Here is a 112,646-nt window from a genome sequence, read left to right as displayed (position 1 = left end):
AAAAGCAGAGCTTCGGTTTGCGCTATATCGCGCACTACGGTGATGAGCACCTTGGTGTCGGCAGGCAGGGCAGCCACATCGCGGGTAATTCGGTTGCCGTTTTCGCCGTAGTGCGACGGATCGCGGATGTCAAAACCCGTCGCATCAATACCCGCAGCGCAGAGAGCGGCCAGCATAGGCTCTCCCATTCGGCCGCAGCCCGCTACGACAGTTTTCACGCCGGCGGTGACGGGATCAGTGTTCGACAACAGATTCCGCCACAAAAAGGTTCGCCCAAGCCCGTTCCACCAGATCGACGGCCATTTGATAGGGGCGGCCTTCGTAATCGCAGATGGATTTCATCTGGGTGATCAGGAAAGGCGCATGATAGGCCGCATAGGTATTATCAACCTGCGGGTAGAGTTTGGAAAACAGATGGATCAGCACTTGTTCGTCCAGCGGCATCTTCATCGCCTTGGACACCAGTGCGTAGATCTGGATCATCTGGTCGCGAGTCGGACGGTCCACCAGCACCTTGTAGTAGATGCGGCGCAGTGCGGCTCCGTCGAAAATCTCGGCAGGGTGGAAGTTGGTTGAGAAAATGACCAGCGTGTCAAAGGGCACAAGGAATTTTTCGCCCGATTGCAGGGACAGAATATCCTCTCCGCCTTCCATCGGGACAATCCAGCGGTTGATCAGCGCTTGTGGCGGCTCCGCCTGACGGCCAAGGTCATCCACGATGAAAACACCGCCCGTAGCCTTGAGCTGCAGGGGCGCCTGATAGGTTTTGGAATTGGCGTTGTAGTTCAGTTCCAACATGCTGAGGGTCAGCTCACCGCCGGTGATCACAGAGGGCCGGTTGCACAGCACATAGCGGTTGTCGAATTGCATCCCCGTGCGCCGCAGCGCGTTCGGGTCCGCCGCGCTTTCTTGTGCCTGACCATGCACGATCGGATCGTAGACAGAGATCACCTGACCGGAATATTCCAGCACCTTGGGCACAAAAATCCGATCCCCGAGCGCATCCCGTATCCCGTTGGAAATAGACGATTTACCATTGCCAGGCGGACCATACATCAGGATGGATTTGCCAGAGTTCACCGCAGGGCCAAGCTGGGTGAGCAGACCGTCCGGTATGATCAGGTGCCCCATCGCATTTTCCAGCGCGTCCTGTGTGATCCCGACATCCGCCACCGATTGCAGTTTCACCTGTTCACGGTAATCATCAAGGGGGATTGGCAGGGCGCCAAAGTATTCCGATTGTGCCAGCGCGTCGAGCGCGCGGGATTTGCCACTTTCGGACATCTGATAGCGCAGTTCCGTGCCGGATTTGCCCGTCACCTCAAGCAGGTTCTGACTGCGGGCCATTTCGATCAGTTCAAGGGCAACAGGTGTGGAGCAACACAGCGTTTTTTCCACCTCACCCGGAGTTGAGACATTCTTGCGGAACATCGTCTTGATCAGAATATCCCGTGCAAATACGGGATTGAGACCCGTTGCCGCGACGGACATCGGTATCTTGGGCGGATGCAAAGTACGCGCCTGCATGTTCATATCAATACCACTGCTTTTGTCTTTATGGCGAAAGCCTACCCTGCCTAGCAGGAACGGGTAAACAAAAACTGTATTTGATTTTGCGGATCGGTACGGTTTGATCTAACTTGTCTGAAACAGGCAACAGCCCGGGGGCAAAGGTGCGAAATTTATTCTGGGCTTGGTATGCCCTGTTCCTGATCGGGTTGCTTGCCGGCCTTGCCTTGATGCGGGTGAACGACGGTGCGGTTCTGATCCTCAGTTTTGACGGGGATGCGATCCATATGGCACAGATTGTGCTGCGGTTGCAGGCCGGCGATCTGCCCCATCGGGACTTTCTGACACCGCTTGGACTCTTCGCGTTTTTGCCAATTGTCTGGTTGATGGACGCAGGCTTCGGTCTGGGCGCGGCGTTTGCCTATGCGCCTGTGTTTATCGGATTGGTTAGCCTTCCCGCGCTCTATTTTGTCGGAATAACACGGTTCTCACCGGCCGGTGCGCTTGCTTTTGGCGGCGTGTTTCTGGTGCAGCTTCTGGCGATGGTGCATGGCGGGGTAGAACCTACGGTCACGGCCTCCATGTATTACAACAACTGGTGCTGGGCTGTGGCCGCTTTGCTGGTGGTCATGGCGGTTCTGCCCTCCCGCACGACGGGTCTGAAAACGGTTTGGGCGGAGTCGCTGATCCTCGGGGTTGGGGTGGCGTTCCTGACGCTGACCAAGGTGCCCTTTGCCGTGTTTATCCTGCCAGCGTTGATCATCGCCCTGATCCTGCGCAGGCAGATGCGGGTGCTCGGGTTTGGGGTGATTTGGGCGCTGCTGGTGCTGGCGGCGGTGACGCTGCCCTATGGCGCTGTGACCTATTGGCAGGGATATGTGGCGGATTTGCTCTATGTTGCGCAGTCCGGCACGCGGAGCCAACCCGGTGCATCCTTGCCACTCATGCTGCTCGCCCCTTCGCAGGTCGTGGGTAATCTGGCTGTTCTGGTGGCAATCCTGTTCCTGCGTCAGGCGCGCAAATCATCAGAGGCTCTGGTTCTGCTGGTGCTGGCCGCTGGATGGATGTTGATCACCCATCAGAACTGGCAGAACGATCCGCACTGGCTGGTGCCGGCGGGGTTGCTTGTGATGATATTGGCCCGCGATGTGACGCTATATAATCGTTTCGGCTGGCCGTTGCAGCGGGCATTGCAAAGCGTTGCAGTCCTGTTGTTTGCGCTGGGCACGCCCCTGCTGATAACGCAGATTCAGTCGTTGTTGATCCATAACAGTTTGAAGCCGAAGCAGTTTGCTGCGGCACTGGATGGGGCAGGGTTGCAGGATTTGCGGTTCCGCAGTCTCGTCGGCAAGGATGTGCGGGTGGAGCGGCCCCTGAACAGTGCGTTTAAGGATAAAACCGTCGCAACAATCCTGAATGGAGAGACTTTGCCCGCATGCCAAAAAATCAACGGGTTGTTGAATGATCTGATCGAGACCGGAAAGCGGCTGGATGGGTTTGCGCAGACCAGCGGGGCGCAGGTGCTTTATGCGGATTGGGTCAACGGGTTGTGGCTGTTTTCCAAAACAGTGCCGCTGCACGGCGGCGCGCCGTGGTATTACGGCGGTACGGCGGGGTTTGCGGCGGCGGATTTCCTCGTGGTGCCGCTTTGCCCGATGGGGCAGGGGGTGCGCCGGATGATCGTGAATTCGATAGAGCAGGATCCGGCCCTGTCGTTCCGCGAAGTGGCGCGGGACGATTTGTTCATTCTGTTGGAAAAAACCGCCCCGTCAGGAGGCGTTGCCAGCCTGCAGTAGCAGATAACAGGCCAAAGACGCGCTAAGCGTGACGCCATAAGGGAATTTGCCGCCAACCTGCCAGGATTTCCATCCGGCAAGATAGGGTTTGAACGCCCCGATCGCGCCAATCCCGCGATGCAGCGCAACGGTCAACAGCGACAAAGCGGCCAGCAGCATCAGAAACATGGGCGCATCCCCAAGCGCGATGAAAGGGGCCATTGCGGCGATGAATTTACTGTCACCACCCCCCATGTACCCAAAAGCCGTTAACAAAAAGCCGACAGCCAGCATTAACGCCGCCTGGGCGATGCGCAGCGCATAAAGATCAAGTGGAAACAGCAACAGGCCGACCACTGCGAAAGCCAGAAACAGGCCCAGCGTGGTCTTGTTGTAGATCTTCATGTGACGCAAATCGCTGATCGCGGCCCAGATGCAAAAGGGCAGGGCGATCAGCAGAAGAACCACAGTCGGGTCCAACAGGTTTTCCATCAGCTTTTGATTGTGCGCGTCAGGGCTTCCAGACTGCGGACGGCCTCTTCAAAGTGGCGTGGATGGGTGTCGATTGCGTCTTCGAGAAGACCGCGCCCGATGTCGGTATCGCCCTGTTTTACCGCGGACAGGCCGGCGGTGTAGAGCATCTGGGCTTTTTCAGTTTCGCTCATCGGGACGACGGGCAGGCTGTAGTTTTTCTGCGCAGCCCGGGCGAGCATCAGGTTGTTTTTCGCCGTGAACAGTTTGCGATCATAGGTAATCGCCTGAACAAACAGCTTTTCCGCGCCTTTGTAATCGCCGCGGGCCATTTTGGAATAGCCCCAGTTGTTCATCACATTGGACGGTTTCGTGGTCAGTCCGCTTGCGATTTCGTAAAAACTGTCGGCTTTTTTCCATTTCTTCTGGCTGTCCGCAATCATTGCTTCCAGACGATAGCGTTTGTATGTTTCAACGGTAGGGGGAACCTGATTTAACTGGGCCTCGGCGCCTTTCCAGTCATTGGTGCGGATCAGGGCGTCTGCAAAATCGATCCGGTCCTGATCGGTGCCTTCCTTGGACTCCACAAGTTTTTCAAACACGGGAACGGCCTCTGCCGCGCGTTTGGCGCGGATCAGGGACTGGGCGAGGCCGCGGCGGAACTCGGTCCGGTCAGGATCTTTGGTCAGGGAACTGCGGAAATATTCAACGGCTTCGTTCGGATCAGCGACCGTCAGCATAATGTCGTTAAGATCGGTTGCATCTACAACGCTCGTAGGATCAAGATCCGCAGCTTTTGATGCGTCGCCATTGTCTGCACATGCCCCAAGAGCCAGCAAGCCGGCGATTGCGAGTGTGCCCATTAGTGGATTGCCCATGGGTCTGTTCCTGTACTGCTCGTTTTAGCCCGAGTTTGATGTGGAAAGCAGCAGGTATTTGCCGTTACCCCGCCTCACCAACTCGAAGTCGTTATTAGTATTAGGAGAAGAATACTCCGTGTTATCCATAATTGCGATAACTTTGGTTAAATTCTTGCGAATTTCTTCGGAACTGCCGTTATCAAGCCCATATGCGAGCTGAAAGACACGCTTTGCTTCGGCATATTCGCCTTGGGACATCAAAACCACGCCAAGATTATTCCAGGCCGGAACAAAATCGGGGTCTTTTTTAACGGCGAGTTGCAAAAGCTCATTCGCGTGGTGCAACCGGCCCAGATGCATATTGGCAGAGCCAAGGGCGCTAAGGACATCGGCGTTAAGCCCTTTTTCCGAGGCCGCACGGGTATAGGCTTTTAGCGCAAGTTCGTACTCTTTTGAGGCCATCAATCGGTGGCCGACGGTCAGCCCGTCCACAGCCTCGGTAATCTTCTCTGTACCAGCCGGGGCCTTCAACCCTTCGTGGATCACCGCCAGCGAGCGGGAATCTACGGTTCCCACGCTGGAACAGGCACCAAGAGTGGCTGTGCCAAAGATTGCAGCCAGCGCGGCCGAATTATTTTTGAACCATGTGAACATAAATATCAAAGACCGAAGGTCCCACCATAATTACGAGAAGAGGGGGCACCGTGAACATCATGGTGCAGAGCGTCATTTTCGTGGGCAGCTTGTTTGCCTTTTCTTCCGCGCGGGTCACACGTTTGTCCCGCATTTCAGAGGCATAGACCCGTAAAGCTTCGCCAAGAGAGGTCCCGAAGGTGGCCGACTGGATCATAACGGTCACAAAGGCTGAAATGTCCTGACAGTCACAGCGTTCTGCCATGTCACGCAGCACAACGGGTCGTTCCTTACCGGCGCGCATTTCGTTTGCCACGATGGTAAACTCTTCCGAGAGGGCAGGGGCCGAAGGCGCGATTTCCTTGGCAACACGCTGCACCGCCTGATCAAGGGATTGGCCAGCCTCAATACAGACCAGCATCAGGTCGAGCGAGTCGGGAAATCCGTTCAGGATTTCCTCCTGACGGGTGGCGCGACGTTTTTCGACCCAGTAGATCGGGGCGTAATATCCCACAAAGCCGGGACCGAGCGTCTGGATCGCAAGCCATTTCAGATCAGAGGTGCCACCGGTGAGCAGGAATGTATAGATCGTCCCGAGCAGCAGACCCGCCAACCCGAGCACAAGTTGCAGGAAGTGAAAGGTCCGCACCGCGCCTTTGGTTCTGTAACCGGCCTGGATAAGTTTCAGACGCCGGTCGGAAAATTCCTGTTGATCCTGAGGTTCCAGATAGGCGGCGAATTTGTCGAGATTCGGCCCTTTCTGTTTTTCCCGCAGCTCCAGCTTGGGCTGGTCGCCTGCACCCCGTTTCGGACTGGGATTGCGCACAGCCGATCCGGCCAGCCGGTCGAACGGGTCTTCTTTCTTGGTCAGCAGGAAAGGCAGCGTCATGACGATACAGAAAATGCCAAGCACGCCCATCGCGATGAACGGGCCGGCCGGACCGAGAATTTCTATAAGGTATGTGTTGAACTGTTCAAGCATCTGACGAATCCTATACCTTAATATTTACCATGTGACGCATGACCAAAACGTTAATGGCAAGCATCACAAACACGGCAATCGCGGCGGGCATGTAATATTCGGTCGGTTTCACGGCGTCATAATAGGTCGGGTTCATCACATTGACCCCGCCAAGCGCTGCAAGCGGAAAGCCCGAGAGAAACATGCCGGACCATTTTGCCTCGGCGGTGATGGCATTGACACGACGGAACAGTTTGAAGCGGGAGCGGATCACCTTGGACAGCCCATCCAGAACCTCTGCCAGATTACCACCGGCCTTGGCCTGAATTGCCACGGCAACAGTCAAAAAGCGCAGGTCGGGCACGTCAATACGCTCTGCCATGTTGTTCAACGCGGTCGCCACATCGGCGCCATAAGCGGTTTCATCCACGATCATGCCAAATTCGGAACCGATCGGGTCGGGCATTTCGTTTGCTACGATATTGATTGCATTGGAAAAAGGGTGCCCCACGCGCAGCGAGCGCACGATCAGGTCAACCGCATCTGGAAGCTGCTCTTCAAAGGCGGCCATACGCTTTTTCGCCTTGCCGCTAAGCCAGAAATATACCCCGCCACCACCGATCAGAACGGATAGAATACAGCGCAAAACCAGACCGGTTGCAGTGAAATAGGTCAGACCCGCAAAGCTGAGCGCGGCGACAAAAACCATCACCATAATCAAAGCAGACGGCGAAAAAGCGATGTTGGCCTGCTGCGCCTTATGGCTGAGAATGGACATAATCGGCAGTTTCAGGCCGGAAAGATGCTGATCCCGCTCCTTGCGAAGCGCCTCGAACACTTCTTCCTGCGCCTTGCCGGTTTCCATCATCGCCAGACGACGGTTCACGCGGCTGTTCAGCTTGATGGATTTGCCAAAGGTCACAAGGTAGATACCCTCGACGATCAGAACAACGCCGACGAAGATCAGAAGATAGATAACAGCCTGTGTACCCATGGGAACGGTTCCTTATTGCGCGGCGGTCTGGCGGCGCGGAGAATAGATGCTGGAGGGCAGATCGTAGCCCCACTGTTTGAAACGGTCCGAATAGAGCGAGCGCAATCCGGTCGGGGTAAAATCACCGATCAGCTTGCCGTCTTTTCCGGTGCCTTCGATTTCGTATCTGAAAATTTCCTGCAACGAGATCACATCGCCTTCCATGCCGGCGACTTCGGTGATGGACACCATCCGGCGGGAACCGTCCTGCAATCGTTTGGCCTGAACAATCAGGTTCACAGCCGACGCGATCTGCGAGCGCATGGCGCGCAGGGGCATTTCAACGCCGGTCATGGCGATCATGTTTTCCAGACGGGCAACCGCATCCCGTGCCGAGTTGGCGTGGATCGTCGTCATTGACCCGTCGTGGCCGGTATTCATCGCCTGAAGCATGTCGATCACCTCATCGCCGCGGGTTTCCCCCACGATGATCCGGTCGGGGCGCATCCGCAGGGCGTTTTTCAGACAGGCGCGGGCGTCAACTTCACCTTTGCCTTCCACGTTCGGCGGGCGGGTCTCCATCCGTGCAAGGTGTTGTTGTTGCAGCTGAAGTTCCGCCGTATCCTCAATCGTGGCGACACGTTCGTCATTGGCGATAAAGCTCGACAAAGCGTTCAGCGTGGTGGTTTTACCCGACCCCGTACCGCCCGACACAATGATGTTCAGGCGGCAGGCCACGGCTGCCTGCAAATAAGCGGCCATTTCATCGGTGAAAGCCCCGAATTTAACCAGATCGTCGATGCCGAGTTTGTCTTTTTTGAATTTCCGGATGGACACCAGCGCCCCGTCGATGGCGATCGGGGGCACCATAGCGTTAAAGCGAGAGCCGTCCTGTAGCCGCGCATCCACATAAGGGTTTGATTCATCAACACGCCGCCCCACTGCCGAAACGATCTTGTCGATCACCCGCAGCAGATGTTTGTCGTCGCGGAAAACCACCCGTGACAGGGAGAGTTTCCCTTTTTTCTCGATAAAAATCTGCTTGGGACCGTTGATCAGAATATCCGCGATGTCGTCGTCTTTGAGCAACGGTTCCAGCGGGCCGAGCCCCGTGACCTCATCGTACATCTCGTTGTTGAGGTTCGTGCGTTCTTCCTTTGACAGCACCATCCCCATTTCCTGCAGCCCGTCCGAACAGATTGCCGCGATTTCGCGGCGCAGGTCTGCTTCAGAGGCGCTTTCGATGGCGCCGAGGTTCAGGTTTTCGAGCAGCCGGGTGTGCATATCCAGACGCACATCCATCAGTTTCTGGGCGCGACGTTCCTCACGGCTGAGATTGTCCGGCTTTGCCTTTGCAGCCGGCACAGCCTTGGGAGGCGCTTTAACGACCGCAGGCTCGGGCGCAGCCGCTTGAGGCGCTGCAACCATTTCGGGGGCTTCGCCGGCGTCTGTCGGTGCCGGTTTTGCGTCCGGCTTTTTGTATCTCTTGAACATCTTGTACTCCCCGTTACTGGGCGTCTTCTTTTACGAGTTCGGATAGTGTCTTAGCGATCTTGAATATTTCCTTACGAAGCGGATTTTTAGCGGCGATTTCTGCCAGCGGCACGCCTTCATCTCCGGCATTTGATACCGGTTTGCCCCCGTCGGGAAGGTGGTAGCGGAATTCGATTTCCAGACTTTCCGCCATCCGTTTAACCCGTTGTTTACCAGACATATCGGTAAATTTCGGGGCGCGGTTCAGGGCGAACTGGACCTTTTCAATCGGCAGATCTTCGGCTTTGAGCGTGCGCACGAAACGCAGCGCGTTCTGGGCGCAGCGCATGTCGAGTTCGAGCACGCCAAAATACAGTTGTGCCTCTTCCAAAACGGTTTCGGACCAGCTTACCAATGCTTGCGGAACGTCAACGATAACAAAGTCATAGCTTGATTTTGCCAGCGTCAAAATATTCTGGATGCCATCCGGTTCTACAAACTCCAGTGGCAGCGCGTCGATGGGGGAGGACAGCACGTCGAGCCGGTCTTTATAGGCCGTCATGGCCTGTTGCAGACCTGTTGCGTCCGTGGCAGCGGCATCGGACAAAAACTCGAACACCGCCTCAGAGCGGGGCACGTCAAGATAGGTGGACACAGCGCCATACTGGAAATCGAAATCGAGGATACAAACCTTTTTATTCTCTTTCTCGCTAATTTTCTGCAGCTCCCAGGCCAGATTGGCCGCGAAAGTGGTCGCTCCGACACCGCCGCCAAGCCCGTAGACCGGCAAAACGATTCCACTGCGTGTGGTATCAGCAGGTGGCATGGCGACACTGACAGGCGCGGCTGGCGGGGGCACCGGAACGTTGGAAATCCGTTCAATCGCGTCGTGCAACGCCCCTTCGGGGAGCGGGTAGGGCGCGAAGTCATCGCAGCCCATGCGCATCAACTGGTGCAACGCAACGGTGTTCAGTTCGTTCGGGACAAGGATGACCTTGATGCCGCGATCGCTGGCCGCACGGATTGCGTTGGCGACAGGTGTCAGATCCTGTTCATCCTCCTTGTCCACCGCAACGGTGACAAGTTTCAGATCCTTGCCGATTTCCGAATTCAAAGCCGCTTCGGCAGCTTCAAACGTCAGAGCGCCCCAATTCTCGTCGAATTCGGTCTCCATATCTTCAATCAGAAGATCGAACGCTTCAATGTCGCGTGCGATGGCGCAGGCAATGACTTTATCCGCGTTCTTGTTTTCTGTTTCGGCGCTCATACCCTCGTTCCACCCAAATGCGGGAGTTTCCCCGCTTGTTTTTTAGCGCGTAATGCGCCCACTCTTCACATCGGAAATATATTAAAATTGTGGTAATATTTTGTTTGATGCGGGCAATTTTAATGAAAACGCTGCCCGCATCAGGGAAGCTGAAAGCTGTTATTCTTTAGTGTCTTCAGTCGTGTAGGTCGTCGAGATATACTGATCGTAGACAAATTTAGCGTATTTTCCGTCCAGATCAGAGGCACGGCCCTTGCGGGCAAAACCGTAGACTTCGGTTACTGTGCGCCGGTTAGCCCGGCTCGGGCCTTCGGTCAGCACAACAGGACGGGTTTCCCCGAAGGAGGCAACAGCCTGAACCTTGCGCCGGTCTACGCCCTGACTCACCAGATAGTTCACAGCCGCCACGGCACGTTGTTTACCAAGACGGCGATTGAAAGCATCCGAGCCGACCTTGTCAGTGTGGCCATAAACGCGGAATACGATCTGGGGGTGTGCCTTGATCCACTGGGCCTGACGGCGCAGCTGGCTTTGGGCGGTTGCGTCCAAAGCTGCGGAATTAAAGGCGAAATTGATCTGTGCCGGCGCTTCCGCTGCAAATTTGCGCGTCAGGTTGGCCGCCATTGTGCCCAGTTCACCCGAAAGCACCGCAACATTGTGTGCCGTGGAAACCCCAAGGTTGGCGTCGTTGATCTCGGACCCTGCTTCCGGCCCGATATAGGCGAAAGAATTGTCAGTAACCGAACAGCCGGCCAGCAGGAGCGCCACAACGGCGGAGGAGGTGATTGATACCGTTTTCATGTGCCTTACTCCATCACATAGCCGTAAGAACCAGTGAAGTCTTGGGAAGACACTGTTCCTGTGGCGCGTTTCACGGTTTTGCCTTTGCGATTTCCGGTCACATTCCCCAAGAGGAACAATTCGCTCTCGTTAGGGATTTTCACACGGTCTGTCGGCAGGCTGAGGCTGTCGCCATTCACCGGCGTCACAAGATGTGGCGTAACGATCACAACCAGTTCGCTCTGGTCGCGGGCGTAATTGGCACTGCGGAACAGGGCGCCAAGGATGGGCACATCCCCGAGCCAGGGCACTTGGGATGCCGCGTCAGAGAAGTTGTCTTGCAACAGACCTGCAATCGACATGCTTTGCCCGTCACGCATTTCAACCACGGTGGTCGCCTGACGCTTGGAAAACGCCGGAATGACAGAGCCGCTGACCGTGATGGATTGCGTCGGGTCCAGTTCGGACACCGCGCTTTCAATGGTCAGGTTGATCAGGTCGCCGTCTACCACGATGGGCTTGAATTTCAATTCAATACCAAAGGGTTTATATTCAATTGTGATACCGTCGCCGTCCGCTACAGGGACGGGAAACTCACCCCCGGCAAGAAAGCTGGCTTCGTTGCCGGAAATGGCCACGAGGTTCGGTTCCGCAAGCGTGCGGACCAGACCTTTGGTTTCCAGAGCTTCCAGCATCAGGTTGATCGCAAGATCACCCGAAGAGAACCCCAAAGAGAAGGCGCCCTGTTGTCCTGTGGTTGCCACGCCAACTCCGGTTGTTGTCGGGGTCTGGAGCAGGGAGCCGGTGCCGATCTGGGCCACGGGGCTGTTGCCGGTAATGTCGACGCCGATGCTGGCAGACAGGTTTTTTGCAACACTGCGTTGCATTTCTGCAAAGCGCACTTTCAGCATCACCTGCTGGGAGCCGCCAACCGTCATCAGGTTGGTCACACGTTCCGGCGCATAGCGTTCCGCCAGATCCAGCGCACGCGCCAGTTTCTGTTTACCCGATACGCGGCCCGACAGCACGATGCCGTCATTGGCCGTGCGGACTTCAATAGGTTCGCGGGGGAGGATCTCGCGCAGGCGTTCCTTGAATTCCGCAAGATCGGGGGACACATGGACGTCTACGTTGGTGATCAGCTTGCCGTCCGCTGCCAGAAGTGTCAGCGTGGTGCGGCCAGGTGATTTTCCCAGAACATAAATGGTCCTATCCGACAGCGTCGCGATGTCCGCGATGCCCGGATTGGCCACTGATAGTTCTGCGAAGGGCTGGTCGGATTCCATGACAATGGCACGGTTAACCGAAACTTTAATACTGCTAGTGGTCGCGCCACGCATAATTTTCAGCACATTCTGCGCTGCTGCCGGTGGTGCGATAATGCCGGTTGCGCATATGCCCAACAGGCCCGCTTTTAACAGGTTTTTAATATTCATGTGATCCTGCCTCTCTGAACCACTACTGCTTTGGTCCGGGTCTTTGCTGCCCGATTATTATCGAGCACACTGCTCCAATTGGGTTTTATTATCAAGATTCAATATTTTGTAAGGGGCAGTGTATGTTGAAACGGGGCAACAGTGTCACAGTATTGTCCCTGATTTTGCAGCAAAACGGGCGCCGAAGCGCCCGTCAGTTCGGTGCAATCGAGTGTTCGCGGGGTCAGTTGGAGCAGGGGATCGGGATTTCGATCACTTCCGCACCCCGACGGGTTTTGATGGTGCAGACCTCTTTTTCGACCAGTTTTATCTGCTCGCGACCTAGCAGATCGTCTTTGGTGATCTCGATCTGTTCGGAGGTTGTTTCATCGTCGATGCCGCGCAGGGACAGCAGCAGGTTGCCTGTGGATTGGGCCTGAACCAGCGCCGCAATGGTCTTTACATCGGCCGCGACGGTCACTGTCCGCGCAACAGTCGGGCGGTTGCGGGTCGCATCGGCTTGCTGGTCAATCGCGATCAGCTCCAGTCCGTTCAGGATCAGTTTGGTAACGGTGTCATTTTCCGTTTTGCCGGTCCAATACACGTCTACTTTGTCACCGGGGCGCAGGAAGCCGGAGACACCGGAGGCCACGTCAACACGGATCGCAAAGGCACGCATACCTTTTTCCAGACGGGAGGACACGCCGGCATCTTCGCCCAAGCGGGTTACTTTAGAGGCAAGAATAGCCTCGCCAGGTTCCATAGTCCGCAGCACAGTGCGAAATTCGTCGTCATCTTTGCTACCGATCAGGGCTTCCAGTTCGGAAAAGGAATTTTCCGGAATCGCCGCCAGCGGAAATTCTACCGCTTTGACATCTTCTTCGGTCAAGGGTTTGCCGTATTCCAGAGTGTTCGCCGCGACATAGACTGTCTTCAGGTCGATTTTCTGGACTTTCGGCGTGTTTTTCTGTGCGAGAGCGGCTTCATATTGATTGAAACGCTCCATCGCCATGTAGACGGCACCACCTGCGATGGCGACACCCATAATTAGCACTAATGCAAAAACCATACGCATGTTCTTCACCCGCTCTTCTTGTATGTGTTTACCCGATTGAACTCATCTATCCGGTTGAGTTGCGACCCGTGGCAGCGCGCGATTAAATGCAAGCCGCCTGCAAAACCTGTGTTCGGGAGCATATTTTAACCTGCTCCGGAAACGCCTGCACTGTTCCACCAAAAAAAAGCGCGACCCGATCCATGATCGTTCGCGGCATACAAATCTTTTTGTTTTGCTGCCGCCTTGCGCGGTGGAGAGCGAAGGGCCGCCGGCCCTTCGCTACAGCATCAGTCAGCTTAGGATACGGAAGTCGCGGACAGCTGGGTGTTGATGTCGGAGGCCAGATCTTCCATGCCGCCGCGGATCGCTGTCACAACAACGCCACCAACCAGAACCAGTGCAGCTGTCAGAACAACCCAGTCTACAGTTACAGCGCCGTCTTCGTCTTTTGCAAATTTAAACAGTTTCATTTTTGAACCCTCCAAGGTCACATTTAAGTTTTTCTCTTTAGACCCGGCTAACTGGGAGAGAGCGTTCTCGTCAATGCTCGGCCCGTCGTGTCTATGAAGCTATTTATACTGGGAAATGTGACCACAGTTTGGCGCATAAACTTGGAAATTCTAGGAAATTAACTTTTTGTCAGAGAAACGCCAAAATCCCTTAGTTTTCGATACTTTACTTGTGAAATTATTTTCGGTCCCGATGGATTCCGTTAGGGTGTATGGGGAGTTTTGGCAAAAAAGCCACAGTTCAAACACACAATCTCCTAGCTTTGCGGCCGCTTTTTTGCGATTCCTTGGAAAACAAAATCAAAAGAGCAGAGCAGTGACAGGTTTTCCCGCATTCAAAGCGGCGTGTTTGGCCGGAGCGATCAGTCTTGCCGGAGCAGCCGCCCCGACAGTAAGCGCACAAGGCATCACGTTCAAGAAGGTGGGCGTCCCCGGCAAGGCCGCCGGCAAGCGCATCAATGTGCAGATCACGCCGGAGGAAGATTATTACAAACGTCTTCATCGCGAGAAGATGGAAAATCAGAAGACCAAACCGCCACAGGATAAGCCCGAAGCAACAGTGGCCACGGTCAAGCCGACCGATTTGCAAGACTGGTTTTGGGATGACAATTCCCCTTTGATGACCGCAGCGGCCTCCGGGCGGCTGGAAAAAGCCCTGCAAAGCCTTAGCAGAAATCCTGCCCATTCTGCGCGTCTGTCCCCCAACATCGGGCATATGCAGTCTCTGGCCGATAAATACGGCGGCAGTATTCTGTTGGCGACTTTAGGAAAGAATGTCTCGCCCGCCTTCGTTCTGGCAGTGATTGGTGTGGAATCGGCCGGACGTGCGGATGCGGTCAGCGGGGCAGGGGCTGTGGGGCTGATGCAGCTCATTCCTGATACGGCAGCGCGGTTCAACGTGACTGACAGCACCGATCCGGCGCAGAACATCAAGGGTGGTTCGGCTTATCTGGACTGGCTGTTAAATGAATTCAACCGCGATCCGCTGCTTGCCCTTGCCGGATATAACGCGGGAGAGAATGCCGTGAAAAAACATCTCGGCGTGCCGCCCTATCCCGAAACCCGTGCCTATGTGCCCAAAGTGGTCGCGGCATGGCAAGTCGCCCGCAGTCTGTGTATGACTCCGCCAAAATACGTCACGGACGGATGTGTCTTCAAAACAAGAGCCAGTAAATGACCAACAAAAGACCGCTAGCCGTTGATATAGACGGGACGTTTCTGAAAACCGATATGCTGTTTGAGGGGTTTTGGCTTGCCTTGGGCAAACAGCCGATGAAAACCATCAAAACCGTCTTTCGCCACTTTAAGGACCGCGCCCGTCTGAAACGGGAGATTACCGAGCTTGCAGATGTGAACGTCGAGTTGTTGCCAGTCAATCCCGACATTCGGGCCTATATGGAAGAGGCCCGCGCTGACGGGCGGGAAGTGATCTTTGCTTCGGCCAGCGACACGTCTTTGGTTCAGAGACTGGCGGACCACCACGGGGTTGAGGGGACGCACATCGGCTCTGACGGAGAGGTGAACCTGAAGGGGGACGCCAAGGCCGCCGCTTTGAATGCCCGCTTCGGAGAAGGGCAATACGCCTATGCAGGGGATCAAAAGCTCGACTTCAAGGTCTGGAAATCTGCCGGAGAGGCGATCGTCGTGGGGCGTCACCCATCCGTTGTGCGCCAGTTAAAGGCGGATGGCGTCGAAGTGGTGCAGGTTAAAAAATCATGGTCCCGCCGCTCGCTCGCTATGGGGTTGCGGCCCCATCAATGGGTCAAGAATGCGCTGTTGTTCCTGCCGCTGATCGCCGCCCATTCCCTTGATCCCATGTCGATCATGCGGGTGATACTGGCGATTGCGGCATTCTCGGCTGCGGCTTCGTCCATCTATATCGTCAACGATCTGCTGGATCTGGAGGCAGACCGACAGCACCCTAAAAAGCAGTTCCGCCCGCTGGCTTCGGGCAATGCTCGGATTCCCGATGCCATGTTGATGAGCTTTGCGCTCGGGGTGTTCGCGCTTGGGGTGGGGTTCATCATTGGCTGGGCGCTCTTGGGGGTGATCGCGCTTTATATGCTGTTGTCCCTGTCCTATTCCCTGAAGCTGAAGAAAATGCGCTGGGTGGATATTGCGACCCTTGCTGCCCTTTATACCCTGCGGGTGATTGCTGGCGGGCTTGCCGCGCAGGTGACGGCCTCGGGCTGGCTGGTGGGCTTTATCTTTCCGACCTTCCTTGCGCTTGGCTGTGTCAAGCGGCTGACGGAACTGACCCTTGCCAAATCGGATGGCAAGGTGCCCGGACGGGGCTATTGCAAATCCGACCGCGAGGATCTGGTGAATGTGGCGGGCCTTGGGGTATTTTTTTCGCTGCTGGTGTTCCTAATGTACACGTTCAGCGGCACAGCGGCGACGCTCTATCAGGATATCTGGATGCTGCGCCTAGCGATTATCCCGCTTGCGCTGTGGCAGATCCGTATGGTGCTGCTGGGTTGGCAGGGCAAACAGGATTACGACCCGATTGTTTTTGCCATGCGCGATAAATCCGGTATCGCAATCATCGCGGTGACGGTGTTGATCCTGTTCTACGCCGCTGGCGAAATCGCCTGAGCTTCGGGCGGCTTCAGACCGATAGTTTCTTGAAAATCGGCTCGGGGATGGATTTGATAATCGCCATGATGTAGCGCCAGAAGAATGGCGTGTAGAGCGTATTTTTACGCTTTTCATGGGCGGTCCACAGATCCTGCGCGATCTGGTCGGGGCTGGCCACAAGGAACATGCCCTCTATTCCCCAAGTCATTGCCGTGTCCACAAACCCCGGCTTCACGGTGACAACATGTCCGCCGCTGCGGTTCAGACGGTTGCGCAGGCCAGACAAATAGGTGTGAAAACCGGCCTTGGCCGCGCCGTAGGTGTAATTCCCGATCCGGCCGCGATCCCCCGCGACCGACCCGATCCCCAGAACCGTGCCGCCCTTCCGCTCCTCCATGATCGGGGCCAGTCCGTGCAGGAAGTTCACGGGGCCGGTAAAGCTGTCCTGAATGGTCAGATCACCCGTATTCGGGTCTGCGTCTACATCCCCCTGCGGCGCCATCGAACCAACGAAAACAGCGGCGTTAATGATGCCGTCATTAGCTTTGGCGGCGTCATAGATCGGCGCGAAGCTTTCGGGGTTGCGCACGTCAAATAGCACAGCCGCCGCCGAAGCTGCCCCCCTTGCGAGACAATCCGTAGCGGTCCGGTCAAGATCATCCTGATCCCGTGCGGCAAGAACCAGATGCGCCCCTTCAATGGCCGCTTTGCGGGCGAACGCGCGGCCCATAGCGGAACCAGCGCCAAGTATTATCCAAGTCTGGCTCATGCGGGGTCCCTCAGTTTCAGGCGGCGGATAAGATCGGTTTTGAAGGCGCCTTCCGGATCGGCTGCCTCGACGGTTTTCTGCCACTCCGACAGCTCGGGATACATCAGACGGGCCTGCGCCGCGGTGGCCAGACTGTCTTTGGCGAAATAAATGCGGCCTCCGGCTTCGGCGGCCAGTGTGTTTAACTGGGCCACCAGCGCACGGGATTTTTCGCTGTTGGGGAAGTCCAGCGCCAGCGTGAAACCTTCCATCGGAAAGGAGAGGGAGCCAGCCCGTCCCGGACCCGTGCGTTTCAGCACGGCAAGTGGCGAGGCAAGTCCCGCATCCGCAATCAATCGCAGCATATCGCGCAGGGTGCGTTCGGCGGTCTCATCGGGCAGGACGCATTGGAACTGGTGGAAGCCGCGCTTGCCATAAAGCTTGTTCCAGTCGTGGATTTTATCAAGCGGGAAGAAAAAATCCTTCAGGCTGCGCAACACGCCGCGCCCCTGTTTCGGGATGCGGTTGAAATACATGCGGTTGAACAGCCGAACCGTTGGCGGGGACAGTGCGAAAGGCGGGGCATTGAACGGTACCTTGCGCGGTTTGCGCAGCTTCGGGGCCATGTTGGAGCTGGTCAATTCTGCTTCTTCCATAATGCCCCGTCCAAGGTTCTGACCATTTGCGGTGCCATCAATCCAGCCCACGCAATAGGTCGCGGTAGAGGATTTGAGCATCTCCATGAACTCTGCCAGATTTGCCGCGCGGCGTTCGTCCACTTGTATCAGTCGGGACGAGCAGGGGATCATCTGGATTTTGGCCGACAAGATCGCACCCGTTTGGCCCAGCCCGCCGATTGTCGCTTTGAACAGGGCCGGATCGCTTTGGGAGGTCACGGTTGTGGTCTTGCCGTCCGCGCCTGCCAGTTCGATTTCCAGAACATGCTGGCCAAAGGTGCCGGCCTTATGGTGGTTCTTGCCGTGGACATCATGTGCGATACAGCCGCCGAGCGTGGCAAATCCGGTTCCCGGCATCACCGCAGGCATCCAGCCTTTTGGGGCAAATGTGTCGAGCATATCGGTAATGGAACAGCCCGCTTCGGCGTGCAGAATGCCGGTGTCTGCGTCAAAACCGATGAAGCGGTCCAGCCGCGTCATATCAATGGCGCGCCCGTCGCTGTTCACCGCCGCATCCCCGTAGGAGCGTTGCGCACCGATGGCAGGGGCGGGCGTGTCGGTGAATATTACTGACAGGGCAGCGGGTTTCTCAGGGCGGGCGAGTTCGGCTTTCCCAGATAAAACACGGCCCCAGCCGGTCAGTTCAGCGGTTTTCCAGCGCATGTGGCCTCCGTGCGGCAGCGGTTTCGGCTATCGGGAAGATCAGTACACCCAGCCCGATGGCAAACCAGAGTGTGGTGATGCGGATAATGGCAGTGGCGGGCAGGGCGATTTCCAGCGGAACCCCTTGCAAGGACAACAGTGCAAGCATCGCGGCTTCGGCACCGCCTATGCCGCCGGGCAACCCTGTGGCGCCTCCGGTCATCATGGCAAAGACAAAGATACCGACACAGGTCCAGACCGGCAGGCCCGCGCCCATCCAGTCCAGCAGCAGGTAAAAGGCGTAACCTTCTGCGAACCAGCCCAGAAAGCCCAGCGCGAAGGCGGGCAGCGCAATGGCGGGTTGGGAAAACGGCCTCAGCGAAAGCGCCGCGCGGCGGGCGCGGGCGAACAGACGTGGCTTGCGTCCAATCAGCTTGAACAGCATGGTAACGCACCAGCGGAACAGGGCAGGGCGCGTGGCGATAATAGCGGCGAGGATTGCGATAATGGCAACAGGGATGCCGCCGTTGATACCGCCGGTCATAACCAGCATCGCAGCCGCCAGCAGCAGGCCGGAGGAGGCGAGATCAGCCGCGCGATCTACCAGTACCAAAGGCGCGGTGCGTTCCACACTGGCGCCGGTTTCACGGTTGATCCAGCGCACCCGCACCAGTTCCCCCAGTCGTCCCGGCGTTATGGTCAGGGCAAAGCCGCCCAGATAATGCCGCAACACCTGTAAAAGCCCAAGGTCCAGCCCGAGTGCGCGACCGTACAGGAACCAGCGAAAGGCGCGGAAGGTGTAATTGACCAGCGACAGGGCCAAGAGGATTCCGATTTGCGTCAGGGACAAGAGGGTAATCTGGTGCCAGATGTCCTCTCCGGAGGCGGTGGCAAAGGCCAGCACACCGCACCCCAAGAAAATCGCCAGAACGATCAGGGTGGAGCGATATGGATGCGCGCCGTTCATTGCGGGTGTCATTGTCTCTGCCTCGGGCGGTCTGTCGTTGTGCCGCGTTCCCTGCTGGATAGCGCCGGATTCGGGCCAGAGTGTGGCGCGCAAGGGTCACGACTGTTGCATATTTGTGGTGATTGCAGAGGCAAAAGAAAAGGCCCCGAACAGGGTCGGGGCCTTGATAGAGTCTTTTGAAGATGTGCGGATCAGTTGATCAGCGTCGCCTCGGTCAGAGAGTCGATTTCCTCGCGGGTGACACCATCGGCCATTTCAACCAGCTTCAGGCCACCTTCGACCACATCGAACACGCCCAGATTGGTGATGATGCGATCCACAACGCCCTTGCCTGTCAACGGCAGGGTGCATTCCTTCAGCAGCTTGCTTTCGCCCTTCTTGTTGGCGTGATCCATGATGACGATCACTTTGCCCACACCGGCCACCAGATCCATCGCGCCGCCCATGCCTTTGACCAGCTTGCCCGGAATCATCCAGTTGGCCAGATCGCCGTTTTCAGCCACTTCCATCGCGCCAAGGATCGCGGCTGCGATTTTGCCGCCACGGATCATGCCAAAGGATGTGGCGCTGTCAAAATAAGCGGTGCGGGACAATTCGGTGATTGTCTGCTTGCCTGCGTTGATCAGATCGGGGTCTTCTTCCCCTTCAAAGGGGAAGGGCCCCATGCCGAGCATACCGTTTTCCGATTGCAGCGTGATGTCCTTGTCGCCCACGTAGTTCGCCACCAGCGTCGGAATGCCGATGCCGAGGTTCACATACCAGCCGTCTTGCAGTTCCTGTGCGGCCCGTTCGGCCATCTGGTTTCTGTCCCAAGCCATGGTTCAAGCCTCCTCGCGCTGGCGCACTGTGCGCTGTTCAATACGTTTTTCATGCTCGCCCTGAATGATACGATGCACATAGATGCCGGGCAGATGGATGTGATCGGGATCAATGGAGCCGCGCGGGACGATTTCTTCGACCTCTACCACACAGGTCTTGCCACACATGGCTGCCGGCGGGTTGAAGTTGCGGGCGGTTTTGCGGAACACCAGATTGCCCGTGTCATCCGCTTTCCACGCCTTGACGATGGACAGGTCTGCAAAAATGCCCTCTTCGAGAATGTAATCCTCTCCGTTGAAGGTTTTCACTTCCTTGCCCTCCGCGATCACAGTGCCCACGCCGGTTTTGGTGTAGAAACCCGGAATGCCGCAACCCGCAGAGCGCATACGCTCGGCCAGAGTGCCTTGGGGGTTAAATTCCAGCTCCAGCTCTCCGGAAAGATACTGGCGCATGAATTCGTCGTTTTCACCCACATAGGAGGAAATCATCTTTTTTACCTGACGGGTTTGCAACAGCACGCCAAGGCCGAAATCGTCAACGCCTGCGTTGTTTGAGGCGACGGTCAGGTCTTTGGTGCCAGCGTCTTTGATGGCGCTGATCAGGTTTTCAGGGATACCGCACAGGCCAAAGCCGCCTGCCGCGATGAGCATTCCGTCGAACAGAAGGCCGTCAAGCGCCTCTGCTGCGGAGTTGTATATCTTACCCATTGGGGACTCCTCGTTGCAATTGAAACGTGTTTACGCTGCGTCGCAGCGGTATGCAAGAAGCGGCCAATTTCCGCATCAGGGTTAACGTTATCAGGTTTTGCACCGGCGGCGAGGAAATTCCGGCGCGGGGATAGGTCGGGGCGATGAGGCTATTTGAAAACAAAAGACGAAAGCCGGTTATCACCCTGCAAATATGAAGCGTCATATATGAAGCGTGTTGTAAGACGCGTGTTGTAAGACGCTTCATAAATGAAGCTTCTTAAATGCAGGGTGATCGCACTTGCAGGATGGATCGTGGCAGCCGAAGGGGGATGTCTTTCGCAAGGGGAGCAAGCCCGCACAGGCCGCATCCCGCGCCTGCGGGATCACCAGACACTGAATTCCCGGCTATAACTTAGGCAAATTCGCGCCCTTCGCTGGGTCAGACCGCCGGCTATTCTTTTTCCGCAAAGCGGTAACTGCCTTCGGGCAGGTCCAGCGCCGCCTGTAGATCCCGCAGCTGCGCCATAGACAGCGTGATCTTGTTGGTCCGGTCCGTCTCGGGATTATATTGCTCCACCGTTACCACACTCGCGAAAGCTGCAATGGTAATGTCATCCTGCAACGGACGATCTCCGTCGTCGATCAGGGTAACGATGGTGGCGTCGAAGTCGTGTTCAATGGTAAACATGGTTTCAGCGTAACCTTCAGAGGCCAAAGCAGCAATGATCCAAATCGAAAATGTGCTAACAGACCGTGGCTCCAAATACGCGGTCAGCGGCGGCGTGGTCAAAGACCGGGACGGCGCAACTGCCTTTGTCAAAACACTCCGCCGGAAGAAGAAATTTGCCAAGGCCACCCATAACACCTGGGCAGTGATCCTGCCGGATGGCACCCAGATCAAAAACGACGACGGAGAAAGCGGGGCAGGCATGGTCATCCTGCGCATGCTGGAACGGGACAACATCATCGGAGAGGTGGTTGTCGTCACCCGCTGGTACGGCGGTGTGCATCTGGGCGGCGACCGGTTCCGCCACGTGCAGACCTGCGTGCGTGCCTATGTCGACGCCCGCACGGATGTCAGCGCTGCCGGATAGCGGCGACCCCCCGCGCAAGCCCCCATCCCACAAAGACGAAGACGATATTGGCCGCTGTCACGAAAGCATAGAACATCAGCCTCCCGCCTAATTCCAGATCGTTGAGAAACGGATAGGGTAGTCCGGCTGTGACTGTCCCGACCGGCGCATCGTTCAGCGGATGCACGAAAAGTTCCAGCCAGAGCGGATAGGCAACCCCGAGGACAAGGACGGCAACAAACACAGGGCGCAGCCGTGAAAACACGCCCAGCAGAAAGAAGGCGTCGATCCACATCAACACTGCCCCGCCCAGATGCAGATAGTATTCCTTCCACCAGACCGGCCCATCACCGGTCGTCACATTGGCCGGATCAAGGAAATACAGCCGCCAGTATTGCACCAGCACAGCCATATTCATCACAACGACCAATGAGACAAAACTCTCCCAGCGCGCGGTGCTGCGCCCGAGGCTCAGGCGAAGCATCTGAGCGGCCACAATCAGATTGGCTGTCAGGGTCCAGATGGTGAGAAAGCGGAATTGCCAGCCGAACGCGGCGGGATCGATATGGCGGAACAGTTCCAGCCAGTAAAAGGCGGCCAGAAGGAATACGATAGTACGATAAAGCGTCATGCCCGCAGCCTAGCCGCCGCAAGGCTGTCGGGCAATGACGCTGTAAACCTGAAAACAGGTTTTAATCAGATGATGCGAACCTGTGCGCCAACCGGAGTGATCTCGAAAAGTTCCTCGATCATATAGTTGAACAGGCCGATACATCCCGAAGAGGACTGGCGCCCGATTTTGCGGGTGTCATGGGTGCCGTGGATCAGATAGGCGGGCCAGCTGAGATACATGGCGTGCGTGCCAAGCGGGTTGCCTTCCCCTGCAGGCATAAAGGCAGGCAGGCTCGGGTCCCGTTTGCGCATGTTCACAGTCGGGGTCCATGTGGGGCCAACCTTCTTGCGGACGATCTTTGTATAGCCCCGTTTGGTCAGCTCGTTGGTTTGGGGCACGGAAGTCGGGTAGATGCGGTAATCATTGCCCACCGGATTCCAGTAATGCAAAGAGCGGGAATTGGTGTCACACAGAATCGACACCCGGTCCAACGCGCTGAAATGCTCTTGCCAGTCCTGTGCCATAAAACCCGATACGTTGCGGTTCACCAAAGGGTTGATGGCAGGCTCGGATTGCGCACGCAGCAAAGAAGGCGCGCTCAAGGTGGCCAGGGCAGCCGTAATGAAAGTGCGGCGGTTTTGTTGTGTCATGGCTTGAACTCTTCTCATTAATTTCATGCTGTCCTAGCAGATAGGGCGCATGCGCGGAAGCTGCGAGTCCTTCACGTGTGTGTGAGCCATAAATCGCCGCTTTTCAGACACTAAACCGAATGGTTTGCCTCTTGCAGACGGGTTTCCAACTGGTCGAGTTTTTCCACCGCAGCGGCGAGTGTTTCCTTCAACTGCGCAATTTCACCCAGTGCATCATTGATTGCCACCGGACGATCAAAAGCGTCTTCCACATGGCTGGTGCCATTGCTTTCGCCGTTGATCAGCCAGACGATCGACACGTTCAGCAGGCCAGCCAGCATCTGCAACCTGTTAGAGCGGGGCGAATCCTCGTCGCTTTCCCATGCTTCTATAGACTCGGGCTGCACGCCGAGCTTTTCGCTCAGTCCCTGAACGGTCAGCCCTTTGGCTTCGCGGGCGGCTTGCAGGCGTCCGCCAAAGCTGGCGGAGGTGGCTTCGAAGGTCTCTGCGAGGGCGGTCTCTGTGGGGGTCAAAACGAAATTCCTGTCTCTTGTGTGAAGTCTTGGCACAGTGTTGCACGGACTGTCGCCGGATGGTGGAGTTTTTTGCGACTTTTTTCCGGCGTTTTGCGAAACCGCCGGAACCCTTTCCCGATCCGGTGCGTTCCATTGGCAGAGCAACCGATGTCTGCGCAATGATCTGGGCGGGCATATTAACAAAGAAAGGAACCGTTATGAATTGGGACCAAGTTAAAGGTAAGTGGAAAGAATATTCCGGTAAGATTCAATCCGAATGGGGCGATCTGACCGACGACGAAGTTGCAGAGGTCAACGGCGACCGCCGCGCACTGGAAGGCAAAATCCAGTCCAAATACGGCAAAACCAAAGAACAAGCCGAGCGCGAAGTAGACGATTTTCTGGCCCGCCACTAAAGGCGCGTTTGGATTTAGGTTGAGTGAGTAGCGAGTAAGGAGAGGGGTGCCAAAAGGCGCCCCTTTTTTCGTGGGAGGGGCGATCCGGGAAGGCGGCGCGCAAATGTTAATCCTAAGAGGTGGTGTCCGGCAGGACGCCCCGCGCCCGACCTCCCACGCGGGAGGGCGCGTTACAACAGTCGTTCTTGTAGTGGGCGTTGTGAAACGCGCCCACCCGAGGTCGAGCGCGGGGCTTGTGTGGGCTGTAGCAAGTATTTGTTAAAAGCTGTTTTCTATTTTATGGTTTCAAAACTACACCGGCCGCGCGAGCGGCCCGCGCCTGACCTTCCCCACGGGAAGGCGCGTTGCGCCTCCCCAAGGTCATGCGCTGGGGTGGGATTTATGCGACGGGTTTCCCCCACAAGTCATATTCTGACGCTTCGTCCACCTCGACCGTCACCAGATCACCCGCACTCAACCCGTCAAAACCCTCATCAATGAACAGGTTCCCGTCGATTTCAGGCGCGTCGGCCATTGTGCGGCAGGTGGCGCCATCGTCTTCTACGCTGTCCACAATCACTTGCAGGGTTTTGCCGACTTTGGCTTCCAGCTTGGCTTCGGAGATTGCTTGGGATTTCTCCATGAAACGGTTCCAGCGGTCCTGTTTCACCTCATCCGGCACATGATCCGGCAGCGCGTTAGAGCGTGCGCCATCCACGTTTTCGTACTGGAAGCAGCCGACCCGATCCAGTTGCGCTTCGTCCAGCCAGTCCAGCAGGTGCTGGAACTCGGCCTCGGTTTCGCCGGGGTAGCCGACAATAAAGGTGGAGCGCAGGGTGATGTCGGGGCAGGTCGCCCGCCACGCCGCAATTTCATCCAGCGTTTTCGCGCTCGCCGCAGGGCGGGCCATGCGTTTGAGAACATCAGGGTGGGAATGCTGGAACGGAATGTCCAGATAGGGCAGCACGCCATTGCGCGGGTCGGCCATGATCGGGATCAGGTCGCGCACGAAAGGGTAGGGATAAACATAGTGCAGCCGCACCCAAGCGCCGAGTTGTCCCAGCTCTCGCGTCAGATCGGTGATATGGGACCGGACCTCACCGTCTTTCCACGGGTTCATGTCGTGGCGGCGGTCCAGTCCGTAGGCGGATGTGTCCTGCGAAATCACCAGCAGTTCCTTCACCCCCGCATCTACCAGCTTTTCCGCTTCGCGCAGAATGGCATGGGCAGGACGGGAGGCCAGACGCCCCCGCATATCCGGAATAATGCAGAACTTGCACTTGTGGTTGCAGCCCTCGGAAATCTTCAGATAGCTGTAGTGGCGCGGTGTCAGCGACACATTCTGCGCGGGCAGAAGGTCGATAAACGGATCGGGCTTGGGTGGGACTGCGGTATGTACAGCGTCCAGCACCTGTTCGTACTGGTGCGGTCCCGTCACGGCAAGGACGCTCGGGTGGGTGCCGCGGATGTAATCTTCTTCCGCGCCCAGACAGCCCGTTACGATCACTTTGCCGTTTTCGTTCAGCGCCTCGCCAATGGCTTCAAGGCTTTCGGCCTTGGCAGAATCCAGAAAGCCGCAGGTGTTCACGATCACCGCTTCGGCACCGGAATAATCCGGCGAGATGGCATAGCCCTCGGCCCGCAATCTGGTCAGGATGCGTTCGGAATCCACCAATGCCTTGGGGCAGCCCAGTGAGACCATGCCGATTTTGGGCTGGCCGTCGCGCGGCGCATCAGAGAAACGGGCTTGCGGGGCAAGATCGGGGCGGAGGCTGGGGGGGTTCTGACTCATTTTTGCGGTATAGGGGTTTTTTATCCGCAAAGAAAAGGGTTTTGGCGGCGTCAGTATTGGATATTTGACCCAAAAAGAGCCGGTTTGCGGGATTTCCGGCGCTTATTCGCCCGTTGCAGCGGGGGCGGGGCGGCGGTTGGGGAAATACTTGCGCAGAACTTCGTCAAAGGGGGAGTTGTCTTCGGCCAGAGAGGCAAACAGGGTCATGCAGGAACAGAGCTTCAGATCATCAGGCGAGCCGAAGACCTGATAGGCGGTTTTATCCCCCGTGGTCAGCAGGATGCCGCTGCACTGGCGCAGACGTGCGCCAAGCGTTTCATGGGCGAGATAGGCACGGGCCTCGGCAATGTCTTTCAGGCCAAAGTAATCGGCCGTGGTGCTGCGTCCCAAGCCGCGCAATTGCGGGAATATAAACCACATCCAGTGGGTTTCCTTGCGTCCGGCCCGCAATTCGGACAGCACCGTATCATAGACCGGCGTCTGCGCGGTCAGGAAACGGTCGAGACTGTCTTGCTGGGTCGGATCTATCGGGGGCATCTGCGCGGCCTGTCTGAATACGCTTGGCGCAGGTTAGGTAAGATCGCGTCGAAAGGCAAATGATACGGGTGTGCCACCGGCGGGGTTTGGCCGGTGGCGGTGTGTATCAGCTTGGATCAGGCCTCAAAGACCGCCATGCCGAGCCATTGGGCGATCAGGGCGGGGGTGTCCTTGCCCTTGATTTCAATGGTCAGGGTATTTTCCGACAACAATTGTGTCGGGGATTTCTGGGTCACGGATTTCAGCACAAACCGTCCGCGAATCTGGTCTCCGGCGCAGACAGGGTTGAGAAACCGCACCTTGTTCAGACCATAGTTGATCCCCATCACCTGACCCGGCAGATCCTCGGCCGTGTCGATTGCAAATTTCGAGGCCATCGACAGGGTCAGGAACCCGTGCGCGATAGAGCCGCCGAATGGGGTTTCTTTCGCCGCGCGTTCGGGATCGGTGTGGATCCACTGGGGGTCTTCGGTCACTTCGGCAAAGGTATCAATCCGGTCCTGTTCGATTGTGACCCAGTCGGAAACGCCGGTTTCCGTACCAATTTTTGACGTCTGGATTTCAAGTGCTTTTTCGATCATGTATCCTTCGGGCCAGGCCCGCTCCCGTTTAAGTCGAACAGAGTGAACCCGCTTTGTAAGGCGTTGTAAAGACAAGCTGTTGCAAAGCCGCCGTGACGTAGTGTTCTTGCGGGTCTGGAGGCTTGCACAGGGCGGCGAATGCAGGGACACTGGGGCAAACTGCGGCCCTGTTCCTGCGGGTAAGCGGTAATGAATTTGAATACGAAGGTGAAAACAGATGGCGCGTATCCCCCCGAGCTTGAGGTCCGAATATTCCCTGTTCCGTCCGGTGCAAACCCGCTGGAATGACAATGATCTATACGGCCATATGAACAATGCAGTGCATTATCAGCTGTTCGATACGGCGGTGAACGGTTGGCTGATTGAACAGGGCCTGCTGAGCTTTGGTGCGGAGACCGCTTTCATCGTGGCGGAAACCGGCTGTTGCTATCACGGCGATTTGATGTTCCCCGAGATGATAGAGGCCGGACTGCGGATTGAGCGTTTGGGCGGGTCTTCTGTGGTGTGGCAGATCGGTCTGTTCCGCGAAGGCGCGGAAGACTCTGCCGCAGATGGGCGGTTTGTGCATGTGCATGTGACATCCGACGGGCACAAGCCGGTTGCGATGAATGCGGATCAGCGCGACAGGCTTTCCCCGCTGGTTATGGCGGGCTAACCGCAAGCAATCCCTTTTTTCGCTGGAAAAGCGGCGCGAGGGCTCTGGACAGTTCAGGCGTCAGGGCGCAATTTGGGGACATCCCAAGGAGCCAGTCCCATGCAACAGGCAGAAGATTTCCGCACGGAATGCGTCACGCTCGCAGAGGTGTTAGCCCCGCTACCCGAAGACGATTTTTTCAAACGCACCCAGTTCAAGGGCTGGACGATTGATGATGTGCTTGGCCATTTGCACATGTTCAACCACGCAGCGGAACTGTCCTTGCGCGATGGCGATGCCTTTGATGCGTTCTTTGGGAAAATTGCAGCGCGAATGGCCAAGGGCGCGTCAATGGTCGATGCCCAGTATCCTTGGCTGGACGGTTTGAAGGGCAAAGCCCTGTTTGACGCATGGCGCAGGGGCTGTGATGTGCTGGCCGATGCCTATGCCGCCGCTGATCCTAAAACCCGTGTGCGCTGGGCCGGCCCCAGCATGAGTGCGCGGTCCAGCATCACTGCGCGACAGATGGAGACTTGGGCCCACGGTCATGAAGTGTTCGATCTTTTGGGGGTCGAGCGCGGCGAAACCGACCGCATCCGCAACATTGTTGTGCTTGGGGTGAACACTTTTGGCTGGAGCTTTACGGTGCGTGGCAAGCCGGTGCCGATTGTGATGCCTTATCTGAAACTGACCGCGCCCAGCGGAGAGGTCTGGACCTTCGGGGTGGAAAATCCCGATAATATTATCACGGGATCGGCGCTCGGCTTTGCGCAGACGGTGACGCAGACGCGGCATTGGAAGGATACGGACCTGCACGCCCACGGTGATGTCGCTGCGGAATGGATGACCACCGCCCAGTGTTTTGCCGGTGGTGCGTCTAAGCCGCCGCGCAGGGGCACCCGCTATCGGCAGAGCCAGTAATGGTGTTTTAAAAGCCGGGCGATGGGGTGCAGCCTGCCGGATTTCGCATCATCCGGCAGGCTGCACCTGTAACAAACTGTGTCAGCGCAATCGCAGACTGTCGGAATCATCCATATCCGAGATGAAAGGTGTCGGCTTAAGCTGCTCTATATCGCCGTCATCCAGTCCGATGTCGCGCAGCAGATGGTCCGGCATCTGGCGCAAGCGGTTGAGATTGCGGGACCGGTCTATCGCGGTGCGGAGCCTGCCCAGCAGCGGCAGGGTGTCCAGAAGCTGCAAGCTGTCGGTGCTCCGGTTCAGGGCGGCGCGAAGTTTGCGGGAGGGGTGTGTTTCAATCAGGGCCATGTGCGATCCCTTTCGGGTTTAACGGTTGCGTTGGGTCTAATCTGGGGGCTTTACGCCGATCGCACAAACGGCTTTACTTGACAGGTACTGTGCAAAAAAGTCACGTGTCCGCTATGGCTCGAACTCTTCCCCCTCTGAATGCCCTGCGTGCCTTTGAATCTGCGGCGCGGCTGAACAGTTTTACCCGTGCAGCGCGAGAGCTGAACGTGTCCCATTCCGCCATCAGCCGCCATGTGCGCGGATTGGAAAAACGGCTTGATGTGGCGCTGTTCCGCGCGGTTGCCCGCGGCGTGGAACTGACGCCGGACGGTCAGTGGTATCTGGAACGCATCGGCCCCGCGTTTGACGCGATAGCAGAGGCGACAGACGGGTTGACGGATGTACCGGCGGGGCAGGTGATCCTGAGTTGCGAGCCCTCCATCGCGCAGAAATGGCTGATCCCCCGCATGGGGCGGTTTAATGCGCTGCACCCTGATGTGCGGATCACCCTGACCGTCACGGACCGGCTGGCCAATGTTGCCAACCACGATTGTGATATTGCCCTGCGCTATGTCAGCGAGGGGGTGGATGTCTCGGCCTATGACGAAATCAGCCGTGCGCCGGTATACCCATATGCCAAACCCGGTTTTGCCGATCTTGACCCGGACAATCTGGATCTGGCGGTTCTGGCCCGTCAGCATCTGATACAGGAACACACCGGATTGCTCTGGCCGATGTGGTTTCGCGCGGCAGGCGTTATTCCGGACCGGCCGCTGAACCTGTCGACACCTCTGGATGCGGTGCTCGGGATCGAAGCGGCGATTTCAGGGCTGGGGGCGATCCTGATGTCGGCGGAACTGACTTCGGTTGAGGTCGAGGCGGGACGGTTGATCAAGCTCTCGGATGTGGGGGTGCAGTCTGGGGGGTATTATCTGCTGACAAATGCCACGGCAGCGCGGCGCAAGGCGGTGAAAGTCTTTCGGGACTGGATGCTTGCCGAAAGCGCAGCGTGGCGCACGCGCTAGGCCACAATATGTCATTCAACCGAAACGTTGAATAAGCGAAAAGGCGCTGAATCCACAGTTTGCGCCGACGCCGCCCCTGCGACATCCTAGAAAACTGTTTCTGATCAATGGTTTGGTAAATGCTATTCCCGTTGACTCTGTGTGAACCCCTGCTATTTTCCGCGCAACTGTCCAAAGCGGCGTTTTACTATGGATGAAGGAGGCTCGGCATATGTCAGACAGCCCTGACCCCAACAGGTTGAACGCCCTTGAGGAGAAGCTTCAGGCAAAGAGGAAGGCGATCGAGCCTGCCCCCGCGCAGGAGCATCACCTTAGCCAGGCGCAAGCCGGATGGCGGATGGTTACGGAACTGGTGGTGGGTTTGCTGCTGGGTTTCGGGCTGGGATACGGATTGGATCGTGCCTTCGATACGATGCCGGTTTTTCTGGTCATATTTACAATGCTGGGTTTCGCCGGTGGGGTGCGCGCTATGATGCGATCCGCCGAAGAGATCACGAAAAAGAACGCGGAAACGCACGACAGTTAATTCGGGACCATAAGGGTTCCGCCCGATAAGAGGACACGAGACCGTGGCAATTGAAAGTGATGCAGTCGAACAGGAGCTTGAGCTCGCCATTCATCCAATGGACCAGTTTCTGGTCAAGCCGCTGTTCGGCGGTAGTGACATCGGCATGTTCACAATCACCAACGCCACTTTGTGGCTGGGGATTACGGTTCTGTGCGCCATCGCCCTGATGGTTCTGGGCACACGGGGCCGCGCCATCGTGCCAAGCCGCAGCCAGTCCATTGCCGAAGTGATCTATGTGTTCATCTATAAAATGGTTGAAGACATCACCGGCAAGGACGGTCTGAAGTACTTCCCTTACATCTTCTCGCTGTTCATCTTTATCCTTGTGGCTAACGTCGTCGGCCTGCTGCCAGCGTCCTTCACCACAACCAGCCATATCGCTGTAACCGCAACGCTCGCCTTGATCGTGTTTGTCGCTGTTACGGTTCTGGGCTTCGTGAAAAACGGCACCGCCTTTTTGTCCCTGTTCTGGGTGTCTGCGGCCCCTCTGGCGCTGCGCCCGATCCTCGCACTGATCGAGGTAATCTCTTACTTCGTGCGTCCGGTCAGCCACTCCATTCGTCTGGCTGGGAACATGATGGCGGGACACGCTGTTATCAAAGTTTTTGCAGGGTTCGCTGTTGTGACCTTCATCTCCCCTGCTGCAATTGGCGCGATCGTTGCGATCTATGCGCTGGAAACGCTCGTGGTCTGTATTCAGGCTTACGTGTTCACCATTCTGACTTGTGTATACCTCAAAGATGCTCTGCATCCGTCGCACTAAGTCCGAGTAAACTATCTACGTCATTAGAATCTTAAGGAGAAAAAAAATGGCAATCGAAGGCGATCTGGCACAAATGGGTGCATTCCTTGGCGCAGGCTTGGCAAGTGTTGGCATGGGTGGCGCAGCCATCGGTGTGGGCAACGTTGTTGGCAACTACCTGTCCGGCGCTCTGCGTAACCCTGCTGCGGCTGCTGGCCAAACAGCGACCATGTTCATTGGTATCGCGTTTGCCGAAGCTCTGGGGATCTTCTCGTTCCTCGTTGCGCTGCTGCTGATGTTTGCCGTTTAAGCCAACCGAACCGAAGTACGTAAGGGTTGGGCCATTCGGCCCGCCCTTTGGTTCTTAAGCTGAACGGAGGTTGCCATGGCAACTGAAACAAACGGAGCTGCAACCGAGCATGCCCAGGGTATGCCGCAGCTGGACTTCTCGACTTTTCCGAACCAGATCTTCTGGTTGCTGGTTACTCTGGTCGTTATCTATTTCGTCATGAGCCGCGTTGCGCTTCCGCGTATCGCTTCGGTTCTTGCGGAACGGCATGGCGCCATCCAGAGCGATCTGGACAAGGCCGAGCAAATGAAAGCCAAAGCTGTCGAGGCAGAGGCTGCGTATAACAAAGCGCTGGTGGATGCCCGTGCCGAAGCGCAGGCTATCGTCGATGCGACCCGTGCCGAGATCCAGAAAGATGTGGATGTGGCAATGGCGAAGGCAGATGCGGAAATTGCTGCGAAATCAGCAGAGTCCGAAACTGCAATCAAAGAGATTCGCGATTCCGCGATGAGCGCCATCGAAGAAGTTGCGAATGACACAGCAGAAGCCATCGTTGCCAAAATCATGCCGGCAGCAGCGGATAAAGCTGCGGTTCAGGCGGCTGTCTCTGCACGGTTGAAAGGGTGAAGACTATGAAAATTCTCAACACCCTCGCAGCCCTCGCATTGTCGTCCGCTCCGGCTTTTGCCGCCAGTGGTCCATTCTTCAGCCTGGCCAACACCGACTTTGTGGTCGCAATCGCATTTGTGATCTTCATCGCGGTTCTGGTCTATTTGAAGGTGCCTGCAAAAGTGGCCGGTCTGCTGGACAAACGGGCGACTGACATTCAGGCCGAACTGGACGAAGCCCGTGCCCTGCGTGAAGAAGCCCAGAGCATTCTGGCCACTTACGAGCGCAAGCAACAGGAAGTGTCCGAACAGGCTGACCACATTGTTGAAACCGCCAAAGCCGAAGCCAGCCGCGCAGCCGAGCAAGCGAAAGAGGACATCCGCGTCTCTATCGCCCGTCGTCTGCAAGGGGCCGAGGACCAGATCGCATCTGCCCAAGCTGCTGCGATCAAGGATGTGCGGGATCAGGCAATCGCTGTTGCGGTTGCTGCGGCCAGCGATGTGATTGCAAAAGGCATGTCTGCAAAAGACGCAGGCGCGCTGATCGACGCGTCCATTCAGGACGTGGGCGAAAAGCTGCACTAAGCTGCACAGGCCCGACGGTCGGGCAGGGCGCGTATACGGGTTCTGCCTTTGGCACACAGACATAAAAAGACCCCGCAGTGAAAGCTGCGGGGTTTTTTCTTTGGATATTTGAAGAAAATGGAGGCCGGACCCGTCAGGATCCGGCTGTTTGTGCGTCTTCAGACTTCAACGATTTTCAGGGCGATCGGCTCGCTTGTGGCCTCGCCTGTGGCGCGGATGCCCTCAAGGGCGGCCTCTACATCGGATGGTTTGCAGGGGTGCGTCACGATCAGGACAGGGGCGCTGTCGCCCTCGTGGTTCTGCTGGCGCAGACGGTCGATAGAGACATTGGCATCGCCCAGTGCGCGGGCAATGTTGGCCAATACACCCGGCGCATCCCGCAGGCTGGTGCGAATGTAATAGGCTGAAGGCGCTTGGGACTGGGCCGAAGGTGTGTCCACCAGTTGTGCCGCAGGAATGCCAAAGACCGGCAGGGTAAGGCCCCGCGCTATGTCCATCACGTCTCCCATCACCGCGCTGGCCGTAGGGCCTTCACCGGCACCGGCGCCACGCATGACGATCTGGCCAACGCTGTCGCCTTCGATCACGATCATATTGGTGCCGCCTTCAAGCTGGCCCAGCGGTGAATTGTAAGGCACGAGACAGGGCTGCATGGTTTGCTCCAGCCCGTTGGCGGTCATCTGGCTAAGGCCGAGCAGTTTGATCCGGTAGCCCATATCACTGGCCGCGCGAATGTCGTCGATGGAAATTTCTCCGATGCCTTGCAGTTGTGCGGAAGGGAAATCCACCTGCGTGCCATAGGCGATAGAGGACAGCAGCACCAGTTTATGGGCCGCATCAATGCCGCCCACATCTAGGTTCGGGTCCGCTTCGAGATAGCCAAGCTGGTTGGCTTCCTCGAACACGTCCTCATAGGGCAGGCCGGCATTTTCCATTCGCGTCAGGATATAGTTACAGGTGCCGTTCATCACCCCCATGATCCGATTGATCTTGTTCCCTGCCAGTCCTTCTGTCAGGGCCTTGATTACCGGAATGCCACCGGCAACCGCCGCCTCGAACCGCAGGTTCAGGCCGTTTTCTTCCGCCGCCGTTGCAAGGGCGTGGCCGTGGTGGGCCAACAGTGCCTTATTGGCGGTGACAACGTGTTTGCCTGCGGCCAACGCGGCCTCTACCGAGGCTTTCGCTGGGCCGTCTTCGCCGCCCATCAGTTCGACGTAGACATCCACATCGTCCCGCTGCGCCAGTTTGGTTGGATCGTCTTCCCAGTCATAGGCCGACAGGTCCACGCCACGGTCTTTCCCGCGGGAGCGGGCGCTGACCGCTGCCACTTCGATTGTGCAGCCCGAGCGTGCCGTCAGAAGGGCCGTATTCTGCTGAACAATCTTGATGACGCCGGAACCAACGGTTCCAAGTCCGGCAATGCCGAGACGGAGTGTGGTGGACATGGGATCTACCTTTGAAAAACGGGTGAATACTTCGGGTTTCGCCCTCTGTTATCCCAAGGGGGGAAAGGGTGCAATCCGATCCGGCCACGGGCAGGGGTCAATTGGCTGCTTCCCGTTGCAGACGGGCCGCGCGGGTGCGCAGGGCACGGGCACGGGCAGCAAGCCTTTCTGTGGCTTGCTGATTGTCCTGCGCGGCGCGGCTGACGCTGGCTCCTGCGGCGGCCAGTTCCGAGGTCACGGCCAGTTCGGGCCAGTCGGCTCCTGTGGCATCGGACCCTTCGGGGTACTGGTAGTCGGGCCGGTTCGATTTGATCGAACAGGCCGCCAGTGCCAGCGCGGTGGTCAGAAGAAGGATCAGGCGCATCAAGGAAAGCTCCGCTTTTGTGCTGGGCGGAGTTTATGGAAAACCTGCGGGCAGGGCAATGGTGCGCGGCGGTCTCCTTTGGGCTTGCAATTAAACGGGCGTTCATTTCTTTTGGGAAGGAAACAGCAATCTGGCAGCAAAGGCAGGGACAGGCAAATGGCGCGGACATCCGGCTCCAGTTCACAAAAGACCGGACCACTGGTGCGGGCTGCAGCGCTACGGCTGTTTGCGCAGCACGGGTTTGCGGCTGTGTCCATGCGCCAGATCGCTGCCGAAGTGGGCGTGCAGGCGGGGGCGCTGTACCGCTATACGCCGGACAAACAGAGCCTACTGTTTGAGCTGATGCAGGTGCATATGGAGGAGCTTCTTACCACTTGGGCAGAGGTAGACGCCGGCGCAGAACCGCTGGCGCGGTTGGACAGTTTCGTGCGTTTTCACATCCTGCACCATCTGGACCGCGCGGATGCGGTGTTCATCTCTTACATGGAACTGCGCAACCTCACGCCGGAGAATTTTGCACAGATCGAAGCCATGCGGGCGGAATACGAACGGGTGCTCGAAGATATTCTGCTGGCCTGCGGCGGTGAGGGGCTGGGCGATCCCAAGCTGACAACCCTTGCTGTGCTGGCCATGCTGACCGGCGTTAACACTTGGTACCGCGAGGGCGGTCGTCTGGACCGCGAAGCCGTGGTCCAGAGCTATGTCGCAATGGTGCGGCGGGTTGTGGGGGTATAAGGCCCGCGAAGCTATTGCGGCGCGGCGCCGAGCTGGTCCAGACAATAGCGCAGCGGTTCTGACAGGGGCAGTTCGCAGTACCCATCCTGTTGCATCTGCACGCTTGGCGGTTGGGTGCCGCCGATCAACACGATCAGATAATCGGAAAACGGCGGCAGGCTGTCCTTGCCCGCTGCGGCGAGGGTTTCCAGTCTGGCTTGGACGAGGGCTGTAAACAGGGGAATCTGTATCTCTGAGGTGGTGCCATCGGGATATTCAAACAGAAACTGCATGGCGGTCCATGACGGATTGGTGGCGAACCTGTACTCAAAACCGCTGCGCAGGCGTCTGTGGTTGTTGGCGAGCCCCTGTGCGCTGACCTCGCCCGCGCGGGTGGTTTCATAGATGTTGCGGATAGTGTCCAGCACAGCCGGCCAGTCCTGTGTCGAGACTGTTGCGCTTAGCGCGAGAAGGGCCTGATTGCGGGCGATCTGCAGGAAATCGGATGCAGGATCATAGGCGGCGCGCATTTCCTGCCGGATGATGCGGAACATCTCGGAGCCCTGATAGGCGCCCATATAGTCGAGAAGCAGGTTGGCGGTGATTTGCTGCTCTGCATCGTCAAAAATACTGTGGTGCACCGCAAGGATCAGGGTTTCCTCTCCGTCCGGATCGGGCGCAAAGATAACGCCCTTTGGCAGGGCCACCGGCTGGTCCGGTTTGTGGGTCGGCGCAACCGGTGCGTTGCGCAGGGGCAGACCGTTGATGGCGCTCTGGATCAGGGGGGCGGGGTCGCGCTCTGTGGTGCGTAGGATGATCTGGCGCGGCATGCCAAAGGCATATTCCGCATCCGAAGTATCAACACCATCATCCGTAACAGGAAAGCGCAGGTAATCTGCCAGCACGTTGATCACATGGTCGGGTCGCCGGTTCTTGGTCGCTTTGACGGGGGTCAGCAGCAGGGTCTGGCGCTTGTACCAATCCTTGGAAAACGCCGGATTGACCAGCAGCGCGTTCAGATGGTCCAATGCGTCCGCAAAGACCGCGTGGGGGGCGGTCAGTGTCAGCAGAATGTCGGAATCCTGAGTGGAGACCCCCAGCGAAATGCCGTTCACTTCGCGGTAGGTTTCCGCCTCAAACGGGGTAAGATCGGCGGTTCCTGCGCTGATCGCCGTGGCCAGCCCCGCGTTCAGCGAGAGCACACGGTTCATGGCGAGATCGGGCATTTCCCAGACAAAGGTGATGGCAGACAGGCCGTTGCGCATCGGATTGAGCTGCGCAATTTTAGGATCGCCGGACGCTGCGATTAGTTCGGCACGGGCCATAAGCGGCAACAATAGGGTCACGGCACAAAGGCTCAGGAAGCGTAAAATCATCTTAGTCTTCCTTTGTTGCGAAAATGGCGGACATCGGGGCGGGGGCAATCAGGTTTTCCAGAAACTCCAGAACTTCGGCGTCTGTGGTGTCCTCGATCAGGCTGGCATAGGAGCCGGGGGAAATCGGCGGCAACCCGTCCGAGCCGACGTTCTCCAAAAATGCCAGAAAATCATCGGGTCGGCGTGCCGCAGAACTGGCATGGGCCGCATTGCGCTTTCGGGCGGTTTCAATTTCCTGCGCACTTGGCGGGGTGTCGAGCAATCCGGCGATTTTGGTCTCGAAAATCTCTAGCGCAGTGTCAAAGGACACGCCGGGCATGGGCACCAGAAACGAAACCATTTCCATATCGCCGTTCTTGGCCAGAAAGAAATTGGTGTTGATGGACTGGAAATCGAAACTGTCGAAAATCAACGCCTTGCGGATACGGCTTTCAAAGATGGAGACAGCGATAAAGAACTCCCCTTGCAGGTCGATGCTGGTGTCTTCCACAGGGTATTCGACGAATTTGGTGTAGACCAGCGTGTCATCATACAGCCGGTTGGACGACAGCCGTTCGATCTTGCGCAGACCGGGTTGCGGTTTTTCGTCCAGCCACCATTTTTCCGGCGGTTCGGAGGCTTGGGTATCCCCGAAATATTCGCCTACCTTTTGTGCCGCCAGTTCGGGCGGGATGTTCCCCGATATAATCAGCATGACATTAGAGGGCACATAATGTTGTGCGTGAAAGTCGAGCGCGGCTTCGAGGCTCAGCTTGGGCACATCTGCGATAATGTCATTGGCCCGCCCGCGGGTGGAGCCGTAAAGGTTCTGCAAAGCCTTGCGCCGCAGCCAGCGGGTCGGGTACTGGCGCTCTCTCAGGTAGGTTTCCCGCTCGACAATCTTCTTTTCACTTTGCAGGAACTCTTCGGGCAGTTTGGGCGTGTCGAGCAAGGCGCGGGACAGTTTCATCAGCCGGTCGATTTCCGCAGGATGCCCCGAATTGGTGTAGATCGTCGCCACCGCCGAAGTCTTTGCAAACAGATCCCGTTCGCGGGGCTGGCGCAGCACATAGGTATCGGCAGAAAACGCGGCGAGATGTTCCAGAAAATGCGCGGTTCCGGCAACTTGATCGTCGTCATAACTGCCTGACAGCACTAGAACCTGCACATCCACACGGTTGAAATCATTACGCGGCACCACATAGGCGCTGTGCAACCCGCCGGTGTTTTTCAGGGGGATGACCTCTTGGGCGGTGACGGAAACGGGCAGGAGCGTCAGGAACAGGAAGACGATAGAACGGAGCAATGAAACGTCCTTTGCTGGGATAAAGGGCGGAAGGTGCCTATGCCGGTTTAAGCTGGGCCATATGGTGCAATTGGCAAGTCACGGAAAGGGCATCCTCTGCCTCGGGGTGTTTGGTCGGTGACAATGTGCATTTACCCGGCAACGCCATAGTTTCGCGGCGCAGCAGGATCGGGTCCTGACCGGGCAGACAAACATAAGTCCCGTTAGAGCTGACATCCCGTAGGTAGGCGTGATCCTTGCGCATTTCAATGATGATATGGCGCCGGGATACCCATTGGCGCGGCAAAACCAGATCACAGCCCTCGGCCCGCCCGATGGTGACTTCACGCGCTTGGGTACATTCCGCCACCGTGCCGTCAAAGGCGATCAGCGCCGAAAGTTCCTTTGTGCCGCCGCTCTTTGCGCGGGGCAGATCCGTATTCGGGGCAGCGCCGAAGGACACTTGTGTATTGCTGTCTACGGTTACATCCGCATAGCGGTAGATGTTTTCCGCGCGGGCCTTGCCACGCAATTTGCGGCTGTCGAAATAGTGCAACGCATCGCGCCCGCCCGGTTTGATGGCTTTGAAAAAGGCGCGGCTGCACAGGGATTCCCTCGGGTTGGCAAGACTGCCCAGACGGGCCGCTACATTGACGCAATCCCCGAATACATCGTCGCGCGTGCGAATGGCCGGGCCAAAGTCCAGCCCGATATGCACGGAAAGAGCCCCCTCCCGCGTGCGCGCCAGCATGTCCTGCATCGTCTGGAGCGCGTTGTTCGGGTCTTCAAAGATGCACAGCACATCATCCCCGCGGGAATGGATAAACTCGCCGCCGTGTTCGCTGATCACATCCCTGAGAATGTGCAGGCAACTGTCGATCTGGGTGCGGGCCTCCAGATTGCCGACCTGATCATACAGGGCTGTGCTGCCGGAAATATCGGCACAGACAACAGCAACAATCACTTCGAACTGGGCGTCAGACATAAAAAAGTCCTTGGATCAATGTGCAACCAAGCGGCAGCGCCAATCTGAATACCCAGAACGATAGGGAAATCCGCAGCCGCGTGCAAGACGCAGGCCGGCAAGACCGAAACCGCCCGAGCGTCAGTTCAAAAGAGATCGCATTGCGAAGCGGAAAAGCCCGATAGAAACGGCTCAGCCCGACCCGTTTTTAACGTTTTCAAGAAACCGGATCACGTTTTCGATCTGGCCGGCCCGTTCCTTCAGTTCGGTAATCTTGCTTTGAATCACCCGCCGGCCAACCTCCGGATCACAACTGTCGGCGGTGGAGTCCATGATCGAACGAAGGTCGGCAATGGACATGCCGGCTTCTCTTGCTCCGGCAAAGAACTTCAGTTTCACCACACAATCGTCTTTGTAGTCGCGGTAATTGTTTGTGGTGCTGTCGCTGACGGAGGACGAAATCAGTCCGTTGCGTTCGTAAAACCGGATGGTGTCCCGGCTCACACCGGTTTTTTCAGCGAGTTCGCCTATACGCATCGTTTATCTCCGCTAACATCAAACCGTGGATCATTGTCCATTGTTTTACGTTTTCAACTGTGCTCTTAAAGAGGCAAGAGTGCAACAAAAACACGTATCGGGAATCGCAGAATGTCTCAACGTATTGTTATCGTCGGTGGCGGCTATCTTGGCGTGCAACTGGCTAAGGGGCTGGACAGCAAAGCCGATGTGACACTGATAGAACCGCGCAGCCATTTTGCCCATACACCGGCATTGATCCGCGCGGTCGTCAATCCACAGCTTCTGGATCAGGCTCTGATTCCCTATGACAGGCTTTTGCAGAACGGTCGGGTGATCCGGTCGCGGGCAATCCATATCAGCGGGGATGGCGTCACGCTGGAGAACGGGCAGGAGGTGCCTGCGGATTATATCGTGATCGCGACCGGCTCTTCCAATGCGGTGCCGTTCAAGCCGAACTCCGATAGTATCGACGCCTTTAGAACGGACAATGCGCGGGTTCACGACAGGCTCGGCGCTGCGCAAACGATCGCGATTGTGGGGGCAGGGGCGGTTGGCACCGAACTGGCCGGAGAGATTGCCCATTTCATGCCGCAAAAAGATGTGACACTAATTTCTGATGAAGCAACGCTGTTCCCGTCTATGCCGCAGAAACTGGCGGGCGGACTTGCCGCCAAGCTGTCAAAAGCAGGGGTGAAAACCATCTTTGGCGTGCGGGTTGAAAACCTTGAAAGCACCAGTGAACCCTATTCCGGAACGCTTGCGCTTAGCAACGGACAGCAGATCACGGCCGATTTGATCTTTCCAGTGATCGGGTCGCGTCCTTCAACGGAACTATCAGAAACCCTTCCGGGTGTCGTCAAAGGGGGCGGCGGCCGCATCAAGACAGATGCCTGGCTTCGCCCGTCAGAGTTGCCAAATGTGTTTGCCGCCGGTGACGTTGCCGAAACCGGAGATGCCATGACAGTGGTCGGCGCCAGCAGACAGGCCCCCTGGCTGGAAAAGACTTTGGTGGCCCTGATGGGTGGGACGGCTGTGGAAAATGTGCCGCCTTACAAGCCTTGGGACAAAGCACCGTTTCTGGTGCCGCTTGGCCCGCAGAAGGGCAATTCCTATCTGATTCTTTTTACGGCAGGTAATGTCCTGACCCGCGCGATGAAAGGGAAGGATTTGTTCCTGTCGAAATACAACAAGATGCTGGGGCGCGGATAATCCGGCATCACAAGAAAAAAGCCGCCCCCGATAAAGGGGCGGCTTTGACATGCAGGTATCGCGCTCAGGGCGATGAAACCTTAAAGGTCTTCGTAAAGCGGGAAGCGTTTGCACAGATCGGCGACTTTGGCGCGTACAGCGGCCTCGACCTCTGCATTGCCGTCTTCGCCGTTGGCGGCCAGACCGTCCACGACTTCGATGATCATATCCCCGATCTCGCGGAATTCAGCCTCGCCAAAACCACGGGTGGTGCCGGCAGGTGTGCCAAGGCGGATGCCGGAGGTCACTGTCGGCTTTTCAGGATCAAACGGGATGCCGTTTTTGTTGGTGGTGATATGGGCACGGCCCAGCGCCTTGTCGGTGATGTTGCCAGTCACGCCTTTGGGGCGCAGGTCTACCAGCATCACATGGGTGTCAGTGCCGCCCGTGACGATGTTGAGACCGCCCTTCATCAACTGGTCCGCCAGCGCTTTGGCATTGGCGACGACTTGTTTTTGATAGCTTTTGAACTCGGGGCGCAGGGCCTCACCGAAGGCGGCGGCTTTACCGGCGATGACATGCATCAGCGGTCCACCCTGAATGCCGGGGAAGATGGCAGAGTTGACCTTTTTCGCGATCGTCTCGTCATTGGTCAGAATCATACCACCGCGCGGGCCACGCAGGGTTTTATGGGTCGTTGTCGTAGCTACATGCGCGTGGGGGAAGGGGGAGGGATGCTCGCCGCCCGCAACCAGACCGGCGAAATGGGCCATGTCCACCAAAAGATAGGCGCCAACGCTGTCCGCAATCTCGCGCATTCTGGCAAAGTCGATCTGACGCGGAATGGCAGAACCACCAGCGATGATCATCTTGGGCTTGTGTTCATCCGCAAGGGATTGCACCTGATCGTAGTCCAGCAGATTGTCCTGCTTGCGCACGCCGTATTGAATGGCGTTGAACCATTTGCCGGATTGGTTCGGCTTGGCGCCGTGTGTCAGGTGGCCGCCTGCATCAAGGGACATGCCAAGAATTGTGTCGCCCGGTGTCAGCAGCGCCTGAAACACGCCCTGATTGGCCTGACTGCCGGAATTGGGTTGCACATTGGCAAAGTCGCAGCCGAACAGTTGTTTGGCGCGATCAATGGCAAGGTTCTCTGCCACGTCCACAAACTGGCACCCGCCGTAATAGCGGCGTCCGGGATAGCCCTCGGCGTATTTGTTTGTCATCACCGAGCCTTGCGCTTCCATCACCGCTTTGGAAACGATGTTTTCGGAAGCGATCAGTTCGATCTCGTCCCGTTGGCGGCCCAGCTCGTCTGTGATGGAGCCGAACAGTTCGGGATCACGGGTGGAAAGGGATTCAGTGAAAAATCCAGCGTCGCGGACGGTTGTCATAGGGGATGATCCTTTGTTGGTCTTGCCGATGCGGTACGGGTAGTCCACGCGCTGCAGGCTGGCTGATCCATATGCGACGTGTGACTGCCAATTGCGGACGCAGGTACGGGGAATTGTGTCAAATGAAAAGGCGCAAACTGTCGCGGAATAGTCGTTTTTCGCCTTTTCTGCGTGTGAATTACACTGCGGCAGGCAGGGGTTTTCCCTTGCGCCGGACCCTAGGGGCGGTGAAACTGTCCGGACGACCAATGAAAGACCAAGCGGGGCGCTTTGGATGCAGTATAAGAAAATATGTTTTCTGGCCAGTCAGGTAGAGACCGCACAAGAGGCACGCGCCGTTCTGGTAAAGCGTTACGGCGATGTACCGCCGGTGCAGGCGGATCTGATCGTGGCGCTGGGCGGGGACGGGTTTATGCTGTCGGTGCTGCACCAGACCCAAGGGCTGCGCGCGCCGGTTTACGGGATGAATCGCGGAACGGTCGGCTTTTTGATGAATACGTTTGCGCCCGAGGGTCTGACCGACCGGCTGGCCGAAGCGGAAGAGGCGGTGATCCATCCCTTGCGGATGCGGGCCCATTGCGTGGATGGCAGCGAGATCGAGGCGCTGGCGATCAACGAGGTGTCCCTGCTGCGCCACGGGCCCCAAGCCGCCAAGCTGCGGATTCTGGTGGACGGCAAGGAACGGCTGCCCGAACTGGTCTGCGACGGTGCGCTGCTGGCGACGCCTGCGGGATCAACGGCCTATAATTATTCGGCCCACGGTCCGATTTTGCCAATTGGTGCGGAAATCCTTGCCCTGACAGCTATGGCCGCCTTCCGCCCCCGCCGCTGGCGCGGGGCGTTGCTGCCTATGAAAGCAAAAGTGCGGTTTGAAGTGCTGGAGATGGAAAAGCGTCCTGTGCAGGCAGTGGCGGACGGCAATGAGGCGCGGGAAGTGGAATGGGTGGAAATCGCCATCGCCCCCGAGATCACCCATCGTTTGCTGTTTGATCCGGGGCACGGGCTGGAAGAACGTCTGATCCGCGAACAGTTCGTTTAGGGTTGGCCGAATTTTCAAACGCGCTTTGCGCGGCTGGATATTTGAACCAAAAAGAGCCGGGGGTCAGCTTTCCTTTGAGAGTTTCCAGTCGGCCGGATTGACCGGATAATAGGCCTCAATCGCGGCAGTTGCGATGACGCTGGCGGTGCTGCCGTCTGCTGAGGGGATGTTTTGCCCGCCTTTCACGGCAGTGACTTTCGCTTTGCCGCGGGGCAGTTCTGCGGCAACCTGATCGGTGTCGAGCCGGTCCGGTTCCTGCACGCCAATCGTGACCGCAACTGTCATGTCGCGATGGTCCAGTCCTAATTCGGAGAACATCGTCAGCGAGGAATGGCGGATTGCGTCATTCACTGCGCGGATGGCGGCTTTGGTGTAGTCCTCGCCGTAAAGGTCTGTGCCGATACCTGTTTCAAGTATGATGCGGGCGTCAGGTGTTGGGGTGGTCTGTGTCATGCCCGCTCCATATCAAAAGAAACCACTATGGCGGCATTGGCGATCACGGTGATCCCTGCGTCATCCGGCTTGGCAATATCAAGACCGCCGTGGGAGGCAGTGATGGCGATTTGTCCGTAGGGGAACATCTCGCCCAGCGCGTCGGTGTCCACCTGTTCCGGTTTTTGCACGGCAATATCCACATCCACGATCATCGCTTCCTTGGGAAAACCAAAGGCCGGGGCCACGGTCAGGGAATTGCGCCAGAGCGCATTTTGAATCGCACGGCGGGCGGCAGCGGTATAATCGGCACGGCGCAGCGATGTACCATGGCCGATTTCAAGAGCAACACGGGTTTTGGGCATAACAGGGCCTTTGATTGTTCCTTATAAGGGCTATCCTGTGTATGGACCCTTGCGCAAGACCTGTGGCGGGTGAATTGTTATTGTTACAGTCTTGGGCTAGAACAGACTTCGGAATTTGGTGGAGCTTACATGGCGTTAAGTGCAAATGAGCAGGTGCGGTACTGGGGGATCGGACTGGTGCTGGTTCTGGTGGCCATGTGGTTACTGGGCAATGTCCTGCTGCCGTTTATTACCGGAATGACCATCGCGTATTTCCTTGATCCCGTGGCCGACCGGCTGGAGCGGGCAGGGGCTTCGCGCGCACTGGCGACCACATTGATCACGCTGATGGCGATTCTGGTGATTCTGTTGCTGGTCATCGTGCTCGGCCCGTTGCTGGTAAAGCAGACGGCCGCGTTTGTGACGGCCCTGCCGGAATATGTCAGCAAGCTTCAGGACTTTATATCCACCCGCTTTCCGGAGTTTTTTGATGAAACGTCCGCCGTGCGGCAGGGGCTTGGCACGCTGGTAGAGTTCATCCGCTCCAAGGGCGGGGAACTGGCCAATGCTGTGCTGGCATCTGCGTTCACCATTGTCGATGTCGCGATTTTTGTCGTGGTGGCGCCGGTGGTGGCGTTTTACATGCTGCTGGACTGGGACCGGATGGTTGCCACCATCGACAGTTGGGTGCCCCGCGACCATCTGGAAACCGTGCGCTATCTGGCGCGGCAAGTGGACAATGTGCTGGCGGGATTTGTGCGCGGGCAACTTACGGTTTGCGCCATCCTAGGCACGTTTTACGCGGTCGCGTTGATGGCGGTCGGTTTGCAATTTGGCATCGTGGTCGGGCTGATCGCAGGCTTGCTGACGTTTATTCCTTATGTGGGGTCGATCATTGGCGGGGCGCTGTCCATCGGGCTGGCGCTGTTCCAGTTCTGGGACACGCCAATCTGGATCGGGGCGGTTCTGGCGATTTTTGTGGCTGGCCAGATGATTGAGGGCAACTTTCTGACGCCCAAACTGGTGGGGCGCTCTGTCGGGTTGCATCCGGTCTGGCTGATGTTCGCACTCTCGGCTTTCGGGTCTTTCATGGGTTTTACCGGCATGTTGATCGCGGTTCCGGTGGCGGCGTGTCTTGGCGTGTTTTTCCGCTTCGGGGTCGGTCAGTATCTGGACGGGCGGCTTTACAAAGGCATTGCCGAAGAGGAGCCGGTGGATGGCTGAACAACTGGTCTTTGACCTGCCTGTGGTCACAGCCTTCGGGCGGGATGATTTCTTTACCTCTTCGGCCAACAGTCTGGCGGTTGCAGCGATTGAGGACTGGCGACAGTGGCCTTTGGGAAAGCTGGTGCTGAGCGGACCGGAAGGTGCCGGAAAGTCCCATCTGGCGCGGATCTGGGCGGATATTGCCGGTGCGACTGTGGTGCAGGCGCGCAAGGTCGGGGACGCGGCCGCACTGGCACGCGGACCGCTGTGTGTTGAGAACCTGCATGCAATTGCGGGGGACAGCACGCAAGAGGCCGCGCTGTTCCATCTGCACAATCTGATGGCGCAGGGCGGGCATCCGCTGCTGATGACGGGGCGCGGGGTGCCGCGCAGTTGGGGAATTACCCTGCCTGATCTGGCCAGCCGGATCGAGGGCAGCCAGCTTGTGCAACTTGGCGCGCCGGATGACACGTTACTGGCGGCGGTGCTGCTGAAACTCTGTGCGGATCGTCAGCTTTTGATGGAACCGGGCGTCGTGGACATGATCCTGCGCCGTGCAGAGCGGTCTTTTGCGGGTATCCGCGCACTCGTTGGTGAGTTGGACCGCCTGTCCCTGCAACGAAAGCGGCCCGTTGGGCCCCGTATGGTGACAGAGACACTGCGCCGCCTTGAGGAGAAACCGTGATGGATGGCAACCTGCCCGATCAACCTGCCGAACGCAGGGTGCAAGCGGATTTCCTGCGCAACCCTGCGCCCGAACCGCTTGATCTGCCGTTGCTGGACAAGGGCAGTACCGACCGCTTTTTCAACCGCGAGCTAAGCTGGCTGCAATTCAACTGGCGCGTGCTGGAAGAGGCACAGAACCCCCGTTTACCCCTGCTGGAGCGGGTGCGGATGCTGTCGATCTCGGGGACCAATCTGGACGAGTTCTATTCCGTGCGCGTGGCTGGTCTGCGCGAGCTGGAACGTAACGGCATCGAGACACCGGCGCTGGACGGGCGCACCCCCAAAGAGCAACTGGTGCAGATCGACGCGGAAGCCCGCCATCTGATGCACATCCAGCAGGAAGTCTGGGTCACACTGATTGCCGAGATGGAGAAAGTCGGCATCGACATTCTGGTGCGCACTGAACTGGACGACAGGGATCAGGATTATCTCAAACAGGTGTTTGTGGACCAGATTTTTCCGATCCTGACGCCACTGGCGATTGATCCGGCGCATCCGTTTCCCTTTATCCCGAACACCGGCCTGACACTGGCGCTGCAACTCAAGCGCAAGAAGGACAAGCGGGTGCTGCAATCGCTTCTGCCCATTCCCGCGCAGGTGCAACGGTTCATTCCCTTGCCCGACGGTCCGGGCGGCACCCAGCGCCTGATTATGCTCGAAGAGGTTCTGCTGAAGTTCATCGACCAGTTGTTCCCCGGCTACACCGTGGAAGGACATTGCGCCTTCCGGCTGCTGCGCGACAGTGATCTGGAACTGGAAGACGAAGCCGAAGATCTGCTGCGCGAGTTTGAAATAGCCCTGAAACGGCGGCGTCGCGGCGAAGTGATCCGCATGACCATTTCAGCCGGTGCGCCCGCCGCGCTGCGGACCGTGATTTTTGGTGCGCTGGGCCTGACGTCCGAACAGGCCATCGAAGTGGACGGGCTGCTTGGGGTGTCCGATCTCGGGGCGCTTATTCTGGACACACGCAAGGATTTGCAATGGCCGGAGTTCAAACCCCGCGTGCCCGAACGGGTGCAGGATTTTGAAGGGGATATTTTTGCCGCAATCCGCCAAAAGGACATGCTGCTGCATCACCCTTACGAAACCTTTGACATCGTGGTGGACTTTTTGCGACAGGCGGCCCGTGATCCGGCTGTGGTGGCGATCAAGCAGACACTTTACCGGACCTCTAACGAAAGCTCTATCGTAGAGGCGCTTTGCGAAGCGGCCGAGGAAGGCAAATCCGTCACAGCACTGGTAGAGTTGAAGGCCCGGTTTGACGAGGCCGCCAACATTCGCCAGTCCCGCAGGCTGGAACGGGCAGGGGCCCATGTGGTTTACGGATTTCTGGACCTCAAGACCCATGCGAAGCTTTCAACTGTGGTGCGGCGCGAGGGGGCGGAGCTTGTCACCTATACCCATTTTGGCACCGGAAACTATCACCCGATCACCGCGCGGTTTTACACCGATCTGTCGTTTTTCACCTGCAACAAACAGCTTGGCCATGATGCGACCAAAGTGTTCAACTTCATCTCCGGCTATGTAGAACCCGAAGGCTTGCAACAGCTTTCGGTCTCTCCGATGTTTTTGAAGCGGGATCTTCTGGCCATGATCCACAATGAGGTGGAAGCGGTCAAAGACGGCAAGCCGGGGGTGATCTGGGCCAAGATGAACGCGCTGATCGACGGGGATGTGATTGACGCGCTTTACACGGCCAGTCAGGCTGGCGTGAAAATCGACCTTGTGGTGCGCGGCATCTGCGGTTTGCGCCCCGGTATAAAGGGATTGTCCGAAAACGTACGGGTCAAATCCATCGTGGGGCGGTTTCTGGAACATTCGCGGATCGTTTGTTTTGGCAACGGACACGGGCTGCCCGATAAAAAGGCGCGGGTTTTCATGTCCTCGGCGGATTGGATGGGGCGCAATCTGAACCACCGCGTGGAATCGCTGGTGGAGATTACCAACAAGACCGTCCATGCCCAGATCATGAGTCAGATCATGGCGGCGAATATGGCGGATCGGGCAAATTCTTGGGTGCTGCAACCTGATGGCAGCTATCTGCGCGAACCCGACGAAGACGGCGACAAACGCTTTAACTGCCACCGCTTCTTTATGGAGAATCCCTCTCTGTCTGGGCGTGGTTCGGTCGGGGCAAAGGATGTGCCGGAATTGATGCACAGCGATGATGCCTGATCCTGTCAGACGACAGGAACAGGGTTCAATCAAGGGGGCGAAGCGCGTGAAGATCACAACCAAATTTGCAGCACTGGAACGGGTCGGGGTGATCGACGTGGGCTCGAACTCTGTCCGCATGGTGGTGTTTGACGGCGCGGCGCGGTCTCCGGCGTATTTTTACAACGAAAAGGTAATGTGCGGTCTGGGCAAAGGCATGTCTGAAACCGGTCGTCTGAACCCCGAAGGGCGGGCGCGCGCCCTGTCTGCCATGATCCGTTTTGCCGCCCTTGCCAAAAGCTTCAAGGTGCAGTCCCTGACCACCGTGGCCACCGCCGCCGTGCGCGAGGCAAAGGACGGTCCGGCCTTTTGCGCCGAAGTGCGGGAAAAAACGGGAATAGAGGTATCCGTGGCCAGCGGCGTCGAAGAAGCCCGCCTGTCAGCGCAGGGTGTCCTGCTCGGCTGGCCGGGGGCGGACGGGCTGGTCAGTGACATCGGCGGGGCCTCTATGGAACTGGTGGAACTGAACAACGGCGAGATCGGAGAGCGCCTGACCTCTCCGCTTGCGCCCCTGCGTCTGGCTGGTGTGGAGGGGGATCTTGATACCCATATCCGCGATACGCTGCACCAGTTGCGCAAGACCATTTCCAAAGACTACCCTACGCTTTATCTAGTGGGGGGCTCTTACCGCGCTATTGCTAAACTGGATATGGCACGGCGGGATTATCCCCTGCAGGTGCTCCACGAATACAAACTCTCGCGCAGGCGGCTGGCGGAAACGCTGGACTGGATCGACGGCGCATCGCTGGAAGAGTTTCGCGCCCTGAGCAGCACCAGTGTGGACCGTTTGACGCTGGTGCCAATGGCCGCCCGTGTGCTGCGCCATCTGGTCGATGTGTTTGACCCTAAAGAAGTGGCGATTTCCAGCTACGGATTGCGCGAAGGGCTGTTGTACGAACAGATGCCCGAGGGCCTGCGCGCCCGCGATCCGCTGATCGAGGCGTGTTTGTTCAACGAGAGAACCTCTGCACGGTTTCCGGGGTTTGGTGTGGAACTGGCCCGCTGGATTCTGCCCTTGCTGCCCGACCCGGACCGTTGGGAACGGATCACGCTGGCGGCGGCCTTGCTGCATGATGTCAGTTGGCGTTCCGATCCAAGCTCCCGTGCCGAGGAATGCTTTGACAACGCTTCGCGCGGCAACCTTGGCGGGCTGGATCATTCGGGCCGTGTGTTGCTGGCAATGGCGCTGCTGCACCGCTATCGCAAGAGCGGCAAGTTAGACAAATACAAGGCGCTGCGGCCCTTGCTGAACGATGAACAATATACTGGTGCGCAGATTATCGGCAAAGCCATGCGGCTTGGCGCGTCACTGGCAGGGGGCGACCGCAGCGTGCTGCGCCGCGCGAAACTGGTGCAGTCCGAGGGGGTGCTGGAACTGAAACTCCCCCCCGCCATCGCCGCCTTTGGCGGGGAAGTGGTGCAAACACGGCTCGTGGAACTGGCGCAGTCGATGGGCTGTGAGGGTCGGCTGACCTACTGTTAGAACCGCCCCTTACTGTGACACGATAACCGTCTTTCCCTGCATTACCTGTTCTTGCGCGGCATTTATCGCGGCGATGGCGGCTTCGCCTTCCCGTTTGTCCCGCTCGAACAGGCTTTCGAGCTTGCGTCCCCAAGCGTTCGGCTGACGGCCCATAGACTCCCCAAGGGCGTAGAGGCGGCTCATGTAGACCGGATCGAACAGCTCGCGGGATTTGTCGGTGAAACGGGCGGGCATGATCATCGCCCGCAGGGAAAACCCGTCGCGCCGCGCAAGGGCTGCGATCCGTTGCAAATCCCCGACGCTCTGGCTTTTGATCAGGGTTGATAGGGTGCGCTCTCCAATATCGCGCAAACCGGTTTTCTGGGGCTGGTAGACCGGATTGATCAGGTTGTTGTGGATTACCCAGACGCGGTTGTCCCGATGGGCCAGCCCCGCACGGCGCAAATAGCTGCGCACGGGCAGTTCCGGCGAATAGGTAAAGATTTCCTGAGTCAGCCCGCCGTCTGCATGAAGTTCGGTAAATTCCTCGGTGCCATCGGTCACGTTAAAGCGGACCGGCGTGAACATGATCGGGATAGAGGCAGAGGCAAGGATCACATCGCGCACAAGGGCGCGGGCCTCTTCGTTCCGGTAGCTGGCAATTTCGGTGACATTCCAGATCACGGGCCGCTCTGCATCCATGTTGGTGGTCCCAATCAGCAGCAGCCGACCGCGGGCGTATTCATCGGCCAATGCGCCGATAAATTCGGGGGTAACGACCGAGTCGATCACCCGTTTCAATGGTGCCGTAGAATAAAGCGACCCGCCGCCAAAGATACCAGCCAGAAACCGTTTGCGCACCAGCGCGTCGGTTGTGGCGGTCTTGTAAAACTCTCCCAGCCTGTCGTCATAGGCTGGCCCGAGAAAGGCGAAAGGCGCGATGATAGAGCCGGTGGAGATGCCTGTAACGATGTCAAATTCCGGTCGGGTGCCGGATTGCGTCCAGCCTTTCATCACACCGGCACCAAAAGCCCCGTTCGGTCCGCCCCCCGACAGTGCAAGAATGTGCAAACCGTCCCCTTCGCGCCGCACTGTGCGCAGGCGCTGGGCGAATGTATCGACTTCATTATCCAGACTCTGTGGCGCGGTATCCCCGAAGTAGCGCACATCCGGAAATCCGATAGGCTGCATTTGCGAATGGCTGGCCTGTGGCGGGGCATAGATGGCGCGGTCAATGCCGCCGCAAGCCGCCACAAGGAGAGACAGGCAGAGTAGTAGAACTTTTGATGTAAAACCCATGAAGACCCCAATAAAACCTGTGCGAAATACCAAAACCCTAAGCGCGGAACGGTGATCTGGCAACAATTCAATTCAGGGTAGCAGTCCGTGGAATGCACGCAGCGCAGCAGATGCAGCGCATGTTGCACCCCATTGCAGATTGGCCTAGAGCAATAACCAAAGATAAGTTGGAGCCTATCCCATGCGCATGTCCCGTTATTTCCTGCCTGTTCTGAAAGAAGACCCGGCCGAAGCCGCGATTGTCAGCCACCGCCTTATGCTGCGGGCCGGTATGATCAAACAATCCAGCGCCGGGATTTATTCGTGGTTGCCAATGGGCTACAAGGTGCTGCGCAAGATCGAAGACATCGTGCACGAAGAACAGCAGAAAGCCGGCCATATGCCGATGCTGATGCCAACCATCCAGTCGGCGGACCTGTGGCGCGAAAGCGGGCGGTATGACGACTATGGCGAGGAAATGCTGCGCATCAAGGACCGTCACGACCGGGATATGCTGTTCACGCCGACCGCTGAGGAACTGATCACCGATATTTTCCGCTCTCATGTCAGCAGCTACAAAGACCTGCCCCTAACGCTCTATCAGATCCAGTGGAAGTTCCGCGACGAACGCCGTCCGCGCTTTGGTGTGATGCGGGGCCGCGAGTTTTATATGAAGGACGGGTATAACTTTGACCTGACCAAAGAAGACGCACTGCACGCATATAACCGCCATCTGGTCAGTTATCTGCGCACCTATGAACGCATGGGCCTGCAAGCCATCCCGATGCGCGCGGATTCCGGCCCGATCGGGGGCGATGACACCCATGAGTTCCTCGTGCTGGCGGACACAGGCGAATCCGAGGTGTTTTATGACAGCGCTGTCACCGATCTGACCTTTGGCGACCGCGAGATTGATTTTGATGATGTGGACCAGTGCCAGTCCATCATGGAAGAATTCACCACCAAATACGCCCGCACCGATGAAACCCACGACGAAGCCTTGTTCAACGAGGTTCCCGAAGAACGCCGCCGCACCGCGCGGGGGATCGAAGTGGGGCAGATTTTCTACTTCGGCACCAAATATTCCGATGCGATGAATGCAAAGGTGCAGGGACCGGACGGCAAACCTGTTGCGGTTCATATGGGCAGCCACGGGATTGGCGTGTCCCGTCTGCTTGGCGCGATCATCGAGGCCAGCCATGACGACAAAGGCATCATCTGGCCCGAGGGCGTGACACCCTATCATGTGGGCATCGTGAACCTGAAACAGGGCGACGAAGAAGCCGATGCCGCCTGTGAGCAACTGTATAAAGAGTTCACGGCTGCCGGTCTGGAGCCGCTTTATGACGACCGGAAAGAACGGGCAGGGGGCAAATTCGCAACTATGGATTTGATCGGATTGCCTTGGCGTATTACAGTAGGCCCCAGAGGTTTGAAAAATGGTGTCGTCGAACTCACCTCGCGTAAGACGGGGGAAAGCACGGAAATGACACCGGCAGAAGCAGTGGCACGGGTAAAGGACATTTACGCGGGCGCTTGATACAGGCGGTCCCATGGGGCAGATACTAAACTTGGGAGGTGGGGTGATCCTGTTGGTCGCCGCATCGCAATTCCCAGAATACACCCAACAATATGTGCAGCGTCTTGGCGGTGCCGTCGATGAACTGCGTCTTGTGGCAGCGGATTTCGATGAAAGCGCACAGGGCGTTGGGCTGACCCGTCAGCAGGCGCTCGACTCTATGACCGGCAACGCCTTTCAAAAGGCGCGGCAGCGGGACATGACAGAGACTTTTTCCCGTCTGGACCGGCTGCAAGGGGATCTGGCGGTACTCAAAGGGGCCGGACCGTTTGAACGTCTGGCCCATGTCACCCGCTTTTCGGATCAGGGGATCGCAACCCGCGCATGGCAGGACTACCGCCCTGCCGTGCCCCTGACCATTGACGGGTTTCTCTTCGCTATGGGCGGATTTTTTGCAGGCTTCGGCCTGCTGCGCGGGGCGGGCCTGCTGTTTGGCCGCCGCAAGCGACCCTTGTCAGAGGTGACACCATGAGAACCACACCCCCGTTTGCCCCGTTCGAGTGGCTGATTGCGTGGCGCTACCTGCGGGCCAAGCGCCGTGAAGGTGGCGTGTCGGTAATGACATGGATTTCACTGATCGGAATTACGCTGGCTGTCTTCGCCCTGATCGCGACAATGGCCGTGCGCAGCGGGTTCCGCACCGAATTTACCAACACGATCCTAGGCGCGAATGCCCATGCGACGGTCTATGTCTCGCCCCATCTGGATGAGAACAACCGCACTGTGCGCACATTTGCGGATTTCGATCCGATTGCGGAAAACCTGCGGGCGGTGGACGGTGTTGTGCGGGTGGCCCCCGTGGTCAAAGGGCAGGTGATGGCTTCGGCCAACGGTCGCAACACAGGCGTCGAGGTCTTTGGCGAGCGTTTCGAGGACATCAAGACCATCCCTCTGGTGGTGAACCCTGAAACCCAACTGGGCAATCTTGAGAATTTCAATAAAGGTGTCGCCATCGGGCTTGGCATCGCGCGGGAACTGGATCTGGCGCTTGGGGATAAGATCACGCTGATCTCTCCTGACGGGATCAAAACCGCCTTTGGTACCAGCCCGCGGGTCAGCGCCTACGAGGTGGTCTATATCTTCGGGGTGGGGCGCTATGACATCGACCGCACCCGCGTTTATATGCCGATCGGCGAGGCGCAACTCTATTTCAACCGGGACGGAGTCGTGGATGAATTTGAGGTTCAGGTCGAAAATCCTGACGATATTGGCAAAATGGTAGAGCCGCTTATGGCGGCTTCGGGGGAAAATACACTGGTCTGGACATGGAAAAACGCCAGCGGCGGTTTCCTGCGGGCGCTGGAGATGGAAGACAACATCATGTTCATCATCCTGTCCATTCTGGTGCTGATCGCTTCGATGAATATCGTGTCCGGCCTGATCATGCTGGTAAAGAACAAGGGGCGCGATGTGGGTATCCTGCGCACGATGGGGCTGACCCAAGGGTCGATCCTGCGGGTCTTTTTTATCTGCGGCGCGTCGATTGGCGTGGTTGGGACGATCCTCGGGGTGATCCTTGGCTGTCTCTTCGCGATCTACATTGATCCGATTTTCAACTTCGTGAATCTGGTGGCCGGTGGCGGTGTCTGGGATCCTTCGGTGCGCATGCTGTCTACCCTGCCAGCGGAACTGCAACTGGGCGATGTGGCCAGCGCCGTGATCCTGTCGCTTGGCCTGTCCTTTGGCGCGACCTATTTCCCCGCCCGCCGCGCCGCCCGCATGAACCCTGTCGAGGCGTTGCGTTATGAGTAACATGCCTCGCATCAAACGGCTGAAAGGCCAGCAGTCAGGCAGATCAGGCAAGCCGGTTTGCCGGTACGATGAGGCGCTACGTCATGAATAAAGCCCTTCAGTTGAGCGGGATCACCAAAGGTTACAACCTTGGCAAACCCACCGAAGTCCGCGTGTTGAACGGGGTGGATCTGGAACTGGCCGAAGGCGAGGTCGTGGCGATGGTTGCCCCGTCCGGTGCCGGTAAATCCACGCTGCTGCATATCGCCGGGCTGCTGGACACGCCGGACAGCGGCGAGGTGAAAATAGGTGGTAAACCTGTAGGCGGCGGGGATCGCGCCCGCACGCGGCTGCGGCGGCAGGATGTGGGATTTGTCTATCAGTTCCACCATCTGTTGCAGGAATTTACCGGACTTGAAAACGTGGTGCTGCCGCAACTGGCCAATGGTGTCAGCCGCGCCGAGGCCGAAGCCCACGCGCAGGTGCTGCTTGAAGGTGTCGGCCTGAAAAACCGCGCCAGCCACCGCCCCGGAGAGCTGTCCGGCGGCGAACAGCAGCGCGTTGCCTTTTGCCGCGCACTGGCCAACAAACCCCGTGTCTTGCTGGCAGATGAGCCCACCGGGAACCTTGATCCCAATACCTCGGACACGGTGTTCGCGGCGCTGATGGAACTGGTTCGGGCCTCTGGCATGGCAGCTTTGATCGCCACCCATAATCTGGAACTGGCCGCAAGAATGGATCGTATGGTGCGGCTGGATGCAGGGGAAATTGTCTCCGCGTAATTCGGGTAGCAGAGCCTTTTGGTCTGGATTTATCCGTGCTTTCCGTTCATTGCATATACGGAACCGTTTTGGCATGGACGAATTCCGGCCCCTCCCGCGCGGTTGGCAAAGGATACGTTCATGCCCGTAAAAATTGCAAATGCCCATACGCTCCCGCTCTGGCGGCGGCCCGTTGTACTGCTGGGTCTCATGGCCTTTGCCATGCCGCTGGCTTTTTCCACATGGCTGGCGCTGCTGAACAATTTTGTCATCGAAGTCGCGCATTTCGACGGCGCGAAAATCGGTTGGCTCCATTCCATCCGCGAGATTCCCGGCTTTCTGGCCATCGGCGTGATTTACGTGCTGTGGTTTGTGCGTGAACAGGTGCTTGCAGTGGTATCGTTACTGGCACTGGGCGTGGCCGTTGCTGTCACCGCATGGTTCCCGAGCTTTCTGGGCTTGATGGTTACGACCATCATCGGCTCTATCGGGTTTCACTATTACGAGACCGTTAAAATGTCGTTGGAATTGCAGTGGATCAGCAAGGAACATGCGCCCCAAGTGCTCGGCTGGATGGTGGCGATCGGGTCGGCGGCCTCCCTGCTGGCCTATGGCGCGATTATGCTGGTCTGGAACCTGCTCGGCTGGGATTTTAACACGATCTACCTGATCGGCGGCGGGGTTGCTGTTGTGTTGACCCTGTTTTGCTGGTTTGCCTATCCCACCTTTGAAGCGCCCCACAAGCAGCATAAGAAAATGGTGCTGCGCAAACGTTATTGGCTTTACTATAGCCTGCAAGCGGCGTCAGGGGCGCGGCGTCAGATATTCATGGTCTTTGCCGCCTTCATGATGGTGGAACGGTTCGGATTTGAGGTCCACGAAGTCACCGCCCTGTTTTTGATCAACTATGTGGCTAATATGGTCTTTGCACCGCTGATGGGGCGGTTTGTGTCCCGCGTCGGAGAGCGTAACGCACTTGCCTTTGAATATATCGGGCTGATTGTCGTCTTCTGCGCCTATGGCGGGATCTATATGTTCGGCTGGGGTGTGGTCGTCGCGGCAAGCCTGTATGTTATCGACCACCTGTTCTTTGCGCTGGCCTTTGCGCAAAAGACCTATTTCCAGAAGATCGCTCATCCGTCCGATATTGCACCCACTGCGGCGGTTGCCTTTACGATCAACCATATCGGCGCGGTTCTTTTGCCGGCGATTCTGGGCTATCTGTGGCTGTTGTCCCCTGCCGCTGTGTTCATCTTTGCGGCCTCTGTTGCGGTACTGTCGCTGGTCCTGTCCCTGATGATCCCGCGCCACCCGCGCATCGGGTATGAAACCGTCTTTGCACGGACTGTCCTGCCAGCGGAGGCCGTGTAACCGAATGTCCGGAACCGAAACCGATATACCGGCTGCAAAGCCGGACAGGAAAGCGCGGTTTCTGACCGGCTCTATCATGCGTCATGTGGTGGTGATGACCCTGACCGGATCGCTGGGGCTGGTGTTCATGTTCCTTGTGGATGTGGCCACGCTGTTCTGGGTCAGCACGCTTGGGGATCAGGGGCTGGTGGCCGCGCTCGGCTTTGCGTGGACCATCCAGTTTTTCACCATCTCTACCGGCATCGGGTTGATGATTGCCAGCATGGCGTTGGTGTCCAAGTCCATCGGGCAGGGCAAGACCGATCTGGCCCGCCAGCAGACCACCAGCGCGGCTATATTCACCTTTGTTTTCCAAGTTGTCATGGCCACGCTGGTTCTGGTGTTCCGGTTTGAAATCCTTGCCTTTGCAGGGGCCGAAGGGCAGACGCAGGCGGATGCAGCGCGATTTTTGTCGATCAGCGTGCCGAGCCTGCCGTTCATGGCGCTTGGCATGGTGGGTTCGGCTGTGCTGCGCTCTATCGGGGATGCGGTGCGGTCTATGGCTGTGACCATGTCCGCAGGATTGATGGCGATGGTGATTGATCCGGTGCTGATCATCGGACTGGGCATGGGATTCGAAGGCGCGGCTTGGGGGATCGTCATTTCGCGCGGGTTGTCGGCGGTTCTGTCGGTCTGGTTCGTGATCCATATCTACGACATGGTCGGGCCGGTGAACCGTAGGGTCATGCGCCAGTTGCTGCGCCCCTTTCTGATGATTGCCGTGCCAGCGGTGATGACCCAGCTTTCCACGCCCTTTGGCAACTATATCCTGACAAAAGTGATCAGCGCTTATGGCGATGCAGCGGTGGCAGGCTGGGCGGTGGTCAGCCGTCTGGCAGTGCTGGCCTTTGGCGGGATATTCTCGCTTTCGGGGGCGATTGGCGGGATCATCGGGCAGAATTACGGGGCGGGGCAGTTCGAGCGGGTGCAACAAACCTATCGCGATGCGCTGAAATTCTGCGCCGTTTACACGCTGGTCAGCTGGAGCCTGCTGGCCCTGTTGCGCCATCCGGTGGCCGCCCTGTTCGGACTGGAAGGCACCGCCGCCGAAGTGCTGACGGCCTTTATGCTGATCGGGGCGGGGGGCTATATGTTCACCGGCGCACTGTTTGTGTCTAACGCGGCGTTTAACAATCTGGGCCGCCCGATCTATTCCACCGTTTGCAACTGGTTGCGGGACGGGGTGTTGATCTTTCCGTGCTGTGTTCTGATGGGCCAGTGGCTGACGGCCCCCGGTGTGGTCTACGGACAGGCGCTGGCGGCGGTACTGGCGGGCACAGCCGCGATGATCTGGGCCGCACATTTTATGCGCAACCTTCCCGCAAGGGGTTGAACCGCCGGTAAACGTCTTACCTAAGAGCTTATCTTGTGACACGCTGGATTGCAGGGTAATGAGAAGCGGATCAATTTTGCAGGAGTAAAGCAATGCTGAAGGGTTTAGGCGGACTTGGCGATATGGCCAAGATCATGAAACAGGCGCAGGAAATGCAAGGCAAGATGGCCGAAGCACAAGCCAAGCTGGACGAAATCACCGTTGAGGGTGAAGCCGGGGCTGGCATGGTGAAAGTCACCGTAACAGCCAAGGGTGATGTCAAAGGCATCAATATCGACCCGAGCCTGTTTGTTGCAGATGACAAAGAGGTGGTCGAAGATCTGATCGTTGCCGCGATCAAGGACGGACAGGCCCACGCTGCGGAAACCGCGCAGGCGGAGATGGGCAAAGTGACCGAAGGGTTGAACCTGCCCGAAGGTATGAAACTGCCCTTCTGATCCGGTCGGGTGGTTCATCCCTGACAGGGCGCGGTTCCGGCGGTGTCGGGATCGCTCCGCGGGGGATATTTGACGAAAATGGATGGAGACGGGCTTGGACAGCAAGAATCAGGACATTGACGGGTTGATCGCTCTGATGGCGAAACTGCCCGGTATGGGGCCGCGCTCGGCCCGTCGCGCGGTGTTGCATCTGATCAAGAAACGGGCCTTGTTGCTGACCCCGCTGGCGGATGCCATGTTTGCGGTGGCTGCCACTGCGCGGGAATGTCTGGTCTGCGGCAATATCGGCACGCGGGACCGCTGTGACATTTGCGAGGATGCCCGCCGTGCCAACGGGCAGATTTGCGTGGTCGAGGATGTGGCCGACCTTTGGGCAATGGACCGTTCCGGCGTGTTCAAAGGGCGCTATCATGTGCTGGGCGGGTCTTTGTCCGCGCTCGACGGGGTGGGGCCGGAAGAATTGCGCATCCCCGCCCTGATCCGCCGTGTGCTGGATGAGGAAATCACCGAGGTGATCCTTGCGTTGAATGCCACCGTGGACGGGCAGACCACGGCCCATTACATCGCGGAACAACTGGAAGATGCAGGGGTTTCTGTGACCTCTCTGGCGCAGGGCGTGCCCATTGGCGGAGAGCTGGATTATCTCGACGACGGGACGATTTCAGCTGCGTTGCGGGCGCGAAAAGCCGTCTGAAGGGGCGGGTGCCGCCCGCGCTTGGCGGGAGGCATGATTGTATGGCGGTTGTTACTTTGCCGCTGTGATGATGATCTCTACTTTGTATTCCGGCGTCGCGAGATGGGCGGAACCGGCGGCGCGGACAGGTTCGTTGCCTTGGGGCACCCACGCATCCCAAACCGCGTTCATTTCGGCAAAATCGGCCATGTCATCCAGCCAGATAATGGCTTGCAGGATTTTGGTTTTGTCGGTGCCGGCCTCTGCCAGCAGGGCATCAATCTTGTCCAGAATGTCCTGCGTTTGCTGTGTCACCGATGCACCGGCCGTGCCGACCTGACCGGCGAGGTAAATCGTATCGCCGTGGGTGACGATCTGGCTCATCCGGCCGTTTCCGTGGGCGCGTGTGATTTCTGGCATGGGTCTTTCCTTCTAGGGTCGTGGCGCGAAGAATGCATCTGCGCGCTGTTTTGTGTTAGATGGTAGCGGCAAGCGCCTGTTCAAAATCCGCGATCAGATCGTCGATATGTTCGATGCCGATTGAAATCCGCAGCAGGTTTTCGGGAATGCCGCTGTCAGGTCCGGCAACTGTGCGGCGGTGTTCGATCAGGCTTTCGACGCCCCCAAGCGATGTGGCAGGGATGAAGACTTTGGTCTGTTTTGCCATCTCCAAGGCACGGTCGGCGCTGCCTTTTACGCAGATTGACATCATGCCGCCAAAGCCGTTTTTCATTTGCCGCGCAGCTATTTCATGGCCGGGATGATCGGGCAGGCCGGGGTAGAGCACGGTCTCAATTTCACTATGGGCTGCAAAATGCTGTGCGAAGGCCATCGCGTTACGGCTGCAGGCCTCATAGCGGATGTGGAGGCTGCGCAGGCTGCGGATCAGCAGCCAGGATTCAAATGCGGGCAGGATGGTGCCCTGAAAGCTGCGCACCTGCCGGATTTCATCCCAGAGCGGCATATCCTTGCGGGCCGACAGAACGCCGGCGGTGAAATCGGAATGGCCGCCCATGTATTTTGTGGCAGAATGGAAGGAAATATCCGCGCCGAGATCCAGCGGTTTGGTGGTGCAGGGCGGGGCGGCCGTGCTGTCCACCATCAGAACAGCCCCGACACTATGGGCAAGTTCGGCAGCAGCGGCAATGTCGGTCAGCGACCAGTCGCCGTTGGCGGGGGTTTCGATCCAGACCAGTTTGGTCTCTCCCGGCATCAGCGCGGCTTTCAGCGCATCAAGATCGCCCGCAGGGAACAGGTCTTTGCGGATCACACCGCGCTGGGCCTGACGCTCCAGCCAGTGCACACCGACGTGGTACATCATCGACTGGGCCACCACATGGGCGTTCGGGGGCAGGGATTCGACCACCGTGACAGATGCGGACATGCCGGAGTTTACCAGCAGGCTTTCCTCTGCGCCTTCCAGCGTGGCGATGATTTCCTCGGCGTGGGCCGTAGTGGGGCTGCCATAGCGCGCATAGATATAGCCGTCGCGCAGGTCGTAGTTTTCATCCCGTGCAAAGGTTGACGTCGCCACCATCGGTGGCACCACGCTGCCAGATGCGGGGTCTATGTGGCGCAGCGCTTGCGCGGCCAGTGTTTCGGGTGCCAGCCTGTTGGATTTGCGGCCCATTTAATTGCCCCGATAGGGTTCAACGTATTGCAGCGCCATATCCCAAGGGAAGAAAATCCATGTGTCCTGAGAGACTTCGGTAATGAATGTATCCACCTGCGGGCGGCCTTTGGGTTTGGCGTAGACGGTGGCGAAATGGGCGTTCGGATAAAGCCGGCGCACCACTTCGAGCGTTTTGCCGCTGTCGACCAGATCGTCGATAATCAGGATGCCGGTGCCGTCGCCCATCAGGTCGTCGTCGGGTTTCTTCAGGACCCGCGCTTCGGATTGGGACTGGTGATCGTAAGATTTGATCGAAATCGTATCAACCGTGCGGATGTCCAACTCCCGTGCGGCGATCATGGCCGGCGCCATACCGCCCCGCGTAATGGCCACTACGGCCCGCCATGCCCCGTCATCCGGTCCGTGACCGTCCAGTCGCCAGGCCAGAGCGCGGCTGTCGCGGTGGATCTGGTCCCAGGAGATATGGAAGCCTTTTTCGTGCGGGAGGCGGTTTTCTGACATGGGCAAGAGACTCATTTTAGGTGAATGTTGTGCATGATTGATACTATGGGCGGCGTTCTTTTGGAAAGGGCGAGTTTTCGCGCTTGTTTTGCCGCCCGACTTGGCTTACGTTATCGCTAACGTAAACTTACTGGCAGTCACGCACACACGCAAAGGGAGCCAACCATGTCGGTCATCAGTACTTTGACAGAGGTCACATCGCGCATCGCGATCAAGTCCGAGCGCAGCCGTTCGGCCTATTTGCGCCAGATGGAGCAGGCCCGCTCTGACGGGCCGAAGCGCGCGCATCTGTCTTGTGGCAATCAGGCCCATGCCTATGCCGCGATGGGGCAGGATCAGTCCGACTTGGCAGAGAAACGGGCCCCTAATATCGGGATCATCACCGCCTATAACGATATGCTGTCGGCGCATCAGCCGTTTCAGGCCTATCCGGATCTGATCAAGGACACGGCACGGGCGGCAGGGGGCACTGCGCAGGTCGCTGCCGGAGTGCCAGCCATGTGTGACGGGATCACCCAAGGTCAGACGGGAATGGAACTGTCGCTGTTTTCCCGCGATGCGATTGCCATGTCTGCCGCGATTGGCCTGTCCCATAACGTGTTTGACAGTTCGATCTACCTTGGGGTGTGCGACAAGATCGTTCCCGGTCTGGTGATCGCCGCCGCCCGTTTTGGCCATATTCCGGCGGTGTTCCTGCCAGCCGGACCCATGCCGAGCGGTCTGGCCAATGACGACAAGGCGCGGGTGCGCAAGGAGTTTGCCGAAGGTAAATGCGACCGCGATGCGCTGATGGCAGCGGAGATGGCCAGTTACCACAGCGCAGGCACCTGTACCTTTTATGGCACCGCCAACACAAACCAGATGCTGATGGAGTTTATGGGGCTGCACCTGCCCGGTTCCAGCTTTGTTGCCCCAAACACGCCGCTGCGCGAAACGCTGACGGCAGAAGGCACCCGCATCGCCCTTGGGCTGAGCGACCTTGGCAACGCCTATACCCCTGTGTCCCATGTGCTCGATGAGAAAGCCTATGTGAACGGGATTGTCGGCTTGATGGCAACGGGCGGGTCTACCAATCTGCTGATCCACCTGATCGCAATGGCGCGGGCCTCGGGCATTGTGCTCGACTGGGAGGATTTTGCCGATCTGTCGCAAGTGGTGCCGCTGCTGACACGGATTTATCCCAACGGGCTGGCGGATGTGAATCATTTCCATGCGGCAGGCGGCCTTGGTCTGGTCATCAGTGAACTGTTGAATGCGGGCTTGCTGCATGACGATACGCTGACGGTGATGGGGCAGGGGCTGGAACGCTACACCAAAGAACCCAAGCTGGTGGACGGCGTGCTGAGCTGGCAGGAGGGGGCGAACGCCTCTTTGAATGACAAGATCATTGCCAGCACCAAAGCACCATTCCAAACAACGGGTGGCCTGTCCAACCTGTCGGGCAATCTGGGGCGGGGCGTGATGAAAACCTCTGCTGTTGCGCCGGAACGCCGTGTGCTGACAGCGCCCGTGCGGGTGTTTCACACGCAAGAGGCCGTGCTCGCTGCTTTCCGCGCCGGAGAGTTCACGTCCGATGTGGTGGTCGTCGTGCGCTATCAGGGTCCGAAAGCCAACGGGATGCCGGAACTGCACGGTTTGACGCCCTGCCTGTCGGTGCTTCAGGATCGCGGCATCAAAGTGGCGCTGGTCAGCGACGGGCGCATGTCAGGCGCGTCGGGCAAGGTGCCCGCAGCCATTCACGTCAGCCCCGAGGCGCTGGATGGCGGGCCGCTGGCCTATCTGCGCGACGGTGACATTGTGACGGTTGATGCCGAACACGGCCACCTTGAATCGCAAGACGCCGGTATTTTTGAACGCGAGATTACGCATCCGGAAATGGGCGATAACGAAGTCGGTCTGGGACGGGAGCTGTTCGCAGCCTTTCGTCAGAATGTCGGTGCGGCCCGTGACGGGGCAACAGTATTCAAATTTGAGGAAGCCTGAACTATGGCAATTGACGCAAAAACCGCGAGTGCGCGGACACTGGAAATCTGCAAGACCGCACCTGTAATTCCCGTACTGCTGGTTGAATCCGCCGACACAGCCGCCGCACTCGGTCAGGCGCTGGTGGCGGGGGGGCTGCCGGTTCTGGAAGTCACCTTGCGCACCAAGGCAGCGCTCGATGTGATCGCTGCAATGGCCGAGGTCAAAGGCGGGATCGTCGGGGCCGGTACTTTGCTGACAGCGCAGGACGTGAAAAACGCCAAGGCAGCTGGTGCAACCTTCGGGGTTTCCCCCGGTGCGACAGATGCGCTGATCGACGCTTGCGAAGCTGAGGGTCTGCCCCTGCTGGCCGGTGCAGCCACCGCAACCGAGGCAATGCGCCTGCTGGAGCGGGGCTATACCACGCAGAAATTCTTTCCGGCAGAGGCCGCAGGCGGCGCCAAGGCGTTGGGTTCGCTGGCGTCACCGCTGCCCCAGATCACATTTTGCCCCACAGGAGGTGTCTCGCTGGCGAATGCGGCAAGCTATCTGTCGCTGTCCAATGTGGTGTGTGTCGGTGGTAGCTGGGTCGCGCCAAAGGATGCTGTGGCAAGCGGCGATTGGGACCGGATTACCGAACTGGCCAAAACGGCCTGTAGTGAACTGACAGCGACCACCTGATCATTTACACATGAACGAAAAAAGGCCGGGCAGCATGCAACTGTCCGGCCTTTTTTCGTTCTATATGAGCTGGATTATTTGCGCCCAGTCACCACATCAATGTCAGGGGCGTCTTCGGCCTTCATCCCGACCACATGATAGCCCGCGTCAACGTGGTGGTTCTCACCCGTAACACCAGAGGCAAGATCGGAACACAGATACATGCCGGACTTGCCAACATCGTCGGTGGTTACATTGCGGCGCAGCGGAGAGTTCAGCTCGTTCCATTTCAGGATGTAGCGGAAATCACCGATGCCAGAGGCGGCCAGCGTCTTGATCGGGCCAGCAGACAGCGCATTCACGCGGATGTTCTTCGGGCCGAGGTCCATCGCCAGATATTTGACCGATGCTTCCAGACCGGCCTTGGCAATCCCCATAACGTTGTAGTGGGGCATCACCATTTCCGCACCGTAATAGGTCAGCGTCAGCAAGGCGCCCCCGTCGGGCATCAACTGTTCGGCGCGCTGGGCGACGGCAGTGAAGGAATAAACGGAAATATCCATCGTCATCCGGAAGTTTTCAATGCTGGTGTCCACATAGCGGCCACGCAGTTCGTTCTTGTCGGAAAAGCCGATGGCGTGCACCACGAAATCCAGTTTGCCCCATTTGTCCTGAAGCGTTGTGAACAGGGCATCCATCGACGCCCCGTTGGTCACATCACATTCCAGTACCAGATCCGAGCCGACACTTGCAGCCAGCGGTTTGACCCGTTTGCCCAAGGCTTCGCCCTGATAAGAGAACGCCAGCTCCGCGCCTTGGTCGTGGCAGGCTTTCGCAATGCCCCATGCAATTGATTTGTCGTTTGCGACGCCCATGATCAGGCCCCGTTTGCCTTGCATTATTCCAGAAGTCATTGCCTTGTTCCTTGCAGGTATTGCGGTCATCCACATTTAATCCAAGGCTGGCCCAGCCGCAAGTCTGGGGTTTCAACCAACAAACAGGACCTGTTGCGACCGGCCCGCTGCCGTGATCACAGCGCAGTATTCGCGCAAGGGGGCGAAGCTTCGGGGATTCCGGCACTTGCTTTGCAAGTAAAAATATTGTGGGGTAAGAAAACCGAACGGGAACGTCATGGAAAAGACAGGTTATGAATAGATGAAACCCACCGATTTATCGTCGGACCGGCAAGGTGTATTTGCAGGAGATGACCCGTTTGAAATTGCACGGAACTGGCTGGCAGAGGCGGGCGAAACGGAAGCGAATGATCCCAACGCCGTGGCGCTGGCCACCGTGGACGCGGCCGGCCTGCCCAATGTCCGTATGGTCCTGTTGAAAGAAATCCAGTCGGACAGTTTCGTTTTCTTTACCAATTATACCAGCGCCAAAGCTGCCGAACTGGACAGCACCGGCAAGGCGGCTTTCGTTATGCACTGGAAAACTCTGCGCCGCCAGATCCGCGTGCGCGGCACGGTTTCGACCGTGTCAGAAGCAGAGTCAGACGCCTATTTCCAAAGCCGTTCGGTCTTTAGCCGCATCGGGGCCTGGGCAAGTGACCAGTCTTCGCCACTGGACAATCGCCAGACTTTGGTAAATAGGGCAGCAGAGCTGACCAAAACGCTGGGCGAAAACCCTGAACGTCCCCCGTTCTGGGGTGGTTTCCGGATCAGCCCCGTAGAAATAGAATTCTGGTGCGATGGCGCCGACCGCCTACACGACCGATTTGTGTGGCGAAAGACAGAAAAAGAAATGGAATGGACGGTAAGTCGACTTAATCCTTGATAGGTCAACTTTTTCAGGTGTAAACAAGGTGTAAAGGACAGTTCTGTTGGGACGGCCGACTGTAATATGGACCGGATGGTCATAAATTCTTGAGTTTGACCTGCCATGTCTTACAATGCTCAGCAGAGGGTGGAGTGAACAATTTTGATTAAAACCGGCAACGTGAAATGGTTTGACAGCACAAAGGGCTTCGGATTCATCACGGATGATGAAGGCGGGCGCGATATACTGCTGCATGCGAATGTTTTGCGTAATCACGGTCACAGCTCTGTCGTTGAGGGCACGCGGATCAAAGTAGAAGTTGCAGAAAGTGCACGGGGATTTCAGGCGCTGGAGATCCTCCAGCTTGAACTGCCCGAAGCAGAAAGCGACGTAGTCCTGCGCGGCGTGCCCGAACTGGGCTTTGATCTGTCGACCCTAAAATCTGACGAACCTTTGACCCCTTCACGGGTAAAGTGGTTTGACAAAGTAAAGGGCTTTGGTTTTGTTAACCTCTTTGGCAGCACGGAAGATGTGTTTGTCCATATGGAGGTTCTAAGGGCTTATGGATTGGCAGAACTGGCACAGGGTGAAGCAATTTGTGTGCGCACTGCACAGGGGCCGCGCGGCCGCATGGCGATCGAAGTGCGTGCGTGGGATTACGAAGCGACACAAGACGCTTAAAGCCGCCCTTATCCTGTTTGTCTGCGCCACCACCGGCGCGGCACAGGCCGCATGTGAACAGGGCGCGGTTGATCTGCGCTGGGACGGCGGTTCTGTCCGGTTTACCGTTGAAATCGCGGATACCTTTGAAGATCGCGCCCGCGGTCTGATGTATCGCGAATCCCTGCCACGTTACGGCGGTATGCTGTTTGTTTACGACCAGCCGCTCAGTGTTTCCTTCTGGATGAAAAACACCCTTATCCCGCTCGACATGATATTTCTGGACCGTCACGGTGTGGTGCAAAATATCCACGAGAACGCTGTGCCCGGCAGTCTGGATTCAATCCCCGGCGGCGATAATATCCTTGCTGTGTTAGAGGTAAACGGCGGGATGTCCAGAAAGCTCGGCGTGCCGGTCGGGGCAGAGATGCGCCACCCTGCTTTTGCCGATTCCGACCCGATCTGGCCCTGTAATTGAAACAGAATCCAAAACACTTCATTTTTGGGGTTTCCAATCCTGATAGGCCAGTGTAAATCGCATCTCACTGGATCGGGGCGTGGCGCAGCCTGGTAGCGCACCTGTTTTGGGTACAGGGGGTCGTGAGTTCGAATCTCGCCGCCCCGACCAGTAAAATCCCTCATATATATCTATGACGACCCGCCGGAGACTTCTCTGGCGGTCGGGATTTTACGTCCGGCCGTCAGGATTGCCCCCCCGTTCGGGATTCTCCGCTTTGCAGCGGTCCGGTCGCCCATTTGGCAGCCCAGCACAACCTGTATCCGGCCCGCTGGAACGCGCGACCCCGACCCGTATGGACCAAGCCGATTGCCCCGTGGCCGCTTCGCCCCCAAGTTGATTCTGTGCATAAAACATCGCTGCAATTTCATCTGATCCGGATTTTTCCTTTGTTCCGGCCCTCTTATCGAAAGGCGCGGCTGTGGGTTGTTTTGCGCCCCCGTCGCCGCTGACTCTTTATCCGCACGGTCAACATAATTTTCCCTATTTTTGTAAAAAAGTTTTGTTGACGGAGTCCCGTGCATCGTACAGTTTGTGTGCAGTTCTCGGAGGCACCACTACATTTAGTAGCGCGTCATAGGGGCAAAATTTGTGCAGTAATCGGTAGCAGAGACATTTAGGGGAGGGCCTTTGCCTTTCCGATTACATTATAACGACAAGATACGCTTAGGGGCAGAGATGAAGATCGACCGTCGATTCACCAAAGAAAACCGCGACGCTTATGCGGACATCGCATTCCACACGACAACTTCGGAAATCCGGAACCCTGACGGGACTGTCGTATTTTCACTGGATGCGGTGGAGGTGCCCCAAAGCTGGAGTCAGGTGGCGGCGGATGTGATTGCGCAAAAGTATTTCCGCAAGGCAGGCGTGGCAGCAAAATTGAAAAAGGTAAAGGAACAGGGTGTTCCCGAATTCCTGTGGCGCTCTGTGCCTGATGGTGACGCGCCGGCCACTTCCAAAGACGCCTATAGCGGTGAAACATCGGCCAAACAGGTGTTTGACCGTCTGGCTGGCGCTTGGGCCTATTGGGGCTGGAAAGGCGGCATGTTCGACACAGAATCGGACGCGCGGGCCTATTTTGACGAAATGCGCTTTATGCTGGCCAATCAGATGGCGGCACCGAACTCTCCTCAGTGGTTTAACACCGGTCTGCACTGGGCCTACGGCATTGATGGTCCAAGTCAGGGGCATCACTACGTAGACTATAAGACCGGCAAGCTGACCAAGTCGAAGTCAGCCTATGAACATCCGCAACCCCATGCTTGTTTCATCCAGTCCGTGTCGGACGATCTGGTGAACGAGGGCGGGATTATGGACCTTTGGGTCCGCGAAGCGCGGCTGTTCAAATACGGCTCGGGCACGGGTACAAACTTCTCCTCCCTGCGAAGTGCTTCAGAGCCACTGGGCGGCGGCGGCAAATCCTCGGGACTGATGTCCTTTTTGAAGATCGGGGACAGAGCCGCCGGCGCAATCAAATCGGGTGGCACCACGCGACGTGCAGCCAAAATGGTGATCTGCGATATGGATCACCCCGACATTAAAGATTTCATCAACTGGAAAGTGCGCGAGGAGCAGAAAGTGGCTTCTCTGGTGGCCGGTTCCAAAATGCACGAAGACAAGCTGAACGAGATTTTCGGCGCGATCCGTGCCTGGGACGGTTCCGAAGAGGGCGCGTTTGATCCCAAAGCCAACGCCGGTCTGAAAGCCGCGATCAAATCCGCCAAGAAAGCCCGTATTCCCGAAACCTACATCAACCGCGTGCTGCAATACGCGCGGCAGGGTTTTGAGAGCATCGAATTTCCCACCTATGACACGGACTGGGACAGCGAAGCCTATGGCACCGTTGCGGGGCAAAATTCCAACAATTCGGTCCGCGTCACCAACGCTTTTCTGACCGCTGTTGAAAAAGACCAGCCTTGGGAGTTGCTGCGCCGCACCGACGGCGCAGTGGCCGAAACCGTCAGCGCACGGGAGCTGTGGGAAGATATTGGCCATGCGGCATGGGCCTGTGCCGATCCGGGGGTTCAGTATCACGATACCATCAACCAATGGCACACCTGCCCCGAAGACGGTCAGATCCGCGGATCAAACCCTTGTTCCGAATATATGTTCCTCGACGACACCGCCTGTAACCTTGCCTCTATGAACCTGTTGAAGTTCTACACGGATGGCAAATTCGACGCCGCGTCTTACATGCATGCCTCGCGTCTGTGGACGATGACGCTGGAAATCAGCGTGCTGATGGCACAGTTCCCGTCCAAGGAAATTGCCGAACGGTCTTACAAATTCCGCACCTTGGGGCTGGGCTATGCCAATATCGGCGGCCTGCTGATGAACATGGGCTATTCCTATGACTCTGACGAAGGACGCGCCATGTGCGGGGCACTGACCGCAGTGATGACGGGGGTGGCCTATGCCACATCTGCGGAGATGGCCAAGGAACTGGGCGCTTTCCCCGGACATGCCAAAAACGCCGATCACATGCTGCGGGTGATGCGCAACCACGCGCTTGCCGCGCAGGGTGCGACCGAGGGCTATGAAGGTCTCGACGTGACGCCAGTGCCGCTGGACCACGCCAGCTGCCCCGATGAAGAATTGTCAGCGCTGTCAAAAACCGTTTGGGAAGAAGCTGTTAAACTGGGTGAGAAGCACGGCTACCGCAATGCGCAGGTATCCGTGATTGCACCCACCGGCACCATCGGTCTGGTGATGGACTGCGACACGACAGGGATCGAGCCGGACTTTGCACTGGTCAAATTCAAAAAGCTGGCCGGTGGCGGTTACTTCAAGATTATCAACCAGTCTGTTCCGGCTGCGCTGGTGAAACTGGGCTATACCACATCGCAAGTGGAAGAAATCGTGTCCTATGCTGTCGGGCATGGCACAATGGGCAATGCGCCGGACATTAACCATACTTCGCTGACCGGTCACGGCTTTGGACCGGAAGAATTGAAAAAGGTAGAGGCCGCGCTGCCCACCGCCTTTGACATTCGCTTTGTGTTCAACCAGTGGACACTCGGGGCGGAGTTCTGCTCCGGTACGCTTGGCATTCCAGCGGCACAGTTGAACGACCCGTCCTTTGACCTGCTGACCCACCTCGGCTTTAGCAAGAAACAGATCGAAGCGGCCAACAACCACGTTTGCGGGACGATGACACTGGAAGGCGCGCCATTCCTGAAAGACGAACACCTGTCTGTCTTTGATTGCGCCAATCCTTGCGGCAAGACCGGCAAACGCTATCTGTCGGTGAATAGCCACATCACCATGATGGCCGCGGCCCAGTCGTTTATTTCCGGCGCGATCTCCAAGACGATCAACATGCCGAATGACGCAACCATTGAGGATTGCCAGAAAGCCTATGAGCTGAGCTGGTCGCTGGGTGTTAAGGCAAACGCGCTTTATCGGGACGGTTCCAAGCTGAGCCAACCGCTGTCCGCCGCACTGATTGACGACGATGAGGATCTGGAAGAAACACTGGCCGAAGCCCCTGCGGGTGAGCGTGCACAGATACTGGCCGAGAAAATCGTTGAGAAAGTCATCATCAAAGAGGTGGCACAGGCACGGGCGAAACTGCCCGAACGGCGCAAGGGCTATACCCAGAAAGCCACCGTTGGCGGGCATAAGGTTTACCTGCGCACCGGCGAATATGAAGACGGCAATCTGGGCGAGATCTTCATCGACATGCACAAGGAAGGGGCGGGTTTCCGCGCCATGATGAACAACTTTGCCATCGCGGTGTCGGTTGGTCTGCAATACGGTGTGCCGCTGGATGAATTTGTCGATGCCTTCACCTTCACCCGCTTTGAACCGGCTGGCATGGTGCAGGGCAATGACAGCATCAAGAATGCGACCTCCATCCTGGATTACATTTTCCGCGAACTGGCCGTGTCCTATCTGGACCGCACCGATCTGGCCCATGTGAAACCGCAAGGCACCACATTCGACGATCTGGGCCGTGGCGTGGAGGAAGGCTCCAGCACTGTGCGTCCGGCCTCTGATGATGCGGTTGCTATGTTGAAACAGGTGGTCTCTCCCGGGTTTCACCGGCACCGGATGCCACAGGAACTGATGGTGCTGCAAGGCAGTCAGACCGGCCTGTTCCGGTCCGGTCAGGCAGAGGTGTCCTTGGGTGGCGGGTTTAGCGAACAGCCTGCGCCTGCTCCGGTTGCGCCTGCCACGGTCGCAGCAGCGCCACTGCAGATGGACGATCGGGCAAAGGCGAAAATGCAGGGCTATGAGGGCGATGCCTGCGGGGATTGCGGCAACTACACTCTGGTGCGCAACGGCACCTGCATGAAGTGCAACACCTGCGGCGCGACCTCGGGCTGTAGTTAGGATTTTGGAACAGGGGGACGGTGCGCCGTCCCTCCACGACTTCGGGCGCAGGCAACCGATCGAGCGGAAAACGAACAGCCTGAATACAGGACTAGGGGGGAGCAATGGCTCCCCCTCTTTTTTGGTTCGCGGTCGTACGATTCGTGCGCGGCCGGACCCAGCGAAAACAATGCCCTAGCTGCCGCTGCATTGTTTGGACGTGGGAAACAGTTACCCCGTCCAGACGCCATTTCTGGTAGAAAAGCGGCGGGATTGTGTCGAATTTATGTTTCTTTCGGTTAAATCTTGTTAACTATTGATGGGACCGTATCTGCTTGCGGTCGCAAAATGACAGAGTGTGTACAGCGCCGGATTTGGCGGTTGGGAAATGGATTAGCTATGATCGAGATTGTTTTGTTGTCCCTGGTGGGGCTGGGTGCCGTGATCTGGGGGATTGATGAAATCCGTGATGACGATGACGATAATACCTCTGGCCGGGATGAACCGACCGTCGAAGAGCCGACGCTTTACATGGGGGACGACGACGACAACACATTTGACGGCACAGACGCGGATGAACTGGCGATCCTGAACGGCGGTGATGACACTGCTGACATGAAGGGCGGCAATGACGAAGTGCGCGGCGGCACCGGCAACGATCTGATCACGGGCGGTGACGGCGACGATTCGATCGACGGCGGTTGGGGGCAGGATGTGCTCTACGGTAATGACGGGGATGATACGCTGCGCATGGGCGAATACCGAGATATTGCCTACGGCGGGGCGGGGGATGATCTGATGACCGGCGGGCAAGGGGCTGATCTGGCCTATGGCGGTGACGGCGCGGATGATATTTCCGGCGGCACAGAGAATGACACGCTGTTTGGCGGCGAACACGGCGATCTGATCAGCGGCGGCGCGGATGATGATGTGATTTCCGGTGATAACGGCTGGGACGAACTTTATGGCGGGGCTGGCGATGATCTGATTAACGGCAATGCAGGCAACGACACGCTGTTTGGCGGCTTTGGCGAAGATGAACTGCGCGGCGGCATCGGGGACGATGATCTGCTGGGCGGTGCCGGTGCAGACTTCATGCTCGGCGCGGATGGTGACGATGTGCTGTACGGCGAAGGCGGCGCGGATGAGGTTTATGGTGGGGCCGGAAACGACCTGATTACGGGTGCAAGGTTTGATCTGGCCGCTGCGGAATCCGGCGTGAGGGGCTTTGATTTGGTGCTGAACGATGGCGCTGGTGATGATCTATTTGGTGGTGACGGCGATGATCTGATGATCCTGCAGGACGGTGATAGCGGCACGGGCGGTGAAGGCCGCGACAGTTTTGCCATTGATGTACGTGCCGAGATAGAAACCGCTGCCATAATCAAGGATTTCGTCGCGGATGAGGATTCGATCTTCATCGACTATGATGCGGACGCAGGCGTGCCGCTGGTAGAGGTCGAAGACCTTGAGGACGGTTCCGGCGCAACTGTTCTTGTGAATGGTGCGGCTGTCGTTGTTGTAAACGGTGGTGCAGGGCTGACGGCGGATCAACTGACGCTGGTGCCTGTCTGAACACAGATTTGATCCGGCAGGCGGGCGTGTTTTGCTGGCCTGCCGGACACTCCGTTACGTCTTGTCCCGATGGATATAAAGCGACAGGGACATCAGGGTCACGAACCCGAAAATGGCCATGCCCGCACTCGACAGGGACAGGCCGACAATATCGGCCAGCGCCCCGAGCACAAACGCCCCGAGCGCGGTAGAACCAAGCCCCACAACCACCCAGATAGACATCACACGTCCGCGCATATCATCCGGCAGGTCCGCTTGTATCAGCGATTGCATCGTGACGCCGAAATAGGTGCCGCTCGCCCCGAGCACGGCAGCGCAGGCCAGTGCCACCATCCAGCTTTGGGTGTTGCCGATCAGTCCGATCGCCACCAGTCCCGCAACCGCAACCCCGAGGTTGAACGGCGACAGCGCATCGGTATTAGCGGGGCGTGTGCTGTGGTGCAGGGTCTTGTAAACCGCCGAGCAGAGCGCGCCGCCCCCCACCGCCGAGCCAAGCTGCCCCAGCCCGACCGCGCCACGGCCAAAGGCCCCGTCAGCCACAATGGGCAACACCTCCAGCACGCCGCGCAGGGCGATGGAAAAGACGGTCGTGGACAACAGGATCACCACGATCACCCGCCGCTGCCGGATATAGCGCAGTCCGGTGGCCATCGCGGTGGTAAACCGTTCTGCGCCGCTCTTTTCCAGCGCACGGGGATGCAGGCGGAAGAGAACTGCAAGATTGGGGAAGAACATGGCAACCGTAATAATCAGCGCGGTTGTGATCCCTACCACATCAATCAGGATGCCACCGACTGCGGGGCTGATCAATCGTGCGAGGTTGAAGTTCAGCGCCGAGAGCGCCACCACAGAAGACACATGTTTCTGCTCTACCAGACGCGGGCCAAGGGACAGTCGCACCGGATGGTGCGCCGCTGTCACCGTCCCGATGGCAAGCGATACAAGAACCAGACTGATCTGCGAAATCATCCCGCCCGCCTGAAGGGTTAACAGGCCCCCGATGCACAGGATCATGGCGATATTGGTGCAATAGGCCGCCTTGCGCACATCTGCGCGGTCCACCATGACGCCAAAAAACGGCCCGCCGACCAATGTCGGCAATAGCGAACAGGCCGCCACGATCCCGACAAACTGGGCGCTATGGGTGATGTCCCACGCCAGCCATCCCAGAATAATACGCGCAATCCACATGGCATTCACATTTGCCACGGCACCAATGAAATAAAGACGAAATTCGGGGGAACGCAAAGCTATAAGATTCATACATTCCGGTTTAGGCCAAGGCGCAATGAAGGTGAAGCGGATTTCCTGTGCCCCCGTGTTTCGCGCTTTGGGGCTGGGCGCGGTCCGGTTCGACCACAAATACCCTGCCAAAAGGCTTGCAAAACCGGAAATTTCAAGGCAAAGGAAATAGTCTGAAAGCCGCTGTAGCTCAGCTGGTAGAGCAATCGCTTCGTAAGCGATGGGTCGGGGGTTCAAGTCCCTTCAGCGGCACCAAAATTCCGTATAGATATCTGTTTTCGCAAGTTATTCAGAGGCGCGTAGTCCAGCACCCCTGACTGTGTATCAATGCCACCTGACATCCGATTAGTAGGCGCGGCGGCCTTTGATGTTCAGGATTCTGAACCCGCCATAATCCGATTTCTTCACGCCCGTGGTCAGTTGCACACCTTTGATCGGAAAGTTGGAAATCCTGCGCGGCTCGGGTGGTTTGACCCCGCTGCGGGTGGCGCAATAGTCGTAGAGTTTTGCGTAGTCGGGGTCGCTGCGAACCGTGGCAAATTTTTCGCGGTGATAGGCCACAGCCTGATCGGTCAGTGCCCGCAGACGACCGCCGGAGAGGTTGTTCAGACGCTTCATTTCGCGGATCAGACGGGGGCGGTTTGCGCGGATGCTATGGTCGGCTTCGTGGTTTTTATTGCGACGCGCCCAATAGGTCTCCCCGATGTCGCGATTTGCCTGATGGGCGCTGCCTTTGGCGGATTTCAACACAAAGCTTTGCGGGTCTTTCACGATATAATGGTTCACCTGCGCAAGGCTGCGCAGCCCGGGATCTGTGGACTGGAAGTTGCGGATCTCAAAGGCGTCATCGCCCAATCCGGACCCGTTCACCGTGATCATGTCTTCCTCAAGCAAGAAATTGCTCGGCTTGTGAACACCGGGCCGTAAGAAGGCGTCCCGCTTGAACAGGGTTTTGTAGGGCTGGACGTGTTTTGTAATAAAATTGTCTTTTTCGGCGAGAGAGTAGCGATCCGTGACAAGGCCGCTTTGGATCGTGTCGATACCGGAGCTGCCAAACAGCTTCCAGTTGATCAACATGCGGTGAAATTTCGGAGCGGCGGAGAGCAGCGCGGGCAGGGTGCCATCGCCGGTTTTGATCACCAGAAATTCGTCCAGGTCCAGCGCCATTACCCAATCGGCGGACTGGTATTCGGCATGGCGGACACTGCGGTTGTAGGCGGCGATCTGGTGGCCGCCCCGCTTGGCCGCATTGTAGCGGTATCGCACGGCACCAATTTCGTCGAGGCAGGTCAGGATCTTGCCGGTGAAATCTTCGGAATCATTTTGAAAAATGATGATATTGTCAAAGCCGATGGACCGGTGATAGGCGACCCACTCCAGCAGATAGGGGCCTTCGTTTTTGGCGGTCGCTACCAGTGTGAAACGCGCCGGCGGCGCCGGCGTTCTGCGCAGGCGCATGAATTTGCGATCAATAAGAGTCACGGTACTGCTCCGTCTCGTTTTTTGACCAAGGAATACCACAGAGGCGGCAAGGGAAAGAGATTTGCTGCATCGGCGTGCGTCAAAAGCACAGCGCTGTTGCAACTTCGCCCCAGTGGGTTCAGCGGGCGCGGAGCCGCTGGATCAGTGATTTCCGGCGTTAGGGCGGCGGTGCTGCGGACGGGTGGGGCGGGTCGTATCTGGCGGTATCACCCTGCAAATATGAAGCGTCATGCAAGACGCGTCATATATGAAGCTTCTTATATGAAGCTTCATATATGCAGTATGTTAATACGTTTAACCTATGTAAAACAATTACTTGATGTCTTGTCAAAATATCCCGGCGCCCTGAACTACCCGCGTGGCTTTACCCGACGGGTCGGTTCCGCCTGTGTCGGGTCTTCCGGCCAGGGATGCCGCGGATACCGCCCGCGCATGTCTTTGCGCACATCCGCGTAAGAGCTTTTCCAAAACCCCGGCAGATCGGCTGTTGTCTGAACAGCACGCCGCGCCGGTGAGAGCAGTTCGATCAGCAGCGGAATGTGCTCAGGGCCTGCCGTGGGGTGAGTCGTCATTCCGAACAGCTCTTGCAGGCGCACAGAGACCTTCGGTTGCGCAGCACTGTAATCAATTGGCAGCTTGGTGCCTGTGGGGGCCGTAATGCTCGCCGGAGCAAGCTGATCGAGCATCTGCAACGCGTCCCAGTCCAACTGCGTGCGCAAGATCATATGCAGGTCCAGCCCGCGCAGCCCTTCGGGGGTGCGTATCCCGCCCAGATGGGGTTCAAGCCAGTCATGCAACCGCGCAAGCAATCCTTCATCCGACAGGTCCGGCATTTCATGGCCCTGATCGCGCAACCATTGTGCGCGGGCGCGAAACAGGGTTGCGGGCTGGCTCCACGGCAAGCAGCCGAGCCCGAGATCCGCAACCCCGTCACACATGGCCGCGCAGGACGCATCCGCAGGGCAATCCTTCCAGTTCTGATCCTCCAGCACCAGCGCACCGAAACACAGGTGTTTCCGCGCCAGCACACGGCGCTCCCGCTTGGACCACTCACACACATGCCGCGTTTCAAACTGGTCGCCATAAACCGCCGCCAGTTCCCCCTGACTAAGCGGCAGGGCCATACGCACACGGGCCTCGCGCCCGTCTCCGTCCAGCGACGGAATCACTGCAAGGCGGGTGGCTCCGGTCGGGTCGTCTTCGTTAAATACAGCGCCCTTGCCACCGGACAGCACGAAACGCGGCGCATCCCCCTTGCGGCGCAGACCGATCCGGTCGGGATAGGCCAGCGCCAGTGTTTCGGTCGCAGACAGCGTGGCGGTTCCTTGGCGCAGGCGTTTGGCCTCGGCCTTGATCGTTTTTACGGCAGCTGCATTGGCCTGAAACGGATGGGTGTCGGCAAACCGGCGCGGATCGCGGATGGCCTCCAGGCGCAAGGCAACATCGCTTGGTGCGCTGCGGGGCAGGGGGTCTCGGTTCTCCAGAAGCGCGGCCAGAGGCGCCGCATCCGGCCCGCCCTGTTCTAGCATATGAGCCAGACGCACGTGCAGCGGATGGCGCAACAGGGCACGGCCGTGATCCGTGATCCGGTTTGCCGGATCGAGCGCACCGAGCCCGCGCAGCAATTCTTGCGACCGTTCGACATCGCTGCTGCGGGGCTGGTCCAGAAATGGCAGATCCGCAGGGGTGCTGGTGCCCCATGCCGCCAGTTCCAGCACCAGATTGGTAATATCGGCGGACAGGATTTCAGGCAGCGGGAAAGGTGCAAACCCGCCTTCTTCGCCTTTGGTCCAAAGCTTGTAACAGATGCCTGCCGCCACCCGACCGGCTCGCCCCTGCCGCTGGATGGCTTCAGCCTTGGTCACACGCTCTGTCACCAGACGCGACATGCCGGAGCCCGCGTCAAACCGCGCACGCCGCGCCCGTCCGCCGTCCACCACGACCGAGACATCCTGAATGGTCAGCGAGGTTTCCGCGATAGAGGTCGCCAGCACGATCTTGCGCCCCTCCTGATCGGGCAGCACGGCGCGGCGCTGTTCGGTAAAAGGCAGCGCACCATACAGGGGGCGTAGGTTGCTTCCTGCCGGAAGCGCACCTTGAAGCAGGCCTTGCACGCGGCGGATTTCCCCTTCACCGGGCAGGAAGGCCAGAATGCCCCCCGTTGTCTCGCTGGCGGCCTGCCGGATCAGATCTGCGGCCGCTTCCTCAAAGCGGGGGCCGCGCCGGTTGGGACGGTTCCACGGCTCGGCCAGATGGCGGAGTTCCACCGGATAGCTCCGCCCCGCCGAGGTCACAAGCGGTGCATCCCCCATCAGCGTCGCAACCGGCGTCGCGTCCAGCGTGGCGGACATGGCGATCAGCACCAGATCAGAGCGCAGTGCCTCACGGATTTCTAGCGCAAAGGCCAATCCGGTATCCGCTTGCAGACTGCGTTCGTGAAATTCGTCAAAAATAATGCAGCCGACCCCTGCCAGTTCGGGGTCATTCTGAATCACCCGCATCAGGATGCCCTCGGTGATCACCTCGATTCGCGTATGCGCCCCGACCTTGCTGTCGCCCCGCATCCGGTAGCCAACCGTTCGGCCCACATCCTCGCCCAGTGTTTGCGCCATACGTTCGGCCGCGGCGCGGGCGGCCAGACGGCGGGGCTCCAGCATCAGGATGCGCCCCTCTATCACGCCGCGTTCGAGCAGAAACAACGGCACCCGTGTGGTTTTACCCGCGCCGGGGGGCGCCTGTAGCACGGCCATCCCGCGTGTTTCCAGCGCCTCTGCCAGCTCCGGCAGGGCGTCTTCAATCGGCAGGCGGGTCATGTCCGTTTACTTTCGGGCAGCCTCGGCCGGACCGAATGTAGTGTCGGTTTTGAAAAAGGAGAGGGTGTAAAGGTCAGCATTGTCCTTGGTGTATACAAGTGTGAACGGAAAGTTCACCTGTTCTTGCATATCTTCCGGCGAAAAACCTGCAACGCGGGTGTATTGGCCTGCGCAAATAGCCTCTGCGCCGTTATGGGCGGGGGGATCAACTTGCAGACGGGACAGCCTGCGCCCGTCAAACAGGTCCAGTGTCCGGTCACACAGATCAGCACCGCGCTGGTCCCGCAGCAACATATGGGCAGCGGTCAGCGGATCAATTGTGCCGGATTGCTTGGCCGGATCAATGTCATAGGGCCGTGCCGCGCGTTCCGGTGCGTAGCGCAGCACCTGCGGGTGGTTGTCCTGAAAGGTAAGCTGCACATCTGTCTGCGTTGATTCAGAACGACTCTGCCCGCTGTAATTCTGCGGGACATAAACACCGGCCGAGACCGCGCCATCCACGCGCCCGTCAAACCCCACATCGTGAAAGCGCCGCATAATGCTGGTGGGGGTCAGCGTACCGTGCAGGGCATAGGGACCATCCTGCCCCTGTGCCGGTTCGTTTCCGGTTATCCGGATCGTCCCCGCCTTCAATCCGGCCACATAAAACCCGAACGTCTGATCAATATCCCCCCCGTAGGCTAATCCGGTGCTGTTCAGCAGGGCGAGGGTCGAAAGGAGCAGACGCATGAAGAGTTCCCGTTTTTTGTGGTGGCTGGCTTTCCCACTGGTTTAAGATTGACTAAGACTTGGGGAAACTGGGGGCAGCGCGATGGGCAGGATTCTGCCAGACCTCGCGGATTGCCGAAAAGATGGAGTGTTTTCAACGTGATGGAAGTTGATGCCGCAATGGTGGAGTCGATCCTTGCAGGGGATCGGCGGATTTTGGCCCGCGCGATCACCCTTGTAGAGAGCACACGGGCGGATCACCGCGCACAGGCGGTTACGCTGATTGACAGGTTGACACAGAAAGGGCGCTCTGCCTTGCGGATCGGTCTGTCCGGCACGCCCGGTGTGGGTAAATCCACCTTCACCGAGAGCTTTGGTATGATGCTGGTAGAGCAGGGGCTGAAGGTAGCGGTGCTGGCGGTTGATCCGTCCTCCAAACGCTCTGGCGGGTCGATTCTGGGGGATAAGACCCGCATGGACAATCTGTCCCGCCATCCCAATGCTTTCATCAGACCATCCCCGTCCAGTGCGGCGCTGGGCGGTGTGGCGCGGCGCACCCGCGAGGCAATCACCCTGTGCGAAGCCGCCGGATTTGACGTGGTGCTGGTGGAAACCGTGGGCGTTGGCCAGTCCGAAGTGATGGTCGCGGATATGACCGATCTGTTCCTGTTGCTGCTCGCCCCTGCGGGCGGGGATGAACTGCAAGGGGTAAAGCGGGGCATTATGGAAATTGCCGACCTTATTCTGGTGAACAAAGCGGACGGCGATTTGAAACCCACCGCCGTGCGCACTTGTGCGGATTACGCCGGTGCCCTGCGTCTGCTGCGCAAACGCCCGCAAGACCCCAAAGGCTTTCCCAAGGCGATGACGGTGTCCGCGCTGGAAGAAGAAGGTCTGGAACAGGTCTGGAGCGAGATCCGGACGCTGACCGACTGGCGCAAGGAAGACGGCGCATTTGACGCGAATCGCGCACGTCAGGCAGAGATCTGGTTTCAGGATGAGATTCGCAGGGGTATTCTGGCGCAGCTCGATCAGGACGAAGCCTTGCAAAAACGACAGACAGAACTGCGCGAAAAGGTCACGAACGGCCATCTGAGCCCCGATGCGGCCGCCGCAGAGGTCCTTTTGGCATTAAAATCCGTAAATCAGGACGGATAAAGGTTGTATTTCGGGCGCAAAAGCCCCAAACGAACCCAACTGCTGTTTGATCGCGTGCTGCCCTTGACGGGGCGGATAATCGCGCCTAAAGAAGCGGCTCGAATTTCAAATGTCAGCGCAGGCCACTCCGGGCGCGCGACAAGAGAGTAAGGATATACGCGATGTCTCGTCGTTGTGAGTTTACAAGCAAAGGCCCAATGTCTGGCAACAATGTCAGCCACGCCAAAAACAGAACCCGTCGCCGGTTTTTGCCAAACCTGAACGATGTGACGCTGACCAGCGAAACATTGGGCCGGTCTTTCAAATTCCGCATCTCTGCGGCTGCTCTGCGCACGGTTGATCACCGTGGTGGTCTGGATGCGTTCATGGCCAAAGCCAAAGACGTTGAACTTTCGGACGCTGCGCTGAAGGTCAAAAAAGAAATCGCCAAGGCAACTGCTGCCGCTTAAGGGCATCTGCCTGCGCGATTGAAGATCAGACGGTTCCGATGCATCGGGGCCGTTTTTTTGCGTTTGTGTGGTGCCGGATGGCAGGCCATTGCACAAATTGCGGCGACGCAAGCTGCAAGGATGGTTGGTGGGACACGCGTGTCGGGACAGGCTTGACGAGACAGGACCGTCAGCGATGCAAGGAGTGGCGTTAACCAGCTTTGGGGGAAAGACCCTCTCCGGTGGCGTCCCGCCAGTGGCGGCGGCACAGAGAGACATAGGTCTCATTCCCGCCGATCTGCACCTGCGCGCCCTTTGTTATGACATTGCCATCGCCATCCTGCCGCACAACCATCGTCGCTTTCCGGCCGCAAAAGCAGATGGTGCGCACTTCGCGCATTTCATCGGCCATCGCCAGCAGCGCCGCCGAGCCGGGGAACAGTTTGCCCAGAAAATCCACCCGCAAGCCGTAGCACATGACCGGGATGTTCAGATCATCCACCGCACGGGCCAGTTGCCAGACCTGTTCGTAAGAGAGGAATTGCGACTCGTCGATGAAGACGCAAGCAAGCGTGGTGCTTTTCATCCGCCGCTCGATCATCGCAAACAAATCGCTTTCGCTGTCAAATCCGTCAGCTCTAGCGGAAATCCCGATCCGCGAGCCGATCTCTCCGACACCGCTACGATCATCAAAGCGGGCGGTCAGAAGATAGGTCTCCATCCCCCGTTCGCGGTAATTATGCGATGCCTGCAAGAGCGCCGTTGATTTACCGGCGTTCATGGTCGAATAGTGGAAATAGAGTTTTGCCATGGCCGGACTTTTACCCGCAGGGAGGGGCGGTTCAAGAGATTCGTTTCACCGGATTTTCCGGCGTCCGGCGCGATGCCGGCTTCTAAAAAAAATGCAATTCAATAAAATTTTTAATTCTTTGTTTCCAAGGCGGAAGTTGAACTGTGTCCATACTGTGGCCAATGGCCCCTTAAGGTAGTAATTCCGTGCCACACTGTTGCCACAGTCCTTTCGCGGGGCCGACAGTTTACGGGCGATGAGGGGGCGTTTGAAACGCCGGCTTTGAACGGCTGCGGACAGAGGAAACAGCGGGCTGACTGTTGAGTAACGGTGCTCGTCCCGTGAAGCTGAAATCAATTATTTATCTTGATAAAGAAATAGATTTTCCAATAATTCATGTTAGTTATCAATTGCTTATGTGTTTTTCACATCCTATACTTTTGAGAGTATTGACACATGGCGGGCAGGGTCGGTCGAAGGGTCCTGCAAGCACAGGTCGAGGCGCGAATGACGGCATGTTTGGGGGGCAGTTAACCATAGACAATCGGGGCGTGTGTTAACCATACTGCTTAACAACCTGAAAAATGCGCTATCTTGGGTTGCATAATTCCCATATTAATTATTGATTTTTGAAGACACTCGGTCTAAACTTGTCGTTATACACCGCCAAGTGAACTCAATCACAACGGCGCTCCGTCGGCAGCGACCCTCGGCTAATCTTTAACATTATGTGTGACCCCCACAGGGGAGTCCCAGTTTTAGGAGCCGAATATGCCTCATCCAGTAGATGTTCACGTTGGTACAAAAATCCGTCTGACACGGGCGTCCCGTGGTATCAGCCAGCAAAAGCTAAGCGAAATGCTGGGCATCAGCTTTCAGCAGCTTCAGAAATACGAGCGCGGCATCAACCGCATCAGTGCCAGCCGCCTGTGGGAAGTGTCTCAAGCGCTGGGTGTGCAGATTTCCTACTTCTTTGACGGCGCGGACGGTGGCGAAGGGCATGAGATCGAGGAGATTTCTACACGGACCATCGAACTGGCCACGCAGATCAACCAGATCCCGAACGAGGCTGTGAAGAACCAGATTGTCGGCTTGATCAAAGCCTGCACCTGATCCTGGTGCGGGCGGTAATCCACGCCGCCCGATTTCTGGAAAAGTTCCGGTTTGTAACGAGTATTCGAGTAAGAAACCCCGGCTGCCCGCAAAGTCAGCCGGGGTTTCTATGTCCGCAGCGGCCGCGTAGGTCGGGTCTGTCAGGACTCCTTCAGTTTTTTGATCACAGCACCGGCAAATGTGGTCACGCCGTTTTTCTTGGCGATCTTTTTGTGGTGCGCATGAAGCGTTTTAGGCGACAGTCCAAGGGCGAGCGCCATTTCGTTTTTGCTCAGCTCGGGGTGGTCGATCTGCATTTGCAGGATTTTCGTCTGCATATCCGACAGGGTCGGATTTTCCCGCGGCACATGGTTCAATAGGGGGTGTCCGGGGTGCAACTGACGGGTCAGCTTGTCAGCGGCGAAATATAACATGCCACCGAAGCGTTCAAATTCCGCCTCTACACTATGGGCATTGGTCAGAATGACCGAGGACCGCAGATGGTTTTGCCCTGTCAGCAGGACCACCCCGTCCTTCATCCCGAACTGCTGGAACAACCGTTCCACCCGTAGCGCGTTTTCTGTATCCGCACCGGGCTGGTTGCGTGCCTGACCAAAGGTATAGCTGCGTGACCAGGTGTGAATGGCTTTGGCAATCGGGCAGTGCTGGTCAAGCTGGGCGCCGTAGTAATGCTCCAGAAACCCTTCAGCGATTCGGCCTTCCCAGTTTTCGATATAGTCGGGCGACCAGCGCTGGAAAACCAGACCGTTAAACCCAAGGCTGAGGATTATGTCCCGAGTTGTCTCGGGACTATCCGACTGCCATAGTCGCTCCATCAAGAGGGCGAAACTTACTGTCACGTATTTTTCCTTGTCTCATCAAAGACTTCGGGAACCGCCATGATCGCCTGACGCAGTGTCAGTTCCTCCTGCGGTTTGTCCCGCTGGATGGTCAGACGGATAGGGCGGTAGGTGTGCCCGCGAAATTCCAACGGCTCTTCTCCGGTTTCCTTGCCACCGTAAATCTGCCAAAACCGCATGAGTTTCGGGTTTTCAACGATGCCGATCACGTTCTTCAGCCCCATAATATCAGTATAATGGCGCGCGCTGTTCATCAAGGCTCTAAAAATCCACGGGTTGCGTTCCCGTGCGTCCTTAAGAATGGCCATACGCTCCCAGATGATTGTGCCGCCTTCGCTGCCTGATACAATCCTCAGACGCATGGTGCCAACGGCTTTGCCCTTCCAATAGGCCAGCAGATGGGCGGCGCAGAAATCATTGCCGTCGAATTCCACGTCTTCGGATTCTTCTCCTTCAATCACAAAGACTTGTCTGCGGATGTCGTGGGCTATTTGCATTTCTGACAGATCTTTGATCATCGAAACACTGGTTTCCGGGGTTTGCATGATACTCTCCTACGTTGAGCGGTTCTATATCTGCAAAGCTACCTGCAAATTATGAAATGTGCGCGTTTTTTGTTCAAAATGTGGCAGAATTATAGCGGGCAAATCCGTCGCCCGATGTCGGGCTGCCCAAAAAAATACGCCCCGCGAAGGTTTCGCGAGGCGTGATAGCTTAGACTTTACAGGTGCTTAGTAATTCTGGAGCGGGGAGACTTCCAGATCACCTTCGCGGATATTACGGATGGCGCGGGCTGCGGCATAACTGGCGGCTGCGGTCGTGTTATACACAATTTTGCCATAAAGCGCCTCGGATCGAATCGCGCGGCTGTCCTGAATGGAGTCAGCACCTTCGGTTGTATTGAAAACAAGATTTATATCGCCATTGCGTAGACGATCTACCACGTTCGGGCGGCCTTCATACACTTTGTTGACCACCTCGGCTTCGATTCCGGCCTCTTTCAAGAAAGCGGCTGTGCCCCGTGTTGCCACGATGTTGAACCCGGCTTCTTTCAGGATTTGCGCCGCTTCTATCATCTGCGGGGTTTTGTCGTCATCCTTGATCGAAATAAACACGGTCCCGTCAGAGGGCAGGGTGTGACCCGCGCCCATTTGCGCCTTGAGAAAGGCACGGTCAAAGGACTTGTCCAGCCCCATCACCTCGCCCGTAGAGCGCATTTCAGGGCCAAGCAGCGTATCGACACCGGGGAAGCGTGCAAAGGGCAGCACCGCCTCTTTCACGGCGAAATGCTTGGTTTGCGGGTCTTTCAATTCAAACCCACCCAGTTTTTCACCGGCCATAATGCGGGCGGCAATGGCTGCGATGGGGGAGTTCACCGCCTTGGCCACGAAAGGCACGGTCCGCGACGCACGGGGGTTCACCTCGAGAATGAAAATCTCGCCGTTTTTGATCGCGAACTGCACGTTCATCAGACCCACAACATTCAGCGCCAGCGCCATTGCGGTAGACTGGCGTTTCAACTCGTCGATGATGTCCTGACCGAGAGAGTAGGGCGGCAGCGAACAGGCGCTGTCACCGGAGTGAACGCCCGCTTCCTCGATGTGCTGCATGATGCCGGCCACATGCACGGTTTCCCCGTCACACAGCGCATCCACGTCCACCTCAACCGCGCCGGACAGGTAGCTGTCGAGCAGCACAGGGCTGTCGCCGGAGACTTCAACCGCTTCGTTGATGTAGCGTTCCAGGTGGGCCGTATCGCGCACGATTTCCATGCCGCGTCCGCCCAGAACATAGGACGGCCGGATCACCAGCGGGAAGCCAACGTCCTTGGCGATTTCAAAGGCTTGTTCCGCAGTGCTGGCAATCCCGTTGTGGGGTTGCTTCAGCTTGAGGTTCTCCAGCAGTTGCTGAAAGCGTTCGCGGTCTTCGGCCAGATCAATCGCATCCGGTGTGGTGCCGAGAATCGGGATGCCCTCTTCTTCCAGCGCATTGGCCAGCTTCAGCGGCGTCTGGCCGCCAAACTGCACAATCACACCGTGCAGGCTGCCTTTTTCCTGTTCGACCCGCAGGATTTCCAGAACATGTTCCAGTGTCAGCGGTTCAAAATACAGACGGTCCGAAGTGTCATAGTCGGTGGAAACCGTTTCGGGGTTACAGTTGACCATGATGGTTTCATAGCCCGCATCCGTCAGCGCATAACAGGCGTGACAGCAGCAGTAATCAAACTCGATCCCCTGACCGATCCGGTTCGGGCCACCACCCAGAATGACCACCTTTTTGCGGTCGGTGGGGCGGGCTTCGCATTCCACCTCGCCCATCGCATCCATTTCGTAGGTGGAGTACATATACGGGGTTTGTGCCTCAAATTCGGCGGCACAGGTGTCAATGCGTTTGAACACGGCTGTCACCCCAAGTTTGGTGCGGGCGATCCGCACGTCCCGTTCGCTTTGGCCGGTCAGTTTGGCCAGACGCGCATCGGTGAATCCAAAGGATTTCAGGCGGCGCAGGCCTTTGGCCGTATCCGGCAGACCGTTGAGGATCAGGTCGTGTTCAATGGCGATGATTTCGCGGATACGTTGCAGGAACCACGGATCAAAGCTGGTGATTTCGTTGATTTCATCGTCCGAGAAACCATAGCGCATGGCCTGTGCGATGGTGCGCATCCGGTCAGGCGTCTGCAGGGCCAGCGCGCGGGTTACGGATTTGTCGATAGCAGTCTGGTCGTCCGCATTGGCCCCGCGCAGGATGAACGGCAGGCTTTGATCGGGATCGTCTTCGCGCACGCAACTGCTCAGCGGTGGACAGCCATCAATCGCCAGATCGTCAAATCCGGTCAGGCTGGTTTCCATAGAAGTCAGCGCCTTTTGCATACTCTCGTGGATGGAGCGGCCAATGGACATGACCTCGCCCACCGATTTCATGGCGGTGGTCAGCGTGGCTTCGGCACCGGGGAATTTCTCAAAGGCGAAGCGTGGAATTTTGGTAACGACATAGTCGATGGACGGCTCGAAAGAGGCCGGCGTGACTTTGGTGATGTCGTTGTCGAGTTCGTCGAGCGTGTAACCGACGGCCAGTTTCGCCGCGACCTTTGCAATAGGAAAGCCTGTCGCCTTGGAAGCCAGCGCCGAGGAACGGGACACGCGCGGGTTCATTTCGATAACAACCATACGGCCATCCGCAGGGTTTACGGACCATTGCACGTTCGACCCGCCGGTTTCCACGCCAATTTCCCGCAGCACGTTGATGCTGTGGGTCCGCATCATCTGGTATTCTTTGTCGGTCAGGGTCAGGGCAGGGGCAACAGTGATGGAATCCCCTGTGTGCACGCCCATCGGGTCAACGTTTTCAATGGCACACACGATAATGGCGTTATCCGCTTTGTCGCGGACCACTTCCATTTCGTATTCCTTCCACCCCAGCAGGCTTTCGTCGATCAGGATCTGGCTGGTCGGAGAGGCATCGAGACCGCTGGCGCAGATTTCCTCATAGTCCTTGCGGTTATAGGCGATACCACCACCAGTGCCGCCCATAGTAAAGGCAGGGCGGATGATCGCGGGCAGGCCGACTTCGTCAATTGCCGCCATCGCTTCTTCCATGCTTTCAGCGATTGTGGCGCGGGGGTTTTCGATACCCAGACGGTCCATAGCCTCGCGGAAGAGTTTGCGGTCTTCGGCCATTTCGATGGCTTTGCGGTCTGCGCCGATCAGTTCGATCCCGAATTTCTCAAGCGTGCCGTCCTCATCCAGCGAAAGCGCCGTGTTCAGACCTGTCTGGCCACCCATAGTCGGCAGCAGCACCAGTTTCTCATTCGGGCGGGCTTTGGTCTCGCGTTCGATAATTTTGGCAACAACCTCTGGCGTGATCGGCTCGATATAGGTGGCATCCGCCATATTCGGGTCGGTCATGATGGTTGCAGGGTTGGAGTTCACGAGCACAACGCGGTAGCCTTCCTCGCGCAGCGCCTTACAGGCTTGTGCGCCGGAATAGTCGAACTCGCAGGCTTGACCAATGATAATAGGCCCGGCTCCGATGATCATTACGGTGTCGATATCGGTTCTTTTTGGCATGGACGGCCCCAAGGCTTGGCCCGCCCGTCATCACGGCGCAGAAATGCGCGGCGGATTCGGGGGGCGATTGCAAATTGTCGTGGTTATAGTCCACAAGACAGACGGTTCAAGGGGAATTGGTTGTGGATTCCCTGCTAATTTGGCAAGAAGCCGCATAAGCAAAAGGCAGGGTAAAATGGCAGAGATTATCATGGTGCGTCACGGACAGGCGCAGACCGGGGCAAAAGACGAAGCAAGCTATGACAACCTGTCGGATCTGGGCCACCAGCAAGCCCGCTGGCTGGGGGAGTATCTGGGCGCGGATCATGCCTTTGACCGCGTTGTCACCGGCACCATGCGCCGCCAGATACAAACCGGCCGGTCAATGTATCTGGGCGGGGTGGGCTATGACACCGACGCGCGGCTGAACGAGATGGACTATTTCGGGCTTGCCGGTGTGCTTGAGACCTCTCACGGATTGGCCACGCCGACCAGCCAGCTGGAATTCCAGACCCATGTGGCCGAAGTGCTCGGGGCGTGGTCCCGCGCCGAGGTGGGGGATGATCTGGAAAGCTACAGGGATTTTCGGGGCCGGATACTCGGGGCGGTTCGCGATATTGCCGCTGCGGAGGATCGGGTGATCGTGGTGAGTTCGACCGGCGTGATTGCAACCCTGATGGCGGTGGCACTGGATCTGGACATCCGGCGCAAATCCGAAGTCTTTCTGCGCATCGCCCATACCTCTGTTCACAAGTTCGAGATCGTCGGGGAAGATCTGCACTTGCTGCAATTCTGTGCGACCCCCCATCTCGACCTGCCTGAGCGGGTTCATGCTCGTACTTTGATTTAAGTCTGGTCCGAACGTCTCAGGATGGTACACAACGCGGGCTTTTATCGTAGCTTTGAGGGGAAATGATGGACAAGGTTTCCAGAAGGGCAGCGCTTGGTCTGATCGCATTCGGTCTGGCAGGCTGTGGCGGCGGGCGTGATGCGGGTGTGACCCGTGCGCAGGTGTCAAAGGCCTATGCGGCACCGCTTTATCCGAACGAAACACCGGCCCTTCGGGCGCTGATTGTAAAATGGGCCCGACATTATGATGTGCCGGTTGCTCTGGTACAGCGCCAGATTGTGCGGGAAAGCACCCACCGCCCCTATGCCCGTAACGGTCCTTATTACGGGCTGATGCAGATCCTGCCCCAGACCGCCCGTACCATGGGGTTTCGCGGCCAGCCGTCGGATCTGCTGGATGCAGATACCAACCTGAAATACGCGGTGAAATACCTGCGGGGGGCTTGGCTGCTGTCTGATGGCGATCATGGCACGGCTGTGAAATGGTACTCGCGCGGTTATTATTACGAAGCCAAACGGCGCGGGATGTTGAAAGAGACCGGATTGGTGTCCTGACAGGTCGTTTGTTCCTGTTCCCAAAGCCCGCACCTTGGGCTATGGCAAAGGAATGACTGACGCGCCTTATATACTCGTGGATTTCGGCCCTGATAACAGGGCGCAGGCCTTTGCACGGCCGCTTGACCTGATTGTGGCCCGTGACCCGCAGGAGGTTCCCGCCGCCTTTGCAGCGCTTCAGGCCGCCAAGGATGCCGGACACTGGCTGGCAGGATTCGCCAGCTACGAGCTTGGCTATGTGCTGGAACCCAAACTGGCCGAACGCCTGCCGCAGGACCGCCGTGCGCCCTTGTTGTGTTTCGGGGTGTTTGACGGGCCGGATGAGGCCGCAACCGCGGTTGTGCTGGAAAAATCCAGCAAGGACGAACCCCGTGCGCGACTGTCTGCGCCCGAACCGCTCTGGGACGGGGCGACCTATGGGCAGGCGTTTGATCAGGTGGCGGAATACATCCGCTCGGGCGATTTTTACCAGACCAATCTGACCTTTCCGATGCGGGCCAAATGGTCTGGCACGCCGGAAGGGTTATACGGTGCGCTGGCGCGGGTACAGCCGGTGAATTACGGCGGGATTGTCAATCTCGGGGTCGGGGATGCGATCGTCTCGCGCTCTCCCGAATTGTTCTTCCGTGTGGATGATACGGGCCGGATTTCCACCCGCCCGATGAAAGGCACGGTGCCGCGCGGCAAGACAGAGGCCGAAGACGCGGAGCTGAAAGCGTTTCTTGCCAATGACGCGAAGAACCGTGCGGAAAATCTGATGATTGTTGATCTTTTGCGCAATGACATCAGCCGCGTGGCCCAACTCGGCACGGTAAAGGTGCCAGAGCTGTTCACCGTCGAAAGCTATGCCACCGTGCACCAGATGACATCACTTGTCACCGCGCAGATGCGGCAGGATGTGGACCTGTTCACCCTGTTTTCCGCCCTGTTTCCCTGCGGTTCCATTACCGGAGCCCCGAAGATCCGCGCGATGGAAGTGATCCGCGATCTGGAACAGGGACCGCGCGATATTTATTGCGGCTCTATCGGCTGGATTGCACCGGATGGTGCGGCGGCCTTTAACGTGGCCATCCGCACCCTGTCGCTGGCCGAAGACGGCACAGCACGCCTGAATGTAGGGGGCGGCGTGGTCTACGACAGCACCGCACCGTCAGAATATGAGGAGGCCCTATGGAAGGCACGTTACGCGACCTTGCTCCCGCCGGTTTGGTAGTCATCGAAACGCTGGGATATTCGCCCAAGGACGGGTTTGCACGGCTTGGCCTGCATATGGACCGCGTTGAGTCCACCTGTGCGCGGCTGGGGATTCCCTTTGATCGGGGGGAGGCGCTGCACAGTCTTGGAAGTTCTGTTGATATGCTGCCGGCCCGTGTGCGCCTTACGCTTGATCTTAACGGGCGTATCGGGGTCAGCACCAGCGAGATGACAACGCCGCCCCAGATCTGGCGCGTCGGGATCAGCGACACGGTGCTGCGCGCGGATGATCCGTGGTTGCAGGTGAAGACGTCAAACAGGGCGGTCTATGATACCGCACGGGAGACCATGCCCGACACCGTGGACGAGCTGTTATTCCTCAATGAAAACGGCCATTTGTGCGAAGGCACCATTACCAATCTGTTCGTTGAACGGGACGGTGTGCTGCTGACGCCGCCTTTGTCCTGTGGTCTGCTGGCGGGCGTATTGCGGCAGGAGATGCTCGACACAGGGCGTGCGCAAGAGGCGTTCTTGACGGTGCCGGACCTGCAAGGCAATCCGGTTTTCGTCGGAAATTCCCTTCGCGGTCTGATCCCTGCGCAGATGGTCTGAACGGGGCTAGCGCATGTGCGGCTTCGCCTTAAGATGGCTTTTTTGCGCTCGCGCCCGCCACGCGGGGTAATTATCAAAGCCTTCAATCCCGGCACCGGGCGGGATTACAGGAAAGGGCGGAAATTGCAAGGAATCGCGGGGATTTCAGGGCAAAACCCCAAGGTTCCCTTGACAACGAGGCTTTGACGCGGTCAATGCGCAGAGTGATTTAACCCCCTGTACAAAGACGCCTGAAGGATATCCAAATGCACGCCTATCGCAGCCACACCTGTTCCGAACTAAACGCGTCGAACGTGGGTGATACCGTGCGGCTCTCGGGTTGGGTCCACCGCGTCCGCGATCACGGTGGCATCCTGTTTATCGACCTGCGGGATCATTACGGCATCACGCAGGTTCTGGCCGATCCCGACAGCCCTGTGTTCAAAGACGTTGAGAAAGTCCGCTCCGAATGGGTGATCCGTATCGACGGCACTGTCATGGCGCGCGCACCGGAACTGGTGAACCCCAAGCTGCCCACCGGCGAGGTTGAGGTCTTCATCCGCGATATGGAAGTGCTGGGCGAAGCAGCCGAGCTGCCCCTGCCGGTGTTTGGCGATCAGGAATACCCCGAAGAGACCCGCCTGAAGTACCGTTTTATCGACCTGCGTCGCGAAAGCCTGCATGACAACATCATGCTGCGCTCCAAGGTTGTGTCTTCGATCCGGCGTCGCATGGAAGGGCAGGGGTTCAACGAATTCCAGACCCCGATCATCACCGCCAGCAGCCCTGAAGGGGCACGCGACTTTCTGGTGCCAAGCCGTCTGCACCCGGGCAAGTTCTACGCCCTGCCACAGGCGCCCCAGCAGTTCAAACAGCTGATCATGGTGGCGGGATTTGACAAATACTTCCAGATCGCGCCGTGTTTCCGCGATGAAGATCCGCGCGCCGACCGCTCGCCCACCGACTTTTACCAGTTGGATATGGAAATGTCCTTTGTCAGCCAGCAGGATATCTTCGACACCATCGAACCTGTACTGAAGGGTGTGATGGATGAATTCGGCGGCGGGCGTCCGGTCAATCAGGACTGGCCGCAGATCAGCTATAAAGATGCAGCACTGTGGTATGGTTCGGACAAGCCGGACCTGCGCAACCCGATCAAGATGCAGGTGGTGTCCGAGCATTTCGCCGGCTCCGGCTTCAAGATTTTCGCCTCCCTGCTGGAAAACGAGGGCACCGAAGTTCGCGCCATTCCCGCCCCCACAGGTGGCAGCCGCAAGTTCTGTGACCGGATGAACAAATTTGCCCAGCAGGAAGGCCTGCCGGGTATGGGCTATATCTTCTGGCGCGATCAGGGCGAGGGCATGGAAGCTGCCGGCCCGCTGGCCAAGAACATCGGCCCCGAACGCACCGAAGCGATCCGCCAGCAGCTTGGCCTTGGTGTGGGTGATGCGGCCTTTTTCCTCGGCGGCAAGCCAAGTGCCTTTGAAGGTGTGGCAGGGCGTGCGCGGAACGTGATCGGTGAAGAACTGGGCCTGACCGACAAGGACAAGTTCGAGTTCTGCTGGATCGTTGATTTCCCGATGTACGAAAAAGACGAAGAAACCGGCGAGATTGATTTCTCCCACAACCCGTTCTCCATGCCGCAGGGCGGAATGGCGGATTTTGAGAATAAAGACCCGCTCGATATTCTTGGTTATCAGTACGATCTGGCCTGTAACGGCTATGAGCTGATCTCCGGCGCGATCCGGAACCACAAGCCGGAAATCATGTATAAAGCCTTTGAAATTGCAGGCTATCCTGCGGAAGAGGTGGACAAACGTTTCGGCGGTATGGTCAACGCTTTCACCTATGGAGCGCCACCCCACGGGGGCTGTGCCACTGGGATCGACCGTTTGGTGATGCTGCTGGCAGACGAAAGCAATATCCGTCAGGTCATCATGTTCCCGATGAACCAGCGGGCCGAAGACCTGATGCTGGGCGGACCGTCCGAGCCAACCAACGAACAGCTCCGCGAGTTGGGCCTGCGGGTGTTGCCGCAAGAAAGTTGAACCGGCGAAAGTATTAAAAAAGGCGCGTGCGGAGAGATCCGGACGCGCCTTTTTCCGTTTAAGATCAAGGGATCACCCCGTCACGTCAGAACCGATTGGCCGTTTCGGATACAGCCCCTTGGGATGCAGAACCACTTTGGATTTCATCTGCACACGTTGGTAGAGATCGACCATATGGGCGTTTACCAACCGCGCACAGCCGTTTGACACATCCAGCCCGATGGTCTTGGGTTTGTTAGTGCCGTGAATGCGCAGGAAACTGTCCCCGCGGTCGGGGTAAAACAAATAGAGCGCACGGGCGCCAAGTGGGTTGCTCGGTCCGCCCGGCATACCGTCTTCGAACTGCTTGTAGGATTTGGGATCACGCTCGATCATGTCGGGCGTTGGCGTCCAGCTTGGCCATTTCTTCTTGGCCCCCACATAAAAGCTGCCGCTTTCATAAAGGCTGTCGCGACCGACCCCGACATAATAGCGGATCGCTTTATTGTCTTCGAGCATGAGGTAAAGCGAATAATGATCCGGCACCACATGAACTTCACCGGGCGCACCGCCTTTGATGTTCACGACCCGCGGCGCAAGAATCTCCGGAATGGGCGGCTCTTTCGCTATCGTATTGTCATAGGCAAACGCCGGACTTGCGGCATAGGCCCCAACGGCAATTGACCCGGCTATAAATTCGCGTCGTTTCATAGTGTTCCCTTTACTGATAGGAGAAATCTAGCTGTCGTCAGGCATTTGTAAATATTTCAAAGGGGTTTTCCGGCAACTGTGGCTTTTGCTGCGTCGCGAGAAACGGACGGATGAGCCCATGAAATAAGGCTCATAAGTGAAAAAAGTTTGCAATTTAGTTAACGATTTATTATCATGTGAAATATTCGTTACCTTTTTGTTCAATTTAATTTTAATACCCTAAATACCATGCCGTTGAATTAAAAAGGCTAATCGCGTCGATTTGTTGAATACGAATGATGCTGGCGCCTTCATGGAAGGTTTGACGATCATGCAGGATCGAAATGCCTCGGCAGGGTTGAGGCCAATGAATAAATCGCTTCCGGTTCTCTTGTCCCGTGCGCGGGACACGCTGCTTTATTATTGGCGGCCGAAACTGTCAGAAATCGGCTTTACGGAACAGCAATGGCGGGTGATGCGGGTTGTGGCTGAACAGGACCGGATCGACATCACCAGTCTGGCCGAAGCAACAGCAATGCATATGCCAAGCGTAACGCGGATATTACAAGTGCTGGAGGATGGCGGCATGGTGCAACGCTGGCGCGACCCGGACGATTCCCGACGCTCTTGGGTGCGGGCCACAAGAAAATCCCATGATCTGATGGCGCAATGCGTCGAAGCGTCGAACCAGATTTACGGCGAAATCGAAAAACGTTTCAGTGAGGAGAAAATGGAAAAGATGCTGGCGCTGTTGCAGGAGTTTTCCGAACTCCGACCGCGGGACCGATAGGGCGGGGGCTTTCGCGACTGCGCCTGTGTTACCCTGTCGCGCACAGGGGGCTGTGAGTCTGGAATATTGCGGGCGAGATAGGTACCTATTCCTTTGGACGTCATGATTTTTATGTATAATAGGCCGCAATTGGCCGGTTGAGTGCGGCCCTGTTACATAAGGCCCGATCATGCCCAAATCCTCCCGATCCGAACCTGCCTCTCGGGGTGTGCAATCCATTGAAACGGGGGGGCGGATTCTGCGCGAGCTGGCCAATGCGCAAGGCCCGATCAAATTGCGGGATCTTGCAGAGCTGATGAATGTGGCACCGGCGCAGCTTCACCCCTATCTGGTCAGTTTCCGCGCGATGGAGATGGTCGAGCAGACCGCACGCGGCACCTATCAACTCGGCCCGTTTGCGCTGCATATCGGGCTGGCACGGTTGCGCGGGCAAAACGCCTACCGCGACACGATCGCACGGGTCGGTGATCTGGTAGACAGCCTTGGCTTGATGGTGACAGTAGCCGTTTGGGGGGCGCAGGGACCAACGATTACCTATGTTCAGGAATATGCCGCGCGGGTGCATGCAAATGTGCAGGTGGGCGGCGTCTATAATATGACCGTAACAGCCACGGGACGCGCCTTTGGTGCGTTCCTGCCAGACTCCATGACCTCCCCTGTGATCAAGCGGGAAATGGCGGATGAGGATTTCCGCCGTCGTGCCCTGTTTGAGGTGGACGAGGCAGCTTACCAAAGGGCGGTGGCGGATACCCGTGCCGCCGGTTATGCCATTACGCAGGACATGCCGATTCCCGGCGTATCCGCTGTGGCCGCGCCGGTCTTTGATCATACCGGCGCCTTGCAACTCTGTGTTACGGCAATCGGTCCGACAGGCATGATTGATCTTGATCCAAAGGGCGAGACAACGACAAAACTGCTGGCTTTTACCCGCAAGCTCTCGCGGGATTTCGGCCATGGCGCGGCTGGCGCGCTTAAGGACCAAGTCAGTTTGACGCGGCAGGCAAAGCCGGTTTTGCAGCAATAACCCCGGTCACTGCGCAAACCGTCCGACTGTTTTGCGCAGAGCGGTTTGGCCGTGCTAAGGGACCGGAATAACTAAGTTTTCCAAGTGACGCGCCGTCTTCACAGCACCCCGCATAAAACGCTGCGCTATTGTCATGGACAATATATGCCAATTTTGCCAATACAATCGGAGATGGGTAATTCACATGTTCGGGCCAGCGTGTCAGGGCTGTGGAATGTGTAACCACTTCCAAAGGAGATCACTTATGGATCGTCGTTCTTTTATCTCTAAAGCCGGTGTGCTGGGCGTGGGGGCTGCGGCTTCGACTCTGGCGGCACCTGCGGTTGCTCAAGGCAACATCACGTGGCGTATGGTCACGACATGGCCGAAAAACTTTCCTGGTCTGGGCGTGGGCGCGCAGCGTCTGGCGGACCGGATTACCGCAGCTTCCGGTGGGCGTCTGACCGTCAAAGTCTACTCTGCAGGCGAACTGGTTCCACCGCTTCAAAGCCTTGATGCGGTCATCGACGGTGCGGCCGAGATGAGTCACGGTGCAGCCTATTACTGGCAGAACAAATCCCCTGCGCTGTCCTTTTTCACCGGCGTGCCTTACGGCATGACTTCGCGCGAACTGACAGCTTGGGTCCGCTACATGGGCGGTCAGGAAATCTGGGACGAAATCTACGACCAGTTCGGTCTGCAGGGCTTTCTGTCGGGTGACACAGGCACACAGGCAGGTGGCTGGTTCAAGAACGAACTGACCGGCGTTGATTCCGTATCCGGCCTGCGCTTCCGCACACCGGGTCTTGGCGGGCGTGTTTGGGAAAAACTCGGCGCCACTGTGACCAATATGGCGGCGGGTGAAATCTTTCAGGCGCTGCAATCCGGTACGCTGGATGCTGCGGAATTTGTTGGCCCTTACAACGATCTTGCGCTCGGCTTCTATCAGGTCGCCAAAAACTACTACTTCCCGAGCTTCACAGAGCCGGGTCTGGCCACCGAACTGGTTGTGGACAAGAAAAAGTATCAGGCGCTGCCCGAGGATCTGCAAGCCATCGTGCGTGATGTCTGTCAGGCGGAATACGATCAGGTTGCTTCCGACTTCTACGCAAATGATCCCCGCGCATTGCAAACGCTGGTTAATGACCACGGCGTGAACATCCGCCAGTTCCCTGAGGAAATCCTCAAGGCGGGTGCGGATGCTGCGACCGAGATCATGACCGGCCTGCGCGACTCCGACGATGCTCTGGTGAAAAAGACCGCCGAGAGCTTCATTGAATCGCTCAACATCCTGCGTCAGCGGTCCCAGTCCACCGACGGAGCCTATGTGAACGCACGGGAAAAATTCTTCAAAATCTGAGTCCGGATTTGATTGCGCGGCGCATGGGACAGCTTCCAAAGCGCCGCGCAATTCTCCGGTCCCTGTCAACACCCGCTGGTTCACCCCGGCGGGTGTTTTACCTTGAGGGCTCTGCTATAGGATTGTGTCTTCCGGTAAAAAACGCCGTTTTTCTATAAAAACCACTGTTTCACGCGTTCGTGCTCTTGCATCACCTTGCGGCAGCGGGGAAAAGACAGCGAAAGAGGAGGCGTCTCTATGCAATTCTTAGCGTTTTGTGCCAGCATCATTTGCCATATCAACAACGGTTTGGGAAAGATATTTGCCTGGCTGTCCCTTGGCATTGTTCTGGTCTGTTTCACGGTTGTGGTGCAGCGATATGTGTTCGCGACCAGCTTTGTCTGGATGCAGGATCTTTATATCTGGTTGAACGGCGCGATGTTCACGGCTGTGGCCGGATTTGCCTTGCTGCGGAACGATCACGTGCGGGTGGATATTTTTTACCGTCCGGCCAGTGTCCGCACCAAAGCCATCGTGGACCTTTTCGGTGTTGTGCTGTTCCTGCTGCCCTTTACCTGGGTGGTCTATAGCTACAGTATGCCGTTTGTGACGCGGGCCTGGGGCTATCACGAAGCTTCGGCCAATGTGGGCGGGATGCCGGGTCTGTTCATCCTCAAAAGCTTTATCATCGGGTTTGCTGTCCTGCTGGCGCTTCAGGGGCTGGCAATGGCCGTGCGCTCGATCCTTGTACTTGGCGGGCGGCCTGACCTTGTGCCGCCGCAGATCCGCTATGGCGCAGGCACAAAGCCCGCCGCTTCCGAAACCCCAGACGTATAAAAGAGACGACCTATGGATCCAGTACTTATCGGTGAGCTCCTCTCGGGGTTGATGTTTTTTGGCATTATCGGGTTTCTCCTTCTCGGGTTTCCGGTGGCGTTCACGCTGGCAGGGGTGTCCCTGTTGTTCGGGCTTTTGGGGATGATGTTCGGAGTCTTCGACCCCAGTAACTTCGGCTCTTTGCCCAACCGCTATATCGGTTTCATGACGAACGAGGTTCTGGTGGCCGTGCCGCTGTTCATCTTCATGGGGGTGATGCTGGAGCGTTCCAATATTGCTGAGCAACTGCTGTTGACGATGGGCAAGCTGTTCGGCTCCATGCGTGGCGGTTTGGGTTTTTCGGTGGTGATCGTGGGGGCGATGCTTGCGGCCTCTACGGGTGTTGTCGGGGCGACCGTTGTGACGATGGGGCTGATTTCCCTGCCAGCGATGCTGCGTGCGGGATATGATCCCAAGCTTGCGACCGGTGTTATCTGTGCCAGCGGTACGCTCGGCCAGATTATCCCGCCCTCTACCGTGCTGATTTTTATGGGCGACATGCTGTCGGGTATCAACAGTCAGGTGCAGATGGCCAAGGGCAACTTTGCGCCCACGCCAGTTTCTGTCGGTGATCTGTTTGCCGGTGCCTTGTTGCCCGGTGTCCTGCTGGTTGGTCTGTATATGGCCTATGTGCTGTTCAAGGCCCTGACCGACCCGCAAAGCTGTCCTGCCATGCCGGTTCCCGAAGAAGAAAAGCGCGGATTGATCCGCGAGGTCTTTGTCGCGCTGGTGCCGCCGTTCCTGCTGATCATGGCGGTGCTCGGTTCCATTCTTGGCGGTATTGCCACCCCGACCGAAGCGGCCTCTGTCGGCGCGGTTGGCGCGATGGTGCTGGCGGCGCTGCGCTGGCGTTTGTCCTTTGCGGTGCTGCGGGAAACGGTGATTTCTGCGGCTACGATCACCAGTATGGTCTTTGTGATTCTGATGGGTGCGTCGGTGTTTTCGATCGTCTTCCGTCTGATGGGCGGGGATGAACTGGTGCACGAGTTCCTCTCAAACCTGCCCGGCGGAACCCTGATGGCGGTGGCTGTTGTGATGGCGATCATGTTCGTGCTCGGCTTTATCCTCGACACGTTTGAGATCATCTTTATCGTGATCCCGATCACTGCGCCGATCCTGCTGGCGCTGGATGTGGACCCGATCTGGCTCGGCGTGCTGGTGGGGGTGAACCTGCAAACCTCCTTCCTGACACCGCCCTTCGGCTTTGCGCTGTTCTACCTGCGCGGGGTGGCGCCGGACGGTTTGCCGACCTCTGCGATTTACAAGGGTATCCTGCCGTTTGTCCTGCTTCAGATTGTGGCCATTGCCTGTCTGTTCCTGTTCCCGCAGATCGTGACGTGGCTGCCCAAGGTGATTTCGGGCTGATCCGTACCACACCTGTCAAAACTTGCACCAAGGCCGTCTGTGATCCCGCAGGCGGCCTTCGTCGTACCGTGGGGCAGATCGCGCGTGGTGGAAAAACAAAAGGCCACCCGAAGGCGGCCTTTGTACCATCCTGCTATGGCACGGAGTGAATTGGAGCGGGCGATGAGATTCGAACTCACGACCCTAACCTTGGCAAGGTTATGCTCTACCCCTGAGCTACGCCCGCGTCCTTTTCGTGTGGCAGCGTATAACGAGAAACAGGGCCGGTGCACAAGGGGAAAATTACCGGACTTCGGAAACACAAAAGGCCGCCCGAAGGCGGCCTTTGTATCATCCTGCTGTGGCAGGTTGCGAATTGGAGCGGGCGATGAGATTCGAACTCACGACCCTAACCTTGGCAAGGTTATGCTCTACCCCTGAGCTACGCCCGCGTCCCTTTCGTGAGGCAGCGTATAGCGAGAAACAGAGTCCCTGCACAAGGGGAAAATGAACAAAAACCCGAAAAAAGACCACGCGGCCGGAATGGCTAGGGCACAGGGGTTTGCAAGTGGGTATTAAGGGTCTCTTGCACCAGATCGAAGTCCTCTGAATGCACGATAATCCCGTCATCCGTCAGCAGGATCACCCCATAGGCCGCCGGTTCCGTAGTGCCGAGCGTCATCTCTGCCGTATCAATCGCCAGAGGCATCTGGTGGCAGGTGCTTTTCAACATGGAAAAGCCGAATCCGTCCCAATGCCCCGAGATGGTCCGATGGATATGGCCGCAGATCAGATGAACCTGCACGCCGGAATCTTTCAGCACGGACAGCATTCGCGCATCATCGCGCATCCGGATCTGGTCCATGCCCTTAAAGCCTACCCGAAACGGCGGATGGTGGGAAAACAGCGCAACCCGCTGCCCCGCCGCTTTCGCCTCTGAGAGCTGTCTTGTCAGCCAATCAAACCGCTGGTCACAATAAGCACCGAAATGGGCATAGGAGACCGCAGGAGGCCCGAACAGCGTGTCGAGCGTCAGAACCCGCACTGTTCCGTAGATGTGGCTGGTCTGGAGGAAACCTGCAGCATCACAAACAGCCTGTGGCAACTTTTCAACCAGATTGTCCCGCACATCGTGATTGCCTGCCATCAGGGTGACGGGGAGGTCTACATCTTGCAGAATTTCCTGCACACGGTCGTATTCTTCAGGGGTGCCGGTATCGGCCAGATCGCCCATCAGAATGATCCGCTCCGCGTCAGGGTGGTGGCGCACCCCATGCGCCAGCGCCCTTTGAAATTGTTCAAACGGATCGAGTCCGATGATCTTCTGGCCTTCAGGTGTCATGTGAATGTCGGTGAAGGCCAGAAGTTTGTGCATAGGGTCAGGTCTCGAATTCGATTAACAAATCTTTTGCGTCAACCTGTGATCCGGCTGGCGCGTGAACGGCTTTGACGGTGCCGTCCATTTCCGCGTAAATACCAGTTTCCATTTTCATGGCTTCAATAGTCAGCAGCATATCGCCGGATTTCACCGCCTGTCCAGCACTTACCACCACAGAAGAGATCACACCGGGCATGGGGGCGCCGATATGGGCGGGGTTTCCGGCCTCGGCCTTGGCCCGTTTTGCCGAGGTTGCAGCCGCTTTGCGGTCGGTGACACGCACGGTGCGCGGCTGGCCGTTCAGTTCAAAGAACACACGCGCCTCGCCGCCTTCATCGGTTTCACCCACAGCTTGCAGGCGGATTTCCAACGTCTTGCCCGGATCAATCTCGGCGCTGATCTGTTCGCCCGGTTCCATCCCGTAGAAAAAGGTTTTTGTAGGCAGGGTGCGCACAGGACCATAGGTGCGATGGCGGCCCATGTAATCGAGGAAGACCTTGGGATACATCAGATATCCGTTCAGGTCTTCGCCATCCACCGCATAGCCTTCCAATTCGCCCGACAGTTCTGCACGGGCCTCATCCAGATCGACGGGTTGCATATGTGCGCCCGGACGGGTGGTGGCAGGGGTGTCGCCTTTCAGGATCTTGGCTTGCAGTTTGGGCGGAAAGCCCCCCGGAGGCTGGCCGAGATTGCCGCGCATCATATCGACAACGCTGTCGGGGAAGGCCACGTCCGTTTTGGGGTTCTCCACTTCGGCGCGGGTCAGGTTCTGGCTGACCATCATCAGTGCCATATCGCCTACCACTTTGGAGCTTGGCGTAACCTTCACGATATCCCCGAACATCTGGTTCACATCCGCATAGGTCTGGGCCACCTCGTGCCAGCGGTCTTCCAGCCCCAAGGAACGGGCCTGCGCTTTGAGGTTGGTGAACTGGCCGCCGGGCATTTCGTGCAGATAGACTTCGGAGGCAGGGGACATCAGACCGGATTCAAAGGCCGCGTATTGGCCGCGCACGCCTTCCCAATAATCCGAAATCTCGCGCACGGCTTTGATGTCCAGTCCGGTATCGCGGTCGGTGTGGCGCAGGGCCTCTACGATGGAGCCAAGACAGGGTTGCGAGGTGCCACCGGAAAACGCATCCATCGCCGCATCAACCGCATCGACACCCGCTTCGGCGGCGGCGAGCACTGTGGCCCCCGCAATGCCCGAAGTATCATGGGTGTGGAAATGGATCGGCAGGCCGACTTCGTCCTTCAGGGCCTTGATCAGAACGCGGGCGGCTGCGGGTTTCAGCAAACCGGCCATATCTTTCAGGCCAATCAGATGCGCCCCCGCGGCCTTCAATTCCTTACCCATGTTGACGTAGTAGTTCAGGTCGTATTTTGCGCGGTCCGCATCCAGAATATCGCCGGTGTAACAGATGGTGCCTTCGCAGATCTTGCCGCTTTCCACCACGGCATCCATCGCAACGCGCATGTTTTCCACCCAGTTCAGGCTGTCGAACACGCGGAACACATCAACGCCGGTTTCTGCGGCCTGACGGACGAACTCCTGCACCACATTATCGGGGTAGTTGGTATAGCCAACGCCGTTGCTGGCCCGCAGCAGCATTTGGGTCATCAGGTTGGGCATCCGCGCCCGCAGGTCGCGCAGGCGCTGCCACGGGCATTCCTGCAAGAACCGGTAGGCCACATCAAAGGTCGCACCACCCCAGCATTCCATGCTGAACAGTTGCGGCAGGTTGTGGGAATAGGCTTCGGCCACCGCGATCATATCGTGAGAGCGCATCCGCGTCGCCAGCAGGGACTGGTGCCCGTCGCGCATGGTGGTGTCGGTCAGCAGCAGTTGCTTTTGCTCCCCCAGCCAGTCCACCACGGCCTGTGCGCCCTTGTCTTCCAGCAGGTTGCGGGTGCCATAGGCCGGCGCATCCGCGCGGTTCGCGGGGGGCTTGGGGGCCTTGGCGGTGGCGGCGGGTTTTGGGCGGCCTTCTACATCGGGATGACCGTTGACGGTAATGTCGGCCACATAGGTCAGGATTTTCGTCGCGCGGTCACGGCGTTTTTTGAAGCGGAACAGCTCGGGCGTGGAATCGATGAATTTGGTGGTATAGCTGTTGTCCAGAAATGTCGGATGTTTCAGCAGGTTTTCCACGAAGGCAATGTTTGTGGACACACCGCGAATGCGGAACTCCCGCAGGGCGCGGTCCATACGGGCGATAGCCTCTGTCGGGGTCGGAGCCCATGCGGTGACTTTCTCCAGCAGGGAATCGTAGTAGCGGGTGATCACCGCGCCGGAATAGGCGGTGCCGCCGTCCAGGCGAATCCCCATGCCGGTCGCGCCGCGATAGGCGGTGATGCGGCCGTAATCGGGGATAAAGTTGTTCTGCGGGTCTTCGGTTGTCACACGGCACTGCATGGCATGGCCGCGCAGTTGCACGTCCGCCTGACTGGCCACGCCGGTGGCTTCGGCCAATGTAGCGCCCTCGGCAATCTTGATCTGGCTGCGCACAATATCAATGCCGGTGACTTCTTCGGTGACAGTATGTTCCACCTGTACGCGGGGGTTCACTTCGATGAAGAAGAACTCCTGCGTGTCCACATCCATCAGGAATTCGACAGTGCCGGCACATTCATAGCCCACATGGGCGCAGATTTTGCGGCCCAAAGCGCAAAGCTCCTCCCGCTGGTCTTGCGACAGATAGGGGGCAGGGGCCCGTTCCACCACTTTCTGGTTGCGCCGTTGCACCGAGCAATCCCGCTCCCACAGGTGATAAATCTCGCCGTGCTGATCGCCAAGGATTTGAACCTCTACGTGGCGGGCCCGCTGGACGAGCCGTTCCAGATAGCCTTCACCGTTGCCAAAGGCGGCTTCAGCCTCGCGGCGGCCCTCCAGCACTTTTTCTTCCAGCTCGTCCGGTGACATGATCGGGCGCATCCCGCGACCGCCGCCGCCCCAGCTTGCCTTGAGCATGAAGGGATAGCCCACTTCCGCGGCCATGCGGTGGATCTCGTCCATATCGTCGGGCAGCACTTCGGTGGCCGGAACAACCGGCACGCCAGCCTCGATCGCAACCCGCCGCGCGCTGGCCTTATCCCCCAGCTGACGCATGGTTTTCGCCTTGGGGCCGATAAAAGTAATGCCCGCGTTAGTGCAGGCATCCACAAAATCAGGGTTCTCCGACAGCAGGCCATAGCCCGGATGGATCGCGTCGGCACCGCTCATCTTGGCGACGCGGATGATTTCCTCAATCGACAGATAGGCGGCAACAGGGCCAAGACCTTCTCCGATTTTATAGGCTTCATCCGCCTTGAACCTGTGCAATCCGAGCTTATCTTCCTCCGCATAAACGGCCACCGTCCGCTTTCCCATTTCATTTGCAGCACGCATGATGCGAATGGCAATTTCACCGCGGTTGGCAATCAGGATCTTGGAGAAGTTCTTCATCTGGGCTTGGTCCTTGTTGGGGTGGGCAGCGTCAATTCTGACTTTTGGTGACAAATGCGTAGCGTGGAAAATGCTGCAGCGCAACAAAAGCGGTAATTTTGTCAAAGAAGGATTTTCGGGTGAAGTTCGGGGCGTTGGAACATTTTGAGAACACGCGCTTTAACTCGGGCGTGGATGGGGCTAGAATACAGTGATGAGCAATTGGGAAGAATCAGACGCCTTTGAGGCGGCCGCCGCAGTTCCTTTGTCGCAGCGTGCTATGGCGGCACGGCCTGCGCCCTATCTGGACGGGTTGAATCCGGCCCAAAGGGACGCTGTTGAAACGCTGGACGGGCCGGTTTTGATGCTGGCCGGTGCCGGAACCGGCAAGACCAAGGCGCTGACGGCGCGGATTGCCTATCTGATGCACACGGGACGGGCACAGCCGAACCAGATTCTGGCAGTGACCTTCACCAACAAGGCCGCGCGGGAGATGAAAAACCGCGTGGGCGGGTTGCTCGGTGAAATGGTCGAAGGCATGCCGTGGCTTGGCACTTTCCACAGTTTGTGTGTGAAACTGCTGCGCCGCCATGCGGAACTGGTGGGGTTGAAAAGCAACTTCACCATTCTGGATACGGACGATCAGATCCGCCTGTTAAAACAGCTTATTCAGGCCGAACACATTGACGACAAACGCTGGCCGGCGCGGATGCTGGCAGGATTGATCGACGGATGGAAAAACCGGGCTTTGACACCGGATAAGGTGCCGGGTGCCGAAGCAGGCGCCTTCAACAACAAGGGCAGCGATCTGTACGAGGCCTATCAAAACCGCCTGAAGGTGCTGAACGCTTGCGATTTTGGCGATCTGCTGCTCCATATGGTGGTGATCTTTCAGAAATACCCCGATGTGTTGGCCAAATACCAACACTGGTTCCGCTATATTCTGGTGGATGAGTATCAGGATACCAACGTGGCCCAATACCTTTGGCTGCGTCTTCTGGCGGCAGAGCATAAGAACATTTGCTGTGTCGGGGATGACGACCAGTCGATCTATGGCTGGCGCGGGGCGGAAGTGGGCAACATCCTGCGATTTGAAAAGGATTTTCCGGGCGCCAAGACCGTGCGGCTGGAACAGAATTATCGTTCGACGCCTCATATTCTGGGGGCGGCCTCCGGTGTGATCGCGGGCAACGAAAACCGCCTTGGCAAAACGCTGTGGACCGACCAGCCCGAGGGCGAGAAAGTCCGCCTCATCGGTCATTGGGACGGTGAGGAAGAGGCCCGCTGGATCGGTGAGGAAATCGAGAATTTCCAGCGCGGGACACGGGGGCATGATCCGATCAGCCCCGAAAGCATGGCGATTCTGGTGCGCGCCTCGCACCAGATGCGCGCGTTTGAGGACCGTTTCCTGACCATCGGTCTGCCCTACCGCGTGATCGGGGGGCCGCGATTCTATGAGCGGATGGAAATCCGCGATGCGATGGCCTATTTCCGCGTGGCCGTCAGCCCTGACGATGCGCTCGCGTTTGAGAGAATCGTCAACACGCCCAAACGCGGCATCGGGGACAAGGCCCAGCAGACCATCCAGATGGCCGCCCGTGAAAACGGTGTCAGCCTGCTGGAAGGGGCGCGAATCGTGGTGTCCCAAGGCGGATTATCCGCCAAGGCCCGCGCCGCTTTGCGTGAACTGGTCGAAGGCTTTGACCGCTGGTCTGCCCTGATCCGCGAAGATAAAACCAGCCATATCGAAATCGCAGAGCAGATGCTCGAAGAATCGGGATACACCGACCACTGGCGCAACGACAAAACCCCCGAAGCACCGGGTCGTCTGGAAAACCTTAAAGAACTGGTGAAGGCGCTGGAAGAGTTTGAAAACCTGCAAGGCTTTCTGGAACACGTCAGCCTGATTATGGAAAACGAACAGGAAGACGACGTGGAAAAAGTCAGCATTATGACCCTTCACGCGGCCAAAGGTCTGGAATTTCCTGTGGTGTTTCTGCCCGGTTGGGAAGACGGGTTGTTCCCGTCGCAACGCTCTATGGATGAAACCGGCCTCAAAGGGGTAGAGGAAGAACGCCGCCTTGCCTATGTGGGGATCACCCGCGCCGAGGCTTTCTGCACCATCAGCTTTGCTGCAAACCGGCGGGTGTTCGGCCAGTGGCAATCATCGCTGCCAAGCAGGTTTATCGACGAACTGCCGGAACAGCATGTGGATGTGCTGACACCGCCCGGCCTGTACGGGGGCGGTTTCGGGGCCGCGGCCAGCAGTCAGACGTTTGACGGGGTCAGCAAGGGGTCTGATCTGATGGATAAGGCCAGCCGCGCAGATGCCTATAACTCTCCGGGTTGGAAACGGATGCAGGCCCGTTCAAGCCAGCGGGGAATGTCCCAGCCGCGGGAAGCCAAAGGGCTGGTGATCGACAGCAAGGCAGTTTCCGTTCACCAGATGGGGGACCGCGTGTTCCACCAGAAATTCGGCTATGGCGCAGTGACCGGGATTGAAGGGGATAAACTGGAGGTCGCCTTTGAAAAGGCAGGCGTGAAGAAAGTCGTCGCCAGCTTTGTCACCAGCGCGGATGATATCCCGTTCTAGGGCTTGCGAATGGGAATTGTCGTCGGACTTAAAAAAAGGCGCAGCGGGAAACCGCAGCGCCTTTTTTGACTTATCCCCGAGGGGACGGAATTTATACGCCGTAAACCGCAGTGCGGGAAACCGATTTGATTTCGGAACGGGAAATGCCCAGGTCTTCCAACTCACGTGTGGACAGAGCGGACAATTGGGTAACTGTTGCGCGGTACTGACGCATTTGCACAGCCGCGTGGAAAGCGTCTGCAACAGAGGCGCGCAGGTTTGCGAAGAATGAGTCACGTGTGTTTGTGTTCGTAGTGATCGAAGCCATTGGAAGATCCTTTCCGGCGTTGTGTGTCTATCGTTTCATGTTCTTGAACAGAACCTAGTCATTTAGGTCCCTCGGAGAAGACCGCATTTGGTCAATCCCGCTATGCGTTAAACGCATGGATGTCGTTTTCAAAAAATAAACGGCGGTGCGAGGGAGGGCGCACCGCCGTTATTCTTCGGATCGCCCCAACAGGGAGGAAAAAGGCGATCCGTTGGTTCAGCCGATACCGGCTGACAGCTTGGTAACTTTGTAAAAACTGCCCACTTGCGTGGATTGGGAGGAACTGCAAGTTTTCAAAGATCACCGAAGCGTTGAGGCTTATCTAGGGGTTGATCCGCCAAAGGGAAAGACCCGTTTAATCAACCCCGCTATGCAGATTTCGCATAGCTGTTTTACAGGCATGCTAGGGCCGCAGGATCAGAGCAACTGGCTCTGTAAAAAGGCCTTCGCCGCACTGCATCGCGGCGCTGTGAAAAACCCAGCGGTCTCTGCCTGCTCCAGCATTTGCCCCTTGGAAAAGAACAGAACCTGACGGGCTATGCGGCGGGTCTGGACCAGATCGTGATTGGACAGCAGAACCGGCGTAGTGGCTGCAGCCTCTATGATCATCGCTTCCATCACCTGACTGGCCGCAGGATCAAGCCCGGCAAAAGGCTCGTCCAGCAGCAGGGCGCGGGGATGGGTAACAAGCGCGCGGGCAAAGCTCATCCGGCGCAGTTCCCCCCCTGACAGGGTGGCGGCAGGGGCATGGGCGCGATCTTCCAGCCGTGCCCGCAGTAACGCCTGTTCAACCCGTTCCTGCCTTGCCTTGCGGGGCAGGCCGCGGGACTGCAAGGCGAACTCAATGTTCCTCGCAACCGACCGGCGCAGCACCACAGGGGATTGCAACATCACGCCCCTGTACGTCCGACTGTCCCTTGCGGGCTGTCCCTGCCATCGCACTGTTCCGCGATCCGGCAGCAAGGTGCCATGACACAGCGACAGGAACAGGGATTTCCCCGCACCGTTCGGCCCGAGCACCGCCGTAATCCCCGCAAGCGTCAGGTCCAGATCAAGCGGTCCCAACCTGCGCGTGCCCTTAAAGCTGAGGCTCGCCTGATCAATCTGAAGCCGGATCATTTGCGCACCATCTGATAGACCTCACCCCGACGGGCAACCGCGTGGATCAACAGGTTGATGCCAAAAGCGATGGTAATCAGCACCAGCCCAAGCGCCAGCGCCAGCGTAAGGTTCCCCTTAGAGGTCTCCAGCGCAATCGTCGTGGTCATCACGCGGGTCAGACCGTTGATATTTCCGCCGACAATGATCACCGCGCCGACCTCGGCCAACGCCCGCCCGAAACCGGCCAGCACCGCCACAGCCACGGCAAAACGGGCATCCCAGATCAACGTGCGAACCTGCAAGGAGCGGGGCGTATCAAGGGCGGTGAACAGCTTGTCGTAATCCCGCAGCAAAGGCTCCACCGCCTGATGGGTCAGGGACAGAACAATCGGAAGGATCAGAATGCTCTGGGCGATGATCATAGCTGACGGCGTGAACAACAGGCCAAGCGGCCCCAGCGGACCGGAACGGGACAACAGCAGATAGACAGCCAGCCCCACAACCACAGGGGGCAGTGCCATAAACGCGGTCGCGACCACCAGCAACAGCCGACGGCCCGGAAACCGCAGGATCGCCAGCGCGGCTCCGGCAGGAATGGCGACCAGCGAGGCAATCAGTGTGGCGGTCAGGCTGACCTGCAAGGACAGGGTGATAATTGCAAACAGGTCGCGGTCCGCGGAGAGAATCAACGACACTGCGGTAGAAAGTATATCCATGCCGTTTCAAACACCGCTTTTAACGGATGCCTCTTGCCCTTTTGCCTGTGATGGACAAGTTAAGGTCGAATGGCGCAAGAGCGCAACCGCAGAACAGAGGAATAGCACCATGGCCGCGACACAAGCAGAAATTCTCGACGCGTTGAAGACCCTGAAACTTCAGGACGGGCGCGATGTTGTCAGCGCCGATTATGTGCGTGCGCTTGCGATTGAGGGCAATACCGTCCGTTTCGTGCTGGAGGTGCCCCCGGAACTGGGCCCCACGATGGAACCCTTGCGTCAGGCGGCGGAAAAGATCGTAGCGGGGCTTGATGGCGTCGATAAAGCGTCCGTGCTGCTCACAGCCCACGGTCCGGCGCAATCTTCCCCCCAGTCAAAAGAACCACCACAGCTTAAAATCGGTGGCCATCCCAAGCCAAGCGCGGATCAGGCGCCGGTGGCAGGGGTGGACCGGATACTGGCCATTGCATCGGGCAAGGGCGGCGTTGGCAAATCCACAGTCTCCAGTAACCTCGCCGTGGCGCTGGCGCGGCAGGGGCGGCGTGTGGGGCTGCTGGATGCGGATATCTACGGCCCCTCCCAGCCCCGTATGATGGGGGTGAACAAACGGCCAAGCTCGCCTGACGGGAAAACCATCATCCCGTTGAAGAACCACGGCGTAACCATCATGTCCATCGGCCTGATGCTGGAAGAAGATCAGGCCGTGGTCTGGCGCGGACCGATGTTGATGGGGGCGCTGCAACAGATGCTGGGGCAGGTGGAATGGGGCGAACTGGATGTGCTGATCGTCGATCTTCCGCCCGGCACAGGGGATGTGCAACTGACACTGGCGCAAAAGGCCAAGGTGACAGGGGCGATTGTGGTCTCTACCCCGCAGGACGTGGCGCTGCTGGATGCACGCAAGGCGCTCAACATGTTTGAAAAGACCAAAACGCCCGTGCTCGGCATGATTGAAAACATGTCCACTTATATCTGCCCGAACTGCGGCCATGAGGAACACCTCTTCGGTCATGGCGGTGCCGCATCCGAGGCCGAACGCCTTGGTCTGCCCTTTCTTGGAGAGATCCCGCTGAACATCGACATCCGGCTTGCGGGGGATGGTGGAACGCCAATCGCCGCCACGGATTCGCCCCACGCAGAAGCCTATGCAAAAATCTCGGCCCGTCTGGTGGCCGGTGGAATGGCTTAAATACCGAACGCTCTGATCCCTTGGGACCAGAGCGTTTCTTGCCCCGGCACACGCCTTCTTCTGGCTCTTAAATATCCGAATCTGTCTCCCGCCACCATCGCCCCCGCCCGATAGAGTATCTGAAAACCAAACCGCCCTCGCACAGTCCCTCGGCGCTGAAAACGGGCTGGAACAGCTGCCAATTCCGGTTATTTTTACGTCCCAACGCAGAAAACCGGATTTCCCTGTTCAAGTTGCCCCCGATTGGGTTGACAGGGGGCAGGAGTGGTGTAGAACGCCAATTCGAGATTTCGCAGCGCTGCCTGCCGAGGAGATATCAGATGGCTAAGCCAACCACGATCAAAATCCGCCTGAATTCCACAGCGGACACCGGCCACTTCTACGTGACCAAGAAAAATTCGCGCACTATGACTGAGAAAATGGTCGTGAAGAAATATGACCCCGTCGCGCGCAAGCACGTCGAGTATAAAGAAGGCAAGATCAAGTAATTGATCCAATCCTTTCTTTTTTGAAAAAGCCGCGATCCGTCGTGGCTTTTTTCGTTTGCAGCGTCCGTTTCAGGACGGTCACAGACTAGGGTCCCATTTCGGGCAATCTTCAAAAGAATAGGGGCAGCTCCGGGAGAGCCGCCCCTATCCTTTGAAAAGATTTAGGTGCTTAAATATAACGACACCGCGTCGTTAACCTAAGGTAACTTAAATCTTGTTAACTATCCCGTGAATAGTTCGTCAAAAACCGGCGAAGTTTTTGACGTTACTCCGGTTTTACAAGCAGTTATTCGACAAACACCCGAATTCCGGACCCTGTACTCTACTAAAAATTGCAGAATCCCGATGTTTCCCTGTGATCAGGCCCGCTCGGCGTATTCCATGGTTTCGGTGTTCACCACGATGGCTTCGTCCTGTCCCACAAAGGGGGGCACCATGACCCGCACGCCATTGTCCAGCACCGCCGGCTTAAAGCTATTGGCCGCTGTCTGACCCTTAACCGCAGGCTCTGTCTCGACCACGGTGCAGGTCACTTTCTGGGGCAGGGCTGCCGAAATTGCTTCCGCTTCGTAATATTCGATCTGGATTGTCATCCCGTCCTGCAGGAAGGGGCGGCGGTCGCCCAGAATATCGGCGGGCAGTTCGATCTGCTCGTAGGTTTCCATGTCCATGAACACCAGCATCCCGTCCGTCTCGTAGAGGAACTGCTGGTCTTTCTGATCAAGCCGGACCTTCTCAACCTTATCGGCAGAGCGGAACCGCTCGTTCAGTTTGGAGCCGTTACGCAGGTTCTTCATTTCCACCTGTGCAAAGGCGCCACCCTTGCCGGGTTTCACGTGATCCACTTTGACCGCGATCCACAGACCGGCGTTATGTTCCAGGATATTTCCCGGTTTGATCTCGTTGCCATTGATTTTTGGCATGCATTTTACCCTTTGCGCGGTTGATTTTTGGACCCTCAAGCCTATATATTGTGCCAATGCGCAATTCAACCCGCAGTACGGCCTTGGCGGCTGCGATAAGGGACACAGAATAAGGTATGTGTCCGCTGCATGGCTCTCTTGCGTTTGCGGGCCTATCGAATCGTCACAGAAACGCCATATTGCGGTAACAGCCGGTAAAACTAAAAAGTAAAGAGGACGTGATGTTCGATTACGTTGATGAAACTGCTATAAATAACGATCAGGGAAAACGCTCTCAGAAGCTTTTCGCTGCGGTCGTTCTCGCTGCTCTGGATGATGCCATTGCGGATGACAAGAAATACGGAAACGGCGTGGATTCCATCGCCCGTTGGGCCCGCTCTCGCGATGGCCGTGAGGTGCTGATGTGCGCCGGTATCGAACCGACAGAGCGCTGCGTCAAAGGCATGATGGAGTTCGTGGACCGTGGTGTGCGCACCTCTGTCGCGCTGAGCCGTGAAGAAAGCGAGCGCCAGCAGGCTGCAAAAGCAGCCTAAGCTGACCTAGCGTAAGCTTTTGACTTTATTAAAAAACGCCCCGCAACCCGCGGGGCGTTTTTTCGTGTCCGACCGTTTCCAAGTCTTCGACAGACCGCGCTGGTGGCCGGTTTGTTCAGTAGGTTGTGAAGGGGATCTCCGGCGGAACCTGTCAGCGCCTTTTGCGGCGTACAACCGGCACGCGGGAGCGGACCAGCGGTGTGTCGGTCGGGGGATGGGGTGGATGGCCTTCGGTCACGCTCCAGAAGCGCAGACCGCCCCGTGACAGCCAGTAGGGCAGGCTCAGCAGGATGCCCGCAACAAAGCCCCCCACATGCGCCCAATAAGCCACGCCGCCCCCGTCGGTGGGTGTTGCAAATCCGCCAAACAGCTGTAGCCCCAACCACACGCCCAGCACGATCCATGCACGTAGCGCAAAGGTTTTGAAGAAAATGATGAAGATGACCACGACGTCAACGCGTGCGCGCGGGTAAAGCAGCAGGTATCCGCCCAGCACTCCGGCAATCGCACCGGAGGCGCCAACGACGGGAACCGGCGAAAAGGGATCGGCCATGACCTGCAAAAGATCCGCCGCCACCCCGCAAAGCACATAAAATCCCAGAAACTTCAAATGTCCGAACGCGTCTTCCATATTGTCCCCGAAGATCCACAGGAACAGCATATTCCCCGCCAGATGCATCCAGCCGCCGTGCAGGAACATAGAGGTAAAGATCGTATGCAGATCTGCCCCCGCACTGACATTGCGCGGGATCGTGGCCCAATCCTGCCAGACCGCTGCAAGCGCATATTCATTACCACTGGCCGCAGGATAATAGGCGAGGAAGATCAGGATATTTGTGGCCAGAAGAAGATAGGTGACAAATGGCGTGCGGCGGGAGGGGTTGTGATCGCGGATTGGAAACATGGATCAGCCGTTCGCCGCGAAATAGGCACCCGCAACTGCCGCGATGATCAGCCCGATGATTACGGCAATGGCAATCTTCACTTTGGAATAGGGCCGCTCTCCGCGCACGGTTCCGGTTTGCCCGTTCACTACGAACCGGTAGGTGTTGCCGCGGTATTTATAGGCGGCCATCCACACCGGCAGCAGGATATGTTTGAAGGTCACGTCACTGACCGCGGTGTCCACCCGCGTCACCCGTTGTTTGTCGCCGCCGATGTCGAATTTCACATCCCGCAAGATCATGCGGTCCATATAGCTGCGGGCCTCTGCATAGCCCTCGTCCAGCGTGACGGTGTAGCTTTCTGCGCGAAAACCGGCGAGGAACTGGGGGTCGTAGGGCGCGAGTTCGGACAGGTCCCACGGCGCCAGCGCATCTGTATAGGTTTTGGGCAGGGATCTGGAGCCGAGCACCAGGACATCGTCAAAGAAACGGGCTACCCGACCCGAAGTGGGCGTCCAGCGGGTTTTGGGAACCTGCCGCGTTTCCGTCACCATCTTGCCGTTGCGCTGCACCTGCACCCGCTGGGTCACATAATAAATGTCTCCACGGGCCCCACTGTAGTTTGATCGGGTGTCAGCGTCATAGGTCCAGTAAGGAATATATATTCCCTGCATCGCGCGGCCTTTGCGGGCGTATTCCTGCAAGCCGTTTGGCGCAAACCACAAAGAGCCGAGCCATTCGGTCATGCGTTCCCGTGCCTGTGGCTCGGTCAGGGCGAAGGGCACCAGCGCGCGGGGTTTGATCTGGCGTTGTGCGCCTGTATCCGTGACGATCGGCGTCGCGCAGAAGGGGCATTCGGAGGCGTGGGTCTTATCGTCGAACTCTATCCGTGCGCCGCAGTTTTCACATGTGACCGTGCGGATTTCCTCGGTTTCGGCGGCGGGCAGTTGGGCGCGCAAAGCCTGTTGGAAGTCCTGTTCCCTGATCACAGCCCGCGTCTGTGGCGGAGTGATTTCCTCTGTTGCGCCGCAGTGGTCGCAGATCAGCTGTCCACTGCCGGGCGCGAACCGCATGTCAGCGCCGCAGGTGTGGCAGGGAAAGCGGTGTTCGGCTGGTGCTGGGGGGGCGGGGTCCATGGTGGCTCGGTCTTTGGAGATC

The 112,646-nt window shown here is 57.7% G+C and carries 109 protein-coding genes and 4 tRNA genes (1 of these 113 running past the window's edge); 54 read left to right on the top strand and 59 right to left on the bottom strand.

The features are described from left to right. Together BFV97_RS10910 and BFV97_RS10905 are read right to left on the bottom strand one after the other, a co-directional pair. A protein-coding gene (locus BFV97_RS10910; RefSeq protein WP_281200952.1) for an NAD(P)-dependent oxidoreductase crosses the window boundary here: on the bottom strand, positions 1-218 show its beginning. 586 nt of this gene lie to the left of the window's left edge; the window shows 218 of its 804 coding nt (coding positions 1-218); it begins with the start codon at positions 216-218; its stop codon lies beyond the left edge, outside the window. A gap of 16 nt (positions 219-234) precedes the next feature. Further along, the gene (locus BFV97_RS10905) at positions 235-1,533 is read right to left on the bottom strand and encodes an ATPase (RefSeq protein ID WP_069300397.1); all 1,299 of its coding nucleotides are present in this window, start codon (positions 1,531-1,533) and stop codon (positions 235-237) included. Between the two features lie 140 nt (positions 1,534-1,673). On the opposite strand from BFV97_RS10905, the gene BFV97_RS10900 reads away from it, so the two are divergent. Beyond that, the gene (locus BFV97_RS10900; protein ID WP_157888313.1) at positions 1,674-3,305 is read left to right on the top strand and encodes a hypothetical protein; all 1,632 of its coding nucleotides are present in this window, start codon (positions 1,674-1,676) and stop codon (positions 3,303-3,305) included. Here BFV97_RS10900 and BFV97_RS10895 read toward each other — a convergent pair. The 11 genes from BFV97_RS10895 to BFV97_RS18870 form a co-directional block, all read right to left on the bottom strand. Beyond that, the gene (locus BFV97_RS10895) at positions 3,279-3,776 is read right to left on the bottom strand and encodes an A24 family peptidase (RefSeq protein ID WP_069300395.1); all 498 of its coding nucleotides are present in this window, start codon (positions 3,774-3,776) and stop codon (positions 3,279-3,281) included. The genes BFV97_RS10900 and BFV97_RS10895 overlap by 27 nt on opposite strands. After that, positions 3,776-4,633 carry a tetratricopeptide repeat protein gene (locus BFV97_RS10890; protein ID WP_069300394.1) on the bottom strand — a complete coding sequence of 286 codons (858 nt, stop codon included), beginning with the start codon at positions 4,631-4,633 and terminating at the stop codon, positions 3,776-3,778. The genes BFV97_RS10895 and BFV97_RS10890 overlap by 1 nt, the downstream gene beginning before the upstream one ends. Before the next feature lie 24 nt (positions 4,634-4,657). After that, the gene (locus BFV97_RS10885; RefSeq protein WP_069300393.1) at positions 4,658-5,269 is read right to left on the bottom strand and encodes a tetratricopeptide repeat protein; all 612 of its coding nucleotides are present in this window, start codon (positions 5,267-5,269) and stop codon (positions 4,658-4,660) included. Continuing rightward, positions 5,247-6,230: a type II secretion system F family protein gene (locus BFV97_RS10880; protein ID WP_069300392.1), complete on the bottom strand. Its 984-nt coding sequence runs from the start codon at positions 6,228-6,230 to the stop codon at positions 5,247-5,249. Before BFV97_RS10880 ends, BFV97_RS10885 begins: the two co-directional genes overlap by 23 nt. Before the next feature lie 10 nt (positions 6,231-6,240). Continuing rightward, positions 6,241-7,203: a type II secretion system F family protein gene (locus BFV97_RS10875; RefSeq protein ID WP_069300391.1), complete on the bottom strand. Its 963-nt coding sequence runs from the start codon at positions 7,201-7,203 to the stop codon at positions 6,241-6,243. A 12-nt stretch (positions 7,204-7,215) separates the two neighbouring features. Further along, a complete protein-coding gene (locus BFV97_RS10870) occupies positions 7,216-8,676 on the bottom strand; it encodes a TadA family conjugal transfer-associated ATPase (RefSeq protein ID WP_069300390.1) in 1,461 nt (486 codons plus the stop codon). 13 nt (positions 8,677-8,689) lie between these two features. Then, positions 8,690-9,922: a CpaE/TadZ family protein gene (locus tag BFV97_RS10865; protein ID WP_069300389.1), complete on the bottom strand. Its 1,233-nt coding sequence runs from the start codon at positions 9,920-9,922 to the stop codon at positions 8,690-8,692. A gap of 159 nt (positions 9,923-10,081) precedes the next feature. After that, positions 10,082-10,723 (bottom strand): OmpA family protein, encoded by a 642-nt coding sequence (locus tag BFV97_RS10860; protein WP_069300388.1) that lies wholly within the window; start codon positions 10,721-10,723, stop codon positions 10,082-10,084. Between the two features lie 5 nt (positions 10,724-10,728). After that, the gene (locus BFV97_RS10855; protein ID WP_069300387.1) at positions 10,729-12,138 is read right to left on the bottom strand and encodes a type II and III secretion system protein family protein; all 1,410 of its coding nucleotides are present in this window, start codon (positions 12,136-12,138) and stop codon (positions 10,729-10,731) included. A 223-nt stretch (positions 12,139-12,361) separates the two neighbouring features. Continuing rightward, positions 12,362-13,192 carry a Flp pilus assembly protein CpaB gene (gene cpaB, locus BFV97_RS10850; RefSeq protein ID WP_069300423.1) on the bottom strand — a complete coding sequence of 277 codons (831 nt, stop codon included), beginning with the start codon at positions 13,190-13,192 and terminating at the stop codon, positions 12,362-12,364. 278 nt (positions 13,193-13,470) lie between these two features. Further along, positions 13,471-13,644, bottom strand: coding sequence for a hypothetical protein (locus BFV97_RS18870; RefSeq protein WP_172827912.1), 174 nt, complete (start codon positions 13,642-13,644; stop codon positions 13,471-13,473). Positions 13,645-13,810: 166 nt separating this feature from the next. Here BFV97_RS18870 and BFV97_RS10845 point away from each other — a divergent pair, with 166 nt between their 5' ends. Both BFV97_RS10845 and BFV97_RS10840 read left to right on the top strand, forming a co-directional pair. After that, complete coding sequence (locus BFV97_RS10845) at positions 13,811-14,860, top strand: lytic transglycosylase domain-containing protein (protein WP_245667704.1); 1,050 nt, start codon at positions 13,811-13,813, stop codon at positions 14,858-14,860. Further along, positions 14,857-16,278, top strand: a complete 1,422-nt coding sequence (locus BFV97_RS10840) for a UbiA family prenyltransferase (protein ID WP_069300386.1) — start codon at positions 14,857-14,859, stop codon at positions 16,276-16,278. The genes BFV97_RS10845 and BFV97_RS10840 overlap by 4 nt, the downstream gene beginning before the upstream one ends. Positions 16,279-16,291: 13 nt before the next feature. Here the strand turns inward: BFV97_RS10840 and BFV97_RS10835 are convergent, their stop codons facing one another. The 6 genes from BFV97_RS10835 to BFV97_RS10810 all read right to left on the bottom strand — a co-directional run bounded on the left by BFV97_RS10835 (position 16,292) and on the right by BFV97_RS10810 (position 21,490). Then, a complete protein-coding gene (locus BFV97_RS10835) occupies positions 16,292-17,029 on the bottom strand; it encodes an SDR family NAD(P)-dependent oxidoreductase (protein ID WP_069300385.1) in 738 nt (245 codons plus the stop codon). After that, complete coding sequence (locus BFV97_RS10830; protein ID WP_069300384.1) at positions 17,026-18,348, bottom strand: FAD-binding protein; 1,323 nt, start codon at positions 18,346-18,348, stop codon at positions 17,026-17,028. Before BFV97_RS10830 ends, BFV97_RS10835 begins: the two co-directional genes overlap by 4 nt. Continuing rightward, positions 18,329-19,306: a lysylphosphatidylglycerol synthase transmembrane domain-containing protein gene (locus BFV97_RS10825; RefSeq protein ID WP_069300383.1), complete on the bottom strand. Its 978-nt coding sequence runs from the start codon at positions 19,304-19,306 to the stop codon at positions 18,329-18,331. The genes BFV97_RS10830 and BFV97_RS10825 overlap by 20 nt, the downstream gene beginning before the upstream one ends. 179 nt (positions 19,307-19,485) lie before the next feature. Beyond that, positions 19,486-20,112 carry a CoA transferase subunit B gene (locus BFV97_RS10820; RefSeq protein ID WP_069300382.1) on the bottom strand — a complete coding sequence of 209 codons (627 nt, stop codon included), beginning with the start codon at positions 20,110-20,112 and terminating at the stop codon, positions 19,486-19,488. Between the two features lie 3 nt (positions 20,113-20,115). Continuing rightward, positions 20,116-20,820, bottom strand: coding sequence for a CoA transferase subunit A (locus BFV97_RS10815; RefSeq protein ID WP_069300381.1), 705 nt, complete (start codon positions 20,818-20,820; stop codon positions 20,116-20,118). Positions 20,821-21,253: 433 nt separating this feature from the next. Next, the gene (locus BFV97_RS10810) at positions 21,254-21,490 is read right to left on the bottom strand and encodes a hypothetical protein (protein WP_069300380.1); all 237 of its coding nucleotides are present in this window, start codon (positions 21,488-21,490) and stop codon (positions 21,254-21,256) included. A gap of 34 nt (positions 21,491-21,524) precedes the next feature. On the opposite strand from BFV97_RS10810, the gene BFV97_RS10805 reads away from it, so the two are divergent. Next, complete coding sequence (locus tag BFV97_RS10805) at positions 21,525-21,896, top strand: YigZ family protein (protein ID WP_069300379.1); 372 nt, start codon at positions 21,525-21,527, stop codon at positions 21,894-21,896. On the opposite strand, the gene BFV97_RS10800 is transcribed toward BFV97_RS10805, so the two are convergent. The 3 genes from BFV97_RS10800 to BFV97_RS10790 all read right to left on the bottom strand — a co-directional run bounded on the left by BFV97_RS10800 (position 21,880) and on the right by BFV97_RS10790 (position 23,650). Next, on the bottom strand, positions 21,880-22,506 hold the full coding sequence (locus tag BFV97_RS10800) for an androgen-induced gene 1 family protein (RefSeq protein ID WP_069300378.1): 627 nt from the start codon (positions 22,504-22,506) through the stop codon (positions 21,880-21,882). The genes BFV97_RS10805 and BFV97_RS10800 overlap by 17 nt on opposite strands. Positions 22,507-22,571: 65 nt before the next feature. After that, positions 22,572-23,138 carry a L,D-transpeptidase gene (locus BFV97_RS10795; RefSeq protein ID WP_069300377.1) on the bottom strand — a complete coding sequence of 189 codons (567 nt, stop codon included), beginning with the start codon at positions 23,136-23,138 and terminating at the stop codon, positions 22,572-22,574. A gap of 110 nt (positions 23,139-23,248) precedes the next feature. Then, positions 23,249-23,650 carry a helix-turn-helix domain-containing protein gene (locus tag BFV97_RS10790; RefSeq protein WP_069300376.1) on the bottom strand — a complete coding sequence of 134 codons (402 nt, stop codon included), beginning with the start codon at positions 23,648-23,650 and terminating at the stop codon, positions 23,249-23,251. A 200-nt stretch (positions 23,651-23,850) separates the two neighbouring features. Here BFV97_RS10790 and BFV97_RS10785 point away from each other — a divergent pair, with 200 nt between their 5' ends. Beyond that, entirely contained in the window at positions 23,851-24,048 is a 198-nt protein-coding gene (locus tag BFV97_RS10785; RefSeq protein ID WP_069300421.1) for a CsbD family protein, read from the top strand. Between the two features lie 379 nt (positions 24,049-24,427). Here BFV97_RS10785 and rimO read toward each other — a convergent pair whose 3' ends face one another. The 3 genes from rimO to BFV97_RS10770 form a co-directional block, all read right to left on the bottom strand. Then, positions 24,428-25,819, bottom strand: coding sequence for a 30S ribosomal protein S12 methylthiotransferase RimO (gene rimO, locus BFV97_RS10780; protein WP_069300375.1), 1,392 nt, complete (start codon positions 25,817-25,819; stop codon positions 24,428-24,430). A 102-nt stretch (positions 25,820-25,921) separates the two neighbouring features. Then, the gene (locus BFV97_RS10775) at positions 25,922-26,356 is read right to left on the bottom strand and encodes a DUF1810 domain-containing protein (RefSeq protein ID WP_069300374.1); all 435 of its coding nucleotides are present in this window, start codon (positions 26,354-26,356) and stop codon (positions 25,922-25,924) included. 116 nt (positions 26,357-26,472) lie between these two features. Continuing rightward, a complete protein-coding gene (locus tag BFV97_RS10770) occupies positions 26,473-26,937 on the bottom strand; it encodes a MaoC family dehydratase (protein ID WP_069300373.1) in 465 nt (154 codons plus the stop codon). A gap of 217 nt (positions 26,938-27,154) precedes the next feature. Between BFV97_RS10770 and BFV97_RS10765 the strand changes: the two genes are divergently transcribed. Further along, complete coding sequence (locus BFV97_RS10765; RefSeq protein WP_069300372.1) at positions 27,155-27,592, top strand: acyl-CoA thioesterase; 438 nt, start codon at positions 27,155-27,157, stop codon at positions 27,590-27,592. A 99-nt stretch (positions 27,593-27,691) separates the two neighbouring features. Then, complete coding sequence (locus tag BFV97_RS10760) at positions 27,692-28,492, top strand: TIGR03084 family metal-binding protein (RefSeq protein ID WP_069300371.1); 801 nt, start codon at positions 27,692-27,694, stop codon at positions 28,490-28,492. Positions 28,493-28,573: 81 nt separating this feature from the next. On the opposite strand, the gene BFV97_RS10755 is transcribed toward BFV97_RS10760, so the two are convergent. After that, on the bottom strand, positions 28,574-28,837 hold the full coding sequence (locus BFV97_RS10755; protein WP_069300370.1) for a DUF1127 domain-containing protein: 264 nt from the start codon (positions 28,835-28,837) through the stop codon (positions 28,574-28,576). A gap of 113 nt (positions 28,838-28,950) precedes the next feature. Here BFV97_RS10755 and BFV97_RS10750 point away from each other — a divergent pair, with 113 nt between their 5' ends. The 6 genes from BFV97_RS10750 to BFV97_RS10725 all read left to right on the top strand — a co-directional run bounded on the left by BFV97_RS10750 (position 28,951) and on the right by BFV97_RS10725 (position 32,633). Then, positions 28,951-29,841 (top strand): LysR substrate-binding domain-containing protein, encoded by an 891-nt coding sequence (locus tag BFV97_RS10750; protein WP_069300369.1) that lies wholly within the window; start codon positions 28,951-28,953, stop codon positions 29,839-29,841. A 211-nt stretch (positions 29,842-30,052) separates the two neighbouring features. Continuing rightward, on the top strand, positions 30,053-30,367 hold the full coding sequence (locus BFV97_RS10745; RefSeq protein WP_069300368.1) for an AtpZ/AtpI family protein: 315 nt from the start codon (positions 30,053-30,055) through the stop codon (positions 30,365-30,367). A gap of 43 nt (positions 30,368-30,410) precedes the next feature. Continuing rightward, the gene (locus tag BFV97_RS10740; RefSeq protein WP_281200951.1) at positions 30,411-31,172 is read left to right on the top strand and encodes a F0F1 ATP synthase subunit A; all 762 of its coding nucleotides are present in this window, start codon (positions 30,411-30,413) and stop codon (positions 31,170-31,172) included. Positions 31,173-31,224: 52 nt separating this feature from the next. Then, positions 31,225-31,461, top strand: a complete 237-nt coding sequence (locus BFV97_RS10735; protein ID WP_069300419.1) for a F0F1 ATP synthase subunit C — start codon at positions 31,225-31,227, stop codon at positions 31,459-31,461. 75 nt (positions 31,462-31,536) lie between these two features. Next, entirely contained in the window at positions 31,537-32,067 is a 531-nt protein-coding gene (locus tag BFV97_RS10730) for a F0F1 ATP synthase subunit B' (RefSeq protein WP_069300367.1), read from the top strand. Positions 32,068-32,072: 5 nt separating this feature from the next. Then, on the top strand, positions 32,073-32,633 hold the full coding sequence (locus tag BFV97_RS10725) for a F0F1 ATP synthase subunit B (protein ID WP_069300366.1): 561 nt from the start codon (positions 32,073-32,075) through the stop codon (positions 32,631-32,633). 158 nt (positions 32,634-32,791) lie between these two features. Here the strand turns inward: BFV97_RS10725 and BFV97_RS10720 are convergent, their stop codons facing one another. Next, on the bottom strand, positions 32,792-34,078 hold the full coding sequence (locus BFV97_RS10720; RefSeq protein WP_069300365.1) for a homoserine dehydrogenase: 1,287 nt from the start codon (positions 34,076-34,078) through the stop codon (positions 32,792-32,794). A gap of 97 nt (positions 34,079-34,175) precedes the next feature. Next, positions 34,176-34,442, bottom strand: coding sequence for a hypothetical protein (locus tag BFV97_RS10715; protein ID WP_069300364.1), 267 nt, complete (start codon positions 34,440-34,442; stop codon positions 34,176-34,178). A gap of 156 nt (positions 34,443-34,598) precedes the next feature. Between BFV97_RS10715 and BFV97_RS10710 the strand changes: the two genes are divergently transcribed. After that, positions 34,599-35,177 carry a TetR/AcrR family transcriptional regulator gene (locus BFV97_RS10710; protein WP_069300363.1) on the top strand — a complete coding sequence of 193 codons (579 nt, stop codon included), beginning with the start codon at positions 34,599-34,601 and terminating at the stop codon, positions 35,175-35,177. A gap of 11 nt (positions 35,178-35,188) precedes the next feature. Here BFV97_RS10710 and BFV97_RS10705 read toward each other — a convergent pair whose 3' ends face one another. The 4 genes from BFV97_RS10705 to BFV97_RS10690 all read right to left on the bottom strand — a co-directional run bounded on the left by BFV97_RS10705 (position 35,189) and on the right by BFV97_RS10690 (position 39,297). Beyond that, positions 35,189-36,532 (bottom strand): insulinase family protein, encoded by a 1,344-nt coding sequence (locus BFV97_RS10705; RefSeq protein WP_069300362.1) that lies wholly within the window; start codon positions 36,530-36,532, stop codon positions 35,189-35,191. 1 nt (position 36,533) lies between these two features. Next, on the bottom strand, positions 36,534-37,817 hold the full coding sequence (locus BFV97_RS10700; RefSeq protein WP_069300361.1) for a M16 family metallopeptidase: 1,284 nt from the start codon (positions 37,815-37,817) through the stop codon (positions 36,534-36,536). A gap of 37 nt (positions 37,818-37,854) precedes the next feature. Next, positions 37,855-38,781: an adenylate/guanylate cyclase domain-containing protein gene (locus BFV97_RS10695; RefSeq protein WP_069300360.1), complete on the bottom strand. Its 927-nt coding sequence runs from the start codon at positions 38,779-38,781 to the stop codon at positions 37,855-37,857. Positions 38,782-38,952: 171 nt separating this feature from the next. Continuing rightward, positions 38,953-39,297, bottom strand: coding sequence for a MerR family transcriptional regulator (locus tag BFV97_RS10690; RefSeq protein ID WP_069300359.1), 345 nt, complete (start codon positions 39,295-39,297; stop codon positions 38,953-38,955). Between the two features lie 111 nt (positions 39,298-39,408). On the opposite strand from BFV97_RS10690, the gene BFV97_RS10685 reads away from it, so the two are divergent. After that, positions 39,409-40,488 (top strand): NAD(P)/FAD-dependent oxidoreductase, encoded by a 1,080-nt coding sequence (locus tag BFV97_RS10685; RefSeq protein ID WP_069300358.1) that lies wholly within the window; start codon positions 39,409-39,411, stop codon positions 40,486-40,488. A gap of 80 nt (positions 40,489-40,568) precedes the next feature. On the opposite strand, the gene glyA is transcribed toward BFV97_RS10685, so the two are convergent. Next, positions 40,569-41,861: a serine hydroxymethyltransferase gene (glyA, locus tag BFV97_RS10680; RefSeq protein ID WP_069300357.1), complete on the bottom strand. Its 1,293-nt coding sequence runs from the start codon at positions 41,859-41,861 to the stop codon at positions 40,569-40,571. Positions 41,862-42,135: 274 nt separating this feature from the next. On the opposite strand from glyA, the gene BFV97_RS10675 reads away from it, so the two are divergent. After that, positions 42,136-42,900 carry an NAD kinase gene (locus tag BFV97_RS10675; protein WP_069300356.1) on the top strand — a complete coding sequence of 255 codons (765 nt, stop codon included), beginning with the start codon at positions 42,136-42,138 and terminating at the stop codon, positions 42,898-42,900. A gap of 63 nt (positions 42,901-42,963) precedes the next feature. Here the strand turns inward: BFV97_RS10675 and BFV97_RS10670 are convergent, their stop codons facing one another. Both BFV97_RS10670 and BFV97_RS10665 read right to left on the bottom strand, forming a co-directional pair. Further along, positions 42,964-43,353 carry a Lin0512 family protein gene (locus BFV97_RS10670; protein ID WP_069300355.1) on the bottom strand — a complete coding sequence of 130 codons (390 nt, stop codon included), beginning with the start codon at positions 43,351-43,353 and terminating at the stop codon, positions 42,964-42,966. Continuing rightward, a complete protein-coding gene (locus BFV97_RS10665) occupies positions 43,350-43,697 on the bottom strand; it encodes a Lin0512 family protein (RefSeq protein WP_069300354.1) in 348 nt (115 codons plus the stop codon). The genes BFV97_RS10670 and BFV97_RS10665 overlap by 4 nt, the downstream gene beginning before the upstream one ends. Before the next feature lie 129 nt (positions 43,698-43,826). On the opposite strand from BFV97_RS10665, the gene BFV97_RS10660 reads away from it, so the two are divergent. The 4 genes from BFV97_RS10660 to BFV97_RS10645 are packed head-to-tail and all read left to right on the top strand — an operon-like array spanning position 43,827 to position 49,305. Then, positions 43,827-44,900, top strand: a complete 1,074-nt coding sequence (locus tag BFV97_RS10660; RefSeq protein ID WP_069300353.1) for an AI-2E family transporter — start codon at positions 43,827-43,829, stop codon at positions 44,898-44,900. After that, positions 44,893-45,567, top strand: a complete 675-nt coding sequence (locus BFV97_RS10655; RefSeq protein ID WP_069300352.1) for a P-loop NTPase family protein — start codon at positions 44,893-44,895, stop codon at positions 45,565-45,567. The genes BFV97_RS10660 and BFV97_RS10655 overlap by 8 nt, the downstream gene beginning before the upstream one ends. Continuing rightward, positions 45,567-47,783, top strand: a complete 2,217-nt coding sequence (locus BFV97_RS10650) for an RNA degradosome polyphosphate kinase (protein WP_069300351.1) — start codon at positions 45,567-45,569, stop codon at positions 47,781-47,783. Before BFV97_RS10655 ends, BFV97_RS10650 begins: the two co-directional genes overlap by 1 nt. Before the next feature lie 46 nt (positions 47,784-47,829). Then, positions 47,830-49,305 (top strand): Ppx/GppA family phosphatase, encoded by a 1,476-nt coding sequence (locus BFV97_RS10645; RefSeq protein WP_245667702.1) that lies wholly within the window; start codon positions 47,830-47,832, stop codon positions 49,303-49,305. 9 nt (positions 49,306-49,314) lie between these two features. Here BFV97_RS10645 and BFV97_RS10640 read toward each other — a convergent pair whose 3' ends face one another. Next, entirely contained in the window at positions 49,315-50,583 is a 1,269-nt protein-coding gene (locus BFV97_RS10640) for a patatin-like phospholipase family protein (RefSeq protein WP_083225601.1), read from the bottom strand. Positions 50,584-50,764: 181 nt separating this feature from the next. Between BFV97_RS10640 and proS the strand changes: the two genes are divergently transcribed. From proS to recR, 8 genes are all read left to right on the top strand, one after another. Then, a complete protein-coding gene (proS, locus tag BFV97_RS10635) occupies positions 50,765-52,102 on the top strand; it encodes a proline--tRNA ligase (protein WP_069300349.1) in 1,338 nt (445 codons plus the stop codon). Between the two features lie 13 nt (positions 52,103-52,115). After that, positions 52,116-52,613, top strand: coding sequence for a DUF2937 family protein (locus tag BFV97_RS10630; RefSeq protein ID WP_069300348.1), 498 nt, complete (start codon positions 52,116-52,118; stop codon positions 52,611-52,613). Continuing rightward, positions 52,610-53,893 carry a lipoprotein-releasing ABC transporter permease subunit gene (locus BFV97_RS10625; protein ID WP_069300347.1) on the top strand — a complete coding sequence of 428 codons (1,284 nt, stop codon included), beginning with the start codon at positions 52,610-52,612 and terminating at the stop codon, positions 53,891-53,893. The genes BFV97_RS10630 and BFV97_RS10625 overlap by 4 nt, the downstream gene beginning before the upstream one ends. An 83-nt stretch (positions 53,894-53,976) precedes the next feature. Then, on the top strand, positions 53,977-54,654 hold the full coding sequence (locus BFV97_RS10620) for an ABC transporter ATP-binding protein (RefSeq protein WP_069300346.1): 678 nt from the start codon (positions 53,977-53,979) through the stop codon (positions 54,652-54,654). A 120-nt stretch (positions 54,655-54,774) separates the two neighbouring features. Then, entirely contained in the window at positions 54,775-56,004 is a 1,230-nt protein-coding gene (locus tag BFV97_RS10615) for an MFS transporter (protein ID WP_069300345.1), read from the top strand. 4 nt (positions 56,005-56,008) lie between these two features. Next, complete coding sequence (locus BFV97_RS10610; RefSeq protein WP_245667700.1) at positions 56,009-57,376, top strand: MATE family efflux transporter; 1,368 nt, start codon at positions 56,009-56,011, stop codon at positions 57,374-57,376. A 92-nt stretch (positions 57,377-57,468) separates the two neighbouring features. Then, the gene (locus BFV97_RS10605; RefSeq protein WP_069300344.1) at positions 57,469-57,813 is read left to right on the top strand and encodes a YbaB/EbfC family nucleoid-associated protein; all 345 of its coding nucleotides are present in this window, start codon (positions 57,469-57,471) and stop codon (positions 57,811-57,813) included. Between the two features lie 94 nt (positions 57,814-57,907). Further along, positions 57,908-58,507, top strand: a complete 600-nt coding sequence (gene recR, locus BFV97_RS10600) for a recombination mediator RecR (RefSeq protein WP_281200950.1) — start codon at positions 57,908-57,910, stop codon at positions 58,505-58,507. A 51-nt stretch (positions 58,508-58,558) separates the two neighbouring features. On the opposite strand, the gene BFV97_RS10595 is transcribed toward recR, so the two are convergent. Genes BFV97_RS10595 through gpt form a run of 3 tightly spaced genes read right to left on the bottom strand, consistent with a single transcriptional unit; the run spans position 58,559 to position 60,620 of the window. After that, entirely contained in the window at positions 58,559-58,906 is a 348-nt protein-coding gene (locus tag BFV97_RS10595) for a RidA family protein (RefSeq protein WP_069300342.1), read from the bottom strand. Positions 58,907-58,961: 55 nt separating this feature from the next. After that, on the bottom strand, positions 58,962-60,116 hold the full coding sequence (locus tag BFV97_RS10590; RefSeq protein WP_069300341.1) for a trans-sulfuration enzyme family protein: 1,155 nt from the start codon (positions 60,114-60,116) through the stop codon (positions 58,962-58,964). After that, the gene (gene gpt, locus BFV97_RS10585) at positions 60,117-60,620 is read right to left on the bottom strand and encodes a xanthine phosphoribosyltransferase (protein WP_069300340.1); all 504 of its coding nucleotides are present in this window, start codon (positions 60,618-60,620) and stop codon (positions 60,117-60,119) included. Between the two features lie 165 nt (positions 60,621-60,785). Between gpt and edd the strand changes: the two genes are divergently transcribed. Together edd and eda are read left to right on the top strand one after the other, a co-directional pair. After that, on the top strand, positions 60,786-62,603 hold the full coding sequence (edd, locus tag BFV97_RS10580) for a phosphogluconate dehydratase (RefSeq protein ID WP_069300339.1): 1,818 nt from the start codon (positions 60,786-60,788) through the stop codon (positions 62,601-62,603). A 3-nt stretch (positions 62,604-62,606) separates the two neighbouring features. Then, positions 62,607-63,263, top strand: a complete 657-nt coding sequence (gene eda / locus BFV97_RS10575; protein WP_069300338.1) for a bifunctional 4-hydroxy-2-oxoglutarate aldolase/2-dehydro-3-deoxy-phosphogluconate aldolase — start codon at positions 62,607-62,609, stop codon at positions 63,261-63,263. Between the two features lie 74 nt (positions 63,264-63,337). On the opposite strand, the gene fabI is transcribed toward eda, so the two are convergent. Further along, a complete protein-coding gene (gene fabI / locus BFV97_RS10570; protein ID WP_069300337.1) occupies positions 63,338-64,156 on the bottom strand; it encodes an enoyl-ACP reductase FabI in 819 nt (272 codons plus the stop codon). Between the two features lie 241 nt (positions 64,157-64,397). Between fabI and pdxH the strand changes: the two genes are divergently transcribed. The 6 genes from pdxH to BFV97_RS10535 all read left to right on the top strand — a co-directional run bounded on the left by pdxH (position 64,398) and on the right by BFV97_RS10535 (position 72,072). Then, entirely contained in the window at positions 64,398-65,021 is a 624-nt protein-coding gene (gene pdxH / locus BFV97_RS10565) for a pyridoxamine 5'-phosphate oxidase (RefSeq protein WP_069300336.1), read from the top strand. 144 nt (positions 65,022-65,165) lie between these two features. After that, positions 65,166-65,684, top strand: coding sequence for a cold-shock protein (locus BFV97_RS10560; RefSeq protein ID WP_245667698.1), 519 nt, complete (start codon positions 65,166-65,168; stop codon positions 65,682-65,684). After that, complete coding sequence (locus BFV97_RS10555) at positions 65,650-66,141, top strand: DUF192 domain-containing protein (protein ID WP_342672147.1); 492 nt, start codon at positions 65,650-65,652, stop codon at positions 66,139-66,141. The genes BFV97_RS10560 and BFV97_RS10555 overlap by 35 nt, the downstream gene beginning before the upstream one ends. A gap of 73 nt (positions 66,142-66,214) precedes the next feature. Continuing rightward, positions 66,215-66,291: transfer RNA gene (locus BFV97_RS10550), tRNA-Pro, on the top strand. A gap of 567 nt (positions 66,292-66,858) precedes the next feature. After that, the gene (locus tag BFV97_RS10540; protein ID WP_069300333.1) at positions 66,859-70,518 is read left to right on the top strand and encodes a vitamin B12-dependent ribonucleotide reductase; all 3,660 of its coding nucleotides are present in this window, start codon (positions 66,859-66,861) and stop codon (positions 70,516-70,518) included. 378 nt (positions 70,519-70,896) lie between these two features. Continuing rightward, positions 70,897-72,072 (top strand): calcium-binding protein, encoded by a 1,176-nt coding sequence (locus BFV97_RS10535; RefSeq protein ID WP_069300332.1) that lies wholly within the window; start codon positions 70,897-70,899, stop codon positions 72,070-72,072. Positions 72,073-72,126: 54 nt separating this feature from the next. On the opposite strand, the gene BFV97_RS10530 is transcribed toward BFV97_RS10535, so the two are convergent. After that, positions 72,127-73,335: an MFS transporter gene (locus tag BFV97_RS10530; protein ID WP_069300331.1), complete on the bottom strand. Its 1,209-nt coding sequence runs from the start codon at positions 73,333-73,335 to the stop codon at positions 72,127-72,129. A gap of 158 nt (positions 73,336-73,493) precedes the next feature. On the opposite strand from BFV97_RS10530, the gene BFV97_RS10525 reads away from it, so the two are divergent. Continuing rightward, positions 73,494-73,569: transfer RNA gene (locus BFV97_RS10525), tRNA-Thr, on the top strand. Between the two features lie 90 nt (positions 73,570-73,659). Here the strand turns inward: BFV97_RS10525 and BFV97_RS10520 are convergent. The 3 genes from BFV97_RS10520 to BFV97_RS10510 all read right to left on the bottom strand — a co-directional run bounded on the left by BFV97_RS10520 (position 73,660) and on the right by BFV97_RS10510 (position 78,338). Next, a complete protein-coding gene (locus BFV97_RS10520) occupies positions 73,660-74,796 on the bottom strand; it encodes a glycosyltransferase family 2 protein (RefSeq protein ID WP_069300330.1) in 1,137 nt (378 codons plus the stop codon). Between the two features lie 350 nt (positions 74,797-75,146). After that, complete coding sequence (hrpB, locus tag BFV97_RS10515) at positions 75,147-77,609, bottom strand: ATP-dependent helicase HrpB (protein ID WP_069300329.1); 2,463 nt, start codon at positions 77,607-77,609, stop codon at positions 75,147-75,149. A gap of 6 nt (positions 77,610-77,615) precedes the next feature. After that, positions 77,616-78,338 carry a DUF3108 domain-containing protein gene (locus tag BFV97_RS10510; RefSeq protein ID WP_069300328.1) on the bottom strand — a complete coding sequence of 241 codons (723 nt, stop codon included), beginning with the start codon at positions 78,336-78,338 and terminating at the stop codon, positions 77,616-77,618. A 141-nt stretch (positions 78,339-78,479) separates the two neighbouring features. On the opposite strand from BFV97_RS10510, the gene meaB reads away from it, so the two are divergent. Both meaB and rpmB read left to right on the top strand, forming a co-directional pair. Next, positions 78,480-79,475 (top strand): methylmalonyl Co-A mutase-associated GTPase MeaB, encoded by a 996-nt coding sequence (meaB, locus tag BFV97_RS10505; protein ID WP_069300327.1) that lies wholly within the window; start codon positions 78,480-78,482, stop codon positions 79,473-79,475. A gap of 161 nt (positions 79,476-79,636) precedes the next feature. Next, a complete protein-coding gene (gene rpmB / locus BFV97_RS10500; protein WP_069300326.1) occupies positions 79,637-79,924 on the top strand; it encodes a 50S ribosomal protein L28 in 288 nt (95 codons plus the stop codon). Between the two features lie 190 nt (positions 79,925-80,114). Here the strand turns inward: rpmB and BFV97_RS10495 are convergent, their stop codons facing one another. After that, complete coding sequence (locus tag BFV97_RS10495; protein ID WP_069300325.1) at positions 80,115-80,714, bottom strand: thymidine kinase; 600 nt, start codon at positions 80,712-80,714, stop codon at positions 80,115-80,117. A gap of 750 nt (positions 80,715-81,464) precedes the next feature. On the opposite strand from BFV97_RS10495, the gene BFV97_RS10490 reads away from it, so the two are divergent. Further along, a complete protein-coding gene (locus tag BFV97_RS10490; RefSeq protein WP_069300324.1) occupies positions 81,465-81,806 on the top strand; it encodes a helix-turn-helix domain-containing protein in 342 nt (113 codons plus the stop codon). 140 nt (positions 81,807-81,946) lie between these two features. Here BFV97_RS10490 and BFV97_RS10485 read toward each other — a convergent pair whose 3' ends face one another. From BFV97_RS10485 to carB, 3 genes are all read right to left on the bottom strand, one after another. Beyond that, positions 81,947-82,645: a helix-turn-helix transcriptional regulator gene (locus BFV97_RS10485; RefSeq protein ID WP_157888312.1), complete on the bottom strand. Its 699-nt coding sequence runs from the start codon at positions 82,643-82,645 to the stop codon at positions 81,947-81,949. Then, positions 82,642-83,190, bottom strand: a complete 549-nt coding sequence (locus BFV97_RS10480; protein ID WP_069300322.1) for a GNAT family N-acetyltransferase — start codon at positions 83,188-83,190, stop codon at positions 82,642-82,644. Before BFV97_RS10480 ends, BFV97_RS10485 begins: the two co-directional genes overlap by 4 nt. A 186-nt stretch (positions 83,191-83,376) precedes the next feature. Then, positions 83,377-86,712: a carbamoyl-phosphate synthase large subunit gene (gene carB, locus BFV97_RS10475; RefSeq protein ID WP_069300321.1), complete on the bottom strand. Its 3,336-nt coding sequence runs from the start codon at positions 86,710-86,712 to the stop codon at positions 83,377-83,379. Between the two features lie 175 nt (positions 86,713-86,887). On the opposite strand from carB, the gene BFV97_RS10470 reads away from it, so the two are divergent. The 5 genes from BFV97_RS10470 to aspS all read left to right on the top strand — a co-directional run bounded on the left by BFV97_RS10470 (position 86,888) and on the right by aspS (position 91,928). Continuing rightward, on the top strand, positions 86,888-87,541 hold the full coding sequence (locus tag BFV97_RS10470) for a histidine phosphatase family protein (RefSeq protein WP_069300320.1): 654 nt from the start codon (positions 86,888-86,890) through the stop codon (positions 87,539-87,541). A gap of 65 nt (positions 87,542-87,606) precedes the next feature. Next, a complete protein-coding gene (locus BFV97_RS10465) occupies positions 87,607-88,095 on the top strand; it encodes a lytic transglycosylase domain-containing protein (RefSeq protein WP_083225598.1) in 489 nt (162 codons plus the stop codon). 52 nt (positions 88,096-88,147) lie between these two features. Then, on the top strand, positions 88,148-89,308 hold the full coding sequence (locus tag BFV97_RS10460) for an aminodeoxychorismate synthase component I (protein WP_083225597.1): 1,161 nt from the start codon (positions 88,148-88,150) through the stop codon (positions 89,306-89,308). Further along, positions 89,266-89,901, top strand: a complete 636-nt coding sequence (locus tag BFV97_RS10455; RefSeq protein ID WP_069300319.1) for an aminotransferase class IV family protein — start codon at positions 89,266-89,268, stop codon at positions 89,899-89,901. The genes BFV97_RS10460 and BFV97_RS10455 overlap by 43 nt, the downstream gene beginning before the upstream one ends. A gap of 245 nt (positions 89,902-90,146) precedes the next feature. Then, complete coding sequence (gene aspS / locus BFV97_RS10450; RefSeq protein WP_069300318.1) at positions 90,147-91,928, top strand: aspartate--tRNA ligase; 1,782 nt, start codon at positions 90,147-90,149, stop codon at positions 91,926-91,928. Positions 91,929-92,000: 72 nt separating this feature from the next. Here aspS and BFV97_RS10445 read toward each other — a convergent pair whose 3' ends face one another. Beyond that, a complete protein-coding gene (locus BFV97_RS10445) occupies positions 92,001-92,618 on the bottom strand; it encodes a L,D-transpeptidase (protein WP_069300317.1) in 618 nt (205 codons plus the stop codon). 346 nt (positions 92,619-92,964) lie between these two features. Here BFV97_RS10445 and hpaR point away from each other — a divergent pair, with 346 nt between their 5' ends. From hpaR to BFV97_RS10420, 5 genes are all read left to right on the top strand, one after another. After that, a complete protein-coding gene (gene hpaR / locus BFV97_RS10440; protein ID WP_069300316.1) occupies positions 92,965-93,387 on the top strand; it encodes a homoprotocatechuate degradation operon regulator HpaR in 423 nt (140 codons plus the stop codon). A 169-nt stretch (positions 93,388-93,556) separates the two neighbouring features. Then, positions 93,557-94,411 (top strand): IclR family transcriptional regulator, encoded by an 855-nt coding sequence (locus tag BFV97_RS10435; protein WP_069300315.1) that lies wholly within the window; start codon positions 93,557-93,559, stop codon positions 94,409-94,411. Positions 94,412-94,655: 244 nt separating this feature from the next. Beyond that, on the top strand, positions 94,656-95,750 hold the full coding sequence (locus tag BFV97_RS10430; RefSeq protein ID WP_069300314.1) for a TRAP transporter substrate-binding protein: 1,095 nt from the start codon (positions 94,656-94,658) through the stop codon (positions 95,748-95,750). 237 nt (positions 95,751-95,987) lie between these two features. Further along, positions 95,988-96,566, top strand: coding sequence for a TRAP transporter small permease subunit (locus tag BFV97_RS10425; protein ID WP_069300313.1), 579 nt, complete (start codon positions 95,988-95,990; stop codon positions 96,564-96,566). A gap of 12 nt (positions 96,567-96,578) precedes the next feature. Then, positions 96,579-97,970, top strand: coding sequence for a TRAP transporter large permease (locus BFV97_RS10420; protein ID WP_069300312.1), 1,392 nt, complete (start codon positions 96,579-96,581; stop codon positions 97,968-97,970). 151 nt (positions 97,971-98,121) lie between these two features. On the opposite strand, the gene BFV97_RS10415 is transcribed toward BFV97_RS10420, so the two are convergent. The 4 genes from BFV97_RS10415 to BFV97_RS10400 form a co-directional block, all read right to left on the bottom strand. Then, positions 98,122-98,196 (bottom strand) — tRNA-Gly (locus BFV97_RS10415). 130 nt (positions 98,197-98,326) lie between these two features. Further along, a tRNA-Gly gene (locus BFV97_RS10410) sits at positions 98,327-98,401 on the bottom strand. A gap of 95 nt (positions 98,402-98,496) precedes the next feature. Beyond that, positions 98,497-99,324, bottom strand: a complete 828-nt coding sequence (locus tag BFV97_RS10405) for a metallophosphoesterase (RefSeq protein WP_069300311.1) — start codon at positions 99,322-99,324, stop codon at positions 98,497-98,499. A gap of 4 nt (positions 99,325-99,328) precedes the next feature. Next, the gene (locus tag BFV97_RS10400) at positions 99,329-102,775 is read right to left on the bottom strand and encodes a pyruvate carboxylase (protein WP_069300310.1); all 3,447 of its coding nucleotides are present in this window, start codon (positions 102,773-102,775) and stop codon (positions 99,329-99,331) included. Positions 102,776-102,968: 193 nt separating this feature from the next. Between BFV97_RS10400 and BFV97_RS10395 the strand changes: the two genes are divergently transcribed. Further along, entirely contained in the window at positions 102,969-105,347 is a 2,379-nt protein-coding gene (locus tag BFV97_RS10395; RefSeq protein WP_069300309.1) for an ATP-dependent helicase, read from the top strand. A 91-nt stretch (positions 105,348-105,438) separates the two neighbouring features. Here BFV97_RS10395 and BFV97_RS18950 read toward each other — a convergent pair whose 3' ends face one another. The 3 genes from BFV97_RS18950 to BFV97_RS10380 all read right to left on the bottom strand — a co-directional run bounded on the left by BFV97_RS18950 (position 105,439) and on the right by BFV97_RS10380 (position 107,471). Next, positions 105,439-105,654, bottom strand: coding sequence for a DUF1127 domain-containing protein (locus tag BFV97_RS18950; protein ID WP_069300308.1), 216 nt, complete (start codon positions 105,652-105,654; stop codon positions 105,439-105,441). 417 nt (positions 105,655-106,071) lie between these two features. Then, a complete protein-coding gene (locus BFV97_RS10385; RefSeq protein WP_069300307.1) occupies positions 106,072-106,773 on the bottom strand; it encodes an ATP-binding cassette domain-containing protein in 702 nt (233 codons plus the stop codon). Beyond that, on the bottom strand, positions 106,770-107,471 hold the full coding sequence (locus BFV97_RS10380) for an ABC transporter permease (RefSeq protein WP_069300306.1): 702 nt from the start codon (positions 107,469-107,471) through the stop codon (positions 106,770-106,772). The genes BFV97_RS10385 and BFV97_RS10380 overlap by 4 nt, the downstream gene beginning before the upstream one ends. A 109-nt stretch (positions 107,472-107,580) precedes the next feature. On the opposite strand from BFV97_RS10380, the gene BFV97_RS10375 reads away from it, so the two are divergent. Together BFV97_RS10375 and rpmG are read left to right on the top strand one after the other, a co-directional pair. After that, the gene (locus BFV97_RS10375; RefSeq protein WP_069300305.1) at positions 107,581-108,660 is read left to right on the top strand and encodes an Mrp/NBP35 family ATP-binding protein; all 1,080 of its coding nucleotides are present in this window, start codon (positions 107,581-107,583) and stop codon (positions 108,658-108,660) included. A 320-nt stretch (positions 108,661-108,980) separates the two neighbouring features. Continuing rightward, positions 108,981-109,148 (top strand): 50S ribosomal protein L33, encoded by a 168-nt coding sequence (rpmG, locus tag BFV97_RS10370; RefSeq protein WP_069300304.1) that lies wholly within the window; start codon positions 108,981-108,983, stop codon positions 109,146-109,148. Between the two features lie 359 nt (positions 109,149-109,507). Here the strand turns inward: rpmG and efp are convergent, their stop codons facing one another. Beyond that, on the bottom strand, positions 109,508-110,071 hold the full coding sequence (efp, locus tag BFV97_RS10365) for an elongation factor P (RefSeq protein ID WP_069300303.1): 564 nt from the start codon (positions 110,069-110,071) through the stop codon (positions 109,508-109,510). A 221-nt stretch (positions 110,072-110,292) separates the two neighbouring features. Between efp and BFV97_RS10360 the strand changes: the two genes are divergently transcribed. After that, a complete protein-coding gene (locus tag BFV97_RS10360; protein ID WP_069300302.1) occupies positions 110,293-110,604 on the top strand; it encodes a DUF6280 family protein in 312 nt (103 codons plus the stop codon). A 151-nt stretch (positions 110,605-110,755) separates the two neighbouring features. Here BFV97_RS10360 and BFV97_RS10355 read toward each other — a convergent pair whose 3' ends face one another. After that, positions 110,756-111,508: a rhomboid family intramembrane serine protease gene (locus BFV97_RS10355; RefSeq protein WP_069300301.1), complete on the bottom strand. Its 753-nt coding sequence runs from the start codon at positions 111,506-111,508 to the stop codon at positions 110,756-110,758. A gap of 3 nt (positions 111,509-111,511) precedes the next feature. Beyond that, entirely contained in the window at positions 111,512-112,624 is a 1,113-nt protein-coding gene (locus BFV97_RS10350; protein ID WP_069300413.1) for a TFIIB-type zinc finger domain-containing protein, read from the bottom strand. Positions 112,625-112,646 lie beyond the last annotated feature (22 nt).

Source organism: Neptunicoccus sediminis, assembly GCF_001719615.1.
Lineage (GTDB): Bacteria > Pseudomonadota > Alphaproteobacteria > Rhodobacterales > Rhodobacteraceae > Amylibacter > Amylibacter sediminis.
The sequence above is the reverse complement of the archived record's forward strand: the minus strand, read 5'-3'. Positions and strand labels throughout refer to the sequence as shown.

Excerpts from the sequence above, each read along its gene's own strand:
- BFV97_RS10670 (WP_069300355.1), bottom strand. The coding sequence starts at position 43,353 with ATGACACAGACCACCCCAACACCTGACGCCCGCATCATACTTGAAACA.
- BFV97_RS10810 (WP_069300380.1), bottom strand. The coding sequence starts at position 21,490 with ATGTTTACCATTGAACACGACTTCGACGCCACCATCGTTACCCTGATC.
- cpaB (WP_069300423.1), bottom strand. The coding sequence starts at position 13,192 with ATGCGTATGGTTTTTGCATTAGTGCTAATTATGGGTGTCGCCATCGCA.
- BFV97_RS10465 (WP_083225598.1), top strand. The coding sequence starts at position 87,607 with ATGGACAAGGTTTCCAGAAGGGCAGCGCTTGGTCTGATCGCATTCGGT.
- BFV97_RS10350 (WP_069300413.1), bottom strand. The coding sequence starts at position 112,624 with ATGGACCCCGCCCCCCCAGCACCAGCCGAACACCGCTTTCCCTGCCAC.
- BFV97_RS10695 (WP_069300360.1), bottom strand. The coding sequence starts at position 38,781 with ATGTCTGACGCCCAGTTCGAAGTGATTGTTGCTGTTGTCTGTGCCGAT.
- BFV97_RS10665 (WP_069300354.1), bottom strand. The coding sequence starts at position 43,697 with ATGCCCAAAACCCGTGTTGCTCTTGAAATCGGCCATGGTACATCGCTG.
- BFV97_RS10785 (WP_069300421.1), top strand. The coding sequence starts at position 23,851 with ATGAATTGGGACCAAGTTAAAGGTAAGTGGAAAGAATATTCCGGTAAG.
- efp (WP_069300303.1), bottom strand. The coding sequence starts at position 110,071 with ATGCCAAAAATCAATGGCAACGAGATCAAACCGGGAAATATCCTGGAA.
- BFV97_RS10905 (WP_069300397.1), bottom strand. The coding sequence starts at position 1,533 with ATGAACATGCAGGCGCGTACTTTGCATCCGCCCAAGATACCGATGTCC.
- BFV97_RS10405 (WP_069300311.1), bottom strand. The coding sequence starts at position 99,324 with ATGCACAAACTTCTGGCCTTCACCGACATTCACATGACACCTGAAGGC.
- BFV97_RS10815 (WP_069300381.1), bottom strand. The coding sequence starts at position 20,820 with ATGGGTAAGATATACAACTCCGCAGCAGAGGCGCTTGACGGCCTTCTG.
- BFV97_RS10420 (WP_069300312.1), top strand. The coding sequence starts at position 96,579 with ATGGATCCAGTACTTATCGGTGAGCTCCTCTCGGGGTTGATGTTTTTT.
- BFV97_RS10615 (WP_069300345.1), top strand. The coding sequence starts at position 54,775 with ATGCCCGTAAAAATTGCAAATGCCCATACGCTCCCGCTCTGGCGGCGG.
- BFV97_RS10530 (WP_069300331.1), bottom strand. The coding sequence starts at position 73,335 with ATGAATCTTATAGCTTTGCGTTCCCCCGAATTTCGTCTTTATTTCATT.
- BFV97_RS10630 (WP_069300348.1), top strand. The coding sequence starts at position 52,116 with ATGGGGCAGATACTAAACTTGGGAGGTGGGGTGATCCTGTTGGTCGCC.
- BFV97_RS10380 (WP_069300306.1), bottom strand. The coding sequence starts at position 107,471 with ATGGATATACTTTCTACCGCAGTGTCGTTGATTCTCTCCGCGGACCGC.
- hpaR (WP_069300316.1), top strand. The coding sequence starts at position 92,965 with ATGAATAAATCGCTTCCGGTTCTCTTGTCCCGTGCGCGGGACACGCTG.
- BFV97_RS10750 (WP_069300369.1), top strand. The coding sequence starts at position 28,951 with ATGGCTCGAACTCTTCCCCCTCTGAATGCCCTGCGTGCCTTTGAATCT.
- BFV97_RS10445 (WP_069300317.1), bottom strand. The coding sequence starts at position 92,618 with ATGAAACGACGCGAATTTATAGCCGGGTCAATTGCCGTTGGGGCCTAT.
- BFV97_RS10490 (WP_069300324.1), top strand. The coding sequence starts at position 81,465 with ATGCCTCATCCAGTAGATGTTCACGTTGGTACAAAAATCCGTCTGACA.
- BFV97_RS10430 (WP_069300314.1), top strand. The coding sequence starts at position 94,656 with ATGGATCGTCGTTCTTTTATCTCTAAAGCCGGTGTGCTGGGCGTGGGG.
- BFV97_RS10655 (WP_069300352.1), top strand. The coding sequence starts at position 44,893 with ATGGCTGAACAACTGGTCTTTGACCTGCCTGTGGTCACAGCCTTCGGG.
- BFV97_RS10860 (WP_069300388.1), bottom strand. The coding sequence starts at position 10,723 with ATGAAAACGGTATCAATCACCTCCTCCGCCGTTGTGGCGCTCCTGCTG.
- BFV97_RS10770 (WP_069300373.1), bottom strand. The coding sequence starts at position 26,937 with ATGATCGAAAAAGCACTTGAAATCCAGACGTCAAAAATTGGTACGGAA.
- BFV97_RS10425 (WP_069300313.1), top strand. The coding sequence starts at position 95,988 with ATGCAATTCTTAGCGTTTTGTGCCAGCATCATTTGCCATATCAACAAC.
- fabI (WP_069300337.1), bottom strand. The coding sequence starts at position 64,156 with ATGACTTCTGGAATAATGCAAGGCAAACGGGGCCTGATCATGGGCGTC.
- aspS (WP_069300318.1), top strand. The coding sequence starts at position 90,147 with ATGCACGCCTATCGCAGCCACACCTGTTCCGAACTAAACGCGTCGAAC.
- carB (WP_069300321.1), bottom strand. The coding sequence starts at position 86,712 with ATGCCAAAAAGAACCGATATCGACACCGTAATGATCATCGGAGCCGGG.
- BFV97_RS10835 (WP_069300385.1), bottom strand. The coding sequence starts at position 17,029 with ATGAGCCAGACTTGGATAATACTTGGCGCTGGTTCCGCTATGGGCCGC.
- BFV97_RS10435 (WP_069300315.1), top strand. The coding sequence starts at position 93,557 with ATGCCCAAATCCTCCCGATCCGAACCTGCCTCTCGGGGTGTGCAATCC.
- pdxH (WP_069300336.1), top strand. The coding sequence starts at position 64,398 with ATGAAACCCACCGATTTATCGTCGGACCGGCAAGGTGTATTTGCAGGA.
- BFV97_RS10715 (WP_069300364.1), bottom strand. The coding sequence starts at position 34,442 with ATGCGCCTGATCCTTCTTCTGACCACCGCGCTGGCACTGGCGGCCTGT.
- glyA (WP_069300357.1), bottom strand. The coding sequence starts at position 41,861 with ATGACAACCGTCCGCGACGCTGGATTTTTCACTGAATCCCTTTCCACC.
- BFV97_RS10400 (WP_069300310.1), bottom strand. The coding sequence starts at position 102,775 with ATGAAGAACTTCTCCAAGATCCTGATTGCCAACCGCGGTGAAATTGCC.
- BFV97_RS10610 (WP_245667700.1), top strand. The coding sequence starts at position 56,009 with ATGTCCGGAACCGAAACCGATATACCGGCTGCAAAGCCGGACAGGAAA.
- BFV97_RS10765 (WP_069300372.1), top strand. The coding sequence starts at position 27,155 with ATGGCGCGTATCCCCCCGAGCTTGAGGTCCGAATATTCCCTGTTCCGT.
- BFV97_RS10800 (WP_069300378.1), bottom strand. The coding sequence starts at position 22,506 with ATGACGCTTTATCGTACTATCGTATTCCTTCTGGCCGCCTTTTACTGG.
- rpmG (WP_069300304.1), top strand. The coding sequence starts at position 108,981 with ATGGCTAAGCCAACCACGATCAAAATCCGCCTGAATTCCACAGCGGAC.
- BFV97_RS10385 (WP_069300307.1), bottom strand. The coding sequence starts at position 106,773 with ATGATCCGGCTTCAGATTGATCAGGCGAGCCTCAGCTTTAAGGGCACG.
- BFV97_RS18870 (WP_172827912.1), bottom strand. The coding sequence starts at position 13,644 with ATGAAACTGTTTAAATTTGCAAAAGACGAAGACGGCGCTGTAACTGTA.
- BFV97_RS10755 (WP_069300370.1), bottom strand. The coding sequence starts at position 28,837 with ATGGCCCTGATTGAAACACACCCCTCCCGCAAACTTCGCGCCGCCCTG.
- BFV97_RS10355 (WP_069300301.1), bottom strand. The coding sequence starts at position 111,508 with ATGTTTCCAATCCGCGATCACAACCCCTCCCGCCGCACGCCATTTGTC.
- BFV97_RS10890 (WP_069300394.1), bottom strand. The coding sequence starts at position 4,633 with ATGGGCAATCCACTAATGGGCACACTCGCAATCGCCGGCTTGCTGGCT.
- hrpB (WP_069300329.1), bottom strand. The coding sequence starts at position 77,609 with ATGACCCGCCTGCCGATTGAAGACGCCCTGCCGGAGCTGGCAGAGGCG.
- BFV97_RS10730 (WP_069300367.1), top strand. The coding sequence starts at position 31,537 with ATGGCAACTGAAACAAACGGAGCTGCAACCGAGCATGCCCAGGGTATG.
- BFV97_RS10375 (WP_069300305.1), top strand. The coding sequence starts at position 107,581 with ATGGCCGCGACACAAGCAGAAATTCTCGACGCGTTGAAGACCCTGAAA.
- BFV97_RS10840 (WP_069300386.1), top strand. The coding sequence starts at position 14,857 with ATGACCAACAAAAGACCGCTAGCCGTTGATATAGACGGGACGTTTCTG.
- BFV97_RS10605 (WP_069300344.1), top strand. The coding sequence starts at position 57,469 with ATGCTGAAGGGTTTAGGCGGACTTGGCGATATGGCCAAGATCATGAAA.
- BFV97_RS18950 (WP_069300308.1), bottom strand. The coding sequence starts at position 105,654 with ATGGCTTCGATCACTACGAACACAAACACACGTGACTCATTCTTCGCA.
- BFV97_RS10495 (WP_069300325.1), bottom strand. The coding sequence starts at position 80,714 with ATGGCAAAACTCTATTTCCACTATTCGACCATGAACGCCGGTAAATCA.
- BFV97_RS10660 (WP_069300353.1), top strand. The coding sequence starts at position 43,827 with ATGGCGTTAAGTGCAAATGAGCAGGTGCGGTACTGGGGGATCGGACTG.
- BFV97_RS10710 (WP_069300363.1), top strand. The coding sequence starts at position 34,599 with ATGGCGCGGACATCCGGCTCCAGTTCACAAAAGACCGGACCACTGGTG.
- BFV97_RS10865 (WP_069300389.1), bottom strand. The coding sequence starts at position 9,922 with ATGAGCGCCGAAACAGAAAACAAGAACGCGGATAAAGTCATTGCCTGC.
- BFV97_RS10745 (WP_069300368.1), top strand. The coding sequence starts at position 30,053 with ATGTCAGACAGCCCTGACCCCAACAGGTTGAACGCCCTTGAGGAGAAG.
- BFV97_RS10360 (WP_069300302.1), top strand. The coding sequence starts at position 110,293 with ATGTTCGATTACGTTGATGAAACTGCTATAAATAACGATCAGGGAAAA.
- BFV97_RS10820 (WP_069300382.1), bottom strand. The coding sequence starts at position 20,112 with ATGGCTTGGGACAGAAACCAGATGGCCGAACGGGCCGCACAGGAACTG.
- BFV97_RS10830 (WP_069300384.1), bottom strand. The coding sequence starts at position 18,348 with ATGCGCTGGAAAACCGCTGAACTGACCGGCTGGGGCCGTGTTTTATCT.
- BFV97_RS10775 (WP_069300374.1), bottom strand. The coding sequence starts at position 26,356 with ATGCCCCCGATAGATCCGACCCAGCAAGACAGTCTCGACCGTTTCCTG.
- BFV97_RS10895 (WP_069300395.1), bottom strand. The coding sequence starts at position 3,776 with ATGGAAAACCTGTTGGACCCGACTGTGGTTCTTCTGCTGATCGCCCTG.
- BFV97_RS10870 (WP_069300390.1), bottom strand. The coding sequence starts at position 8,676 with ATGTTCAAGAGATACAAAAAGCCGGACGCAAAACCGGCACCGACAGAC.
- BFV97_RS10535 (WP_069300332.1), top strand. The coding sequence starts at position 70,897 with ATGATCGAGATTGTTTTGTTGTCCCTGGTGGGGCTGGGTGCCGTGATC.
- BFV97_RS10885 (WP_069300393.1), bottom strand. The coding sequence starts at position 5,269 with ATGTTCACATGGTTCAAAAATAATTCGGCCGCGCTGGCTGCAATCTTT.
- BFV97_RS10595 (WP_069300342.1), bottom strand. The coding sequence starts at position 58,906 with ATGCCAGAAATCACACGCGCCCACGGAAACGGCCGGATGAGCCAGATC.
- eda (WP_069300338.1), top strand. The coding sequence starts at position 62,607 with ATGGCAATTGACGCAAAAACCGCGAGTGCGCGGACACTGGAAATCTGC.
- BFV97_RS10685 (WP_069300358.1), top strand. The coding sequence starts at position 39,409 with ATGTCTCAACGTATTGTTATCGTCGGTGGCGGCTATCTTGGCGTGCAA.
- BFV97_RS10795 (WP_069300377.1), bottom strand. The coding sequence starts at position 23,138 with ATGACACAACAAAACCGCCGCACTTTCATTACGGCTGCCCTGGCCACC.
- gpt (WP_069300340.1), bottom strand. The coding sequence starts at position 60,620 with ATGTCAGAAAACCGCCTCCCGCACGAAAAAGGCTTCCATATCTCCTGG.
- BFV97_RS10760 (WP_069300371.1), top strand. The coding sequence starts at position 27,692 with ATGCAACAGGCAGAAGATTTCCGCACGGAATGCGTCACGCTCGCAGAG.
- BFV97_RS10825 (WP_069300383.1), bottom strand. The coding sequence starts at position 19,306 with ATGACACCCGCAATGAACGGCGCGCATCCATATCGCTCCACCCTGATC.
- meaB (WP_069300327.1), top strand. The coding sequence starts at position 78,480 with ATGGAAGTTGATGCCGCAATGGTGGAGTCGATCCTTGCAGGGGATCGG.
- BFV97_RS10540 (WP_069300333.1), top strand. The coding sequence starts at position 66,859 with ATGAAGATCGACCGTCGATTCACCAAAGAAAACCGCGACGCTTATGCG.
- BFV97_RS10705 (WP_069300362.1), bottom strand. The coding sequence starts at position 36,532 with ATGATTTTACGCTTCCTGAGCCTTTGTGCCGTGACCCTATTGTTGCCG.
- BFV97_RS10720 (WP_069300365.1), bottom strand. The coding sequence starts at position 34,078 with ATGTCCACCACACTCCGTCTCGGCATTGCCGGACTTGGAACCGTTGGT.
- BFV97_RS10690 (WP_069300359.1), bottom strand. The coding sequence starts at position 39,297 with ATGCGTATAGGCGAACTCGCTGAAAAAACCGGTGTGAGCCGGGACACC.
- BFV97_RS10510 (WP_069300328.1), bottom strand. The coding sequence starts at position 78,338 with ATGCGTCTGCTCCTTTCGACCCTCGCCCTGCTGAACAGCACCGGATTA.
- BFV97_RS10650 (WP_069300351.1), top strand. The coding sequence starts at position 45,567 with ATGGATGGCAACCTGCCCGATCAACCTGCCGAACGCAGGGTGCAAGCG.
- BFV97_RS10725 (WP_069300366.1), top strand. The coding sequence starts at position 32,073 with ATGAAAATTCTCAACACCCTCGCAGCCCTCGCATTGTCGTCCGCTCCG.
- BFV97_RS10620 (WP_069300346.1), top strand. The coding sequence starts at position 53,977 with ATGAATAAAGCCCTTCAGTTGAGCGGGATCACCAAAGGTTACAACCTT.
- BFV97_RS10470 (WP_069300320.1), top strand. The coding sequence starts at position 86,888 with ATGGCAGAGATTATCATGGTGCGTCACGGACAGGCGCAGACCGGGGCA.
- BFV97_RS10460 (WP_083225597.1), top strand. The coding sequence starts at position 88,148 with ATGACTGACGCGCCTTATATACTCGTGGATTTCGGCCCTGATAACAGG.
- BFV97_RS10395 (WP_069300309.1), top strand. The coding sequence starts at position 102,969 with ATGAGCAATTGGGAAGAATCAGACGCCTTTGAGGCGGCCGCCGCAGTT.
- BFV97_RS10480 (WP_069300322.1), bottom strand. The coding sequence starts at position 83,190 with ATGCAAACCCCGGAAACCAGTGTTTCGATGATCAAAGATCTGTCAGAA.
- edd (WP_069300339.1), top strand. The coding sequence starts at position 60,786 with ATGTCGGTCATCAGTACTTTGACAGAGGTCACATCGCGCATCGCGATC.
- BFV97_RS10855 (WP_069300387.1), bottom strand. The coding sequence starts at position 12,138 with ATGAATATTAAAAACCTGTTAAAAGCGGGCCTGTTGGGCATATGCGCA.
- BFV97_RS10875 (WP_069300391.1), bottom strand. The coding sequence starts at position 7,203 with ATGGGTACACAGGCTGTTATCTATCTTCTGATCTTCGTCGGCGTTGTT.
- BFV97_RS10880 (WP_069300392.1), bottom strand. The coding sequence starts at position 6,230 with ATGCTTGAACAGTTCAACACATACCTTATAGAAATTCTCGGTCCGGCC.
- proS (WP_069300349.1), top strand. The coding sequence starts at position 50,765 with ATGCGCATGTCCCGTTATTTCCTGCCTGTTCTGAAAGAAGACCCGGCC.
- BFV97_RS10455 (WP_069300319.1), top strand. The coding sequence starts at position 89,266 with ATGGAAGGCACGTTACGCGACCTTGCTCCCGCCGGTTTGGTAGTCATC.
- BFV97_RS10640 (WP_083225601.1), bottom strand. The coding sequence starts at position 50,583 with ATGGGTTTTACATCAAAAGTTCTACTACTCTGCCTGTCTCTCCTTGTG.
- rimO (WP_069300375.1), bottom strand. The coding sequence starts at position 25,819 with ATGAGTCAGAACCCCCCCAGCCTCCGCCCCGATCTTGCCCCGCAAGCC.
- rpmB (WP_069300326.1), top strand. The coding sequence starts at position 79,637 with ATGTCTCGTCGTTGTGAGTTTACAAGCAAAGGCCCAATGTCTGGCAAC.
- BFV97_RS10675 (WP_069300356.1), top strand. The coding sequence starts at position 42,136 with ATGCAGTATAAGAAAATATGTTTTCTGGCCAGTCAGGTAGAGACCGCA.
- BFV97_RS10625 (WP_069300347.1), top strand. The coding sequence starts at position 52,610 with ATGAGAACCACACCCCCGTTTGCCCCGTTCGAGTGGCTGATTGCGTGG.
- BFV97_RS10590 (WP_069300341.1), bottom strand. The coding sequence starts at position 60,116 with ATGGGCCGCAAATCCAACAGGCTGGCACCCGAAACACTGGCCGCGCAA.
- BFV97_RS10805 (WP_069300379.1), top strand. The coding sequence starts at position 21,525 with ATGATCCAAATCGAAAATGTGCTAACAGACCGTGGCTCCAAATACGCG.